This is a genomic window from Staphylococcus sp. MB377, assembly GCF_001922505.1.
In the GTDB taxonomy this organism is placed as follows: Bacteria; Bacillota; Bacilli; order Staphylococcales; family Staphylococcaceae; genus Staphylococcus; species Staphylococcus haemolyticus.
On sequence record NZ_MAON01000011.1, the window covers coordinates 1 to 115343 of the forward strand.

The following is a 115343-nucleotide window of genomic DNA, read 5'->3' on the forward strand; positions in this document are numbered from 1 at the left end:
ATTTAGCAGTAAAATGACTGTCACATGATTTACAATAAAATCTTTGTTTTTGAAGTTCTAAATAAGCGGGCATTTCCATAATTTTAAGTAAAGTAATCGTTGAGGTTTTCTTACCATTTTTTACTATAGAGAAATTTTCATTTTTAGTTGAACAATTTTCACAATGTGTAGGTTGATAAGTGAGCTCGGCATAGTAAAACAAGCTCATTCGTCCTTTATGTTTTTTCTCAATCACTTCATCTGAAAAATTTAGATTTTTATCTTTAATTCTTAATGTATTTAATATAGACTTACACATAGGCGCATTACCTTTCTTTTTTATTTTGTTTGGTAGCTAATAATTATAGAGGTAATTGCGCTATTTTTGTATTCAAACATAAAAATTGGACTGATGATTTTTAGTCATCAGTCCAATTTATTATAGAGCCAAATATTCATAAAAAAACACTGACAAAAGCATTGCTTTCGTCAGTGTGTCGAATCTATTTCTTATAAGAAACGTTTAGCAGCGACAGAAATTGGTGGAATTTCGTCGAAGTCTAATTTTTTATCTTCAGTAATTGATCTGTAAGCCCATTTACCATAGTTGATTGCTTCTTCATTAACAATTTTACCTGGTAATGGTGCAGCATTTGGATCAACATGTACATCAACGATTGTTGGTACATTTTCATTTAACGCTGCTTCTACTACTTCATCGATACGGCTAGGATCTTTTAATACATAACCTTTACCGCCTGCAGCTTCAGCGAATTTAGCATGGTCCATATCAGAGAAATCAATGGCATATTCTAATTCACCTGCAGCTTGTTGTTCATATTTAATAAATGATAATTGTTTGTTATTCATAACAAAAATTGTCATTGGTAAGTCATATTGAACAGCAGTTGCAAAGTCTTGCATTACCATTTGGAATGCGCCGTCACCGCTAATTGAGATAGCTTGACGTTTAGGGAAAGCGATTTTAGAAGCAATTGCTCCTGGAAGTCCGCAACCCATTGTACCTAACCAAGAAGAAATAATAAATTTATTATTTACTGATAAGTTTAGGTAACGTGTTGACCAAACTGTAGATGTACCTACATCGATTGAGAATACAGCATCATCGTCACTATATTTACTAATTGATTTCATTAAACGTTCTGGGCGGATTGGTGTGCTTTCTTGATTCATATCTTGTTCCATCCATTTATCCCAAACAGCTTTACGTTCTAATGTTTTTTCTAAGAATGGGCGTTGAGGTACGTGTTTGATAACATCAGTTAATTGATGGAAAGCAAGTTTCGCGTCACCAACGATACCAACATTGACACTGAAACGATGTCCAATTACATCTGGGTTTGTATCAATTTGAATTGCTTTAATATTTTTCTTAGGTAGGTAGTCAACGTAAGGGTAGTTAGTACCTGCCATGATTAATAAATCGGCATCTTGAATTGTTTGGTAAGATGTTTTTGTACCGATTTTACCTAAGTTACCGATGCTATATGGGTGATCATCAGGAATGATTGTTTTAGCTGGTAACGTATGAATTACTGGAATTTTAGCCGCTTCTACAAATTCACGTAATTCATCTTTAGCATTTTGTGCACCTACACCAATAATCATTACTGGTTTTTTACTTTTATCGATTAATTTTGCAGCTTTTTTAATGCTACGTAATGTTGGAGTTGGTGCTTTTGGTTTAGTAGTGTCTATAGCACGATGAGTTGTGTCTTTAATTTTTTGAGTTAATAAGTCATTAGGACATACAACTACTGCTACACCACGTTTTTCATATGCTGTACGAATAGCTTCGTTAACAATTTCAAATACGTTATCACCTTTTTGAATTTGGTGATTATATACAGATACATCTGAAACCATATCAGTAATGTTTGTTTCTTGGAAAGCTTTTGTACCTAATAAAGTACTATTTGTTTGACCTGCTAAAATTAATTGAGGTACGCGATCCATTTTTGCATCGTACATACCATTTAATAAGTGAACGATACCAGGACCACCAATACTTAATGCTACCCCAATTTTACCTGTCATTTTAGTGTATGAAGCTGCAGCTAAACTTGCTACTTCTTCATGACGTACATGATAGAATTTAAATGAGTCTCTAACAGTACGTAAACTATCTACTACTGCGTCAATTGAATCCCCTGGAATACCATATAAGTGATCAATATCCCATGCTTCTAACGCTTTAACTAATGCTTCGTTTGCTTTTATCTTCGCCATTATTACAATAGCTCCTTTCTCTTTTTAAACGAGTACAATATATATATTCCCTTTAGTAGAATAAAATAATCATAATTGGAATAAGTATCGAACTAATTACAGCAGTTAATATCATTCCAATTGAACTGAATGCACCAGATTCATTATCGTGTTCTAATGCTTTTGCGGTACCAAAAGCGTGTGATGCATTCCCATATGTTAACCCTCTGGCAATAGAGGTCTTAAAATTACCTAATTTCAATAACATTGATCCCATCATACTACCTATTAAACCTGTAGTTATAATGAATAATACTGTAATCGTATCAGTACCACCTAATTCCTGTGATACTTCGATACCTACAGCAGCTGTTATTGAACGTGGTAATATTGTTACTATCGTCTCCTCGTCGTAACCCAATAAGTTTAACGAGGTAAACACTAACATAAAATTAAGTATTACGCCAACCATCACGCTTGAAAAGATAATACTTAAATTCTCAATAATTTTATGTCGATTCTTATATAGTGGGTAAGCTAAACATACAACAGTGGCATTCAATAAATGATTGATCCATTTACCACCTGTCATATAATCATGATAGTTTTGATGTGTTAACAATAATACAATAATGACACCGACCGAACCTACTAACGCTGGGTTCAAAAATGGATTATCATATTTTTGTTGTAGCTTTTTTGCAGCAAAATACATAACGACGGTCAACAATATCATTAAGATAGCTTGAATGAATGTCATACTATTGACGACCTCTCTTAACGTTAGGTTGTTTAACCATTTTTTCAGCGATGTAACCAGAAGCTAGTGCAACGCAACTTGTACCTACAATAATTAATAAGAAGAAAATGATATAACTCTTTGTAATATCAGAAACAACATCCATTATTCCTACTACAGAAGGTATAAAGAAAAACACCATTGTAGCTAATAGAAATTCTGCGCCGTCAGATATCCAATTCATACGTATCACTTTCAGTTCAAGTAAAATGTACAACATTATCATGCCTACGATACTTCCAGCTAGTGGTATATGCAATAATGTTTGCAATAAACTACCTAAGTAACTAATGACTATGATAATGGCAATTTGTATGATAACTTTTGAAATAAATAATACTTTTTTCAAGATGACTGACCTCCCACTAAAATATGTCGAAATTGTTACAGTGAAATTTAAACCTACATTCATCATTCTAATTCAACCTAAGTAAATAGAAAAATATCCATTTTAAATACCACCTATAGTTTTTTTCTATGTAATCGCTTTAACAACTATACGTATTGGTGTGATTGAATTTCGATGACAATATTATTGCGTTCGGAACGAACCCAACATATGCAAATAAAAATAGAGAAGCGTTTCGTTTAAACGCTTCTCTATTTTTATTTACCTATTTATTCTGCTTGTTGTTATGAAGTATTATTTAGTCATATTTTAATCTCTTGCTCATAAATTCTATCCATTTAGAGGTAGCGTGACTTAACAGTTTATCCTTTTTCCAAATTGCACCTAATTCCCAACTCATTCCAGTATCCTCAATCTTAATACTTCTGATATTGTCTTTGAGCATGTTAGCGATGTGCTCTGGTAAGATACTTACACCTAAACGTGCTAGCAACAGATACTCAATAAAGTTCCATTGCGAGACATTTGAAACCGTATTTGGGAGAAAACCTGCATTTTTAGCTGCGGCAATAATTTTATCATTAAGGTAAAAGTCTTCGTTAAACAATATAAAATCTTCATTCTTAAGTTCTGCCATTGTAACAGAATCACGTGCTGCAAGGTCATGTTCTTTACTTACAACTAATCTCAAATCTTCACTATATAACGGTAAACAGTCAAAGACGTTCTCATCTATTGGAATTGTTGTAATTCCAATATCAATTTGATCATTAATAAGTCGCGTCTCTATAGATTTACCGCCACTTTCATTTAAATTATACGTAACGTTTGGATAGAGCTTGTGAAACTCCCCTAGTATGTAGATAAATTGTTGCATGTCCATTACTGCAGACATACCTATATTGATATGACCTGTTTCTAATCCTAATAGCCCATTAATTTCGAAAGGAATATTATCATATAACGCTATAATTTCCTCACACTTTTTATAGAATATTTTACCCGCATCAGTGAGTACGAGGTGACGCTTTTGACGATCAAATAATGTCATTTTCAATTCATTTTCTATATCTTTAATTGCTTTACTAATCGTCGGCTGCGCTATGTATAGAGATTTCGAAGCATTTGTCATACCACCTTGATTAACTACTTCCATAAAATATTTCATATGTTTGATGTCCAAATGCTCACCCTCTTTGTTCATTATTGTAATTTCATTATACACGAAATATTTTGAGAAAATAAAAATATGTAAAGTTAAACTAAATATTTCCGAGAACAAGTCTAATTCAAATTCAATGTCAGACCCTATATGTTTCATTATAAAAAAATGTTATAATCACATAGGCTCAAATTGATTGAAGAGGTGAGGCATTGAGCTTTTACGAATTTATGCAAAATTTCGTTGGTGATGACACACCATTAGGTGAATTGGTAAATTGGATTAATCAAGATAGCAATTTCCCTAGAGAAGTGAAGAGCCAAGCAGAAGTATTGTCATATTTTCGAAATAATCCATGTTCAGAAAACATACCCGTGACTATCGTTAAAAGAGCATTGGCTGTTTTTAACCAATTCACAAATGTATGATTTCTAACTTGTTATTATACATCATGGACGTATCATCTCACCAAGCGCCTTTATGGCGCTTTTTTTGGGAGTGGGACAGAATTTTATTTGAATTCGTTGTATCCCCAGCTTGCATTGCTTGTAGAATTTCTTAGTGAAATTCTTTTTGCTAGGGCCCCGATCCCCAGCTTGCATTGCTTGTAGAATTTCTTAGTGAAATTTTTTTGCTGAAGCCCCGCACACCCCGCAAAGATTACTAGAGCTGAGAATAGCTGATTAGCGCATCTTCTCAGTTCAGTCAGCTACTGCGAATATAATAGGTGAATTTAATATATTATTTTTATTTCTAAGCGCCTTAATGGTGCTTTTTTTATAGGGTAAACTTCAAATCAATTTCACATTTAAAATTAAGTAATGCTTTGAACTTTAAGACATTACCGTGTTGCTATCTTAAATTGTGTAAAATTACTTTAATGTAAAATAAGTTACAAATTACGCTGTTATATTTCATATATATTACAGTTACTTGTATAATTCGTTTCTTATATTGTATTAGACCTTTTTAACGAATATGATTAATACAGTTTTTAATTCTTTTATATTTTGAAGGGAACAAAAATGAAATTTAAAAAATTATTTTCACGTCTTTTACTCGCTACTGGAATCATGTTCGCAGGGACTTTTACATATCAAAACATTGAACACACGCACGTATCTGAAGCCGCTTCATATAACTACTATACGAAAGGTCAATGTACTTGGTGGGCATACCAACGTCGTGCTCAACTAGGTAAACCAATATCAAATCGTTGGGGAAATGCAAAGAACTGGTATTACAATGCACAACGCTCTGGTTATAGAACTGGTCACACGCCTAAACGCTACGCAGTAATGCAATCTACTGCAGGATATTATGGCCACGTTGCTGTAGTTGAGCGTGTATATAGTAACGGTAGTATTAAAGTTTCTGAATACAATTACAATAGACCGAATGCATACGGAACTCGCTACTTAAGTAAATGGTCTGCACGTAGTTATAATTACATCTACTAAAATAAATAATGACATATAAATGATAAATAAAAGCCACTATTTATGAATCGAGGTATTGAATTAAGTACCTCACTCATAAGTAGTGGCTTTTCTATATATTGTTATTGTTGTCGTAAATCTTTTAAAATTTGTTGAGCCGTAGCAGTATTTGCTTTAGGCGCAGTTTTCAATGCTTCGGCAACACGAGCAATCTCATCACCTTGAGCACCTACTACGATTGCTAATGATTTGTATTGTAAACTCATATGACCTTTTTGAATACCTTCAGAAACTAAGGCTCTACATGCTGAAAAGTTCTGTGCCAATCCTACAGCAGCAACAACTTGACCTAATTCTTGTGCTGATTGAACATTTAATAATTCAAGTGATGCTTTCGCAATTGGCAATACTTTCGTACCACCACCAACAATTGCTAATGTCATCGGTACTTCTATTGTTCCGACTAAGCGACCACGTTCTTTATCAAACTTCCAAGTCGCAATACCTCTATATTGTCCATCACGACCGGCATATGCATGTGCACTTGCTTCTGCTCCGCGTGTATCATTACCAGTTGCTAAGACTACGGCGTGAATACCATTCATAACACCTTTATTGTGTGTTGCAGCACGATGTATATCGACTTGTGCTAGTACAGAAGCACGCTCCATGCGTTGTGCTACTTCTTCACCAGAACGATCACCTTTATTTAAATCTTTGATATCAATTTCACCTTGAACTCGTACTACTGAGGCTGTGGCATGGTTAGACAAAATGCTCATAAGCACATCGCGATCTGGAAACTCATTGTTCATATGTGCAGTTATAGCTTCCAAGATTGTATTAAGCATATTGGCGCCCATTGCATCTTTAGTATCTACAAATACTTTTAAAGACAATAGTTGATTCTCTGGGAACGTATCAATTTCAATACGTCTGTATCCACCACCACGTTCTATAATTGATGGGTAAGCTTCAGCTACAATCTGTTCAATTTGTGGTTCTAAATCGTAAATTGCTTGTGCCAAGTCATCGGTATCACTTACGTCATCAAATACAATTTGACCAATCATTAGTCGTTCACTCTTAATAGTTTTAAAACCACCTGTATTATTGACTAACTTAGCGCCATAACTTGCAGCAGCTACTACAGAAGGTTCTTCAACCATCATCGGTACAACATATTCTTTATCATCGACAATGATTTTAGGTAATAAACCTACAGGCAATGTGCCTTGACCAATTACATTCTCAATTAAGCTATTCGCAACTTCTTCATTAATTAATGGATTTTTTAGTAAAACATCATAATTAGCATCTGTTAACCATCCATAATCAACAAGTTGTTTTAATTTATCTTCACGAGATAAATGTCGAAATTTCTTATCTAAACTCTTCATAGCATTATTCCCCTTTATCAATCATTAGAGCGATACCTAATCCTCCACCAATACATGCTGTAGCAATACCCGTACGTTTATTTTCTTGTTCAAGTGCGTTCACTAAAGTAGTGACTAATCTAGCACCACTGGCACCAATTGGGTGTCCTAGTGCAATAGCACCGCCATAGATATTTAATTTTTCATCTGGAATATGCAAATTGTCTTTGACTGGTATACTTTGTGCGGCAAATGCTTCAGTCATTTCTACAATATCAACATCATCGATTTTGCTATCCGTTTTATCAAGTAGTTTCTCAACAGCATAGAATGGTGCATAGCCCATATATTGAGGATCACAACCTACTTCCGCATAATCTCCAACGATTCCTAAAATGTCGTAACCATGCGCTTTAGCATATGATTCCTCCATTAAAATGAGTGCAGATGAACCATCGTTAATACTTGAAGCATTACCACCAGTTACTGTTCCATCTTCTTTGAAAATTGTCTTTAATGTTGCAAGCTTCTCGACACTACTATTTGGACGAACACCTTCATCAGAAGTCATTTGTTCCCCTTCCGCGTCAGTCATACCGATAATTTCATTATTAAATTTACCATCTTGCGTCGCTTTAGCAGCTTTAGCTTGTGAATGGTTTGCGAACTCATCTTGCATTTCACGCGTGATGTCATATTTTTCAGCTATGTTCTCAGCTGTTACACCCATTGGTACATAATGAAAGGCATCTGTTAAACCATCATGCATAAAGCTTTCCACTGGTTCTTGACCTTCTTTTAAGATTAATTGTGGGGCATTTGTCATACTTTCAACTCCACCCACTGCAACAATATCCGCTTCACCTAGTTGAATTAACTGTTTCCCTAATATAATTGCTTTAAGACCTGATCCACATACCTCATTAATTGTCATAGCTGGTGTTGTATCAGGTACACCCGCTTTAATCGCAATTTGACGTGCTGGATTTTGTCCTACACCACTTTGTAGCACGTTACCAAAGATAACTTGTTGTATTATATTAGGGTCAATATTTGCTGAATCGATTGCACCTTTCAAAGCTGTCGTTCCCAATTCAACTGCAGAATAATTTCTTAATTTACCTTTATATCTACCGATTGGCGTTCTTTTAGCACTAACTATAGCAATTTTTTTCATTCTTTATCTCCTTATATGTAGTTTATATATAAATTGTAATTTAGTTATTTAATTTGGTAAAATAACTATTAATATGATTATTAATAATAGCCGATAGAAGTTATCTCACACTCAATGTTATACCATGCAGTTTCACGTATTTTATTATATTACTATATTAAACGACATGCGTTATTGCATTTAACTTTTCGTATGAAAACGCTTTCTATTAGTGAGCATTTTAAATGAAATTGTCTCAAAATGCTACTATTAATATGAATTATAAAATTAGAATAACGAAAGGATGTAGTGCCCGTGAGTATAGGAATCGATAAAATTAACTTTTACGTACCTAAATACTATGTAGACATGGCTAAGCTTGCAGAAGCTCGCCAAGTTGATCCAAATAAATTTTTAATTGGGATTGGTCAAACTCAAATGGCAGTCAGTCCAGTATCACAAGATATTGTATCTATGGGGGCTAATGCTGCTAAAGATATTATAACAGATGATGATAAAAAAAATATTGGAATGGTCATTGTAGCAACTGAATCTGCAATCGATAATGCAAAAGCTTCTGCAGTACAAATTCACAATTTACTAGGTATTCAGCCATTCGCACGCTGCTTCGAAATGAAAGAAGCTTGCTATGCTGCAACACCTGCAATTCAATTAGCTAAAGACTACATTGAGAAACGACCTAATGAAAAGGTACTTGTTATCGCAAGTGATACAGCTCGATATGGTATTCAATCTGGTGGCGAACCGACACAAGGTGCTGGTGCCGTAGCTATGTTGATTTCAAATAATCCAAGTATCTTAGAATTGAATGATGATGCCGTTGCATATACTGAAGATGTGTATGACTTCTGGAGACCAACTGGACATAAATATCCATTAGTTGCCGGTGCATTATCTAAAGATGCATATATCAAATCATTCCAAGAAAGTTGGAACGAATATGCTCGACGTGAAGGAAAAACATTATCTGACTTTGAGTCATTATGTTTCCACGTACCTTTCACTAAAATGGGTAAGAAAGCTTTAGACTCAATTATCAATGATGCCGATGAAACGACGCAAGAACGTTTAACATCTGGATATGAAGATGCAGTATATTATAATCGTTATGTAGGTAATATTTATACTGGGTCTTTATATCTAAGTTTAATTTCATTATTAGAGAATAGATCGCTTAAGGGTGGTCAAACTATTGGATTGTTTAGCTATGGATCTGGTTCTGTAGGAGAATTCTTTAGTGCTACGCTAGTCGAAGGCTATGAAAAACAATTAGATATTGAAGGACATAAAGCCTTATTGAACGAACGTCAAGAAGTTTCAGTTGAAGACTATGAAAGTTTCTTCAAGCGATTCGATGATTTAGAATTCGACCACGCTACTGAACAAACAGATGACGATAAGTCTATTTACTACTTAGAAACTATTCAAGACGATATACGTCAATATCATATTCCTCAATAACATTGACATTAATTAAGAGGCGTTCGAGACAAGAGCAATTTAGGCTCTTGTCTCGAACGCCTCTTAATTAATGGGTAAATATAAAGGTGTTATGGTTTAGTTGAATTTTTAGGTCTATACAATTTAGTCATATCTACTTTCTCAAGTTCAAGTAATTTAATTTTATGATTAATCGTGCCACCATATCCTGTTAAACTTCCATCTTTTCCAACCACGCGATGGCATGGAATAATAATAGAAATCGGATTGCTACCTACTGCACCACCTACTGCTTGTGCAGACATATTCGGCTTATTACGTTCTTCACCTACGCGTTTCGCTAGATCACCATACGTTTTTAATTGTCCATATTCTATTTCTTGTAGCTTTCGCCACACACTTTTTTGAAAATCAGTGCCTTCCGGTTTAATTGAAAAATCAATTTGCGGACGATTTCCTGAGAAATATTCATTTAACCACTCAACCACTTTTTTAAAAATTTCTAAATCAGGATTTGTTGGATGAGTAACCGTTGTGTCACTATATTTATAGAGTACATGTGTAAGTGACTCACCATCACTAATGAGTTCTAAATTTTGTACGGGAGATTCGTAAAGCATTGAATAAGACATCATACCACTCCTTTCTGACCATTATGAAGAAGTTTCATGTCAAAGTACAACGGGAAGTATGTTATTACTTAAAATAATGGAGGTGTTAAAATGGCTGGTTTAAATAAAGATGATGTTGATTTACATTTTAATACCAGTCAATTTAATGAAGATGATCATGCGAAGCAAATTTCATTCTTCTACAAAGCCCTATACCAAATCAACGATATCGTACTGGGCATTATATTTTTAATAGGTAGTTTTCTATTTTTTTGTGACCAAACAATGGATTGCCGGCACGATACTATTCGTAGTTGGAAGTATTCAAATGACAGCACGACCTGTGATCTCTTTTGTCCATGACATGAAACTGTCTAAATATTACAAACGCAAATATAAACGGCTCCTATAGGAAGAGAAGCAACATTAATAGGTATAAGCGTATGAATCTAACACTTGTAGAATCATACGCTTATTTTGTTTGCGCTAGAACCAGTCCTTCTTTTTGAAAAGAGTAATGAGTGAAACAACAACCACTAATGAAGTAGCAATAAAGACGAAATAACTATAATGCCAATCAAGTTCTGGCATATAAGAGAAGTTCATGCCATACCAACCTGTTAAAAATGATAGCGGAAAGAATATAGACGAAATAATGGTTAAGATATCCATCACACCGTTAATTCTATTAGAACGGTAAGACTCATTATTATCTTTAATATCATCTGTGATGTGCTCACATGCCATCAACGTATCTGTTTGTCTTAATATTCTACTATGAATATGTTTAATCAATAGTTGATATTCGTGTGATACGTCTAATGGTGATTCATCTATTATTTCATTTAGGAGTTGCTCCATAGGAATGAGCACACGTTTCAGTTTAATCATTTCAGAACGAATATTATATACGTCATCCATTAATTTACGGTTATTGACTTTATCTACATTTTGATCCTCAAAAGAGAAAACAGTGTCTTCAACATGATCCACATATTTAAAGTATTGATGTGTAATCTTATCAACCATGATAGTTGTTAGTTCAATCGCAGTTATAGCTTTAGGTGACTTATTGAATGACGTAATGATATCTGATAATACATTCATAGGATATTTATGGACCGTGATTAGCCAATTACCCTTAACAGTAATACTCAATGGTTCTGCTGAGAAATTATTATGGCTAATCGCATGCAATATTAAATATAAATGCTGTTTCTGTGGGTGATTACTAACTTTAGGTCTCGTAACTGTAAATACAGATTCCTCAATGTGGTGTCTAGCAATATTGAATCGTTGAGTGAGTAATGCTTGATCGTTTTTCGTCGGATTCTCAAAATCAATCCACACAAGTTTGGCATCCTCAGGAATAGCTGAAAATATACATGCAGTATGGAAGTGATCTGCTTGGTCTTGAAAATGGACACGAATTGCCATAGTATCCCCTACTTTAGTTAAGTTTTACTCATCAATACCACTTTTCAGAAAATGAAAACAAAAGGTTAGGACTATCATGTCGAATAGGAAAGAATTCAATATTCATTCATAGTCCTAGCCCCACAATCGTCCTAACCACTTATAACAATTCATTTATACTTATCAATTGATGTCATTAGTTTTGGTTAAAATTATATAATTCATAACCTTTATCTTTAGCATATTCAATTGCTAAAATTTCTAAAACATTAATAAACGCTGGTTCATCTTTAACATTGACATATTGGAATTTCAAATTATAATCTTCAGCTGTAATTGATTTAATATCCTCTTCATTAACACCTTTTTTTTGTGCTAAACCTTTTTTAAATTTAGTAGTGCCGACACCTGATTTTAAATTATATTGACCTAATTTATTAAATAAGTCTTTTGTAATTAATTGGTAACCTGTAGAATAGCCACCTGTTTGACCAACGAAGATAGGCGTCTTTTTATCGAAAATAACATATACGCCAAATTTGTCTTGAACTTTTTCACGATCTTCTTTGCTAAATGTTAATGCATTATCTTTATCATATTTGAATAATTTTTTAAGTTGCTTCTTATTATCTTCTTTAATTTGATCTAATTGTTTAGTACCTTTCATAATTAAAATCCTCCAATATAGAATGTATTTATAAAATAAGACTTGGAAAATAAAATAAATTTATAAAAATTGCAATTTTATTTTTAGTAGTTAAACAATGTTTCTATTTGGATATCATATACCCTTTCAAAACGCTTTAAAACGCTTTACCAAATTCATTACACAATACATTTCTTATTTTTAATCAGTTTATTTTTTATACGTAATTTACATTTTTAATGTAAATGCATGTTTATTTATGTATTTATATAATCTATAATTAAATATTATGTTTCACCAAATTTATTAGATTCTTCTATCTATGTTAGGGGAGAACAATTTTGAATGATAAAGACTTACGGGTAATTAAAACTAAAAAGGCATTAACTGATAGCTTATATTCATTGCTCGAACAAGAGATGTTTACAACATTAACGGTTAATAAAATTTGTAAGCATGCTAGTGTTCATCGCACTACTTTTTATAAACATTTTTACGATAAATACGAATTGTTGAAATACCTATTAAAGTTAACACACAATGACTATTTTGCGACTAATATTAAAGAACGTTTGAATAATCCTTTTCAAGCTTTAGCTAATTCCTTCAATAAGGAAGAGATATCTCGAATTGAACTTAAGCAATATAACGATAAAGAGTTTGAAGATGTTCGCAATAATTATTTAATTGAAATAATGCAAAAGGATTTCAAAACCAACATGCATCGTATTACTGTTGATAATGTAGTACCGAAAAGCCTAGTATTCTATGTGTTCGGTTCGGTACTAAATGCATTTATCGATTGGAAAAAGAATGAAAATGTCGAGATTAAACCTAAGCAAATGGACCAAATCTTTCATAAACTTATCAATGTCAAAGCACATGATTAATTAGAATACTCATTCCATTTTGTTCAAAGTTACACGACCGTATATTAATCGCTATTTACATCTATTCATTATATAATGGACTGAGTTACAAACTAACTAAAGGGGTTTTATCATGACTGAATTATTTCCATATTTAGCCTTTGAAAAAGCAAAAGACGCAATAGCATATTACGAAGAAGTATTTGGCGCAACAAACATCAAAAAATTAGAAGTGAGCGAAGAACAAGCGGAACAATTTGGCATGACAAAAGAACAGGCTGCAGAAGCTACAATGCACGCTGAATTTGAAGTACTAGGTGTTAAAATTTTATGCTCTGATTCATTCGGACGTGTAGAGAACATCAATAATGGAATTTCATTACTTATTGATTTCGATGTTAACAATCAAGACGATTCAGATAAAGTTCAACAATTTTACGATAAAATTAAAGATCATGACTCAATAGACATTGAAATGCCACTCAAAGAACAATTCTGGGGTGGAAAAATGGGCGCCTTTACAGATAAATATGGCGTACGTTGGATGTTACATGGCCAAGACTATACACAACTTAATTAATAATCACATTGATTTTATTAAACTACTAATCAAAGATGTTATGACATCCAATTCATAGATTAGTTAGAAGCAAATTCTATTGAAGTACTATAGAATTTGCTTTTTTTATTTAACATTAAAGTCATACTCATTTAAGAAAGTAGCGTTGATATAGATAATAAATAGAGTTTGGGAATGGGGCTCAGCAAAGAGATTTTCAACAAGAAAATCTACAAACAAAGCAAGCTAGTGAAAAGTAACTTAAGTGCTTGAGCACTTAAGTAAGTAGTTCAAAAGATGAATTATGAATATTGTTGCGTGACTCTTGGCGTTTTAATTATTGAACACAAGTGCTGTTGCACTTGTGTAAGACGTTCTAAGATAGAATACAAAACATAATTGCGAAGACTCCTAGGGGAGCAGTGCCAGTCGAAGACTACAGGCTGAGACGGCATCTCAGGAACGCGAAGCAGCTTATGTGAGTAATCATCTATCTAACGAACGCCTTTAGAGGAATACAGGCACGAGCCTTTCCTGCAAGAAAGCGTCGCAACTAAAATGAGTAAAAATTCATCTGAGAATTTCTTTACCCCCTAGACAATCATCTCAACTTTAATGAAATAAAAATAAGTCAGTAAATGAATGGACTGCATTCATCTACTGACTATTTATTTAAAAATGTTATTTTAAATTTTATTGAACATGATATATATTGATCTTAATGGCTTAGAACATCTCTGAAACTACTTTTTGTTCTAAGAAGTTTAATAAGTAATCTGGGCTACCTGTTTTAGCATCTGTACCAGACATTTTAAATCCACCAAATGGATGATATCCTACAACTGCTGAAGTACATCCACGGTTAAGATATAAGTTACCTACTTCGAATTCATTAACAGCTTTAATCCAGTTTTCACGATTATTTGTAATAACTGCACCTGTTAAGCCATAGTCTGTATCATTCGCAATTTCAATTGCTTCTTCGAAATTATCAAATTTAGTAAAGCCAACCACTGGACCAAAGATTTCTTCTTGCATTACTTGATCAGATGATTTTAATCCTGAAATAATTGTTGGTTTAATGAAGTAACCTGTTGAATCATCAGCTTCGCCACCGATTTCAATTTTACCTTCTTTCCCACCAATTTCGATATATTTTTTAATTTTGTCGAATTGTTTTTTATTAATAACAGGACCCATGAATGTATTATCTACAGTATTACCAACTGTTAATTCTTTAGTTAATGCTACCGCTTTTTCTAATACTTCATCATACACTGAACTGTGTACGATGGCACGTGAACATGCAGAACATTTTTGGCCTGAGAAACCAAATGCTGACGTTACAATTGATTCTGCAGCTAAATCAGTATTAATATTTTCATCAACGACAATCGCATCTTTACCGCCCATTTCTGCAATAACACGTTTTAAGAATGTTTGTCCTTCTTGAACAACTGCGCTGCGTTCGTAAATACGAGTTCCTGTTGCACGTGAACCTGTAAATGTAACAAAATGTGTATGAACAGAATCAACTAAATAGTCACCGATTTCTTTCGGATCACCAGGTACAAAGTTAACAACACCCTTAGGTAGACCCGCTTCTTCTAAGATTTCGATTAATTTATACGCTGTTAATACTGTATCTTCAGCAGGTTTCAATAGAACCGTGTTACCAGCTACTACTGGTGCTAATGTTGTACCAGCCATAATTGCAAATGGGAAATTCCATGGTGGAATTGTAACACCAGTACCAATTGATTTATAGAAGTACTTGTTATGTTCCCCTTCACGATCTAATACCGGTTTACCATCTGCTAATTCCATCATTGAACGTGCATAGTATTCTATAAAGTCGATACCTTCTGCAGCATCGCCTACAGCTTCATCCCAAGGTTTACCTGCTTCATATACCATGACTGCAGAGATTTCCTCTTTACGACGACGAATAATTGCTGCAACACGTAATAATAACTCTGCACGATCTTTATGTGACCATTGACGCCATGTTTTATAAGCTTTGTTTGAAGATTCAAACGCTTTATCTACATCTTCCTTAGTAGCTTTAGATACTTTAGCAATTAATTCCGTTGTATTAGCTGGATTAATTGAATCAAATGTATCATCTTTAGTAATGTGCTCACCGTCAATCACAATTGGAAGTGTTTGACCAAGTTCACTTTTAACTTGCTCTAACGTTTTTTGAAATCTTTCTACATTTTCTTGTACTGAAAAATCAATCCCAGGTTCATTTTTGAAAGGTACTACCATTCTTAATTACCCCCTATGTATTTGTAAGAATTATAAAAATCAGTAAAACAATGACTTACTTAAAATGATAATTTGTGTCATTAATTTCATTCTACTATGCTTCGGGTTATTTTTGCAATCGCTTACATTAAAATTATCTGAAAAGTTTTAATTATTAGTCAGAGATGGCTTATTTCTCGAAACAATCTAACTATATTATTATAATTTTATATTTTTATAAAAATAAGGTATAATAAATTTACACAATTTAACGACATCAAGAAAAGGAAGTTCACACATGAAAGCATTAATTACAGGCGGAGCAGGATTCATTGGTTCACATGTAGCCGAACATTTTGTTAAGCAAAATATCGAGGTACATGTCATAGATAATTTAAGTTCCGGATACTTACATAATATTCCCTTTGTTAATAAAGAATATATTTACGTAAAGGATATCACCGATTTTGAGTTTGTAACGCACTTAATACGTCAAGAACAATTTGATTATGTTATTCATTTAGCAGCCATGGTGAGTGTTGTTGAAACGATTGAGAAACCATCATTATCTAATCAAATTAATATTGATGCCACAGTTCATCTTTTAGAAACCATTCGAACGTATAATAAGCAAATTAAGAAATTCATATTTGCGTCATCGGCAGCCATTTACGGTGATCTACCAAGTTTACCTAAATCCGTTTCTCTCTCTAAACCGTCGCCATTATCTCCATATGCAATACAGAAATACGCTGGAGAACAGTATGCTAAGATTTACAATCATTTATTCGATATTCCCTGCGCTTGTCTCAGATTCTTTAATGTTTATGGCCCAAGACAAAATCCTAACTCGGATTATTCAGGTGTCATATCAATAATGAATCATAAATTTACGAATCAAACTGAATTTACCTTCTATGGTGATGGTGAACAAACTCGTGATTTTGTTTACATTAATGATTTAATTGACGCTATGTGGCTTGTGCTTAATACCCCAACAACAAGTGGTTCAATATTCAACATAGGTACGGGCATACAAACAAATCTGAAAGCAGTTTTTAAAGCGTTTGAGAAGGGCTTCAAGTACAGTATCCCATGCCAATTTAAAGCACCAAGACTTGGAGATATTAAGCATTCTTGTGCTGACATTACACCACTTGAATCATTGGGTTATCATCCTCAATATGATATAGCCAAGGGCATTCAATCTTATTTGGCATATAATAAAGAACATAAAGTAAAATTATAAAACAATCGACTCAGATAAATTTAAAAGACAATCTCTATTTAATTTCAATAGAAATTGTCTTTTTATCATTTTAATTAACCAATGGAATTGCTACATGCATTATTCAATCATGATTAATACACATTCAAACGCTTTTTGGATCAAGAATTCTTTAAGTTTAATAGATATTGTATTTACTGATTATTTTAGAAGTTTATAGAACTCTTCTATCGCTAATTGATTGTATTCTTGAGCGTTAAACGTCTCATAATGTGGTGTTTGATGTTTGATAAAACGCTCTAAGCCGTGCTTAATATCATTGACATCATGACTCACTAACATCCCATACTTACCATTGTTTAATACATAACGATTCGCAATGATATCCGATGCCAATACGTTCATACCAAGTGATAGTGCTTCAAGTAGAACCATTGATTGGCCTTCATAATAAGACGTTAACGATAAAACATCTGCTTGTTTCATAATATAGAATGGATTTTTTCGTTGTCCTAATAAAAAGACATGCTGTTCTAACTTCAACTTACGAATTTGTTGTTCTAATTTATGTCTTAATGGACCTTCTCCCATAATATATAATTTCGTATTAGGATAATGCACGATAACCTTGCCAACCGCTTCAATTAATAAATCAAATCCTTTTTCAGGTGATAAACGACCAACCGACACAATTTTAAAATCATCCTCTTTAAAAGGTACCGACGTCACTTTCCCTTTATTCACACTGACGAGCACCGGTACATTATTTTTCTCAAATTGATCAGCATCATCTAACATGAATTGCGATATTTTACTTAAATTAATCGTGTTTGTTGACGCTACAAATTTCTTATTTAGTGCTTTTTTAGCTATATTGCGCATATTTTGTTCTTTTGATGCATCAGAAACACATACCAGTTTATCAAATTGATCATATAATGTTATCAAACCTTTTAAATTTTGATAATGCGGTTTCACACCATTTACGGTTCTCTCCATATCTGCTTTGATATCACTATAAAGGTAGACCAATTTACGTTTAGCAGTCGTAGCTAAAATAAGATTCGCCCAAAACATAGAATACCCACTGAAATCTATCGCATAATCAAATTGACTTTCACCTAATACTTTGCGCATCTCACGTTCATATACATGTTTTGGATATAAGAAACGTTCTAATGCACTTTTTAGCCCTCGTTGTCTGACGAAGTCTACTTTATACGTCTCTTTTAACGACGCTGCTAATGGGCCAACTCTTAAAATAATTCTTACATTTTGGTTAACATTATTCAGATTATTCAAGATTTCTTCATTATTACTTCGATTTGTAAATAGTGTAACGTCATATTGATTGTAATCAATATTCTCTAATAAATTGATAACAGAAGAGGTAATACCATTATTTTTCATTCCACCAGGATAAATTAATAGTCGTTTTTTAGCACATTTCTTTTCCTTTTTACGTTTATGTTTTGAGGTGAATACCCGGTCAATCACCTTGTCAGTAACATTTCCATCATCTAGATACGTATACGTATTTTTGAACGTTTGATAGTTATGTTGCACCTTACTTAATTGATATGTTTTCTGTTGTATCACTTGTACAACATCATCAATGGTATGCACAACCGGTCCCGGTAAATCTTGAGCATTGATATACATTCCTCTTTCAAATTGATATGCTTCGTAGTCAGGTGTATAAAAGACAATGGGTTTATTTGTGACTAAATAGTCAAAGAAGATACTTGAATAATCCGTTATCATTAAATCAACAAACGCCAATATTTCATTTGTATCAAAATAATCTGGAATAAGATATGGTTTTAGTGCCTCATTTTTAATTGCTTTTTTATAAATAAATGGATGTACCTTTACTAATACTTGATAATCAAGAAGAAGTTTCAACTTTTCAACTTCTTCCACAATATGATTTAAACTTTCCTCAGGCGTGTTGACATCATCACCTCTCCAAGTTGGACAATATAACAATATTTTCTCATCAGTAATATCAATGTAAGATTTTAATTCATTAATGAGCATTTTTGAATCACTATTCAATGTAAGATCTATTCTTGGATATCCAATTTCTAAAATTTGCCCACCATAAATGTTATCCAATCTAAATGCCCTTTTAAAAATTTCTGACGTATGGCGATTAGGACTTATGATATAATCACTCGATAAAAAGTTTTTAATAATATTTTGCGAACCACGTAAGCCATTTTCAAGGTCTAGACCCATATATTTGAGTGGCGTCCCATGCCATGTGTTCACATAAATTTGATCAGGCTTTTTAATGAAATAGGCTGGAAATGTTGAGTTGTTAATTAAATACTTACATTCGGTTAGTGCCCTTAAATACTCTGGAGATTCTTTAATCACGAATTCAATATTTTTGTATTTCTCAAATTTCTTTTTATAAAATTCTAACGTTTCGGTAGTGTCGACGACCCATTTATGCGTATATTTACGATATTTAGGATGATGAATCAAACGTTTAAAGATAGCATAAGGACTATCTGTAATACTCTTTCCATCTCTTACTTGGTATAGAATATCGTGTTGTTTAAGTTTATTCGCTTCATAATTTTGCGCATAACGCATTATTTTACGTGTATAAGCTGAGTTATTTCTTCTTTGTAAAGGCGTCGTTATAAATTTGAATTTACGTCGACTTTGATTTTGTAAAAATGTTTTCAGTGTCATATTCATTTTCCTTTCTAAGTTGTATTTCGTTTCTAAAGTTGATGTCATAAAATGAATGTTTTGAGTTACATTTTGATTCTTAAGTATGTATGGAGATAAACTCCCATATACACTCCAAATACATTATATCATTTATCTATATTATATATTATGCAACTAATTTATTTTATATATTAAATTCTTAGATACAAAAAAACTTTGGGCCACTGGACGACTCAAAGGTTATTTATACCTGACCTATGAAATGACTATTTAGATGCACCATTTTCATTTATCTCTCTTATTACTTTAGCTGGTACACCGGCAACTAAACTATTTGGTGGTACATCTTTAGTTACGACACTTCCTGCTGCTATAACTGAACCATCTCCAATCGTTACACCAGGTGTGACAACGACATTGCCACCAAACCAAATATTATTTCCAATCGTAATCGGCTGTGCTAACTCTAATCCTGCATTACGTTCTTTAGATGTTAATGGATGATGCGCAGTATAGAATCCACAAGATGGCCCTATAAATACATCATTACCTATTGTGATGCCTCCTCCATCCATAAAATAACAATTACTATTAACAAATACATTTTTGCCTAATTTAACATTCCAACCATAATCTGTATCGAACGGACTATTAATTGCGACATTCTCTAATGTATAACCAAATAATTCAGTTAATATTGCCTGTCTTCTACTGTCATCACTCGGACGCGTTTGGTTAAAGTCAAAACATAAATCTTTTGCACGTACTCGTTCAGTTTCCAAATCTTTATCAAAATTGGCATCATACCACTGGTGTGCTAACATCTTTTCTTTTTCTGTCATTGTACTTACCCACCTTCATTTAATATTTATATTACAGTTTAAACAAATTAAGTGGTTTTCGCACGGAAACACTCCCTTTTTCAACATATAATAAGCCATAAAGGCACTCAACACCTTTATGGCTCAATATAAGAAGCTTACTTTTAAGTTGTAATATAATCGCCACCATTAACATGTATGATTTGACCAGTGATGTAAGAACTATCCGCATTTGTAGCAAGAAACACATAGGCTGGCGCTAGTTCAGCTGGTTGTCCACGTCGACCCATTGGTGTGTTTCCACCTTGGTTCTCTACTTTGTCCTCATCAAAAGTAGCAGGAATTAACGGAGTATAAATTGGACCTGGTGCCACGCCATTAACTCGAATATTTTTCTCCATTAGTGTCGTTGCTAGTGAACGTGTAAATGAAACAATCGCACCTTTAGTTGAAGCATAATCAATTAAATGACCAGAACCACGATACGCCGTCACACTTGTCGTATTAATAATTGTATCGTTGTCACTTAAATATGGAACGGCAGCTTGTGATAAGAAGAACATGCCAAATATATTTGTTTCGAATGTATCTTTAAATTGTTCAGGCGTAATGTCCATGAAACTATCCTGAGGATATTGGACCGCCCCATTATTAACTAGAATATTCAGGTCACCAAAGTCTTGAACAACTTGTTGCACTAATTTTTTAGATTGCTGTGCATCTTTTAAATCATGAGCATAAGCTTCAGCCTTTACGCCAATCTCTTTAAGACGATTAACAGTTTCCTCTGCATCTTCATGCTCGTCATAATAACCAATAGCTACATTAGCGCCTTCTTTAGCAAACAAGATTGCAACAGAGCGACCAATCCCTGAGTCACCACCAGTGATTAATGCAACTTTACCTTGCAATTTACCAGCTGCTTTATATTCATCTAGTTCTGAAATGGGTCTAGGATTCATGTCTTTCTCTGTTCCTGGTTGACGATTTTGAGTATAACCTTTAATTTGTTTATGGAATTCTAATAGATTCATTCATTTTCACTCCTTATCCATTTACTTAACCGTTCCCAATCAAGACTCTTTTGAAACAAAGGATCAAGTTGCATAGGGCAGTTCTACTTATTACAACTTTAGAACGATAAAAAGTCAGTTCTCTAGTATCATGCAATTTTATTAGAAAGCCTATATAATTAAATTAAACTTCTATTAAAAAAACAACTAAAGCCACTAACGAGATATTACAGAAAAAGGAGTGCGACATTCTATGAGAGGTTTATTGAAAGGTATTATTGCATTGCTTATCATTCTTGGCGTTGTAAAGACATTCCAAGATCATGATGTAATGAACGAAGCAAATTATTATTATAATCAAGCCAAAAACGGTGAACTTGTTCAAAATATATCCAATTTTGATTTTAATAATTATAAAGACTTAAATTTAGAAAATTTTAAACCATCTGATTTTTTCTAAGTTAGCTGTATAATCTTTACAAATACAATAGTAGTCTAGGACATAAATAATATATTGATACTATTTTGCAAATTCGAAGTAGTAGGACAATGAATTCACAAAGATTTCTGTCCTACTTTTTTTATGCGAAAAAGTAAGACATAAACATTGACTTTAATACCCTAAGGGGGTATATTATGTATGAATTGCAATGGAGGTGTCTTAATGAGCAATAAACAAAATGCCACATTGAACATTACTGGTATGACTTGTGCAGCTTGCTCAAATCGTATTGAAAAACGATTAAATAAAATGGATAACGTAAAAGCACAAGTTAATTTGACAACGGAAAAAGCAACGATTGAATATGATACTAATGACTATGCAATAAATGACTTTGTTACGACGGTTCAAAAGCTTGGGTATGATGTAGTCATTGACAAAGCTGAGTTAGACATAACTGGTATGACCTGTGCAGCATGTTCAAATCGTATAGAGAAAATATTAAATAAAACGCCAGGCGTTAAAGATGCGACAGTTAATTTAACGACTGAACAAGCTATGGTAGCGTATTATCCTGGGCAAACGGATTTAGATACCTTAATTGGACGAATTAGAAACTTAGGTTACGACGCACAACCTAAACAATCCGAAGAAGATCAAGCAAACCGAAAACAACAAGAACTTAAGCATAAGCGAAATAAATTAATGATCTCTGCTATTCTGTCATTACCTCTATTAATGACAATGCTCGTCCATCTCTTTAATATGCATTTACCCGACATATTAATGAATCCTTGGTTCCAATTTATCCTTGCGACACCTATCCAATTTATAATTGGTTGGCAGTTCTATGTTGGTGCTTATAAAAATTTACGTAACGGTGGGGCTAATATGGATGTGCTCGTTGCATTAGGCACTAGTGCTGCATACTTTTACAGTATTTATGAGATGATTAAATGGTTAACAGGTGCCACAAACATGCCTCACCTTTACTTTGAGACAAGCGCTGTACTTATCACATTAATTCTTTTCGGAAAATATTTAGAAGCACGTGCTAAATCACAAACGACGAATGCATTAAGTGAATTACTTAACTTACAAGCAAAAGAGGCACGACTAATTGATGACAATGGTATCGAAAAAATGGTACCGCTCAATCAAGTTAATGTTGATGATATCTTGTTAATTAAACCCGGTGAAAAGATACCTGTCGATGGTCAAATTATTAAGGGTGAAACTGCTATTAATGAATCAATGCTAACAGGTGAATCAATGCCAGTTGATAAACACGTTGATGATGCAGTAATAGGCTCAACTATGAATACGAATGGTGTTATTACAATTAAGGCAACTAAAGTTGGCAAAGATACTGCCCTATCCAATATTATTAAAGTGGTTGAGGAAGCTCAAAGTTCTAAAGCACCTATCCAACGTTTAGCTGATATTATATCAGGCTATTTCGTTCCAATTGTTATTGCGATTGCTTTACTGACATTCTTAATTTGGATTACACTTGTACATCCTGGTCAATTTGAAGATGCACTTGTTGCTGCGATATCAGTTCTAGTGATTGCTTGTCCATGTGCACTTGGTTTAGCTACACCAACTTCAATAATGGTTGGAACTGGTCGCGCTGCTGAAAATGGTATTTTGTTTAAAGGTGGCGAATATGTCGAACGTACACATCAAGTTGATACAGTTGTGTTTGACAAGACAGGAACACTTACACACGGCAAACCAGAGGTAACTTATTTTGAAGGTGACAAAGATATCTTAGCTTTAGTTGCTTCAGCCGAAAATAACTCTGAACACCCACTTGCTACTGCAATTGTTAACTACGCCAAACACCATAAAGTTAACTTGGTAAATGTCACAAATTATCAAACATTACCAGGTCACGGAATACAAGCTGTTATAAATAATACTAAGTTACTTGTTGGCAATCAAAAATTAATGTCAGAACACCAAATCAATATACAAAGCATTAAGCAGAAAATGGAACATATGGAAGCTGATGGACATACTGTTATGCTAATTGCCTATGGCGACGAACTAAAAGGCATGGTTGCTGTAGCTGACACTGTTAAAGCATCTGCTAAAGAAGCTATCCAACAATTATCATCTATGAATATTAGAACGGTTATGCTAACTGGTGATAATGAACGAACTGCAAAAGCTATTGCTAAAGAAGTCGGTATTGATCAAGTCATTGCCGGCGTTCTACCTGAAGATAAAGCACAACATATAACGCAATTACAAGAACAGAAGCATAGAGTTGCTATGGTAGGCGATGGAATTAACGATGCTCCTGCACTTGTCAAAGCAGATATCGGCATTGCAATGGGAACGGGTACAGAAGTAGCAATAGAAGCTGCAGATATCACCATTCTTGGAGGAGATATTCAATTAGTTCCTAAGGCCATTCATGCAAGTCATAAAACAATTCGCAATATTAAACAGAACTTATTCTGGGCATTTGGATACAATATTGCAGGCATCCCTATTGCGGCAATGGGATTACTTGCACCTTGGATAGCTGGTGCTGCGATGGCCTTAAGTTCAGTTAGTGTTGTAAGTAATGCCTTAAGACTAAAACGAATGAAATTATAATTATGAAGCATTTCTATTTTATTTCTTTGTTTATTAAAAAGGAGTAAAATATGGGTATATATGAGTAAGAACAATGGAGGTGAAAGGTATGATTAATAAAGTAATTAACGTTGAAGGTATGAGCTGTGACCATTGCAGAAACGCTGTGGAATCTGCATTAGCTAAATTAAATGGTGTGACTTCAGCAGAAGTAGACTTAGATAAGAATCAAGTTCGCGTAGATTACGACGAAAACAGAGTATCAGTTGAACAAATGAAAGAAGCCATTGAAGATCAAGGCTACGATGTAAAATAAAATCCGGATAAGAAACCTGCTTTTGTTAGGCAGTCAATCTAACCAGGGTAAAAGCGATTTAAATATAAGCAAATTATGAAATGTGCGCATTCGCTAAAGCTAATTAAAGGAGTTGAGTCTGGGACAATGAATTCACAAATAATTCTGTCCCACGCCCAACTCCATTTTTTAATTCACTCTTAATTTAGTAGTACCTGTATTAATAACATCAATGACTGCATCAAGTGCATCAACAATTAAATTCTTAACTGCCGCATCAGTATAAAACGCAATATGTGGTGTTAACCAAATATCTTCTCTAGCAATTAATTCATCTAATAAGTCATCATTAATCACTTTATCACGGTAATCTCCAGGGAATAAACCTCGTTCATGCTCATATGTATCTAATGCAGCACCTTTAATTTGACCACTATCAATTGCATCAAGCAATGCTCTGGTATCAACGATTGATCCCCTAGCAGCATTTACAAATACGGCACCTTTTTTAAATTTTGAAAATAAATCTCTATTGAAGAGATGTGGATTATATTTCGTTGCTGGAATATGAACTGTAACAATATCTGCATCACGTAAAGTTTCTTCCAACGTATCCTTATACTCAACATATTGCCCAACCTTTTCATTAGGAAATGGATCATATGCAACAACATGGCTTCCATATCCTTTTGCAAAAATGCTTGCCGCTATCGAGCCAATACGTCCTGTTCCTATAACAGCTACGGTCAAATCACTAATTGAACGTGACAATATTGAAGGTTCCCATCTAAAATCATATTCACGAAGTTTACGTTGAATATCGTTCTGATTTCTTACAATATTAATCGCTTGTGTTACTGCAAACTCTGCAATTGAACTCGGTGAATATGACGGTACATTAGATATAATAATGCCATATTGTGTAGCTAAATTTAAGTCGTAAGTATCAAATCCAGCACTACGTTGTGCAATATGTGTAATACCAAATTGTTGCAATTTAGCAAATACATCTTCCGATATTGGGTGTTGTTGAGATAAAGATAAGCCATCAAATCCTTGAACACCATCGACATTATCTTCTGTTAATATTTCTTTATTTAACTCTACTTCGACATTATTTTGTTCCGCCCACTCTTCAATGTAAGGAATATCTTCATCTCGTACACTCATTATTTTAATTTTAGTCATAAAATTTCATCCTTTCTATTTGTGACTTCTTGTTACTCGTTATATAAATAAGATAAAGAAGCCAATCGTTTAGCCGCTTCAGTTAATAATTGGTCATCTAATGCTAGGGAAATACGAACGTAATGACGACCATTTTCACCAAATGGAATGCCAGGCGCCACTAAGATCGATTGTTCTTTCAACAAATACTGTTCAAATGATTCACTATCATACCCTGGTGGTGTTTGAAGCCATGAGTAAATGCCACCTTTAGAATGTACAAATGGTAAATTGGCATCTTTTAATTGCTTTTCAAACATGTCACGACGACGTTTGAATGTTTCATTTTGTTGATCTAGAAAGTCATCATAGTGATTAAGTGCGTATGTTGCTGCATCTTGAAGGGCACCAAACATACCAGCATTAGTATGTGTTTGATATTTCTTCAGCGCTTGTATCATGTCTTTGTTACCTACTGCGAATCCTACTCTAAACCCTGACATATTATAGCCTTTAGATAATGAAAAGATTTCAATTGCTACCTCCTTTCCATCTTTAGAAGCAAGTATACTTGGGTTCTTTGCATCAAATCCAAAAGCACTATAAGCGAAATCATGAATGATCTTTGTATGTGTACCTTTAAATCTTTGAATCGCTTCATCAAACACTGCTTTAGTAGCCGTTGATCCAGTAGGATTATTTGGGTAAGTCAAATAAACGAGTGACGTACGTGCTAATGTTTGTTCATCTACTTTGCTCCAATCTGGCAAATAATGTGGTGGATCCAAATTAAGTGGTACTGGATTGGCATCAGCAAGCATGACACCAGCGAGGTAATCCGTATAACCTGGGTCTGGAAGTAGCACACTTTCTCCAGGATTAACAATACATGTAGGCAAAGCCACTAAACCATTTTTAGTACCATAAAGTATGCACACTTCATCATCTTTATGTAGCTCAACGCCATATTGTCGTTGATAGAAATTAACAATTGCTTCTTTAAAGGATTCCTTACCATGAAATGCACCATATTTTTGATTTTCAGGAATTCGAACAGCATCAGCAAAGTGATCAACGATGCCTTTAGGCGTTTCGCCATCCGGGATACCAACTGCCATATTAATTAACGGTAGTGGTCCATGCTCAACCTTACGTCCCATTGTCTTACCAAAGTAACTATCTGGAATATTGGCTAGTTTATTAGAAATTGTCATTATTTACCCCCTTTTAAAATTAAAAAAGCTATATATCACTCTCAATTGATAGTGACATATAGCTTAGTTATGACTATGACACTTATCTTTGAGGCATACCTCTTTGGAATTAGCACAGTACTTTTGTCTTTTAAGTCTGTTGCTGAAGTTTCATTGGGCCAAATCCCTTCACTTCTCTGGATAAGTCTATTGAATTAATATTATTGTATCAGTTCAATAAGTATTGTCAATATTTATAATTTTCAGATTTATAGCAAGTTTTACTTTATTTTCCGTGTTCTATATCTTCTAACATTGCTTCGGCAGTAATTTTAGCACTGGTCAACACAATTGGCACACCTGCACCAGGGTGCGTACTTGCTCCTGCAAAGTATAAGTCTTTATAATCTCTTGATACATTTGGGGGTCTATAATAATTGCTTTGTGTAAGTGTTGGCATAAGTCCAAATGCTGAACCGAATTTGGCATTATAACGACTCTCAAAATCAAGCGGTGTAAATACAGTTTCAGATACAATATCCTGACGTATATCTTTAAGTGCCTCAATCGTTTCTAATTTGTTATAAATGACATCTTTCGCTTGTTCAACCATACTAGGATTGTTCCAGTCAATTTCACCTATCTTCAACTCAGGGACTGGCATTAAGACATACATCCCTGTCTGATCTTTAGGCGCTAATGCTTCGTCTTCTACAGATGGGAAGTAAAGATACAATGATAGGTCATCAGGCATCTTACCACTAAAAATGTCATCAATATTGCCTCTAAACTCTTTAGCAAATACGACATTATGTACATGTAATTTATCACGTAATTGACGATTAATACCTGCATAAATTAAAAATGTTGAACATGAATAGTCCATGTTATCTACCTTTTCAGGAGAATAGTTCTTTAAAGGTGAGTGCGCAGGCATTAAGTTTTGTGCCACACTTGGAAAGTCAGCGGTACATAGCACTTTGTCAAAACGTCGAATATCACCATTAACACGTAGACCATCTGCACGTTTAAATTTAGGATCAATAATGATTTCTTGTACATCTGCATTAAGTTCTACTTTAACACCATGGTCTTGACCAAGTTGTAGTAAACCTTGTGCTAAGCCTTACATACCGCCTTTTATATAATGAACGCCATGTACCATTTCAATCATTGGAATAATAGAATAAATTGAAGGCCCTTGTTTAGGATCAATACCTATGTAGAACGTTTGAAATGCGAATAACTTACGTATTTTTTCATTGGATACATAATTATCTATTAATTGATTCGCATTATTAAATGTTTTTAATTTTAATCCACGATATAGCATCAATGGGTTATAAAATTCACTTGGTTTACGGAATGTTCGTTCAAGGAAGTATTTGCGTGCCACTTCATATCGTTTATACACATCCGTTAAAAATTGCATAAAATCTTGAGTAGAACCTGGTTCTATCGCTTCTAACGTTTGACTAAGTTGTGATAAATCAGTTGATACACTCACTTTATCTTTATCAGAAAATAAATATCCATAATATGTGTAAGTGGCTTCATATCAACGTAATCTTCAAAACGTTTGCCACTTTCTTCAAATACGGCTTTATAAACATCCGGTACCATCACTATGGTTGGTCCCATATCAAAAGCAAAGCCATCTTTCTTAAATTGGCTCATACGGCCACCAACTTGTTCATTCTTCTCAAATATTGTAACTTGATGATCTAAGCGGCTAATCGTGCTGCAGCTGCTAAGCCGGTAACACCAGCGCCCACTACTGCTATATTCATATATCTCACCTAATCTTTATATTTTTTCTTTAAATTACGGTAGATTTTATGTTTTTTCCATTTAGAAACGTACGCACGGTCTTTCAACGAGTAATCTGCTTTACGTACTTCGGTTAATATACCTCGATATATTTGGGCTGCTAACTCAATAATCATACGAGCTTCTTCATTGTATACATTAAGATGATTTAAAACCATGTCATAGTTATTATCGGCTAGTGTAGCGTAGAATTCCCAAATTTTAATGTAATTGTCAGAGGGTTGATCACGTCCTATTTCATCAGCAATTGAAACATTAAATTCACTTAAACGCGCTTTACTAAAATAAATACGTCCGTTACGATAATCTTCACCAACATCACGTAGTATGTTCGTTAATTGAAGTGCCTCACCTAATTGTTTTCCATACTCATATGCTTCATCTGACGGTGGCGTTGCCAATATTGGGATCAGTAATACGCCTACAGTTCCCGCAACACCATAACAATAATCTAGTAGACCACGATCTGTTTCAAACATTTCGAAATGCTGGTCTGCTTCAACCGTATCAATTAAGTCATAGAGGGCTTGGAAATTCATTTGGAAATGTGTAGCTGCATCAGCAAATGCCATCATAATGCGGTCATCACTTTCAAATGTCGTTGTTGTTTGATGTTCAATAGCTTTAACATCACGGTTAATCTTATGTAGATATTCCACGTCTTGGTGTACATCGATACTATCATCAACGATTCTACAAACTGCATAAATCGCCCAGATTGCTCGTCGTTGTTGTTCTGGTAACATATCAAACGCATATGAGAAACTCTTAGAGTAATCTTTCATAATTTGATGACAATATTGATAATTTTCTTCTAATGTGCTCATGGAGAACCCCCTGCTAAATATTATTTAATACTAAATTGTCGTCCTTTCCATTTTACCTGTTTCGTGTAATGAATGTGACGATATGAATTTATATAAATTAAAACAAAAAATAAAAACAATATTGGGTTGATAGATAAAAATAAAATTGAAAAACGTCCTACTCGACGATGTAAACGAATAAATTGTAATGTATATAAACTATATGATAACGCCATTCGCTTAAATGACAAAGTTTTCATAAATAAACTAAATGTTAATCCGCTATATGAGGTGATACTTCCCACCATCCATAAGATAATTAACATCATGATATGAGGTTGTGTTGACGAAGCACCTACCGCTAAGTGTTTCATCCATCCCTCTATCATTGTTTTAAATTCCGCTTCATACATTCTAAAGCTAACAAATCCCTGACCTTCAAATTGTGTCACTGGCAAATGGCAACGATGAAACACTTTTCCTAAAGAAAATCCTTCAATAATATGAGATGTAGCATTTTTATGTCCTTCTGGCGCTTGAGATGCATCCGATTTATTTGAATTAACAAGATAAATCGTTGGGTCTTGTGGCAATACTTTGTCATGAAACACTTCTCGATAATCACGCTTAGAATCATTTGAGAATAGGAAATTATGATGTGCCAATTGAGGGTATAAATGTCTACTCCTAAATGCATCACATAGCCAGATGCTGCAAGTTCATAAACTTTCTCTAATTGTGCTATTTTTTATTTGAAAAGTGCAGTAAGTCACGATACATAGGTCTCACTTCTCTATTAGAAACAATGTAATCTGGACTCACATGTAAACCATCATCTAATCTAACGCCTGTAACATGATTAAAATACGTATCAATATTATGTATATCCGTACCGGTATGAATGGTTACGCCCTCTTCAATCGCTAATTGTTCCAATGCACATGCAAGTTTATGAATACCACCATTAACGTACCATAATCCTTGTTCATATTGCATGTGAATTAAAAGAGAAAGTACTGTTGGTGCATCATAAGAAGAAGAGCCAACATACTTTATAAAGTAGCCAAGCATATCTCTTAATTCTTGCTTCTCAACATAACGATTAATAGCTTGTTGCATTGTTGAGAAGTAATCCACACCTTTAAGTGAACGCAATGATCCCTGGCATTTAATAATTTCAGAAACTGTATCAAGCCCTAGTGCAAAGTAGCCATTTTCCGTAAAACGATGTATTTTTTTGCATGATTTAAAAATTGATGAAGTTGCTGAATATCGTCATTGGTAAGATAGGTATTGGCATTTAACATTTGAGACAAGTCTTCATATAAAGCTATCACTTCACCATTAATGAAGAAACTACGCCATTGCAAAGGTAATCGTTCAATAGTAACATAGTCTTTCATTTGCTTATCACTATAGTTAAACAAGTTTTTAAATATGTATGGCATCGTTAATATAGCTGGACCTAAATCAAAACAGAATCCCTCTGTTTCTAAACGATTTACTTTCCCACCAATGATGATTTTCTTTTGAGACATGTACGTTCATCTCTTTTCATTCATAGTTGATAGTAATGTTCTAACCTAGGACGATTGTATCGTTGCGTGAGTATGACCGGTAAATTTGCCGAAATCATATAACACACATCAATGAATAGTATATATTTAGGCGCTTTGATAAAAACAACAATCGGTATCATTGATAACCAATGAACAAGTTCTGCACGGCGCATTTCTAAAATCATAAAATGTATATCTTCTAATTTAAATGAAATCAGTCACCTTTTATTATAGATACGATAATTGAATTGAGCTGCTTCTGGAATGTAATGTTTCCATTTATTAATACGAAATAGTTTATTCCATAAAGCACCTCTCTTTTCCCATGACCTTATTTTAAAAACTGATTCATATCTCACAAATAAAAAGGACGGGCATCGTAACATGATATTAGATAGCTATAATTGTACAGTTGTCCAGAACACACTATGTATTAAACCTAGTTTTAATACTTTTCTTAATGTCATTGATATTCAACACTTTCAATTTGTATATTGTCTTAGTATCTTCCCTATAATCGCGGTCGGTAAACGTTAAGCTACAGTGTCTATTAAAAATAAAAAAAGAGGCCGACCTTAAAGTCGACCTCTTTCGCGATAACTCGATGTACTATCCAGTTACCTTAGTAAATCCTACCACCAACCGTTGTTAGCACGGAATGCAATTGCTGCATCTAATGAACCGTAACGGCTATTAGCATAGTTAATCATACCTTTAGTTTGTGAAGCTACTGAACCAGTACCCCATGATTCCATAGTTTGACCTAAACCTCTGTAACCAGCTGGGTTAACTGCGTTAGGATTACCACCTGATTCAGGCATTACGATTGCGTTCCAAGCAGCTTCAGTACCACCATTAGCTAAGAATTGAGCTTTAACTGATCCACCAGTTGAAGCTGATGATGAAGTTGAAGCTGAGTATGAAGTAGTTTTTGGTGCAGATACTGCTTCAACGTTAGTGTTGTTTGCTTGTTGGTTTGAGCTTACTGATTGAGTTGAAGCTTCATTGCTGTAAGAAGCTGAGTAGTCAGTTGATTGAGCAGCTGGAGCAGCTTGTGTAGTTGCTACTGTGTCAGCTCCACCAACGTAAGTGTAATCCCAAGACCAAGATTGACCGTCTGAAGTGAAGTTGTATTTGAAACCATCTTTAACGAATGTGATGTTGTATGCACCAGCTTGTACTGGGTGAGCATTTAATTCAGATGGGTTGTTTTGAGCTAAGTTAGCTAATTGTGCATAGTTTGTAGTTGATTCAGATGCATGTGCACTGTTATCTGTAGTTAATGCATAACCTGTTACTCCTAAAGCTACTGCTAATGACGACGCGATTACTGTTTTTTTCATAATAAAAAATTCCTCCAAAAAAATTTAGTTTATATTTTCGTTTTGTTAAATTCTTAAGTTATTGTGTTTTGCTCTGTGTTTAACTTTTGACAATAAGTACTATATCATAAAAAAACGCCAATAGTATTACGCTTATCTTACAAAAAATTACAATGAACGACTTATTCTGTAACATTGAAATATTTATATTTCATTCTGTAATATTATTTTTTGAATAAATCGTTTAAAATTTCATTATGAAATGAGGTTTTACAATACTCTTTTAAGAAATTTACAATAATTTTACATATTCTGTAATATTACAAATTGCCGTTTTGTTACAATGCCGTAATATTTCTAACAACTTAGAATATATTCAATTTATTTATATAACATAGAAAAACCAAGAAACGACTCTATCATTAACCGTTTCTTGGTTTATTAATCAACTCATTACAGTATAGTCTTATAAATTAATAATCCTTGACGCCCCATAATACTTTTTCGCATTTACGAATAATATACTTCATTATTTCTATTCTTGATGTTTTCTTATGATCTGCTGGTACGACTAGCCATGGTGCATGTGTTGTATTTGTTTTTTTAACCATATCGTGGCTGGCTTCAACGTACAAATCCCACTTGTCACGATTACGCCAATCTTCATCAGTGATTTTCCATTGTTTATCTACATTATTTTGACGATCTTTAAAACGTTTAAGCTGTTCGTCTTTATCTAATGTCAGGAAGAATTTTAGGATGATCGCACCTTCATCGGTCCACATCTTTTCAAATGCGTTGATCTCATCATAGGCTCGTTGCCATTCATTCATTGTTGCAAATCCTTCAATTCGCTCAACTAATACACGTCCATACCAACTTCTATCAAACAATTCGATATGACCGCTTCTTGGCATATCCTTTGCAAAGCGCCATAAATAATGATGTTTCAATTCAACATCTGTAGGTGCGCTGATGCCATTAACTTCATAACCAGTAGGATCAAGCTTTTCTCTAATACGCTTAATATTACCACCTTTTCCTGCTGCATCCATTCCTTCAAATACAAGAATTAACGGAATTTTTCTATCATATAAAGCAAATTGTATTTCGCGCATACGTTTCTGCAGTTCAGTAATTAATGTTTTGTATTCTTCTTTAGAAACTTTTTCTACATCTTTATCAAACAGTTCAGTAGCAAAGTGCTCTGAGAATTCACCATCATAAACTTTATCCTTCGCATGATGTTTCGCTATGGCTTGTTCTAAACGTTCAATAATGTGTTCATACATCTTTTCAATCGCCATTTGGCGTTCTGTATAGTCAATAATCTTCCATTGTTTATCCTGTTTAATAAATTGATGCATGTCTTCTAAATACGTTTCTGTTGATAGTACACTTCCATACTCTTGAACTTTCCAACGCATCAGTGGATTATCTTTTGTTTGTTTAATATGTTCTTGTCTTTTATCTTCATTGATTTCAATAAAGAATTTGATGATTTCATAATCATCCTCGATTAACATATCTTCAAAAGATGTAATTTGTTCTTTTAAAACATCATAATTTTTATATCTATCGTGTTTAATTTCGTTTTCTCGATAATCTAAATAATGAGAGTACCAGCTTCTAAAATAGACATTGATATCACCTTTTTTAGGTAATGTATTCCAATATTTTTGTAAAAACTGATAACGCAAATCATCCTTTTGCGGTGATTGTGTCGCAATAAAATGTGTATATTTGGCATCAAAATTGAGTAATAATTCATTTGAAAGTCGTGTTTTTCCAGAAGCAGGGACACCTTCAAATAGAATCATAATTGGAATACCTAATTTGTGTGTCTGTCTTGTAAGTTCAGCTGTCTTTAGTGCTAATTTTTCGATTTTATTAGCCATTAACCATTCACCCTTTAAGTAACTTATTATTTCATTTTTATTGTAACACTATTTATTTCATATTTTATCTTAATTTCTATATGTATTCTCATTTTCAAAAAAGAATTGATAAAATGCGATAATCAACACTTTATCAATTCCTATTTAACAAATGGTTAACCCATAAATTTATATATGTCGTTTGTATAAAGATGTAATACTTTTCGGAAAATAATATCTAAAATGAATGCAGTCACTAATGGTACAACAAAGAATCCCAAAATAATGAGTAAGATACTTAATATTGCAGAATCTACATGTAAGAATTTAAAAGCACTAATTGGTCCAATCAATGAAACCAAATCCTGCAGACTCTTTAGTTCCCGCAATACCAATCAAGCTACCTGCAATTCCTGAAATTCCAGCAGTTATAAGAATTGGTAACATTATAATTGGATATTTCACCATGTTTGGCATCATCATTTTCACACCGCCGAAGAATATAGAAATTGGTACTGCAACTCTGTTCACTTTGCTTGTCCCAATAAGTAATACTGCTTCAGTAGCTGAAATACCAATAGATGCTGAACCTGCTGCCAGACCTGTAATCCCTATAGCAATAGCTATCGCAACAGTTGATAATGGTGAAATAATAATAAAACTAAAGACCATAGAGATAAGCATACACATCAATACAGGTTGTAGTTCTGTGAAGCTATTAACCATATTACCAATGCCAGTTGTAATCATATGTACGTATGGCAATATAAGTACACCAATTGTAGCGGATAAACCACCTACGATAGTTGGATACACAATCAGTGCCATGCTACCGACACGTTTTTCAATTAATAAAATAAATAATACAGCAATCGTTGCAGTAATCATCGTATTAATCAAGTCTCCGATGCCGGCAATTACCCAGGCACCATTCTTAAATTGTGCAGCCCCGCTTCCTACATAAGATGCACAAGCAACAACTGCAATTGCTAATGGTGTCATATCAAATTTCAAAGCAATAAGCGCTCCTATTAAAGCAGGTACTGTAAATTGCATTGCTTGTACGACATGTAACAATGTTCCAAAAAATGGGTGGTGATGCATGAACGCTTTAAAGATTTCTCCCAAAATAGCATTAGGTACTAATCCAACAACGATACCAATGGCTACGCCCGATAGCACTCTAAATGTAAAATCTTTAACGCCTATTTCTCTAAGTGTTGATGTCATATAAAAAACCTCCTATTGTTTAATCTGCACACTTAATATGTTGATCAGCCTACTTACTGATGATTGATGCCACATGTAAACAACTACTCACGTCAATCATTTGAATAAGTAACGATAGATTTTACTATATCATAAATTCTAAATTTTCAGAATATTATTTTTATTTTTCTCAAAAAAGTAACATTTAACGATAATGATTGGATTCCAAAATTTACTTCTTGGTTAATAGGTATGAATTTTTGATGTTAAAAAATCTGAAACATGACTCAGGCTTCAGATTTTTAATACTATCTATTTTGTTTTTCATATCAGATATTAAATAAACTCTTTTCTTTTTCTGGTAGTTGATCAATAAATGATTGTGGATCTTCTGCATAATCATTGCCTATGCCATCCTTCATTCTTTGAAAATGTAAATGCGAGCCAGTTGTCTGTTCACCTGTATTACCAGATAAAGCAATCACATCTCCGGCTTTAACTTGTTGACCTTGAGTTACCTTGAAATCATTTAAATGCATATACCATTGATGATATCGGCCATTATCTTCAGAGATTTGTATCACTTTTCCACCTAAATCATCTTCAAATATTCTTGTGACAACACCATCTGTCGCTGCTAACACTTTTGTATCTTCAGGTAAGTCATAATCATTACCATAATGTTTGTCATTACCTTCAAACTCTAAACCATGATTATATGTGCCATAACCATGCGTCAAACGTCCATCACTATTCCAATCACCATATTGATTATCATCATTAAAAGACATTTGAGATGGTTGCATATCAATTTCACGAATTAAATATGTTACGGAAACACCGATACCTACACATATCAGTATAGTCATAACTTTTTTGATAAATTGTTTCAAACATCGCTCTCCTTTTTAATTCATTATTATTCTGTATATTATCAAACATCACGACAAGAAAGTGTATACTTTGCTTATAATCAGACTAATTGACTAGATAATGGACAAAATTGACTATTACAATAGTAGAAACTCGTCTCATAATTAATTTTAACCATAATTAAATTAAAAATTTTATTAGGAAATTGAAGTTTGACTACTCCACAGTTTAGGTTGATAGTTACATATCATTGTAAGCGTGAACTTTGACAACCATCTCACTTCGACAGATAATTTAATGTAAGCTATAGGTCAACAAGGGAGGTGCCTATATTGACTACGACTAAAGTGGATCCTCGTATTATCAGAACAAAGAAGCTGCTGGTAGAAGCGTTTCAAGAGGTTTCCCGAGAGAAAAAGATGTCACAAATCACTGTTAAAGATATTACTGAACGTGCCACGGTCAATCGTGCTACTTTCTACGCACATTTTACAGATAAATATGATATTCTCAATTACACTTTATCCGAAACAATTTTGAAAGATTTAAATAATACATTATCCGTATCAGATATTATTAATGAAACTGTCATATCAAACCTATTTATTTCTATTGCTAATTATATGGTTGAAGTGCAAGACTCTTGCAAGATGAATAGTGAAACGTTTTGTAACCAAGCCCATCAACGTATTAATAATGAATTAGAAGATATTTTTACCATTATGCTTCGTAATAGCTACCCTGAACAGGATATTGACGTTCTCGTTAATAGTGCTAGTTTTCTAGCTTCAGGATTATGTGGTCTCGCTAGACATTGGCTCGATACCAGTTCGCTTACAGCAGAAGCTTTTATAGATAAAAATTTACCTTTCTTAATTCATCACATCACACACTTGTAATTAAACCTTTAAGGCATTGCCTTAGAGGTTTTTTATGGAAAAAGCTAATCTAATCAACAAATACTGAGCATTGTTGTCTAAGCAACAAGTTTCATAAGCATGTATGTTGCATATTATTTAAATGGGGCGTATATTACATTTATACAACATGTGTTAGTTAGATAATAAGTGTTGTATAAATATTAAATGAAGTTAGGAGGTAAGGACATGTCAGATATTGATGAACACGAGGGATTTAAACGTACGTTTAAAAATAATAAATTGACACTAGGTTTATCCATACCGTTTGATAATAAACAACAAAACAATATTGATTTTGATGAGCAATTGAGACTCGCTCAAAAGGCAGAGTCTTTGGGATTTACAAGTTTGTCTGTGAGAGATAATCCATTGTATAGCCCTCACTTAGGCAACGTTACTACGAATTATGATCCATTCGTCTTTTTAACTTATCTGAGTGCCTTTACCTCAAAGATTGCACTGGGTACTGGTAGTACCGTAGCAACCTTACGACATCCCATTCATCTAGCTAAATCAGCTGCCTCACTTGATCTCATTTCCAATCAACGTTTATTACTCGGTATGGCTACCGGTGATCGCTCTTTTGAATTCCCTGCATTTAAAGTAGACGAAAATGAATTAACAGAACGTTATCAAACAACCATTCACTCACTAAGAGAACTGTGGCAATCACATTCTCCCAAAATCTCAAATTCAATTTTCGAATTATATGAAGATTCAGGGTTACAAGTATTGCCAAAACACCATTCAATTCCAATGTTTGGTACCGGATATTCAAAACAATCAATGGCTTGGCTTCAAGAAAATATGGATGGTTGGCTATTTTACGCACAACCTTTTCAAGATCAAAAGAAATTAGTAGAAGCTTGGCACAGTGGTACCGACCGATTTAAACCGTTTATGAATATTCTAATGATTGATTTATCCCAAAATCCAAATGAAACCGTAAAACCGATTAAATGTGGTTTCCGTACTGGACGTAAAAATTTATTACAAATATTAAAAGCTTATGAATCAATTAATACAAATCATATTATCTTAAGATTTACAAACGATGATCGTGATATCGAAGCATTAATAGAAGAGGTTGGTGTGCACATTGTTCCCCACTTCCCAGCTCATACAAATTAGGAGGAATAAATAATGAGAGAATTATTAGATAGAATTAATCAATTAGCAAATAAAGAAAAAGTTGAAAGTTTGAGTGTTGATGAAAAACAAGAACAACATCAATTAAGACAAGAATATTTAGGTATGATTAGAGGTCAAGTACTTCATACTTTCTCAACGATGAAAGTTTTAGACCCACTTGGCCAAGACGTTACACCTGATAAAGTGTATGACTTAAGAGAAGAATACGGCAACATTCAAGAAAATTAAAATCATATTATCAAGACTTAGGCTGCCCTTAAAGTTCCAACTTTGAGGGTAGCTTTTTTATGTCCATATTTTTGAGTAAAATCCTTAGTTGATCACAGCTCATTTTGTTGAAACCCTTTCCTAGGGAAACTATAAAGTAGTTCTTTGATTTTAATAATTAAAACTACTTAATGAAGTGATCGCTCACTTATGTTCGTTTATGCGACTGATTCTCTATGCCGCTCAACAAATATATTTCATAGTCTATCGTAGAATAATTCAAGCCATAAATGTTTATTTATAAGATACATTCAGGTATAGAATCAAACATCCTAACTTATCACGATAATAATTATGATATTATATAAAATAAATATATAATAATATATAAAACAACTAAGAAAGGGCATACCATGAATAAGGTTAAAAAAGGGTATTTATTTAATATTATTTCCGTAGCAATCCTGTCTTTACCCCCAATATTAAACAAACTTTCACTCAGTGATTTATCATCTATTCAAGCAAATTTTTTTATGCTTTGTTTTCAACTTTAATATTATTAATAACTGTATTACTCGATAAAAGTAAAATAAAAATCTATCCTAACAAATTTATATGGCTCTTAGGTATTACTAATACAATAGGTACTTTACTCCAATATGTAAGTTTAAGTTTGTTAGATCCATTTAGTGTTGGATTATTAGGAAGATTTTATATTATATTTGCGTTGTTTCTTTCAGTGCTCTTTCTAAATGAAACATTGTGCAAAAACGATACCCTTCCTATAATTTTTGCTGTTATAGGTACATTCTTGATTACTCATTTTTCAGGTGATTTTAACAGTATATTAGGTGTGATTGTCGCCCTATCTTATACATTCTTTTTTGCGCTAACGAATATATTAGCTAAAAAGACCGTCAAAGACATTGATTCTAAAACCATCTTACTATACAATCGGGCGACTTCTACTTTGTTGCTTATGAAAGAGTTATACTTTGATTTAGCTGGAAAAGTCCTACCTTATCAGCTTCCAAATATTACTCAATGTGTAGACATGGATAAAATTATATATGGTTCAGATGCACCTTATACAACCGATTAAGTTGTTACGATGTTAGCTGATGAACTTGAAAGAACTGATCTATTATCACATCATGAACTTGAGAAAATGTTCTATGATAATGGCAAACAATTATTAAAAACAATTAAAGAAGATTAATAAGCTTGAGCGGCACGGGTATCACTGTACCTGTACCGCCCATGCTTATTTTTATGCCAATATTTCATCCATTGATCGATTTACGCTACTAGCGTACATTCCACCAAATTTTAGTAAATGGACCATAAATAAATATAGTCTATAAAATTCTAAACGCTTACGAGCACCTTTTCCTGAAGGATAGTGCTTCTCATATTCGTCATAAAATTCTCGGGTAAATCCACCAAATACAGTAGTGATTCCTAAATCAAACTCCCTATCGCCATAAAACGGTGCAGGATCGAATAAAGCGGGGCTACCATCTGTTAAGAACATATAATTGCCACCCCATAAGTCTCCATGCAATAATGACGGTTTACTATTGTGATTTTCTAGTTCATTTACCATCACTGTGCGGACTTGTTCATAGACTTTATTATCTTCGTCATTCCATAATCCTTTCCCCATGAGTTCATCTCTCAAATGATCCATACGACGTTCGACAAAGATTTCACTCCACGAATCAGACCAAGTATTATCAAATGAAATATCTCCACCTTCATGAGGTAAATCAAATCCAAATTTGCCGTCAGATTGTTGCTGGCTATGCATTTTGGCTACTAATTGACCTAGTTTTCGTTGACTACCGGTCGTTCCCTCATCTAAGTAACTCAATATTAAGAAAGCATCACCATTAATTTCACCGCTATCAATCACATGTGGTGCTGTAACACCTGCTTCCTCAAAAGCGTTAAGTCCAGCAATTTCAGCAGCATAGAATGATTTATCACGATTGCGTTGAACTAATAAGAAATACACGTCATCTTCTGTAGTTACTTTGAATGCTTCGTTCACATCTCCACCACTCACCGACTTAATGTCTCGTATATGATTTAATGGTAATTGTTCTTGCCAATCTTTTTTCATGATGTTTCCTCCTTCGAATACATCTTCTCACTTTATTATTATATTTCCTGAAATAGGACTATTTAATCGTTAGCATATATATCCACATTTAAGTTGAGGCAAATTTTTAAACAGTTTCTAAATTAACTATGCAATTATTCTTGAACATGCTAGTCTTAGAGAGGAATGTTTTTTCAATGATATTAAATGAGGATAGTAAGCCTCAAATACAATGAAACAGGAGCATTAAAATGTATAAATTAATTAAACCACTATTATTTAAATTCGACCCTGAAAAAGCGCATGGCATGACCATTGATGCTTTAAAACTTGCCCAAAAACGTCTCTTTTTACTACCTATTATGCACAAAATCTTTAACTATGAAGATCCTTATTTAACACAAACAATTAAAGGTATCACATTTAACAACCCAGTTGGTTTAGCTGCTGGCTTTGACAAATCTTGCGAAGTACCTAAAGCACTTGAAAATGTTGGCTTCGGTGCACTTGAATTAGGTGGCATTACACCTAAACCTCAAGATGGTAATCCAAAACCTCGCATGTATCGTCTAGTTGAAGATAATGCATTAATCAATCGTATGGGCTTTAATAATATTGGTATGAACAGAGCGTTATGGAATTTACGTCGCCATTCATACAATATCCCTGTTGGCTTAAATGTTGGTGTAAATAAAACGACACCTTATAATGAGCGTTATCAAGATTACATTAAAGTAATTGATACGTTTAAAGCTGATGTCTCATTTTTTACAGTTAACATAAGTTCACCAAATACTGAGAATTTACAAAGTTTCCATGATAAAGATGAATTTTCAATGTTATGCAAAGCTTTGAAAGACTTTAAAGCCAATACAGAAGTAAATGTCCCTATTTTCTTAAAATTAACTTCTGATTTAGAACTAGATGGTTTTAAAAATATTCTACCAGCAATCACTGAAACATTTGATGGTATGATTCTAGCGAATACAACTCGTAAGCGTGATGGTCTCACTTCTTCTAATAAAGTAGAAGATGGCGGATTAAGTGGACAACCCCTTTTCAAAAGAAATTTAGAGTTAGTGAAATGGGCATATCAACAAACAAATGGCGAATTCTTAATTATCGGCACAGGCGGTATATTTAGTGCTAAAGATGCCATTCAAATGATGCGAAATGGTGCATCTCTTGTTCAAATCTATTCTTCATTAGTTATTGAAGGTCCTGGTTTGACTAAGAAGATAAATAAAGACATCGCTGCTTACTTAAAGCGACATAATTATAATAACGTGAGTGATATTATTGGATTAGACGCAAAATAATATAGCTTTACTTAATTATAAAAAGTACTATACTTAAGCCAAAGATAACAAGTTTACCGGAGGGGTATACGTATGACTGCAGAAGATAAACATACAAAACAAAATGCAGACCAACCGTCTAAAAGTAAAGAACAGCCATCAAATCAAAATGATAAAGTGCAAAAAGATGACGATAATAGCATTGGTTACAATGGTGAAAAGAAAACTGCACTTGATCTTGAAATCGAACGTGAATTACTTGAAATGATGGAAAATGAAGATCCAGAACCTGAGAAGCAGAAAAAAGGTTTGAAAATTGCAGGTATCCTATCTGCATTTGTGATTGCCATTCTAGCCATTATACGTCTCATTAATCGAACAATATAAAATACGACTCCTAATTTAAAATGATTAAACTTCAAATTAGGAGTCATTTTCTTTAAAATTGTTGTAAAAAATCTTTAGCTTCTTGATTGATTTGTTTAAAATCAATGCCTTGAGCCATCGCAGCGAAGACACATCCACAATAGCATTGTCGAAATATATGATAGTCATTACACATCTCTATTGAACGTTCATAGCCCTTATTTTTCTTGAAGTCACTCGGCAAGTAGCTCACATCATATAAATGTTGTACTTCCATACCCAGTTCATTTATAAGTTGCGCATTCTTTTTAGGTGATAGTGTGAGTGCACTTCCAAAGTAATCATACCCGTATTTCACAGCAGCTTCAGCAACTAGCTCCAACCGCATTTCGAAACATGCCGTACAACGTAACCCACCTTCTGGTTCTTCAGTGAGGCCACGTGATTTTGCCATTTTCATAAATTCATGCGGTTTATATTCCGCTTCAATATATTTAACATTCTTTCCGGTTCTCTCATTAAAATTATAGACAAATTGTTCCTGAACTTTTGCACGTCTTAAATATTCATTTTTAGGATGTATATTGGGATTCGCAAAATAAATTGCCACGTCAGCATATTCCGTTAAATATTCTAACGTATAAGTGCTACATGGCGCACAACAACTATGTAGTAAGAGTTTAGGTCTTAAACCTTCCCTTTCCCATTGATTAATTAATTTTTTCAATACCTTATCGTAGTTAATTTTTTGATTCTTCATTTTAGCAATAATTGGATCAGCTTTTAACATAAAAAATGACTCCTTAAGCATTATATACATTTATTATATAATAATTAAGGAGTTGAATAATAGTTAATATTCTTTTTTTAGCATAATCATATAGTAAATAAACATGATACCGTCGAATAGCACACCAGAAATTGCACATTTGATTAATTGTTCTTTGAAGTTAAACCCATCATTAAAAATATAAGGGAAGATAATCCCCGTAATAATAAACATCATCGTTGCAAAATAAACGACGAAAAACGAGCATTTTATTGCAAGCTTTTTCACCCATTATTTGTATTCTTCAGCTGAATGAGCTTTTAACTCATCTAAACGGTTTCTTCTATTAATCCAAAGAGATACAAACGTTAAAATAACACTCAACGCTAATAAGCATATTGTTCCAAAATCCACTGTTTCTCTCTTCATATCAATAACCAAGCTTATTGTACCTAAGATAACTATTGAAATATATGTCAATAAAAACATAACCGCTAACTTATGTTCAAGCACACATTGCTCACGCTCATCACGACCTGTGGGATTTCGAGTGAACCAATTAAATAAATTTATCCATTTCTTAATCCTCCTCACCATATTCTTTAACAATTTTACCTTTACCAACGAAATAACTTACTACGCCGAAAATTAAAGCAGAAATAAAATTAAATGTTATGAAAAATCCTAATTCAATCTTTTGATCTGAAAAATATAGTCGCGTTAAATTAAGTAGGATCATGATTACACCAAACATAATACCACCGAAAATACTGCCTAACTTATGCTTCTTTAATAATCTTTGATATGCTTCTTTAGAATAAACTCGATTTTCATCTAAATTATTTTTTCGAATGCCTCTCGATAAGAAAATACTAGCAATCGATTCTGAAAGTGATGACGATGAATTATGTTATGTTCATACTTTCGAACAAGATACAGAATTGACTGATAATATGAAATTAAAACTGTGGATAGCCGCAGAAAATGCTGACGATTTAGACATCTTTGCAGGCATTAAAAAGTTAGACCGTCGTGGTAATGAGGTGCATTTTCCTGATTTCAATCATATTGAAAAAGGTCAAGTTGCAACAGGTTGGTTACGCGCTTCTCATCGCGAACTAGATGAAACGAAATCAACAATTGCACAACCATGGCATACACATGAACATGAACAAAAAGTTAGCCCAAATGAAATCGTGCCAATCGAAATAGAATGGTTACCATCTGGTACATTATTTAAAAAAGGTGAGTCATTAGCAGTTGTTGTTAAATGTAACGAAATTATCAAAGGTAATAGCACTCCTTTACCTAATACGAAAACACGTTATGAACACGAAGATACTGTAAACAAAGACAATCACCTTGTTTATACTGGTGGCGATTATGATTCACACCTAATTATTCCAGTAATTGAATAATTATTTAAAGTAACATAAACATTAAGCATATTCTTTTTCTCAATACCTAAAAGCCAGTAAATGAATTATAAAATTCACTTACTGACTTTTAAATTTATATATCATCTACCATTAATATTTATCTCAAGATATCATTAGAGCCAACGCCAAAATAATTGATGTAAAATACCTAAATCATCATATCGATGAATGATAGTTGAACCAAATAAATGTAAGGCAAATCCAATAATTACAAAGAAAATCATTACACTATAGAGACTCGCAAAACGTAACGTATGATTTACACTATACTTTGAAATTAAATACACTGATGATGTTAAAAGTAAAATCACTGAAAAGGCAATCAATATACCACTGAAAATATACAACTCAAGGAAAAACACAATAAATCCTAAAAATAACATACTTACTGATAATGTATTAACTAATATATAATCAGATAAAACCTTTTTAAAGGAAATGCTTTCTACTATCATTAAGCGAATAACGGCGAATGTTACGATAAATAAAAACGCAAGTGCTAGCATAGTAGTTAATACAAATTTCAAGATAATTGTTGCAGTATCAACAAAATAACCATCAAATAAACGTGCTGAAAGTAGGTGTAAAAACATTCCCAATATAAGTAAACCAATAATGACTAATGATGATAGCAAAGTCATACTAAATAACTTATTCCCTTTCATCACTGCATCATGAGAAGTAAAAGCTTGTTTAAAAAATTGCTTACTTTCATTGAAGGTCGATTTCACTTTAATCGTGAATGGACCTTCAGCGTAGCGGTGTTCATAAGACATATATCTATGTGTAAATTCACCACGATCGTACTCACTATGATTCTGTTCTCCATTAATTTGTTCTTGCTTAACAGCTGTAGAATGACTTGTAGATTGAATCTCCGAATTGAATGATTCTGTTGTTGATTGCGTTGATTGAGATAATGAACCATTTAATTTATTACCACAACTACCGCAATATTGATCTCCTTGTTGATATGTCTGACCACAATTTGGACATTGCATTAGGGCTCCCTCCATAAATATAAAATTCTAAGTTATTATACCATTATTTTATATTGTGTCATATATTATATTTTATAAATTAAAAAAGAAAGATGAATTCATTGAAAATTCATCTTTCTTTCATAGGTATGATTATTCAGCTTCTCTAATCTCTGCATCAACATCTGCGTAATCAATTTCTGTTTCTGTAAATGTTTTATTATTAACTGGGAAATGTTGTTTGAATGTTTCGAAATTCTGTATTTCAACAGTTACATCGTCTACTTCAAAGTCTAATACATGACCACCAAAGTTGCGCTCATCATTAGCAAAGTGAATATGGAAACCAGCTGATCCAATACCGTGGAATAATTCTGGAGTAAAGAATCCAATAATTGTTCCTTTAATATCTTCACGCGTTTCCTCTGGTTGTCTACGTGCTGAATCAATTAATCTAGTGTAAGGTGGTTCTTGTTTAGGCATCATTCGTACGTGCATTTTTTTAAAAGTACCACTTATTTTCACTGCAGAGAATAAGTTATCACTTAACATATGTTCTTTAACTTCGTTTAACACTTTTTCAGAATCTTTATTTGAAGTTTGATATGTTTGATCTGCTTCAAAACGAGTAATTGTTGCATATGGCGTCATTTCATCACCATTTAGTTTCTTAAACTCCTTATGCTCGTTAGCATGGAATGCTTCACCATCTAAAAAGATAACCTCACCATTAGAACCTGTTAATGTAGCTAGTCCTGAATCACCATGTTCTAATAGTTCATCGATAGACGCAGTTCCTTCTAATAGACCTGCCATTAATGTACCTAAAGTACCATGTTGATATAATACGTGACTCATTGAATATTCACTCCTATGTTTGTTTGACTAATAATTAATTTAAAGAATCTGGTAATACATTCGTTGATAATTTGATATTGTCTTTATAATTCACTGGGATATCAATTAATACAGGGCCTTCAGTTGCATAGCCTTCTTTTAAAGCCGCTTCTAATTCTTCTTGATTAGTAACACGTAACCCTTTTGCACCGAATGATTCAGCATATTTCACATAATCAACTGGTCCAAATTCAACTCCAGCTGAACGTTTATATTTCATTTCTTCTTGGAACTCTACCATATTATATTTACCGTCATTCCAAATTAATTGGATGATGTTTAAATTTTTGCGTACGGCTGTTTCTAAATCTTGACCTGAGAATAAGAAACCGCCATCTCCAGCTACTGACACAACTTGAGTATTTGGGCGCACTAATGCAGCTGCGATTGCCCAAGGTAAAGCAACACCAAGTGTTTGCATACCATTACTAAATAGTAAATGTCTTGGATTGTAACTTCTAAATTTACGTGCCATCCAAATATAATGGCTACCTACGTCTACAGTAACAGTTGTATCGTCAGTTAGTGTTTTTTGCATTGTTTCAATAATTTCTAATGGATGCATTACGCCATCTTCATGTGTGTACTTGATACCTGTTGCTTCAATGACTTCTGCTCTCAAACGTTCTAAGTCATCTAAACGATTTTGATTAATAATAGGTTCATGCACATTTTCAGATAGGAGTTGAATTGTCCCTGCAATATTACCAATTAATTCTTTTTTAGGGCGTAAAAAGTTAGTGATTTCAGCCTGTACTTCATCAATAACAATGATTTCTGTATCTAATTCTTTATTCCAATTACTTGCTTCGTATTCAATTGGATCATAACCAATTGCAACAACTAAGTCAGCTTTTCTTAATAATTCGTCACCTACTTGGTTACGGAATAAACCGACTCTTCCGAAGAAGTGATTTTCTAATTCACGGTCAAGTACACCGGCACCCTGGAATGTTTCAACAACTGGTAAATTTGATTTAGCAACTAATTGACGAATTGCTTCAGTTTCTTTCTCACTTGAACTTCTCATACCTACTAGCAACACTGGGAATTTCGCATGTTTTATAGCTTTGATAACGTCTTGAATGTCTTCTGAATTTGGAACACCTAGTTGTGGTTGTTCACATAAATCAATTGCATTAGATGTTACTGGAGACTCGATAACATCTTGTGGGATACTAATAAAACTTGCACCATTTTTACCTGAAGTCGCTGTACGAATAGCGTTTGTCATTACTTCAGATAGAGACTCAGGATCTTGTACTTCTGCGCTATATTTCGTAGATGATCTTAAAAGAGAAGCGTTATCTACTGCTTGATGCGTCATACGTAATAAATCGTTACGTTTAACTTGACCACCGATAGCTAACACTGGATCACCTTCTGAAGTCGCTGTTAATAATCCAGTTGTTAAGTTACTTACTCCAGGGCCACTCGTTACTAATGCTACACCTGGTTTACCAGTTAAACGACCGATACCTTGTGCCATCATGGCAGCATTTTGTTCGTGACGTGTCACAATAAGTTCTGGACCATCATCTTCAAGAGCATTAAAGAGATAGTCTATTTTAGCTCCTGGAATACCAAATACGTAATCTACATTATTATTTTTTAAAGTATCAATGACCATGTTTGCAGCAGAATAGTTTTCTTTAGTCATCTGAATTCATATCCTTTCAAGTTCTGTTTTAAAGTTTAATATTAAAAAGAAGCCACCTACATGTCTATTTTTTAAGGGAAAAAGAGGGAAAGACTTAGTTACATGAGTTGTGGCTTCTTTATATTTAAAGTTACTTCATTATTTCATTGTTGCTAGTAATCTCAGTTAGGGATACATATTTAAATGCGAGATGGGAGTCTTCTATCTATGTCAATTGGTGTAATAAATCATAAAGTTCAGCACTATTATGCTAATACAATATAAGGGGATGGATTTACTACACGAAATAGAAGCATTTAAATATGATGTAACTTTACTACATGACTAATTATAGTATGTTCTGAACTATTAATAAAATACATATTTTCGATAGAACCTATTCCATAATGGAATAGGTCAACAAACTTTAATTTTTTAGTAAAATACCACTAAATAAAGGTCTAATTACTTGACTTATTGTGTGTTTTTAGTATGCTAACCCCGACCAAAAGACCACTTTTTATATTTTATGGATAATTTTACTCTTTTTTGTTGTTTTTATTTCTTATTAATCTGTTATAATCAAATCTATCATTTAAAATTTCCTTGTTACACTCTGTCATTTTATAAAAAGTAAGAAAACTTAAAATTTTCAGAAATTTTAGACAAAAATACAAAGTTTTGTGCTAATATAATAAATATTCTAGAGATAACAAGCTAATCTTATAACTCAATATATTAAGTAAGTGGAGGTTCATGATTATGGCCAGTTTTTTCAAAAATTTAACTCGAAAAGAAGATCCCACAATCTATCAAAATAAAGATGGTCATTTAAAACGTACATTACGCGTTCGAGATTTTCTTGCATTAGGTGTTGGTACGATTGTATCAACTGCAATTTTTACATTGCCTGGCGTTGTAGCCGCTGAACATGCAGGCCCTGCCGTTGCATTATCATTCTTACTTGCAGCGATTGTTGCAGGTTTAGTTGCCTTCTCATATGCCGAAATGGCATCAACAATGCCTTTCGCCGGTTCAGCTTATTCTTGGATTAACGTTTTATTTGGAGAATTTTCAGGTTGGGTCGCAGGTTGGGCACTTTTAGCTGAATACTTTATTGCCGTAGCCTTTGTAGCATCCGGATTCTCTGCCAATTTAAGAGGACTCGTATCACCATTAGGTATCGTATTGCCTAAAGCATTATCGAATCCATTCGGAGCTGGTGGTGGTGTGATTGATATTATCGCTGCTGTTGTAATCATTATTACTGCAATCATTTTATCACGTGGTATGACTGAAGCAGCACGTGTAGAAAACGTCTTAGTTATCTTAAAAGTATTTGCAATCGTATTGTTCATTATCGTAGGTTTAACTGCTATCCAAGCATCTAACTATGTTCCGTTTATTCCAGAACATAAAGTGACTGAAAATGGTGATTTCGGTGGTTGGCAAGGTATTTATGCTGGGGTTTCTATGATTTTCTTAGCTTATATTGGATTTGATTCAATCGCAGCCAACTCTGCAGAAGCTATCAACCCACAAAGAACAATGCCTCGTGGTATTCTTGGTTCATTAGCTGTCGCTTTAGTATTATTCGTAGGTGTAGCTTTAGTATTGGTTGGTATGTTCCATTATTCTAAATACGCTGGTAATGCTGAACCTGTAGGTTGGGCACTTCGTCAAAGTGGCCACGGTATTATTGCTGCTGTCATTCAAGCTATTTCAGTAATCGGTATGTTCACCGCTTTAATTGGTATGATGTTAGCAGGATCACGTTTATTATATTCATTTGGTCGTGATGGTTTATTACCACCTTGGTTATCAAAATTAAACCATAAACATCTACCAAACAGAGCACTTTTAATCCTAACTATTATTGGTGTATTAATTGGTTCAATGTTCCCATTTGCATTCTTGGCACAACTTATCTCAGCAGGAACATTAGTCGCATTTATGTTTGTGTCTCTTGCAATGTATCGTTTAAGAAAACGTGAAGGTAAAGATTTACCTGAACCATCGTTTAAAGTACCATTCTTCCCTGTACTACCAATAATCACATTTATTTTAGTATTACTTGTATTCTGGGGATTAAGTTTCGATGCTAAACTATATACTTTAATTTGGTTCGTTGTTGGTATCATAATCTATTTAAGTTATGGTGTTCGACATTCTAAGAAAAATGAAGAAGAGGACTACGTCGTACCAAAAGATTAATACAAATGAAAAAGCACCTGTCTCATCGATTGAGATAGGTGCTTCTTTTCGTGTTACCAGCCTTGACCATCAATATTATAATTATTCAGTTGTCCATCTTGTAACGCTTGCAATGCATTCTCTATTGTATTTAAAGCATAATCTAATTGTTCATACGTAATAACTAATGGTGGTTGGAAACGTAGTACATTACCAGCTACTGCAATCAATACAAGACCATGATCAAAACAATAATTACATATTTTAAGTGCTTCTTCAGAAGCTCTCGTCTTAGCTTGTTTATTTGATACGATATCAATACCAATTGATAAACCTTTACCACGCACATCTCCAACGAAATCATAATCATTCACCCATTGATCCATTCGCTTGCGCACGTAAGCCCCTTTTTCAGAACTAGCAGTTAATAAATCTTCATCTTCAATCATACCTAATGTAGCTAAAGCCGCTTCACAACTTACAGGATTCGCACCAGTTGTAAATAGATGTGCCGGTGCCTCAAGTGTCTCTATGATTTCTTTACGACCAACAATAGCAGACATCGGTAATCCACCTGCTAGTGATTTACCAAATGTAATTAAATCCGGTGTGAAATTAAAGTGATCAATTGAACTCCATGTACCAGTTCGCCCTAACCCCTGTTGAATATCGTCTACAGCAATTAGAATACCATGTTCACGGCATAACGCTTCTAATGCCTCAAAGTAACCATCTACAGGTTCTAATAGACCTCCGTCACCTTGGATTGTTTCTACAACAATACAAGCCACTTCTTCCGCTGGCACATATTTCGCAAACATTTCTTTTAATGGTGCAAGATACTCTTCAACTGTATTTGCATTTGGCTGCTCATACATCCCTCTATATTTATCAGGGAATGGAATATGATAAAATCCATTCAATAATGGTCCATAATGTTTGCGCATATTTAAACTAATGGCAGACATGGATAATGATCCAAATGTTGACCCATGATATGCATTTGTAAAACTAATAATGTAAGGGCGTCCCGTATAAGCTCTCGCAAATTTTATAATACCGTCATTCGCATCAGACCCACTTAATCCAAACGTTACACGTTTTTCATAGTCACCTGGAGCAATTTCACAAAGCTTTTTAGATAATTTCACTGCTGGTTCATGATACATATATGCTGGTGTATAATGAATAAATTTCTCAGCTTGTTTCTTAATCGCTTCAGTAACTGGTTTAGGTGCGTGTCCTACATTTTGTGAACTTGCATTTGATAATAAATCAATATATTCTTTACCATCCACATCTACTAGTGTCGCACCATAACCATGGTCAATGGCTAATGGATAGTATTTTATTCTCCCTGATGCGGCGAAGTATTTCCCATCTTCATTAATTAATTCCTCTGCTTTACTCATATCGGCTCATCCTCCCAAGATAGACCATCCCTTTTGTTTCCCTCTATTTGAAAAGTTCTCCGGCCCTCTAAATAAACACTATTTAAGTGATAATATTGAATATATTACTAATAATTGTCAGATTTGTAAATATTTTCTGAATAATCAAAAATAATTAAAGTTTATAATTTTTGGTATTTATTATTTTCTTTTTAAAAAGACCCCACAAAGCTATTACTTTGCGGGTAGTTTAATATGGATAATTATTTACTTTCGTATGGAATTACATCGTCTCCATATTCTTTCTTAATATAATCTTTAATTTCTTTCGATTGCATAACTTTTAATAATTCTTGGAACTTTTTATCTTTTTTATGTCCTTCTTGTACAGCAATAATATTGGCAAACGGAGATGATTTACCTTCCATAACAATTGCATCTTTAGAAGGTTTCAAACCATTATCGATGGCATAGTTAGAATTCATAATCACTGCTGCTCCTTCACCGTTTTTATATGTCTTTGGTAAAAACTCAGCCCCTTGTTGATGATTGAATTTTAAATTCTTTTTATTTTCAGCGATATCTTCAAACTTAGCATCTTCAATTTTGACACCTTTTTTCAACTTAATGAGACCTTCATCTACAAAGAATGATAAAAATCGTCCTTCTTCCGCTGGATTATTTGAAACATAAATCGTTGAACCTTCAGGAATATCTTTTAGATTTTTATATTTTTTACTGTATACGCCCATTGGAGTTGTAAATACTTTACCTAATTCTTCTATTTTATATCCATGACTCTTCTTTTCAGCTTTTAAATAAGGTACATGTTGGAAGAAGTTCGCATCTACATCACCTTTATCTAATAGTTTATTTGGCACTTTATAATCATTGACCTCTTTAACTTCTAAATCATAACCTTTTTTCTTTAATTGTTCTTTAGCTTTCTTCAACACATCTCCATGGGGTGCAGGTGAAGCAGCAACCGTGATTTTTTTATTATCCTCTTTATCTTTGCCACATCCAGCTAATACAATAACTAAAACTAAAATACTTATAACACTTAACCATTTTTTCATGTATATCGACACCTCTTTTTTAATAATGATTCAATTACACTTCAACTCTTAAATAGTTAGAAGACATAAAAAAATACTTTCTATTATTTAAGAGAAAGTATCGATACACTTTCTCTTATCTCTTAAAGTATTGTCTACTTTATGTGAATTAGCACCATTTCGTTAAACGACGGTTGCTGGGCTTCTTAGGGCACATCCCTCCACCACTCTTGATAAGAGTTAACAAGTTTTATTGAATTGTTATTATATTAGCATTGGATAGTGTTTGAGTCAATATCATTTTTTAAATATTCTAAATTTTTAAAATGTGTGATTTCCTTCGTCATAGGGAATAGCTTGTTAAACTCATTTGAAGGATGGATAATTATGATACGATACGGCTACCACTTTCTTAGTGCATTACTGATTAGCATTTTATTATTGCTTATCATGTTTACTATGGATGTCGTAACACACACGACGCACCTAACCTTGTTATTAATCAATATCGATTTCATTGCTGACCCAAATCAAACACCACTGATTTTAGAACTATTGATTCATATTGTCATTGGATTTTTAATTTACATCACATTTCTAATTATTTATAAATTTTTCAAACCTTTTTACAAAATAAGTTATTTATTACTGATCATCATTTTTCTAATATTATATCCATTACTTATTCTATTGGCACAACGTTCATTTTTTCAATTTAGTTGGACAGAATACGGTTTATGGATGATTGCACATTTAATTTTCACTGTTTGCATGGCATGGTCTATCCCTTACTTTTCTAAAAAGAAATGGTAAGTTAGCATCATTAAATTTAGTATCACGATTACTTATATTCATAAAAACTTTAATATTGTAAATCTAACTTTACAAATATGTCATTCTTTAAGCTAATTTAAAGTTTCAATATGGTTTACTTTAAACCCCTATTTTAATTAATTCTGAGTGTTACACTAAGGCTGTAAAAGATAAATAATGAAATGGGGTTTTCATTGTGATGAAGGTTTCTCTATTTGCGTCAACACTTATTTCAAGTACAGTATTATTAACTGCTTTTAGTGGACATCAAGCTTTTGCTGCTGATATCGTTACTAAGAATAACGCACAAGAAGTTGCTTCAGAGGCGTTATCAAATAGTGGAGGTAATCCAGATTTACAAAACTTTGGAAAAGTAATCGACAAAGGGGACTATTTTGAAATTAAAAGCCATAATAAAGCAAATGCTGGTTTAGGGGTTTATAAAGTTCATAAAAATGGCCAAGTCGAATATAAAAATGATAAATATAGTAACTTTAATCAACTTCAAAGTGGAGAAACATATGTTGAACACGGTATTGCAAATGCTGCTGAATTAGATGATCTAAAGGAAGAAGCATCTAAAATTAATTCTGTAGATTGTGCGCGTGAATTAAATTCATATTATGTCGGTAACGTTAAATCTAACGAAGTGCCTTCGTCTCAATCAGTAAAAAAACAAGGTAACCATAATAGCACAAATGCTCAATCTTCATTACCTGAAACTGGTCATTCAGACAGTGAACAATCCATTCAATTATTAGGTAGCATTTTCTTATTACTAGGCGGTGCGTTAGTAGCTAAACAATCTCATAAAAAAATCTCATAGAAAAAACGAGATGACTTCAAAGTCATCTCGCCTTTTTTGTTATTGATTGCTGTTCCCATTCTCTTCAGTACTATCTTTTTTATTGTCGTCTTTATTGTCTTGCTGTTTTGTATCTTGCTCTACACCTTCTGGGTCACGTTCTTTCGCGCTACCTTTTTTAGGATTATAGTTTGCACCTTCAGTATATTCGTTCCCCGCATTCCATAGTAAGAACTCATTCACACCATTATCTTTTAAAGCCTGAACTTGTTCAGATACTGCTTTGGCATCATAATCAATATAATTACCATCACCTAAATATGATGCTGTGAAATCTTGAATCCATGGACGAGAAATTGGTTTTTTCTTACCTAGTGAATCTAGTAAACTATTTTCTTTTTGAATGTATCGATTTACTGTTTTGTACGGTTCTGTATCCGGAGCATCTAAACCAAAGTCACCGTTACTCCAATGTGAAGGATAAATCATTGATGAAATCGCATCTACATTTTCAGACATTTTAGGGAAACTTTGACCAATGCCTGGTGCGTTTTTAACTAATGCAGAATAGCCAAATACGTCTGCCGATACGTTAACACCCATTGGTTTCAACTCTTTATTAGCATGTTCTAAGAATTTTGTAATTGTATCAACACGTTGATCACCTGAACTTAACTTGCTATTTTTGTAGTCACCCTTACTATAAGTTAAACTGTCTGCTTCATTTTCAAAGCCTTCTGGGAAACGCACATAGTCAAATTGGATATCTTGGAATCCAGTTTTAGCTGCTGCTTTAGCGACAGTAATATCATAATCCCATACTTCCTTCATGAATGGGTTAACAAAGCTATCGCCTTTACCATTAGTCCAAACTGACCCATCACTTTCTTTAAATGACCACTCAGGATGTTCTTCAGCTAATTTAGTATCCTTAAATGTAACGATACGAGCAATTGGATAAATATTGTTATTATGCAATTTTTCCAACAATTTCTTACCATCTACAATATCTAATGTGTTCTTATCTACTTGTTTATTTCCAGTGTTAAGTTTCATTGTGATATTACCTTCATCATCTTTAACATCGATAACCATTGTATTTAATTTAGAATCTTTAATGAACTTAATTAATTCATCAATCTTATCGCCTTGTGTCGAATTGCTTGTGACATAAATACCTTTAACGCCATCTTTAGGGTAATCGACTTTATTCTCATTCTTGTTTTTGTCATTATTCTTTTTTAATTTCTCGCTTTGACTGTTAGTTTGTTCGTTCTTCTGGCTGTCCCCTTTTTGCCCGCTACTAGATGAATTATCACCATTACTGCACGCAGCGAGTAACAAAGCACTTGTTGTTAATACAGCAAATATTTTGTTCTTTTTCATTCCTTTAGTCTCCGAATATGCTTTATATGTATAATTAGGCTCTCATTATTTAGAATAGTAAGCGATTTAAATAGTTTAATTATCCTAAATAAGAGAACCTAACTTTCTTATAGAATAGCATATTTTATGTACTATTAATCAATATGGCAAAATTTTATATAATAAATTATCTAATATTTGCATACATTTAATTTTTTAAAATTAATGATACCCTGATTATGTTACAAGAGTTCTGAGATGAGAATTGTCCATCACGCATAAAAATAGAGTGTATAGAAAATAGTTACTTTCTATACACTCTATTTTTCATATTAAACTAGTTATAAATTGTTAAATCTTTATATTCATCATCAAGGAGCTTTTTTAATAGAACTTCTATATTATCTTCGCAACAATAAAGACCATCTTTTACATTTAATTCTGTATCTTTATCAGAATTCGTTAACCAAATGGCAGCCATATTAACATTTAACGCTCCCATGATGTCATTTCTATAAGAATCTCCTATAAACAAGCACTCTTCAGGATTAACGTTTAATCTAGACGTGACATTTAAAAATGCTTTAGGATAAGGCTTTTCGCAACCTATATTTTCAGATATAAAAATATTCTTCTCAAAAATTGTTCTAATATCGAGATTATCAATTTTAGTGTTCTGTTCTTTAATCTTTCCATTAGTAAGTATGGCGATGTTTACATTTTCTTTCAAGGTCATAAGTAAATCATTCATTTTTCTATTAACAGTTATACTAGACAGTAGCTTAGTAAAAAAGGATTCGAAATACTCGTTAGCTTCTTCGCGAGAAATATTTATATCAAAATGCTGTAAAGTTTTAATTAGTCTTAACTCTCGCAATTCATCTAAGGTAATAACCCCTTCATCATGCTGTTTCCAAAAGTATAAATCATATTTTTTAAATAATTTCATAAAGTCACTATAATCTATATCTTTAAACAACGTATACGTTTCAAACGTATCTTTATTCGCTTTTATCCATAATTTATTAAAAGAAAATAGCGTATTATCTAAATCAAAAATAACCAATTTAACTTTTTTAATCATTACTCACACGCCTTTTTAAATGAATGAAGGGTTCAAAAACTCCCTACTTTAAAATAAATGATAACATAAAACGAACTATCATTCACATTTCATATAAATAGTTCGTTTTTATGTCGTTAATAATAAGAAACTATGTTAAATATTTGTAGGTATTTTTTAAACTAATGACCATCTTAATGATTATGTTATAAGTTTTTGAGACTTGAATTACTTATAACCCATTTAATATGATCTTGCGTTTTCAATTGTTGTAACTTGATGAATTCATTATTATTTTCAGGAAATTGCCACACATATTTTATAAATTCAAAACTAATTGTATTCGGATTACCCCCAATACGATGACGTTTCAAATTGTGAATAATCACCCTTTTTATGACACGGTAAATACACTTCCATCTAGGTTCTTTTAACCATATAACGTCAGTTGCTCTCTTCAACCTTAAAGGTAGTGTGTCCGAATAATTACCATCAATAATCCAAGTATTTTTAGCAATAATTTGATTAAGCTGTTCAATTAATTCTTCTTGACTAATCGTCGTTTTGTTATCAATCCAATTGATGTTATCCATATGATATAAAGGTATGCCATACATTTTATGTAAATGATGAGCTAATGTCGATTTACCAGAGCCTGGACTTCCAATAATTAAAATACGTTTTTCCATTTTCCCCTCACTTAATAAGATTTATTTACTTTATTATCGCTAAATACGTCTAATTTATGAAACTATAAACTGTAAAATATGAATTTTCAATAAATATAAGTTTTATAACTTGAGAATGATCTTTATTTTTATCATAATAAATATGAAAGTTAATTAAAGGAGTGGAAAGAGTAATGAATAAAGAACAATTAGAAAAAATGACAAATGGGAAAGGTTTTATCGCAGCATTAGACCAAAGTGGCGGTAGTACTCCTAAAGCATTAAAAGAGTATGGTGTAAACGAGGACGAATATAGCAATGATGACGAAATGTTCCAACTTGTGCACGATATGCGTACTAGAGTTGTAACTTCACCTTCATTCTCTCCAGACAAAATTTTAGGTGCTATCCTTTTCGAACAAACTATGGATCGTGAAGTTGAAGGCAAATACACTGGTGACTACTTAGCAGACAAAGGTGTTGTACCTTTCTTAAAAGTCGACAAAGGTTTAGCTGAACAACAAAACGGTGTTCAATTAATGAAACCTATCGATGATTTAGACGATACTTTAGACCGTGCGGTTGAACGTCATATCTTCGGTACTAAAATGCGTTCTAATATCTTAGAATTAAATGAACAAGGTATCAAAGATGTTGTTGAACAACAATTTGAATTCGCTAAAAAAATCATTGCTAAAGGTTTAGTACCAATCATTGAACCTGAAGTTAACATTAACGCTAAAGATAAAGCTGAAATTGAAGAAGTATTAAAAGCTGAACTTAAAAAAGGCTTAGATGCTTTAAACGATGATCAATTAGTAATGTTAAAATTAACTATCCCAACTAAAGCTAACTTATACAAAGAATTAGCAGATCATCCAAATGTTGTACGCGTGGTTGTATTATCAGGTGGTTACAGCAGAGACGAAGCTAACAAATTATTGAAAGACAATGATGAATTAATCGCAAGCTTCTCACGTGCATTAGCAAGTGACTTACGTGCTAGCCAATCACAAGAAGAATTTGATAAAGCATTAGGTGACGCAGTAGATTCTATCTACGACGCATCAGTAAATAAAAACTAAGGTGCGCAGAAAAGCGTTCAGATCGTGAGCAATAACGAGCTATGAACAAAAATCGCTCTTTGATTTTAGCGATTAGCGTATTATTGTCGAACGATCTGCTTTTCGTAGCCCGTTTATCATTCCGGCGAAGTGCTCTACAACTTCACTCGAATATTTAAAAGCCGACTGGTTATTTCAACCGGCCGGCTTTTCTAATATTCACTATTTATAGAAACGTTCTAATTTTTGTTTAGTTTCCTCAATAAATACATTTAATTCTTTTTGTTTTTCTTCATCTTGTAATGCGCTTTGACTTGCTTTCATAAATCCATGAAATAATCCTTGTAATTGTTCACGAGATGCTTTCATCTGTTCAAAATCTACATTTTTAAATTGTTCTAAGCGTTTTGTAAATTCATCTTGGTCTACATTCTCTTTTAAAAAAGTTTTACCTTCATCTGTAATTGTGTAGATTTTTTTGTTACCTTCTTTAGAAATCGATACAAAGTCTCTATCTTCCAACATTTGTAATATGGGATAAACTGAACCAGGACTCGGTGAATAGAATCCTTTGAAACGTTCTTCTAAATCCTTAATGATTTGATAACCATGACGTGATTCCTCTTCTAACATTTGTAAAATTATAAATTGTAAATTTCCCTTTTTGAAGAATCTATCTCGACCTCCACCACGGCGTCCAAAACCACCAAATCTCTCAAATCCTTGTGGCCCTTTACTTCTACCAAATTGTTCAAAATGATCCATTCTTTGTCTTATATCTTGCATATGTCTTCTAAACATCATTAAAATCACCTTTTTTTATTTAATTAATTACTTTTTCGATATATCGTTATGTTTTTTAACAAAATAAATACCACCCCAACAAACCCTGTCAGAATAGTATTTACGATTATTCTTCATCATTAAATTCCTCGTTTGTGAGTTGCTCGAGATTACCGAATAATGGTTTCCACTCTTCAATGGTATAATTTGAAACCAATCCCTTATACCAAAATGGATCTTTCTCAAGTAATGTCATTAATTCGTCTCGATTTTTAACTTTAAATATTAAATAAGCTTCTTTTATATCTTTCCGCGCATTCACTGTAGGACCAGAAACGATTAAATGTCCTTGTTTGATTAATTTCTTCAAATATAAAACATGTGGAACAACGTACTTTTTCCATCTTTTTAAATCAGTGTGTTCAAATTTTACGATGTAGTGTTTCATCGAATGCCTCCTCTAAACGTGAATCAATACTTTACCAAATTTACCCCCCCAGTGATAACAGGTATGGTATCGCCATATTTATCTCGTAAATAGTGTTCTACGCTTGCAAGTTGCTGTTCATCTAGTTCTACTTCTACTTCTTTTAACCATTGTGGCAATTGTTGCATCACATCTTCAATTGGTTTGTCATTATGTTGCGTATGGCGTTCGATTAATGTTTCATAAGTATAATCATTAAAGTATAACAACTGTAATAAATAATACATATCCGCCGTCATAGGTTGACTTTCTTCGTCTAAAAATGCCACGACTTCATCGACAATTGAGTTTTCCTTAGGTCCTGCAATTAAACTGACATAAACAAATTTCTGTGCAATATCGATTGCCTTGCTAACCGCTTCCCACGTAGTCACTGCTGGACACATTGACGCAAAAACTAAATCATGCTGCCCTAATTCTTCTAGTTGAGCATCTTCAAACGATTGATTTAATGTTTTAAGTGTTACACCGTAATGATTTGCATTATCTTTTAACATGTCATGTAAAATTGGCGATGGTTCCAACGCTGTAACTTTAGCACCTTCTTTAGCAAACGGGACACTAAACACTCCTGACGCAGCCCCTACATCTAATACACTTAAATTACTAAATCGACCTGTTTGTTGCTCAATCCAATTCATAATCCGTTTCGTACGGTGCTGGCTTTCTTCAGTAAAAGAATTTTTATTAAAGTTTTCTGCCCACTTTTCAAAACCTGGTGTCGATGGATCACCTAAACCTGCACGTTTCATCCTTTTATCCTGAGTATTAGGGTCATCTTCCCACGCTTTCTCCCAATATTGATTACTAAATATATCTTTTGTCATAAGTAATCTCCTTTTCATTTGATACCCTCATCTTAACCACTCTTGTATAGTTCATAAACTAATTCGCATTCTCATTAAAAAAGCTTTCAACCAATCCAAAGCAAGTTAGCTACGCTTTGAAAATGATTGAAAGCTTATGTTGTATTCTATTATTCCTAACAATTTCAAAAGTTACAGTTCTTCACCGTTTGACTCAATCACATTACGATACCAGTCAAATGAGTCTTTCTTTGTACGTTCTAGTGAGCCATTTCCTTCATTATCACGATCTACGTGAATTAAGCCATAACGTTTTTTCATTTCACCTGTTGTAAATGACACGATATCAATAATACCCCATGGTGTGTAGCCCGTTAAATCAACACCATCTTTGTCAACTGCATCAATAGCTGCTTTGATATGTTCACGTAAATAATCTACACGATAATCATCATGGATTTGTCCATTTTCATCAAACTCATCCACGGCACCAAAGCCATTTTCAACAATAAACAATGGAATTTGATAGCGATTATATAAGGCATTTAATGTATAACGTAACCCTACTGGATCGATTGCCCAACCCCAATCACTCTTCTTAATATAAGGGTTATCTACTGAATTAGGTAAACCACCATTAACGATATTATCTTCGACACTTGCTTCATTATCATGTTTTACGACAGTTGACATATAGTAGCTAAATCCAATGTAATCCACTTTGCCATCACGTAAAATTTCATCATCACCCTCTTGCCAACCAATGTCGAAACCTTCACGTTCAAACATCTTCGTTGCATAACCTGGGTAATAACCACGCGCATGAACATCAGGGAAGAAGAAACGCATACGACTAGCCACTTCTGCTTCCATAATATCATTTGGATTACAACTATATGGGTAGATTGGAACATGTGAAATCATCGCACCAATTTCGAACTCAGGATTGATTTCTTTACCAATCTTAACTGCTTTAGCACTAGCGATTAATTCATTATGTGCTACTTGGTACAATACCTCTTCTTTATTATCGTCCTCTTTTAATGATACACCTGAGTTTGTCCATAAGAAGATTGGATTATTAATGTCCATTTGGTTATTAATTTCGTTAAATGTCATCCAATATTTCACTTTATCTTTATAACGGTTAAATACTGTTTCTGCAAAATGTGCAAAGAAATCTGCCACTTTACGATTTCTGAAACCACCATATTCACGAGCTAAATGTAACGGCATTTCAAAATGTGAAAGTGTGATAACAGGTTGAATGTTATATTTTAATAACTCATCAAATAAGTCATCATAGAATTGTAAACCTTCCTCATTGGGTTCAACTTCGTCACCTTTTGGAAAAATTCGAGTCCAAGCAATTGATGTTCTTAAGCATTTTAAACCCATGTCACTAAACATTTTCACATCTTCTTTATAACGATTGTAGAAATCAATGCCAACATGATTTGGATAATATTTGTCAGGTTCTACATCTTGCGTAATTTCACGTGCTTTACCGTGTGCCCCAGCTGTCATAACATCAATGACACTTAGTCCTTTTCCACCTTGGTCATAGCCACCTTCGAATTGATTAGCCGCTAAAGCGCCACCCCATAAGAAATCATTAGGTAATTTAGACATGTTCCAAAACTCCTTTATAATTTTTTCATTAGTGTTTTACTTTTTAACTACTTTCATAATCTTATCATTAACAACAATACGAAAGCCTTTTCAAAATCTATTGTAATTATACCGGTACAATTTGTAAACAGAATAATCAAAATTATACCGGTACAATTTACTAATAGTGTTTTACATTTGTTATAATAAAAATAAATTACGCATTAAGGGAGTCAAATGATGTTAAAGTACGAACGAATTGCTCAAGATATTACAAGTGCCATTGCAAATGATGAATATAATGTTGGTGATAAACTTCCAAGTGTCGAACAATTAAAAGCACGATATGAGGTTAGCAAAAGTACCATCATTAAAGCATTAGCGATACTCCAAAGAGATGGTATGATTTTCCAAACAAGAGGCAGTGGAATTTATGTACGAAATAAAAATAAATCAGGGTATATCAACCTTTTGAAAACAAAGGGTTTCTCAGATAATCTGCAAGGCCATCAAATCACAAGTAAAGTTTTAACGTTTGAAACGATAAAACCTAATGATGAAGTAAGAGCGCACTTACGTTTAACGGAACAAGATGAAGAAGTTTATTATGTCGAACGTATTCGCTATTTAGATCATAACCCTTTATGTATTGAAACATCTTACTTCAATAAAACATTAGTTACGCACCTTGATCATGACAGTGCAGAACATTCAATATTCGACTATCTTCAAGCACAGCTTAAGATTAATATCGGTTTTTCTGATATCTATTTCTATATTGATTTTCTTACTGAACGTGAAGCACCACAATTGGATCTCAATCCAAATGATCCTTGTATGCGTCATGATTTAACCTTTTACACTAATAAAGGACTACCTTTTGATTATTCAAAGATTGTTTATCATTATAAATACGCCAACTTCTTTATACCTATAGAAAGTTAAAAAAGAGTCGCTTGAGCTATAAACTCTCAAGCGACTCTTACTTATTATTAACACATCTTATTTAGCGTCTTCATAGTATCCTAATTCAAGATCTTTAGACGTTTGACGACGTATTTTTCTCATTAATTCAACATCTTCAATTAATGATTGACCGTATGATGGAATCATTTCTTTAATTTTAGCATTCCATTGGCCGATTTGTTCTGGGAAGTTTTTCTCAAGAACTTCTAAAGCTACTGATACTGAAGTTGATGCCCCTGGTGATTCACCAAGTAAAGCAATCACTGAATGATCTTCAGAGTTAACCACTTCTGTACCGAATTGGATAAATCCTTTACCTTCTTTTTCAGTATCTTTAATTACTTGTACACGTTTACCTGCTGTGTATAATTCCCAATCTTCATCACGAGCTTCAGGGTAGAATGTACGTAAATGGTTCATACAACCCTCTTTAGTCATGATAATTTGATCAAATGAATATTTAATCAATGGTAAGTTTTTAACTGCAGCAGCTAACATCGTTGTAATGTTATAAGGTTTGATAGATTTGAATAAATCTAAGTTTGAGCCATTTTTAAGGAATTTAGGTCCAACGTTTGCAAATGGTCCAAATAATAACGTACGTTTACCTTCGATATAACGAGCATCAAGGTGAGGTACTGTCATTGGTGGTGTACCTGGTGGTTCTTTACCATATACTTTCGCATCATGTGCTTCAATTACTTGTGGATTTGTACATGCTAAGAATTGACCAGTAATAGGGAATCCACCTAAATGTTTACTTTCAGGGATGCCTGTTTTTTGTAGTAATGGAATTGCAGCACCACCTGCACCAATGAATACATAGTCAGTAACTTCTTCAAATACGCTACCAGTTTTAAGATCTTTGATTTTAACTTGCCATTTACCATTTGATAAACGTTCAAAATCAAGTACTTGGTGACTATATTTAACTTCAACATGCTCGTCTAACTCTAAGTGACGTGCCATTTTACGTGTTAATTCACCAAAGTTAACGTCTGTACCTTCGTCGATTTTACTAGCAGCCATTTTGCCGTCATCAACGCGACCTTGCATCATTAATGGAATCCATTTTCTCATTACTTCAATGTCTTCAGTATATTCGATGTTATCGAACATTGGTGATTGTTTCATTGCTTCATAACGTTTCTTCAAGAATTCTTTATTGTTAACGCCTCTAACAAAACTAATGTGTGGAAGAGGATTAATAAATTCTCTTGGATTCTCAATATGTCCTGCTTTCACTAAGTGACCCCAGAACTGTTTTGAAATTTCAAATTCTTCGTTGATTTCTTTTGCTTTATCAATGTCAATTGAACCATCAGGTTGTTGAACAGTGTAGTTCAATTCACAAAGTGCAGCATGACCAGTACCAGCGTTGTGGCGTTCATTAGAACTTTCAAGACCTGGTCGATCCATACGTTCATAAAGCTTGATATTCCAATTAGGCTCAAGCTCATTTAACATAGAACCAAATGTTGTACTTAAGACACCCGCACCAATTAAAATGACGTCTTTTGATTCTGCCATGGTTGTACACCTCTCCAAATTTATTAGTTAACAACTAAAAAGCTATTACTTACTACTCTTTCTCCCTAATATAAAGTAATATCTTTTTATATAAAGATTGTTAAGCCTTTCATTTCTATGTTAAAACAAATATGGTAAATTGTAAATTGCGAAACTTAATTAAAATTATTTTTTTATATGAAAATGAACGCATCAACGCTACCTATTTTTTATAAGAAAACACCTAGTTACAGATATGCAACTAAGTGTTTAAATTCATCTCATTTTAACCTTATAAAACTGTAACCAAATACTTCTTTATTCTTGCAATTACAATTTAGGTTGTAAAAATTTCTCAATATAGAATGCTGACTCTTCAATCGATTTATATTCCGTATTGATAACAGTCGCATTTAATTTCTTAAAGACTTCCTCAGCATATACAAGTTCTTTCTTAATACGATCCAAGTTATTGTATCGTGATTCACTAGATAAACCTAACGTTTCCGCACGATTCTTTCGTATGTTTGCAATATACTGTGGACTCGCAGTTAATCCAAATACTTTTAACCCTTTTTGTTTATAAACATTATCAGGAATTTCAATTTCAGGTACCAATGGAATATTAGCTATTTTATAACCTTTGTTAGCTAAATACATACTTAATGGTGTTTTAGATGTTCGTGACACACCAACAATTAATGCATCCGCTTCACCTATATCAGTAAAATGTTTACCATCATCGTATTTAACAGAGTATTCAATCGCTTCAATACGCTTGAAATATTCATCATTTAATTTACGTAACGCACCGCTCTCCATAAGCGGTTGACTGTGTGTTATCTTCTTAATAATGCTGATTAAATCAGACATGTAGTCAACATAAGGAATATCATGTTCATGTGCAAATTGATGTCCCAATGCATTAAAGGATTCACTTACTAACGTCGTCGCTACAATCGCATGTTGTTCACGTGCTAAATTTAAAATATTTAAGAATTCCTCTTCATCTTTAATATATGGAAATTTCTTAATTTCAACATTATGCAAATCAGGGAATTGTGTTAATGTTGCATGAATCATTCGTTGTGCTGTTTCGCCAATGGAATCTGATACGATAAATAACTTTAGAATTTGTTCATTTGATTGAGTTTCGTTCACTTTACTGCTCGCTTTCCTCCGCTTGACTCTGAGCTGTTGCTAAAATTGCACCTGGAACTCGGAATGGTGAGCATGAAACATAGTCTATCGCTAATTGATTGAAACGACGAATAGACTTAGCATCTCCACCTAATTCACCACATACACCGATTTTGATTTTCGGATTTACTTTTTTAGCTTGTTCAACTGCAATTTCGATTAATTTTCCGACACCGTCTCTATCTAACGTTTGGAATGGGTCAAGCTTCAATATATTACTTTCAGTATACACATTTATAAATTTACCTGCATCATCTCTTGAGAAACCAAATGTCAATTGCGTTAAATCATTTGTACCGAAACTAAAGAAATCACAATGTTTTGCTAATTCATCTGCTACTAAACATGCGCGCGGTGTTTCAATCATTGTACCAATTAAATATGGTACGCTGTCACCTTGTTCATCCTCTAATTGTTCAATGGTTTTAACCAATTTCTCTTTAAGCGTTGTGAATTCTTCCACAGTTGATACTAGCGGAATCATAATTTCAGGTTTACATGTTATACCCTCTTTTTTAAGTTTTAATACGCTTCCCATAATCGCTTCAACTTGCATTTCATATAACTCAGGGTATGTGATTGCAAGTCTACAACCACGATGTCCTAGCATTGGATTCACTTCATGAAGATCTACAATGCGTTTATTCAATACTTCTTTAGGAATGTTGAGTTGTCGTGCTACATTTTCAACATCTTCATCAGAATTAGGTAAAAACTCATGTAAAGGTGGATCAAGCAAACGGACAATTGTAGGACGCTCTCCAGATAATCGGAATATTGCTTCAAAGTCTTCTACTTGATACTTACGAATATTATTCAAAGCTTCTACTCGTTGTTCATATGAAGATGAAAGAATAAATCGTCGCATTTCAACTAAACGTTCCGCTCCGAAGAACATATGCTCCGTACGAACTAAACCAATACCTTTAGAACCAAAGTCATAACCCGCTTTAATATCTTGAGGCGTCTCTGCGTTCATTCGAACATTCAAGCGTGCAATATCCTCTGACCATTCCATAAATTGAGTGAACTCTTCACTGTGTTCAGCACTGACTGTTTCAATCTCACCTATGTAGATGTCACCTTTAGTACCATCAACTGAAATTGTATCGCCTTCATGAAGTTCCCCACCATCATAGCAAACTGTCTTTGCTACAGTATTGATTTCTAAATCCGAACAACCTGTCACACAACATTTACCCATACCACGAGCTACAACTGCTGCGTGAGATGTCATACCTCCGTGTGTTGTTACGATTGCTTCACTCGCAATCATACCTTCTATATCTTCAGGAGACGTTTCCGGACGCATTAAGATAACTTTCTTACCTGCATCAACTTGTGCCTTAGCATCTTCAGCTGAAAATACAATTTGCCCTGTAGCTGCCCCTGGACTTGCAGGTAAACCTATTTTTGAAATTTCAGTTGCTTGTTTTAATGCTTTTTCATCAAAATTAGGATGTAATAATTGGTCGATTGATTTCACATCAACATTTGACATCGCTTCTTCTTTTTTAATGACACCTTCATCTACTAAATCTACTGCTATTTTAATTGCTGCACGTGCCGTACGTTTACCATTACGAGTTTGTAATAAGTATAACTTTCCATTTTCAATTGTAAATTCAATATCTTGCATATCTTTATAATGCTGTTCAAGTTGTTTCGTTACTTCAACAAATTCTCGATGTACGTCAGGCATTTGATCGTGTAAAGTTGAAATGTCTTTTGGTGTACGAATACCAGCTACGACATCTTCACCCTGTGCATTTAATAAATATTCACCAAATAATTTATTTTCTCCGCTCACAGGATTACGAGTAAATGCAACACCTGTTCCACTATTATTACCACTATTACCAAATACCATTTCTTGGATATTAACAGCAGTACCTATGTCATGTGGAATATCATTTAAATCACGATAAATTCGTGCACGGTCATTATCCCAAGACTTAAAGACCGCTTCGATTGCTTCTTCTAATTGTTTCAAAGGTTCTTGAGGGAACGGTTTATAAACTTCTTCCATATAAATGTCTTTGAAACGTTCACAAATTTCTTGTAAACCTTCAGCTGTAATTGCAGCGTCATTTTCAAAGTTGTGACGTTGTTTATAATCTTCAAAATATGTATCAAATGCTTGCATCGGAACGTTGTATACCACTTCACCGAACATTTGTAGTAAGCGACGGTAACAGTCATATGCAAAGCGAGCATCACCTGTTTTATCTGCAAGTTTCTTTACGTTATCGTCATTTAATCCCAAGTTAAGAATTGTATCCATCATACCAGGCATCGATATTTTTGCACCGCTTCGTACAGATACAAGTAATAAGTTAGCATCTGATGAGAATGCTTTCCCAGTTCTCTCTGAAAAGTCAACAAGATGATCAATTAATTGTGTTTTTACATCAGTTGATAATGATTTGCCTTGTCTTAAGTATTCAATACAAGCGGCAGTTGTTATTGTAAAACCGTCTGGCACAGGTAAACCTAAACGTTTCATTTCAGATAGGTTAGCACCTTTACCTCCAAGTAAATCTTTCATCGATTTTTGTCCTTCATCAAAAGCATAAATATATTTCGTCATTATAATGTCACCTCAATTAATTATTATGTCATACTAATTATCATTGAGTATGTCATAAAATCGAAATAAATACAATTAAAAACATCACATTTAGTTTCAATATTTATAAAAAAGACACAATTAAAGCATAAAACGGCCTTATAAGAATAACTAAAAGTCTGTTTTGCACGCTTTAATTGTGTCATACTATTTATATATTATTCAGTTTAAGTGATATGATTTTGAAAATAATTAGTCGCAAATGTCTTAAATGACCACGCTACTTCTGTAAAGTAATGAGATTTTTTATAAGCTAAACCAATCTCCCTATAACAATGTTCATTGTTAATAGGTATTGCTACAATTTGCTTATCCAAATTTCTTAAGGCTTGTTTAGGTGTGAATGAGATGCCTATATTCATAGGTACTAGTTTTAAGATAGCGCTCGAATCCTCAACCTCTACTTGATAATTAGGAACAATCCCTTCTTGTTTTAAAATGTGATCTATCGTATCTCGAAAACCATAACCTTCAATTTGACCTATCAATCGTTCATCTTTAATTTGTGTTAATTCAAGAGAAGTACATTGAGAGAGAGGATGTTCTTTACTAACAGTTAAATAAATATCATCTTGTATGATAGGTTCCCAACTAATATCGCGATGTTCAATTTTAAAAGATGATATAGCAAAATCTACTTCGTTATTTAAAATCAAATGAGGTGCCCGTTCAGATATTGCTTGATATTGCTTAATTTTAATATTGGGATGTCGTGACACGTAATTTTGAATGAGTAATGGCATGACATATGGAAATGTTACTGCAAAAGTAACTTGACCACTTTCGACACCTGTTAATTCTTTGATTATACGTTCACCTTCATTTAACTCCCTAAATGCACTATCGATATAATTCAGCATTAATTCACCCTATCGGTTTAAGTAGATATGTCTATCTTTCCGGTCAAATAATGCCACACCAAACTCATCTTCAATTGATGTAATCGCCTTACTAAGTGCTGGTTGAGAAATATTCAGTCGCTTTGCTGCCTCTGTAATATTATTCATATTAGCTACCACTTTAAAATATTTGAGCTTTATAATCTCCAAACGCTACACCTCAAACCATAACTTTAAGTTATAAAAATATAATTATTATGCATTATACATTATATATTTCCGATGATACCATCAAATTGTGATGAGACTATTTTTGAAAAGAGGATTATTATGAGACTAGAAAACAAAGTAGCTTTAATTACTGATTCAGGTGATGGCATGGGCTTCGAAACTGCTAAGCGTTTTGTTGAAGAGGGTGCAACAGTTACCATTTCAGACCTTAAAGAAGATGTAGTCAATCAAGCGGGTTGACACACTTTCTAAAGAAACTAATCAAAAGGTATATGGTTATGTTTTAGACGTTTCTAAAGAAGCTAGTGTTGATGAAACATTTACACATATTAAGCGTGATATTGGTAAATTAGACATACTCATTAATTGTGCGGGTATAACTGGTGCAGGTAAAACGACAGACCAACTCACTGAAGAAGAATGGGATCAAGTATTTGCAGTCGATGTAAAAGGCGTATTCTTCTGTACTAAACATGCTGTAACACTCTTACGTGAAAACGGTGGCGGTTCAATCGTCAACTTCTCATCTATCTTAGGTTTAGTCGGTACAGATGAACTCACACCATACGCAGCTGCTAAAGGTGATGTTACAAATATGACACGACAAGATGCCATCAGCTTTGGTAAAAATCACATTCGTGTTAACTATGTACATCCAGGTACATTATTAACACCTTTAGTGAAAAAACTCGATGTAGAACAGAAGGTGGTTTAGAGGCTTATACTGCTAAAATGTCTGAACACCATCCTATTGGCTATTTAGGTGAACCTGTAGACGTTGCCAATGCAGTATTATTCTTAGCAAGTGATGAAACTCGATTTATTACAGGTGCGACATTAACTGTAGACGGTGGATATACTGCAAGATAATATGCTTCATCAATTGGTATCGATTACTCAATCAAATACAAACTGATACACAAAAATAACACCTCGTTAGATGACCAAAGCATTTAACGAGGTGTCTTTTATACATTGAAATCGATATTATTTAAATCCATTTTCTTTATTATATTTCTCACGTTCAGCATCGCGTAATTCAACACGACGGATTTTACCTGAATTTGTTTTAGGTAATGAGTCTACAAATTCAATTGCACGTGGGTATTTATATGGTGCTACTTCATTCTTCGCAAAAGTTTGTAATTCTTTAACAAGGTCATCATTACCTTGATAATTATCTTGTAAAATAACGAATGCTTTAACAATGTTGCCTCGAATTTCATGAGGACTTGCTACAACAGCACATTCTTTAACGACCGGGTGATTTGTTAAGGCATCTTCAACTTCAAACGGTCCAATTGTATAGCCTGAACTGATGATAATATCATCTCGTCGACCTTCAAACCAGAAATAGCCATCTTCATCTATATGCGCTAAGTCTCCAGTAATGTAATAGTCACCTGCTTGAGCTGCTTTCGTACGTTCTTCATCTTTATAATAACCTTTAAACAAACCAGGGAAATCAAGTGGCAAAGCAATATTTCCTTTAACATTTGTTTCAACCGGTTGTCCTTCATCATCAACAATAGTAACACGGCTACCTGGGATTTCTTTACCCATTGAACCTGGTCGTGATTTAGTGTCTTTTAGGAACCCGATTAATAAAGTACTCTCTGTTTGTCCATAACCATCACGCACCGTTAAATTAAAGTTACTACGGAATTGTTCTACAACTTCACGGTTTAATGGCTCTCCTGCTGATACAGCACTGTGAAGGTGTTCTAAGTTATATTCTTGTAAATTGTCTAATTTCGCCATCATACGATATTCTGTTGGTGTACAACATAAGACATTGATTTCAAAGCCTTGTAGTAATTCAAGATAACGAGAAGGGTTGAATTTACCATTATAAACAAATGCTGTTGCGCCTGAACCCATAATTGATAAGAACGGACTCCATACCCATTTTTGCCAACCTGGTGCAGCTGTCGCCCACACTAAGTCGTCTTCTTTAATACATAACCAATGTTCCGGCGCCATTTTCATGTGTGCAAAGCCCCAACCATGAGAATGTGTAACAGCCTTAGGATTTCCTGTCGTTCCAGATGTATATGATAAGATGGCTAAATCGTCTCTTGAAGTTTTTTCAATATCTAACGTATCACTTTGTGATGTTTTTTCATCTTCAATATTAATCCAGTCCGTTTCGTGTCCGTCAATAATAAATTTCGTTAATGCGTCATACTCTTTAACGCCTTTGAACTCTTCAATAAAATCAGATTTAGCAATTACTGCTTTAATCTCACCATGTGTAATTCGATATTGTAAATCTTTAGTTCTTAGCATTTCTGAACTAGGAATAATCGCAATACCCAGTTTTAATGCAGCAAGATATAGTTCATATGTCATAATTGCTCTCGGCATCATGATTAATACTTTATCACCTTTTTTAAGTCCGTGATTTAATAAGACATGTCCCACTTTATTGGCATTTTTAATTAATTCTGAATATGTCACTGTAATTGGTTCGTCTACCCCATTTTCATAAATTAGGGCTTTCTTCGATGTATTAGAAGCATGTTTCTCTATTTCTGAAACAATATTGTAAGTCTCTGGTGCTAATAAACTTGAATTATCCATTACTATACTCCCTTTCAGTTCGACCTTATTTATTATCTTATCAAACGCTTTAGTCTGATGAAATCAAAATAATTTATGTAAACGTTTTTACAATTTGGTTTGAAATTGAAAAAGATTAAGCACATATGTCGATAACAATGACATTGGCTTAATCTTTATATCTGTACTAGAAAATATGACTTAAATCTAATTTTGACTCTAAACCAGATAGCTCAATACGCACATTATAAGATAAATCACGATTAACAATGTTGCGATCAACACCACGTTCAGTGCCTCTATGTTTATGGGTTTGACTATATTCATTAGAATTCTGCCAATCATAAAATGCCTGACGTTCTTCCCATAAAGTTAAAATAATATAGTGTCGTCTTGCTACTTGTGGACGTAAAAATCTTAAAGCTTTAAATCCTGGAACATTTTGTAAGTATTTAGGACGTTCTAAGAATTTCTTCTCGAATTCATCTTCCATACCTTCATTAATAAATAAATGATTTAACACACAAAAAGAATCATTTGATAAATCATCAATCACTTCTAACACATCATATTGATGTTCATCATTATTTTTCTTTATTGAAATCGTGTTATCGTTTTTTTCTTCTACTACATAAGTTTTGTAACTATCATTTAAAATCATGATTCTTATCCTTCATTTCTAAACTAGCACTGAGCTACTATTAAATTCGTATATCTATATGCGTTCTGTTATTATAATTGGCTTAGTTCATAAAGCGAGATAGAACGCTTTACGATTTCTAAAAATTCGTGGTCCAATGTTGTAATTTTCGTAAAATAACTAAGTATGTTATCAGAAATTCGTTCATACTTAGGAAAATACTGATCTTGGTTAATCCAATGTGCAAGTTCTCCTAAAGGGGTTTGGTCACCAATAAATCCCTGCATAAATTCGTAAAAACTCATTATCTCACCCCAGTGTTTAGATATACGCTAATACTATCATGATACATAGCTTTACACTAGTACTGGAAAGCCAACAATTTCTGAAGTTTTGTTGACTAAGTTGAGATAAGCATTTTTTATTTAGAATTTAAGTAATCTAACACAACTGCACCCACAGCTTCTGCTGCGACTAACATACTTTTCTCATCAATTTTAAATTTAGGATGATGATGAGGATACGCTTTTCCATCTTGAGGCGCAGCACCTGAATAAATAAATGTGCTTGGCAATGTTTTAGCGTAAAATGCGAAATCTTCTGATGGCGGTTGTGCTTCACATTCTTCTACCCCTTTTACATCATCTAAATCAGCTTTTTTAATAGTTTCTGCAACATAATTTGTAAAATCAGGGTCATTATATAATGCCGGATAGTCTTTACTAAACTCAAAGTCACATTTAACACCAAATGTTGCTTCAAGACCTTTGACCATTTGTTGTAATTCGTCAGCAATTTTATCACGTGTAGCATCGGTTAATGCACGCACATCACCTTCAAGCTCGATTTTATCTTTAATGACATTAAATTGACCTTTACCATCAAATGAGCCAATTGTTACAACACCTGTTTCAAACGGGTTAAGGCGACGTGAAACGATTGTTTGTGCAGTAGTAACAAAGTTAGCACCAGCGACAATCGCATCGTTTGCTGTATGAGGTGATGAACCATGACCACCTTCACCTTGTATCGTTAACTTAAAGTATGAGCGTCCTGTTTGAACATTTTCAGGACGATAAAACACTTTACCCGGTTCCATATTTGTCATTACATGTGTACCTAGAACATGATCGACTCCATCTAGCACACCATCTTCAATCATGCCTTTGGCACCGCCTGGAGGCATTTCTTCAGCTGGTTGGTGAATAACAATCACTTTACCATTAAATTGATCTTTCATTTCAATTAACGTTTCAGCTAATATTAACATATACGCGGTATGCGCATCATGACCACATGCATGCATCACACCATCATTTTTAGACGCAAATGACAATCCAGTATCTTCTTGGATTGGTAAAGCATCAAAGTCTGCTCTAATCGCAATTGTTTTTCCAGGATTACCGCTATCGATAGTCACTTTCACACCATTTTCACCGACATTTGTTTTAACTTCACAATCTTTGTCTTTATAGAAATCAGCAATATATTTAGGTGTTTCTGATTCTTGGAATGATAATTCTGGATGTTCATGTAAGTGTCTACGAATTTCAATCATCTTTTCTTCTTTCTCTTGTAGACGTTTTACTAGTTCTTTCATCATTATATCCACTCCTTTTTCCTCATTATATGCTTTTCTCTTTTAACAATGTTGTGTCACGGTTTCATATGTTCCAAACATGATTCAATGTTACATCCATTTTATAGTCTGCTTTTCCCGAAAAAAAGAAGCATATGCAAGCTTTGATAAATGCTTGTATACGCCTCTGTAAAATGATTATCGTTAATTATTTAGATTGTTGTTTAGGAACCGATTCAAAATGAAAATAAATATTCTTATCTTCAATGTAATGAGAAAAATAATTATTAGACAGTCGGAGCGACATATAAATTACATCTGAATCTTCTAAAATCAAAAAGTTTTGATAGCTATTGATTAATATTAAATCTCCAACATGATAGTGCTTATTTTGATTTTCACATTGACATGTGACGTTACCTTTTAAAATTAAATTAAGTGATAAATAATCAGAGGCTATATCATCCTTCTTAGTGTCAAACGTGATTTCATAATTAGTATTCAAGAGGTATTCATCCGCCCTTCTCAATCACTTCTTTCTATCTATAATATCAAACTTTGATGACTAAGAAGGTTTTAATAACGTGATATTGTTCTGAATGTTTAAAATCAAAAGTTAAATAGAAAAGGGGGAGTGAGTCAGAATTCATTTTGAATTCATTGTCCCACTCCCCCTTCAGGGATAACTAGAACTAATAAAAGCTTAATTTAAACGCCTTCTCAATTCAGTCAGCTACTGCAAATTTGTAAAGTAACATTGATTTATTAATTATACTGGTTCTAGATTATTAATATAGTATTTTATAATTAGTGTTGGTAATATGGATCAAATTCCATTGCGCCAGTGTTTTCATCGCTTACGCCATGTTTATAATAATCTACATATTGCGGTTCCAATGGTTTCTTACCACGGATGATATCTGCTGCTTTTTCAGCAAGCATTAAAACTGGTGCATGAATATTACCGTTTGTTGTACGAGGCATAGCCGAAGCGTCAACAACACGTAAATTTTCCATACCGTGAACTTTCATTGTTAATGGGTCAACAACAGACATTGGATCTGAGGCAGGTCCCATTTTAGCACTACAAGATGGATGCAATGCTGTTTCACCATCTCTACGTACCCAATCCAAGATTTCTTCGTCTGTTTGTACTGATGGTCCTGGTGAAATTTCACCACCATTAAATGGATCCATTGCTTTTTGTGCTAATATATTTCTGGCTACTCGAATAGCTTCTACCCACTCTTGTTCGTCTTCTTTAGTTGAAAGGTAATTAAAGACAATACTTGGTTTTTCAAACGGGTCTTTTGATTTAATTTTCAAGCTACCACGTGAATTGGAATACATAGGACCTACGTGAACTTGGTAACCATGTGCTACTGGTGCTTTTTGTCCATCATATCTTACAGCAATTGGTAAGAAGTGGAACATTAAGTTAGGGTATGCAACTTGATTATTTGATCTTACGAAAGCACCACCTTCAAAGTGATTTGATGCTGCTGCACCTTTACGCGCGAATATCCATTGTAAACCAATCCATGGCATACGTTTAACATCTAAGCTAGGTTGAAGTGACACAGGCTCTTTACATTCGTGTTGAATATATACTTCTAAGTGGTCTTCGAAGTTTTCACCAACACCTGGTAAATGCATACGTGGTTCTATACCTTTAGATTTCAAGAATTCTGCGTCACCAATGCCTGATAATTGTAATAATTGAGGCGTGTTGAACGCTCCACCAGATAAGATAACTTCACCAGCCTCAACAGTATGATATCTACCATTACGTTTAAATGTTACCCCTGTTGCTTTGTTACCATCAAAATGAATTTTAGTGACAAATGCACGAGTCTTAACAGTTAAGTTTTTACGTTTCATTGCTGGGTGTAAGTAAGCTCTTGATGCTGAAACACGACGACCATTATGCACTTGGCTATCAAACGGTCCAAACCCTTCTTGTCTATATCCGTTCACATCTTTTGTTTTATGGTAACCTGCTTCTACACCGGCATCAAAGAATGATTTGAATAAAGGATTTGTTGCAGGTCCACGTTTTAATTTAATTGGACCGTGATGTCCTCTGAATTGATCAAATGGTGTAGCACCGTATGTTTTCTCTAGACGTTTAAAGTATGGTAAACAATGTGCGTAGTCCCATGATTCCATACCTTCTGGTTCAGCCCATCCTTCATAGTCCATTGGATTCCCTCTTTGGTAAATCATACCATTAATTGAACTAGAGCCACCAAGCACTTTACCACGTGCATGGTCTACTTTACGTCCCATATGCGGTTCTTCTTCCGTTTGATAAATCCAATCGTAAAAACGATTACCTGATGGGAACATTAATGCTGCTGGCATTTGAATGAATAAATCCCAAGGATAGTCACTACGTCCTGCCTCTAACACTAATACCTCTTTATCTTTATCTTCTGTTAAACGATTACCTAATACTGATCCTGCACTACCGCCACCAATAATGACGTAATCATATGAATTCTTTTTACTCATTATAAATTCGTCCTCCCTTAAATTGATTATTATGTCTTTTTATTTCATGTTTTAAGTTCGATACGTACAACTTTATAACTCAAATAAATAGAGTCCAATATAACGACTCTAAAGTTCTAGCATGGACTTGTTATTTACTAAAGAAGTTGACTGGTTCTGGGTTTGTGTTAGTTAAGATGTGTTTACTAGTTAAGTACTCTTCCAAGCCTTCTTTACCTAGTTCACGTCCAATACCTGATTGTTTATAGCCACCCCAAGGTGCCTGTGCAAAGTATGGATGGAAATCATTAATCCAAACTGTACCAAGTTTTAATTTATTAGCTACACGTTGTGCTTTACCGATATCTTTAGTGAATACTGCACCGGCTAAACCATAAATAGAATCATTAGCTAATTTAATTGCTTCTTCTTCACTATCAAATCCTTCAATTGTCACAACTGGTCCAAAGACTTCTTCTTGAACGATACGCATTGAAGTATCACAATCTGTAATCACTGTTGGTTCAAAGAACAAACCAGCTTGTAAATCTTCTCGTTCTGGACGTTTACCACCAATAGCGATTGTAGCGCCTTCTTCTTTTGCAATTTCCATGTAACCTTCAATCTTATTGCGATGTTCTGTAGAAATCACTGGTCCCATTTCTGTATCATCATCGAAACCATTACCAAGTTTAATTTTGCCGACACGATCGATTAATGCCTTTTCAAAGTCAGCTTTAATATCGTTGTGTACTAATATACGTGAACCTGCCGAACATACTTGACCTGCGTGGAAGTAACCACCATTTAACGCTTGATCTACTGCAACTTCAAAGTCAGCATCATCAAAAATGATATTAGGGTTCTTTCCACCAAGTTCTAAAGCGATGTTAGTTACATGATTGGCCGCATTCTTCATGATATGTTTACCTGTTTCAATTCCGCCTGTGAATGAAACTAAGTCTACTTCTTCATGACCTGATAACGTATCTCCAATTTCCTCACCGCTACTTAATACTAAGTTGATAACGCCTTTAGGGAAGCCAACTTTCTCCATTAATTCGAATACACGAATGGTAGTTAATGGCGTAATTTCACTTGGTTTCATAACGAGTGAACATCCTGTTGCTAAAGCTGGTGCGATCTTCCATGAAGCTTGAAGTAACGGATAGTTCCAAGGTGTGATTTGAGTAACTACACCTACAGGTTCTTTAACTACTTTACTCTCAGTGTTAGGAATTGGTGAATTTATCATTTCACCACCATCTTTATCTGCTAAACCTGCAAAGTAAGTAAATACATTAGCTATATCATCCATATCCGCATATGATTCTTCTAACGTTTTACCAGTATCTAAAGTTTCTAATTTGGCTAATTCATCACGGTTTTCTGTTATTTTATCCGCAATTGCTTTTACTTTTTTACCTCTGACTTCACTTGTTTCTAGTGACCACTCGGCATCTTCAAATGCGCGACGTGCTGCAAGTATTGCTCTTTCTGCATCTTCAGCAGTACCTTCTGCAACCGTAAAGATAACTTCTTGGTTATAAGGATTAATAATATCTCTTGTATTTTTATTTGAACTTTCTACCCATTCACCATCGATATATTGACGATTAGACAATTTCTCTACAAGTTCCATCAAACGACCTCCGTTAAGTTTGTTAAATTTTTATTTAACGAATTTTACAAAACTAGGTTATCACACTTTTTACAGTCTTGCAAACAACACATATCTGCACATTTTTTACATAAACTTGAAATTTTAGTATCAAAAGTGCTAATAATGAATATGCGATTTTGAAACTTTTCATCAAACACTTTATAATGATTTAGAATCGAAAAAATAAACATCATCGTTTATTTCTCTTTTGAAAAATTACTAAGTAACAATGGAGGTGCACTATGGCACGTTCAACGAATTATGATCAAAAAATTGAAGAAGCAAAAGACCTTGTGATTAACTCAATCGGTGAAACGATGGATTTGTACGGTACGAATCGTAGCGTTGGCAATTTATACGGCACAATGGTCTTCGAAGGAAGCATGACGCTTGATGAGATGCGTGAGCATTTACAAATGAGCAAACCTAGCATGAGTGCTGGTGTCAAGAAATTACAAGAATTCGACATCGTAAAACAACAATTTACGCGTGGTAGCAGAAAACAACATTTCATTGCAGAAAAAAACTTCTTCCATTTTTTCCGAAATTTCTTTACACAAAAGTGGGAACGTGAAGTTGATACTAATTTAGAAGCGGTCGAAAAGGCACAATTACTGTTAGACGAAACATTAAAAAATGCTGACTTAGACGAACATGCTAAAGCAGAAGTCGATAAAATCCAAGCTCAATTAGACCACACAAAGCAATATTGTAAATGGTTAGAAAACTTAAGTAATGCCATTGAAAGTGGACAGATATTCGAACATTACCCAATTCCAGAAAAAGAAGATATTTAAAAAAGCTAGCAGATTTTCTAAAGTGTAAAACTTTGAAGAATCTGCTAGCTCTTTTTTATTTATAAGTTGTCATCATCATCTGATTTTTCTTTAACTTGCACAATACGTAATGAACGTCTCTCAATTTCTTTATGTTTATCCGCTCTTGTCTCCAGTTTAATCCGATCTGTATTAAGCGTAATAATAAACGATATCATCATAAAAATAAATATGACAATTAACGGTACACTCGCCAGTAAGGATGCTGTTTTTAATACTTCTAGCGCACGTTCACCACCAACTAACATAAGAGAGAACGGTAAAAGACATAACGCAAATGCCCAGAATAGACGGTTAGCCTTTAATGGTTCTCCAACAATTTTTTTCTGAGATGCAGCAGCTAAAATATATGAACCTGAATCAAATGTTGTCGCCAAGAATAAGAAAGCAGAAATCAAGAACAATACAACAATTAATGATGAGAATGGTAATTGATGCATTACTTGAATAATCGTTGCTTCAGTGCCGTGTGTATTTAAAAAGTTAATCACATTAAATTCACCTGTAATTTGTAAATACACAGCATAGTTTCCAAATATACCAAAGAACAATAGACAGCCTAATGTACCATAAATAATAGTACCTAGAATGACTTCTTTAAGACGACGTCCTTTTGAAATACGTGCGATGAATAGACCGATAAACGGTGCATATACTAACCACCATGACCAATAGAATATTGTCCAGTCTTGTGGGAAATTCGTTTCTTTACGTCCCTTAATGCCACCAAAAGGTTCCATCCAAGTGGCCATATGGAAGAAATCTCTCAACATATTACCAAAGCTTGTAATCGTTGTTTCCATAATAAATACAGTAGGCCCAACAATAAATACAAAGCCTAATAATAAGAATGATAGCCATACGTTAACATCACTTAATTTTTGAATTCCCTTTTTCAAGCCAGAATACGAACTGACTGCGAATACTACTGTGATTGTTAATAAAATGATTGAACGCACAACCATATTCTCTCCATCGATTCCTGTAAGTTTCTCTATACCAGCAGAAATCATTGGCACTCCAAGAGCAAGTGATGTTGCTGCGCCTCCTAGTAAACCAAAAATAAATAATATATCCACTAATTTACCTAAGAATTTATCCGTTTGTCCTTTTAAAACTGGACGACATGCTTGACTGATTTTATAAATTGGTTGTTTCTTAACAAATACTAAATAACCAATAGGTAACGCTGGTAACACATAGATTGCCCAAGCGATTGGTCCCCAATGGAACATCCCATATTGCGTTGCATATGTAAGTGCTTCATCAGACATCGCTTTCGCACCATTCGGTGGTACTTGATAATAGAATGCCCACTCAATGACACCCCAATATAAAATATCCGATCCAATACCTGCACAGAAGAGCATAGATGCCCAACTAAAGTTATTGAATTCTGGTCTATCAGTCGCCTTTCCAAGTGTTACATTGCCATAACGACCGAATGCAATATATAGTACAAAGAATAGAATGATTAATCCCATAAATAAATACACGGATCCAATTGAATTGGAGATTGCGCTATTGATATCGGTAATTACTTTTTCACTAGCCTTAGGAAATACCATCATCGGTGTAACAGCTACAAGTAATACGATTACCGTCCCTATAAAAGTCGGCCAATCCATAATTTTTTCTCGTTTCAATTATGTTCCTCCTCAAAATTGTTGTTTCGATAAAAATTAAAAACCACTTTCTTGTCACGGTTTATTCACATATTGACGATATCTAAAATTAAATAAAAATGCAAATTCCATTCAAATTATACTTTTCTTTTTATTGAATAAATATATATTTCAGACATATTTTAAAGCTTTAAAAATTGCCATAACAACAGTGTTAAGTTTAAACTTAACGTATTTAACAAATTTTATATTGTATTAATTTTGCATAATAATACTGTTATTATGAATTTATATTTATTTAAATTCTTTTAAAATACCTGTTCATTTTCAAAAGAAAAGACCACTAAACTTTGAGCATTTACCCAAAATTAGTGGTCTTATAATCTATAATCCCAATAAAAATTTAATTAGAAATCCAACCACGATTGATACACCAATCGCAAAGAATCCTGGAATAATAAAACTTGTTGCACGTGTGCGTCCAGTCTCATCTAGATTAACTGCAAATAATAATGTTGGCTGTGCTGGAATGACGAAATTGACATTAAGCGTTTGGACCATTGCAATGAAATACATTGGTGGAATACCCATACTCATGACAATCGGCACCATAATGGAGGCTGTTGCAGTTTGCGAGATAACGATCATTGCCACTATGGCAACTAAGACAATGACTAGCCAAGGTATAGATTGAATTGTTTGTCCAATATCGTCTTGTATAATTTTTAAATTTTGCGGTGCATTAAATACAGTAGCACCTAACCAACCTGGGCCAAGTACTGCAAAGAGTGCACCAATAGCTGATTGCGCAATATTAGATGACAATATATCACTCGTGTTAATCTTTATCATTAATAAATTAATTGCGACACTCAAATACATAAAGAATTGGACGATTTCCGTCATAGTTACTTTAACTTGTTCACCATCAACATTAAATGAAGGCATTAAATTTGGAAAAATACCAAAAGTTAATATACCTGCAACACATAATAAAAATCCAACTACGCCTAATTTGGTTTTCGTTGTAAATGATTTTTTGACTGACACTTCAGGTGTATGTGCAATTTCACTTACAGTGACCGTTGTCTTACGACCAACAAATGTACAAAAGACACTTAACATTAACATCGTAATAATCGCTGTAGGTAATACAATACTTAAATATTGTCCCATTGAAATGTGATAACCAGCCATTACTGATATGATGTAAGCTGTTGCTGATGCTGCAGGACTACATAATAAGGCTAAATTTGCAGTCAAAACAGATGCGGTGAGTGGTCGTTTAGGTTGGATATTTGCTCTAACAGCAGTCTTAGCAATAATAGGTTCTAAAGATAACGCAATATTTGCGGTACCTACACCAAATACAAACAGAAAGACAATCATTGGTGCGATAAAAATAATGGATTTCGGGAAACGCTCGATAATTTTAGAAGCAAGAAAGACTAAATAGTCTATTCCTCCTGTAGCTTGTAAAGTACCACCTGCGATACCAATAGATAAAATGATTAAAACTGCAGTGACAGGCGCTGAACCTGGAGGCAATTGAAAACCAAAGATCATAATGAGTTGTGCCACAATGGCGAAGATACCACACCCTAATGCACCAGCTGTGCGAAGCCCTAATATAATAGCCAGTATCATTATGATGATTTCTACTACAAACAGTAGCATGATGAAAGCTCCTAACTTTTCTGAAAATTATTGTGATTTTTTAACATACATAGTTTATCACTTGCAGATGTTAAAAGTATAGAAATGAAGAAAAATTGAGATATTAAATGTAAATAAAATGTGAACATTCAACCTTACTATTCAATTTAAAAACCCTTGAAAGTATGCTTGATATAGCATCTTCCAAGGGTTTTATAATCATTATTTCTCACGATGATTAATATGCTCATCTTTGAGCGTTCCTTCTTTAGTTGGTGCCTCTTCATAGTCACCATCTACACCTTTATTATCAGTATGACCTTTTGCCATTTCTAAATTTTTCTCAGTTTCTTTTCGTTTTTCTTTTTTAGAGCGTTTATCATATGCTCGTTCTTCTAATAACGAACCCCAAATGAGACCACAAATAATCGCAATAGTTACAATAGCAATTAGAGCTAATATAATCCACTTAATCACATCAAACGTCATCTCTACTCACCCTCCTTCACAATTAAACATAATATTCTTTAAGCATTATTCTTCTTTATATTATGTTTCCCTTTATGGTTGGGCTTCAATCACACGAATACCTATCTTGTCACAGTCTTTTCTCAAAAGAAAAAACCACGACTCCGTATGATAAGGAATCGTGGTTAAAAGTGATTTCAAATTATGAAATGTAGTTGTATGAACCAGCTTGGCTAGCTGAGATTGTACGTGATGAAACGACACCAGGTCCACCATTATAGTTCATTTCTGAAACTTTAACTGAACCATCATCGTTTACACTTTCAACATATGCAACGTGACCGTATGCACCTTGAGATGTTTGCATTACTGCACCTGCTTTAGGTGTGTTATTAACTGTGTAGCCATCTGCAGCTGCTGCAGTTGCCCAGTTATTTGCGTTACCCCAAGTGCTACCAATTTTACCGCCTACTTTGTCATATACATAATACGTACATTGACCTGCAGTGTAAAGGTTAGAACCTCCACTTGATTTACCAGCTAATGCTTCGCTACTAGAACTTGAACTAGTTGATTGTGTAGTTGGTGCGTTTTGAGTTGTGACTTTAACGTTACGATCTGAAGTTGAATAACTAGCACCTAAACCACCGCCAGCATTATTGTTTGCTGTGTATGATTGAGTGTATTGGTTTGATTGATTGTTATTGTAATTATAGTTGTAGTTATTGTTTGATTGAGTATTATTTACTGCTTGGTTGCCAGTGTTTTGTTGACCACCTTGTTGAACTTGAGATGGGCTCCAGTTACCTTGCCATTCATAATGATAATTACCTTGTTGGTCAATTGTGTAAGTGTAACTATATGAATATGGGTCATTAGGGTTATATCCATTATTGTTTTCCGCTGCGTTTGCATCTTGATGTGCTAATCCGAATGTTGCAATACCTGCTGTTGCAATTGTAGCTGTAGCGATCTTTTTCATAATAAAATATCCTCCTAGAATGTTTAAAGCTTATTTTTTCTCGTGGCTACCTGCAATTGACATATCAGAAATTTTAAATCATTTGATTCAAAATAGTTTTAAGAAATTTTTTCCTCGTTAAATAACGACAAGACATACTCTAACAGACACACAAGGGTTTGTGTGGAATGTTAAGGGTTTGTAAATGAATCATAATAATTTTACGTTTCATGTAATAAACATAGACTTATATTACAATTATAAAAACACTTCTATGACAGTGCTTATACTATATTAATCAACAATGTATATACCCGACTTGTAAAATATCTGATAATTTTAAAGATGTTTTATTTCATGAAAAGTGGGAAATATGAATCGTTTTCAAGGTTTGGCGAGGATATTTTGGAAGTATTTTTTATAATAGTAATGATAAAAAAATCAAATCCCCCCTTATAAGACATCAGCGACATACTTATAAGGAGGAATATGAGTTTAATTATTCAATTAAAATCTTTTAACAACGTACTGTATCTAGTAATTTAGATTGTAACTGTACCAATTAATACTGCTATGCCTAATAACACAATCGCAAATCCCCAAATCCAAAAGAATGCATACTTAATATATGTACCCATATTTGCCTCAGCGAGACCAATAGCTAACCATAATGCAGGAGAGAATGGGCTTACAAATGTTCCTACAATATTACCGATTACCATTGAATATGCTGTTGAAACTGGATTAATACCAAATTGACTTGCAGTTTGTTCTACTATAGGAAGTAACGCGAAATAATACGCATCTGTACTTGTAAGTAAATCAAGTGGAACACCAAAGAAACCAACAATGATATGTAAATATGGTCCAACGGCATCAGGAATGATCTTAATGAAATTTAAAGCAATTGACTTTAACATACCTGTCTCTTCTAAAACACCCAAGAACATACCTGCTGCTATAATAACTGCGGCCATCATTAATGCATTTGGTGCATGTGCCTTTAGACGGTTCATTTGTTCATCCACATTTGGGAAGTTAATCACTAATGCAATTGCAACACCAACCATAAAGGCAAATTCTGGCGGTGCAATGTTAGTTAACATCATAACTAATACGATAATCGTCAACAATACATTGGTCCAAATTACCCAACCATGTTTGAGCGCGCGTCCTCTTACAGGAAACTTAATGTCTTGATCTCGTTCGTAGTTTTTCACAAGTCGATGAATATCAATGTTTAATGTAGGTTCTACTTCACCGTTATCGATTGCCTTCTTAATTCGTTTCTTTTCCCTAAATCCTAAATAAGTTGCGAAGATAAGTACTAACACGAAGCCAATCAATTGTACTGGAATGATGCCATACCATAATTCGTTAACACTTTTCACTTTCAATACAGAAGCAACACGAGCCATTGGACCGCCCCAAGGCACCATATTCATAATCGCAGCACTAATTGCTAGTAAAAGAATTAATAAGTATTTGTTCATGTTTAAAGCTTTATATAGTGGCAATAATGCAGGAATTGATAATAAGAAAGTGACAGCACCTGCACCATCTAATTGTGCAAACATACCAATCAATGCTGTGACAATACAAACAATGACTACATTACCGCGAGTCATTAATATAAGTCGTTTGACAATAGGTTTGAACAGTCCACTGTCAGTCATAATGCCAAAGAATATAATTGCGAAGATAAACATGATGACTACGCTCATCACAGATTCTAAACCACTATTAAAGAATTTAACTAAATCTTTAATGCCGTATCCTAATAGCAAAGCACCAATACTAGGAATTAAAATCATACCAACGACCGGACTAATCTTTTTTGCAATTAAAAGTCCAACAATTGAGCCGATAATGATTATCCCCATTATTGTTAACCACATACTATCCCCTTGCATGTGAATTCCCCCTTATTTCGAAATACGCTTTCCACTTATATAGAAAACGTTTTCATAATTTTATCAGAAATCTGACTTTAATTTAAGACGATATGCAAAAAAAGCGTATGGGGTGGGACAGAAATAATATTTTCTCAAAATTTATTTCGTTGTATCCCCAGCTTGCTTAGCCTGTAGAATTTCTTTAGGAAATTCTCTTTGCTGGGGCCCCGAACCCCAGCTTGCTTAGCTTGTAGAATTTCTTTAGGAAATTCTCTTTGCTGGGGCCCGGCCTACCAGGCAAGGATGACTAGGTTTGAAAAAAGCTTGATTCAAGTACATTTTCAAATCAGTCAGCTACTAACAAAATGATAAAAATAGGCTGAGACATTTTATTTTGTCCCAGCCTCACACGCATAATAATTTTAAATAATTTCTTTATTCTTCAAATATTCAATAATAGTACTTACTGATTCTTCTACACTTTGATGTTCTGTATTAATCGTAATTTCTGGTTGATGTGGTGCTTCATACGGCGCACTTATACCAGTAAATTCTTTTATTTCACCAGAGCGCGCTTTTTTATAAAGACCTTTAGGATCACGTTGTTCACATGCTTCCACGCTACACTCTGTGTAAACTTCAATGAATTCTCCATCTTCTAAAATTTCACGAACTTCATCACGATCTGCTCTGTAAGGCGAAATAAATGCTGTTATAGCAATTGTTCCCGCATCTACAAGTAATTTACTTACTTCACCAATGCGTCGAATATTTTCCTTACGATCTTCTGGACTAAAGCCTAAATTCTTATTTAAACCATGTCTTACATTATCGCCGTCTAATCGATAAGAATGTTTTTCTAATTGAAACAAAGCTTTTTCAAGTTCTACTGATACAGTTGATTTTCCAGATCCTGATAATCCTGTAAACCATATCACTACACTTTTATGACCATTTTGTTGTTGTCTATCTGACTTAGTAACTTCAGAATCATGCCATGTAATATTACTTGATTGACTCATGCTAAATCCCTCCGAATTAATTTTATTTTAACCCTTTGATTAAGACTTCAGCTACTTCAGGTCTAGAGAATTTTGTAGGTAATGATTCACCATTTCTTAGTTTTTCTCTTACTTTAGTACCACTTAAATGTACATGCTCTGATGCGTCGTGTGGGCATGTTTTAGCAGTAGCCATGTTGCCACATTTTTCACAATAAAATGCATGTTCAAATTTCAATATTTGAATATCTAGTTCATCTTCAAATTGAGAAATTAATTCTTGTGCTTCATATGTGCCATAATAATCGCCCACTCCTGCATGGTCACGTCCAACAATGAAATGTGTACAACCATAGTTTTTACGTACTGTAGCATGTAGAATTGCTTCACGTGGACCAGCATAACGCATTGCCGCAGGATAAATGACTAAGCGCGCTCTATCTTTAGGGAAGTAGTTCTTTAAGATAGCTTGATAACTTTCCATACGAACGTCCGCTGGAATATCATCTGATTTCGTTTCTCCTACTAACGGATTAAGTACAAGACCATCTACAATTTCTAATGCAGATTTTTGTATATATTCATGCGCACGATGTACAGGATTTCTTGTTTGGAATCCAACGACAGTCTTCCATCCTAAATCATGGAATAATTGACGTGTTTCTGCTGGGTCTAAATGGAAATCAGAGAACTCATCATGTTTAGGTCGATTAATTAATTGGATTGGTCCAGCAAGGTAAACATTCCCTTTGTCATAAACCTTTTTAACACCTGGATGTGCCTCGTCAGTCGTACCATACACATTTTGAGCTTCTTTTTTCTTATCATATGTGTACTTTTCTTCTAATTTCAATGTGCCATATAATTCGCCATCTTCACCGTATAATGCAATGTCATCACCGATTTCTAATTTATCCGCTTCTTCTTCAGTAACTGGTAGTGTAATCGGAATGCTCCACACTAATCCATTTTCAAGATGTGTATCTTCAACAACTTTAGTGTAGTCAGCCTCACCCATAAATCCTGTTAACGGACTAAAACCACCAATACCGATTAATTCTAAGTCAGAAATTGACCAAGGATTTAAAGTAATCACTTTATATGATTGTGCTGCTTCTAAAAGATGATCTCTTTCTTCACCTTCTACTACGCGGTTAATTAATGTACCACCATGTGGTTTAATCGTATAATTAATAATCTGTTCATGTGTTGTCATTTTTGATAACTCCTTTTCCAATTAATTAGATTAGTTTACTCGGTTTTATTTTCAAGAAAAAGACAATTTTTTGTTGCGAATCACAGTGATAATAACAAGTATCACAATCGCACAAATAATTGCGAATCTTACAATATTTGAAATTGTGTCATCGTGTACGAAATAAGTCATTAATGCATTGCTATTTGTGAAGATGATTAAGCCACCAACACAAATGGCTAAAATATTAATTGGTAATATTTTTGTTAAATATGCAGAGATAGGTGCTGCAATCATACCGCCGACACTTAACGCAATAACAAACCACCAATTAATCTGAGTAATACCTAAGAAGATGATGAAACTCAATGACGTTGATAACGTTACAAAAAACTCACTCGCCGATACAGTACCAATTGCATATCGTGGTTGAATCTTATGACTAGCTAATAACAAAGGTGTATTTACTGGTCCCCAGCCACCTCCACCAATCGCATCTAAGAATCCGGCGATAGCACCTTGAGGCACAAGTTTGAAACCACTCAACTTACCAACATGTGTATGAATTTCTCTATTTCTTTTAAATAAAAATTGATACAAAATATATATACCCATTGAAAGTAAGAACAATGCGATATATGGCTTAATATAATCCCCATGTATTTGTGTAAGTAGACCTGCACCAATAAATCCACTTATAGCACCTGGAATAGCTAACTTTAACATGGTGGGCTTATGCACATTCTCAAATTTCCAATGTGATGTTCCTGATGCAGCAGTTGTAGCTATTTCTGAAAAATGTACAGTTGCCGATACAATGGCCGGTGCAATCCCATAAGTTAATAATATTGATGATGATGAGGCACCGAATCCCATGCCAAGTGAACCATCAACAAGTTGGGCTAAAAAACCAGCTAATGCAAATATAAATAATTTTCTCATATATCACATGCCCCCTGACATTAAACTTGTGATTGAAGCCATCGCTTGAATTCTTTTTGTTTCTCCTCATCCAAATAGTCCTCAGATAATACATGTTGTAATAACGCTTGCTTTCTAGATGGCTCTATCGGTGATGCTTTAATAAGTTGTCTACTTTCATATAAAAAATCGATATAACTTTCATAACGTTCATCGTAAGTGTCTTGCAATGTCGATATAATTTGTCGACCTAGTTTAGGACTTGCACCATCTGTAGATACACTAATAGTCAATTTGCCACGTCTAAGCATACTAGGAAACGTCACATTCCCCTTAGAAGCATCTGCAGCGTGATTTAACAATGTACCTTCTGGCAAACTATCTTTAACATGTTGATTTACCTCTGGTTGATTTGTCGCAATAATAACTAGAAATACGCGACTAATATCTTGTGGTTCAAACATTTTTTCAGCCCAAGTCAATCGCTGTTGCTGAAATAAAGTATGTAATTCTTTGGTGATTGAAGGACTAACAATATGAACATGAGAACAGTATTCAACTAATGACATTGCTCGTCGAGTTGCTACCTTCCCACCACCAACTATGACAATCTTTTTATTTTGTAAATCAATCATAAGTGGCATATTGCTCATATTGTATCCTCCTTTTATGATTATTCTTTTTTATTATTAATAATTAAGGTAAGGTTATTTCTAAATCCGTAGTTTGTTCTTTAAACCAACTAATTTTTTGTCGCATTTGGACAACATCGCCAATAATAATCATAGCAGGATTTTTTATTTCTGACGCTTTTTCAACGATGTTACCTAACGTACCATCAATTGTTTTTTGAGAAGTCGTCGTTCCTAAATGAACAAGTGCGACAGGCGTGTCAATTGATTTACCATGTTCAATAAGTAGGTCACAAATTTCTGGTAATCGTTTAACACCCATATAAACACAAAGTGTTTCTGGACCATGCGCTAAATGTGCCCAATAATCATCTTTAGACATACCAGGTTTATTAACTGCTGTCACAAAAGCAACTGACGAACTATAATCTCTGTGCGTGACAGGAATGCCTGCATAAGCTGGTGCAGCAATGCCCGAAGTGATACCAGGCACAATTTCAAATGCAATCTGATGTTGTGCCAATATTTCTGCCTCTTCACCACCTCGGCCAAAGACAAACGGGTCACCACCTTTTAAACGAGTAATAACATGTCCTTTTTTTGCTAAATTAACCAACATCCGATTCGTTTCTTCTTGCGGTAATGAATGTCTATTCGGGTCTTTACCACAATAAAAGAACTTTGTCCCTGGTTTAGCTAAATCTAAAATGTCTTTATTGACTAGGCGATCATATAAAATCACATCTGACATTTGAATGGCTTTCATACCTTTGATAGTTAATAAATCAGGATCACCAGGTCCTGCTCCTACTAAATACACTTTCCCCATGTTGTCACCCCGTTTAAAATAACTTATTTCAAACTTTAACTATGGAAGTCTTGTCCTCCATGAACTTTAGCAACAACGCCCGAACGTATGACAAAGTCACCAAAATGCTCACCTTCAAGACGTTCTTTACCATAATCCATAAGAATTGGACGTAGACTTTCAAGAATTTCTTGTTCTCCAATATTCTCTTTGTACAATTTATTTAAACGTTCACCTTTGAAGCCACCGCCTAAATACATATTATATTTGCCAGGTGCTTTACCTATAAATGCAATTTCTGCAAGTGCTGGTCTAGCGCAACCATTTGGGCATCCAGTCATACGGATTGTGATTTCTTCATCATCCACACCCGCTTCATCTAATAAGTCTTCAATCTTAGAGATTAATGATGGTAAATAACGTTCTGACTCAGCCATCGCTAATCCACATGTTGGGAACGCGACACATGCCATTGAATTACGTCTTAATCCCGTATAATTTTTACCATCTGTTAAACCATACTGATCGATAAGACTTTGAATTTCTTCTTTTTTCTCTGGAGTTACATTTGCAATAATTAAATTTTGGTTAGGAGATAATCTGAAGTCACCCGTATGTGTTTCTGCAATTTTTCGTAATGCCGTTTTCAATTGATAATCTTCTGTATCTTTAACACGTCCATTTTGAATGAATAAAGTATAATTCCAAACACCTTCGTCGCCCTCAATCCAACCTAGACGATCGCCATTATGTTCGAATTCAAAATCACGTGGTTCTTCAATTTCCCATCCTAAACGTGTATTTAGTTCTTCTACAACTTTATCCACACCTAAGCGGTCAACTGTATATTTGAATCGTGCGTTCTTGCGGTTCTCACGATTACCATAATCACGTTGAATTGTTAAGATTTTCTCACAAACATCAACGACTTGTTCTTTAGGAACGAAACCAGCTAAACGACCAACTTGTGGGTACGTATCTGTATTTCCGTGCGTCATACCCATACCGCCACCAACTGTGACATTAAATCCGACAAGTGTTTCATCTTCAACGATTCCGATAAGTCCGATGTCTTGTGAATAGACATCAATATCATTAGATGGTGGTAAGGCGATACCAATTTTAAACTTACGTGGTAAATATTTCTTACCGTACATTGGTTCAATTTCTTCTGAAGAATCTAATACTTTCTCTCCATCTAACCAAATTTCATGATAGGCATTTGTCTTAGGTAATAGATGGTCACTGATTTTAGTTGCATAATCATTAATCTCTTTATGAATATGAGATTGATATGGATTAGGATTACACATTGTATTACGATTCACGTCCCCACATGCCGCAATCGTATCGAGTACAGACTCATTAATTTTCTTCATAGATGTTTTTAAATTTCTTTTTAAAATGCCGTGAAATTGGAAAGTCTGACGTGTTGTTAATTTCAACGTTTGGTTGGCATAATTATTAGAAATGTCATCCATGGCAATCCATTGTTCAGGTGTAGCTGTTCCTCCTGGTAGACGCACGCGAATCATAAAGCTGTAAGCTGGTTCTAATTTCTGCTTGCGACGTTCGTCACGTAAATCTCTATCATCTTGTTGGTAGCTACCATGGAATTTCAATAATTTAGTGTCATCATCTGAAATAGCACCAGTAAGTGGGTCTGCTAAGCCTTGCTCAATTGTCCCACGTAAATAATTACTTTCGTCTTTTAAATACTCTAAAGCATCTAGCTTCTTATCAAGTTCTTCTGACATTTGCTTATTTGTCTTAGCCATTAAGTACCACCCTTTCTATTAGTACACATCGCGTTGGTAACGTTTATCTTTCTTCATTTGTTTAAGGTAGGCTTCAGCATCTTCTTCAGATAAGTTTTGTTCTTTCATTAAAACATTGCGGATAGCTTGATGTACATCTTTCGCCATATGTTTTTCATCACCACAAATGTAAAGTGAAGCACCTTTTTGAAGCCATTCATTAAATTCTTTACTGCGTTCAGCAATACGATGTTGGACGTATACTTTTTCACCAGTGTCTCTTGAGAATGCAACATCCATTTTTCCTAGCACGCCGTCTTTCAACCATTCTTGCCATTCTGTTTGATATAGGAAGTCTGTTGTAAAGTGTTGATCACCAAAGAATAACCAAGTATTACCTTTAAATCCATGCTCTTCTCTTTCCTGCATGTATGCTCTAAATGGTGCAACACCTGTTCCAGGTCCAATCATGATAACTGGTGTGTCACCCTCTTTAGGGAATTTGAAGTTTGGATTGCGTTTCAAGTAAATTGGAACAGTGTCACCTGGTTGAATACGTTCAGCAAATTGAACTGAACATACACCTGAACGGTCACGTCCATGTGAGTTGTATCTAACTGCCCCAACTGTAATATGCACTTCATCTGGTAGCGCTTGATAACTACTAGATATTGAATATTCTCTAGGTGGTAATTTTCTTAATAATTGATATAAATTTTCTGGTTGAAGTTCTGTTGTCGCAAAGTCATTTAATAAGTCGATTAAGTCACGACCTTCAATGTAACTTTGAACCCATTCATTATCTTCAACCTTTTCATTAAGTTCTTCATTTTCAAAGAATGACGCCGCATTGATAAGAAGCGGTTTCGTTAACTTCGTAATTTCAAAATGAGTTGTTAAGGCTTCTTCTAATCCTAATGTGTCACCCTCATCTGAAATTTGAACTTGATCATTCGGATCCCAACCTAATGTGCTAATTAATAAATCAACTAAAGCTGGGTCATTTTGAGGTAGAACGACTAAACAGTCTCCAACTTCATAATCTTCACCGAAATTATCTAATAGAAATTCAATATGACGTGTTTCCTTATTTGAACCTTGTCCATTAAGGTTAATGTTTTCTAAGACTTCTGCTTGATATGGATTTGCTTTAGAGAATTTCTTTTCTTTCGCAGATTTAATTGATTCACTTACAATTTGTTCATTTTGAGTGCCTTCTGGTGCAGTATCTATCGCATCGATTACATTTGCCATCCACTTTTCAGCGTCTTCTTCATAATCAACGTCGCAATCCACACGATCATATATACGTTCAGCACCTAATTCATCTAGTTTTCTATCAAAATCACGACCTGTTTGACAGAAGTATTCATACGTTTGATCCCCTAATGCTAGAACTGAGAATCTCACACCTTCAAGTTTAGGTGCCTTACGACCATGAATGAACTCATGCAATTCAGCTGCATTATCAGGTGGATCCCCTTCACCTTGAGTAGAAGTGATAATGAATAAATCTTCAACATTTTTTAGGTTCTTAGGTTTAAATTCGTCCATTGCTTTCAATGTCACGTTATGACCTATATTTGATAAGCGTTCTTCAAATATTTCAGCTAACCCTTGTGCATTACCTGTTTCAGAACCATATAAGAGTGTAATTGCTCGTTTCTCCGGCGTGATGACAGGCTCGTTTTGTTGAAGCATTGCTTCTGTGCCTTCAGTTAGACCATTTGCATTTGTTGAACTTGAACCTGTTTGTGATGGTACAGTTCCATTTGACGTCAATTGTTGATTAGCAACTAAGTATCCACTTAACCATACCTTTTGTTCAGGTGTAAGTGTTTGTAAGAGTTCATTAATTTGTGCCGCTTGTCCTTCTGTAAAAGGACTATTTGTAACACTTAAATTCAATTGTATCCACCTCTTATTCCGTAAAATAACAATCATTTTATAAAAGCTTTATACTACTTTTATTATGTAAGAAATATGTCCGTCTGTACACTATTGTCGGACATATTTGTAGATTTTGTTTAAAACATATCAGAGTACTATGTTTTATGGTTAAAAATTTTTATCCAAACGCATTATGGTTTATCAGCAACATGTAAGCCACATTCTGTTTTATCGAAATTCGACCAACGCCCTGCTCTAGAATCATCTGAGTCAAATACAGGAGCGGTACATGGGATACAGCCAATACTAGGATAATGTTGATCATGCAATACATTATAAGGTAAATCATGTTTCTTAATATAGTCCCAAACTTCATCTTCTGTCCAATAAATTAAAGGACACACTTTCACTGATTTGAAACGTTCGTCTTTATTAATAAAGTTCGTATTTGCACGTGTTGGCGATTGGTCTCGACGTAAACCTGAAACCCAAGCAACAGCGCCACCTAACACTTCTTCTAAAGGTTTAATCTTTCTTATATAACAGCATTGATTAGGATTATTCTTCCACAATGCCGGATTATATTTGTCCGCTTGTTCCTCAATCGTTAAATCAGGCTTCTTCATTTCAATACGAAGTTTTGGAAAGCGTTCTTTCACTCTATCAATCAAGTCATACGTTTCTTGGAAATGTAAATCCGTATCTAGAAAGACAATTTGTGCATCTGGCTTAATCTGGTAAATCAAATCAATTAAAACCATACTTTCCGCACCAAAACTACATGAATAAACAATGGAATCACCATATGTGCGATACGCCCATTCTAATATTTCATAAGCGCCTTTAGTTGCATCGTCAGTAGAAATAGAATCAATGAAAGGGTCACCTTCAAAATTCTCATACGTAATTGTCGGTACTGACATAAACTTATGGTCCCCCCTAAAATTTCACAAATTTATTAATCTAATACCTATCAGAATTGTCAGAATAATATGTTACTACTTTATCGAGATTTTGCTATAAAGTCAAGGTTCTGAGGAGAATTATATAAAGAAGTAGGGAGTAGGACATTGATTCCATTTTGCATCCGTCACACTCCCTAAACGTTTCAACTTTTCCCTAGTAATGATTTTCTGGAATACACTGAATCAAAGCAATTTTATCGTTCTTTGTAGTTACTAAAATTTCAAAGCCATTATTTTTCACGGTATTATAAATATAACTTCCAGCATCATTATTTTTTTCATAATCACTGTATTTACTAATAAATGTTTGCTCATCAACATTTGAGGGTGACACGCCAATTCCTCTTACTACTTCAGTATTACCTTTCAATTCATAGACCACTGCTAAATCACCATAAATGGTATATAGATTATCCATGCCCACTTTGTGAAAAACACGATTGGATCTGCCATATCTTTTTTCCACTTCTGCTCTAGTCATGCCAGGTTTAATTCCCATGTAAGCATCCCTTGTATCCTTTTGCATAAATGACTTATGGAAATCCTCACTCATGACATCAATTTTAGGTGCTTGTGAATGAATCGCATCTTTGTCTTTTTCATCTTCACTTTGTTTCGCTTTTTGCTTTTCTGCTTTAATAGGATCATTAGACACTTTATCGTCATCCGTTGTTTCTTTATCTTTCTTCAAATGCGCTGTTGTAGTTGTAGTCTGCTCCGTTTGTTTCCCTTCTTTTAAAAAGAAATGATAATAAGCAAAACAGCAACTGACTATAATCCCAATAACAACTAAGACAACTAATATAAATAGCCAAATGCTTGGCTTACGCTCAGCTACCTCATATTGTGACTCAATCGAATCATCTTCAAATACGCGTAAATCATTGCCACATTTACTACAAAATCGTTGCTCTTTAGTTATTTTATTACCACATCTAGGACAAAAATTCTTGATATTACCTTCCTTCACTTCATGTTGCTAAATCTAAGTAGTTGTTGTGAATTTAGGACTCTTATTTGTTTTGACACCTACATTATATTTAATTTTAAATTAAGCACCAATTATTTTCTATAATCTTTTTATATAAATTTACCTAAAAAACAAAGCCGAAGAAAGCTTCACGCTTCTCGACTTTAATCTCGTTATCCTTCATCTTTATCTCTATCATCATATCGCATTTGTTGTCGGTAACCATAAGTACTTTCTTTGATTAGTTGATCATTTAATAATCCAGCACCAATCGCACCTGCAACAGTTGAAATAGAAGCAGCAAACCAAGGAATACTTAGATATAAATCAATTCCAGCCGGTCCTTTTAACCCTACCTGTTGCCCTAAGAAATTAGATGGTAGTAACACAAGTTCCGCAATTAAAAATAATGTGTAGAGAATAATGTAATAAATGATAATAGCTACAAAGAGCGTCATCACTGTAGTTAAGTTATATAACCATGTAATTCGTTTATTACGACTTTGTTTGACAGATTCCCACAAATCATGAGACATCATAATCCAAAGTAACATACCTAAGACTGCGATAATAGATATTCCAAATAGACGCCACATTGAGAATTCCTTACTCATCTGCCACATAGTCGTAAATATTAAGCCAAATGCACCAGTGGTAAAAGCAATTGCCACAATATTACTAAGGCTTGCCATCATATTAAGTGGATTATTTGCAAATGTCATACCACTCACAAGCCGAACCATTCCCATTGACCTAGTATTGGATAAATAGCGTAAATGATCATTATCTGTTTCATCTAAATGTACTTCAGTTTTATCAATTTTAGATAATGGAAATTGTTTGTTAACTGCATATGTTACATGATTATTGTCATCATAATCATTCTTTTCAGATTCAGAATGATGCACTTCATTGATTATCGCAACGATGACGTTCTTAAAACGTTTCTTAACTGGGCGCCAACCAAATGCAGGATAAGAAAAGACAGCAGCACCATTCTTCTTATTGATGTCCAGAGCTAACACACGTTCATCATGAAACATAGGTAAATCTGTAATTGCAACGACATAATCCCATTCTCGCTTATCATGATAATCTTGTATCTTTTTAAAAATTTTGCCAACGGATTCTGCGTAGCCTGTCAGAGGATCAACCACGAGATCCACTTCCCAGTCATGTTGGTTGTTATTCTGGTGAGATAAGATGTTCGGAATATCATCCATTAAACTCTCAGCTAATTTTTCTGTAACACCAGGAGCAACAACTAAACCGATTGTTTTAGCTTCATTCATGCGTCATCCTCCTCTCTATGATCTTGTTTTTTACCTTCATACTGTTCATCATCATTACTTTCTTTGTTTGATGAAGATTGTTCCACGTCATGTTGCGATACATCTTGTGATTGTTGTTCTTTTTTCTCTTTTTCCTCTTGTTGCGCTTCTTTATAACGATGATATTGGCGATAAGAATACGTAATACGTCGTATCTTCTCTTCATTTTCTACAGTTGAGCCCATTGCACCCGCTAATAAACCAAGCGATGATACAAACCATAATAATTTCAAATAATTTATAAATGTGAAATCAGGATTTGCACTCGTCCAACTATTAAATAAACCTACAGGTACAAATAATGAAATACTAATAGATAGTAATACATATAAAACTACGTAATTCATCAATGTAATGATGACTAAAGTAAGTAATGTCGTCGCGTTATATACATAGCGATAAACACGTTGAGACTTTGCTGTTTTTCCTTCAAATAACTGATGCGCGTATAATAACCATCCCGCCATACCTAATATAGAAATAATCATTAAGACAATAAATCTTAAGGTTGAATATTGAACACTTAACTCCCATGGCATAGAGAAGATAGAAACATATGTCCCTGTCGCAAATGCAACGGAAATAATCTTCTTAAAATTAAACAAATTCCTCCATGGCTCATTCGCTCGCGTTAAACCTAAAATAAGCTGCAACCATCCTAATATAAAGTAGCGATTAATATAACGTCTTTTCGAACTTTCATCTTCTCGAGGATCAACAGCTTTAGGTTTAATCAGTGGATGCACTTTGGGGCGCTCTTTCGTATTATTGTGATATAACTGTTCAACTAGTGCTGTCATACTCTTCACTAACTTACGCTCTAAATTAATCCAACCTAACGCAGGTAATGAAAGCATAGAAACTTGCTTTTCACTATTAAAGTCACTAATAACAACTTTATTACCTGAGATACTTGGTAAATCTGTAATACAGATAACGAAATCCCATTCATATTCTTTCTTCAATTCTGCTGCTTTATCTATACTCTCATGTACATCCTCAGCAGATCCTATTAATAAATCTACTTTACTCTCGAAATGCCATTCATCCACATCCTTAATTCGGTCATGTAAATGTTGTTGAACCTTTGGTATCGCATTATCGACGAGCTTATGTGCAACGCCTGGCGATGGCACTAATCCAATCGTAAAGGTCATGATTAACCTCCTTCCTCTTCTAATATTTGCTAAGTTTACTATTGATTATTTGTTTGAAAAAGTATTAATTAACAGGGTCAAAATTATGCAATGCTCATTTTATGATAATAACAATACTTTTTGCAATTAAGGGAGTTGAACAGAATTCGTTTTGAATTCGCTTTTCAACTCTCGCAAGGATAACTAGTACTAAGAAGAGGTTAATTTTAAACTTATTATCAGTTCAGTCAGCTAATGCGAATTTGTATTGTAGACTTATGAAATTGTTTTATAATCGGCTATTCACATTAACTCTAACTAGTCAAATTACAGTCTTGACTTCTAAAATTAAAAATACTAAATTAAATACATAGTATAAAAATATGCACTAGGGGTGTTTTCAAACTGAGATGGAGTCATACTCCAAACCCTTTGAACCTGAACTAGATGGTACTAGCGTAGGAAAGTGTGGACGAAATCGTAGATAACTTGATTAAGGTCTAGATATGTCATGCCTTATTTCATATAAACTCACATCTATCATTTACGTAACTTTTCTATAGTGAAGGTTGCGTATTTTTTACTTTAAAAAAGAGACAGAGGTGACCGCCAGGCAATTTTATCATAGTAGCAAAAATGTCATGTTGAAATAAGCATTGTCTGAGAGAAGCTTAGACTAGTAGTATTGTAGAAAATTCATTTTATTTATCCATATAATAGAAATTAACGTAAAGTCGGTGATGCTAACTTAGGGACGTCACCGACTTCTTTATTACAATTAAAAAGAGCGAGACATTCGTCTCACTCTTTAAACGACTCAACTATTAATATTTATATGGGTCATTATCTTTTTTATCTTTCAATTTGTCTGCTTCATCACGTACAAAATCGTTATCTTTATGCTCATTTCGATCTTTATCAAAATCATTTAAATCTTTATGTGTTTCATCTTGATATCTATCACTATGAGAACCAAATTGACTACGTTCTTCATTGTGATGATTATGATTGTGCTCTTTATTTTGATTAAAGTTATTGTCTTTACGGTCATCTGAAGACCAATCTACATCATTACGACGGTTAAAGTCTTCATCTGAACGATGTAAGTCATCCCGACGATTAGACTCTTGATAATCATTACGCTCTAAATTAGAACGGTCATGATTATTATTGTCATAACGATTGTTATCATTGTGATTTGAATGGTTATGACTACCATTATGAACATCATCATTAGAATAATGTTCTTTAATATCTCTTTTTTCTTTCGCTTTATCTTCTTCATCTAAGATGAATGCATTGTTTTTAGCGTTAACATCTTTATCATCATGATGATTTTCACGACGGTTGTTATTGTCATAATAGCCATTAGCGTAATTATCTTTTTTCTTACCTTTTCTTACAAGTAGCATAATACCAGCTACGATCCAAAGAATAAAACTAATCCAGTTAGACAATAATGCAATTAGACCTGCAATAATTAATAAGATACCTGCAATTTTAGGTTTTTTACTAATTAAAATACCGCCAATAATCGCTAAAATTAGTGAAATTACAGCACCCCAAGTTAAGAAGCTAATGAAACTACCTAAAGCATCAATACCTTGATTCAATTCTGAAGTAGATACTGAATTACCTTGCTTTTGAGATTCACTAATCATTTGATCTTTAAAGTTATTATTTCCCATTAAAGGTTTAAGAACTAAGAACATGATTGCAGCTATTGCTTGCAATACAACCCCTAGCCAAGTAAGGATATGTTCAACCGTGCGTTTAATCTTGTTATTTTGCGTGTGATGTAATGTATTATCGTTTGTTTGATTAGCCATTTTTACGCCTCCTTTTTTTGTTGTATACCCTACCGATGATTAGGTTACACTTAATTTTTAAAAAGTATGGCAAATTTTTAATACTCGATCTAGTGATATCGATTAACAATCATGTAATAAATACGCGATGTAATCCAATACATCAACGCATACATAACAACAACCGAAATAATAACACCGACATAACTTGTCACAAACACACCAACATGATTAACATTCAGAATACTTAACACGTTATATATTATTTTTGAAGCAAAGATAACATGAATCGTTGCGACAATAATTGGCAATGCAAATATCCATATAATTTGTTTATTAATGGTATCTTTAATTCTGTCATTATCTATACCAACTTGCTGCATAATTTGATAATTCTTACGGTCCTCATATCCTTCTGCAACATTTTTATAATACATCATTAGAAATGTGCCAATGAATAAAATGATAGACACTACCGTTCCAATAAAGATAAGTCCTCCATTAATTTCATATAATGTGCCCGCCACTTCTTTTTTATCATCAATACTCACTTTATAGCGTTGCATTAATGTATTTTTCAACTTATCAAAATCAGATGTATGCTTTGTCATGATATTAAAATGCATAAATGTATTTTGAACTTTCTGCGTGCCATGATGGTCGTTCTTATCAGCATTGACATAATAATTGTTTAATTGTTGGAATGTCTTATCATCTGGAGTAATAATAGTTAACGCTCCTGGAACTGGATACGAATAATTATGACCATTTAACTGTTTAATATTGAATTGGTCCCCCATCATTGTTGCAGTTCTTAATTTTTTAAAAGGTTGATTTAAACTTTCAAATCCTAATTCCCCATGTTTCAACTTAACCTTCTTCGTATTTAGCTCATTATAATCGTGCTGTGTCATAATCACGAGATAGGTACTATTAATCGTCATATTATAATCTTTATTATTACGATGTTTAAATAATCCTGGTTGTTTGTAATCCACCGCAATCAGTGAAACTGCATTCTTCTTAAAGAAATCAACTTTAGCATTATCTTTAATATCACGTTCCAAATGACGTACTTTCTCCTGAGTCTTCTTATTATTGTGAAGATTTCCATCCATTGAAACTCTATATTGATCCGACATAATAGAATCGACCTGATTCGATATCCCTCTATAAGTTGAAATCGTCATACCCACAGTAACAATTAGAAATGTACATAACATCGTGATGCTTGCAAGTCCAATCGCATTTGAATTCATCCTAGACTGCAATCCTGAAATGGTAAAAAAGTATTTGGGATTATAATACCATTTAGGGATTCGTTTTAACCAATCTAATAGTAAAACGCCTAACGATAAATATAAGCAATATGTCCCAATCATAACCAAGCCAATTGCACCGAACAAATCATATAACGAGCGTAATACCATTTGATTAGAGAGCGCAATGTGATAACTGCTAAATAACGTAACAACTCCAATAACTAGTAAAACGTATAATACAAATTTGGGTAACTTTCTTTCAGCTCTTTGACGTTGATGTATTAATTTAATAGGACTTTGGAATAATATTTTTAAATTGTTAATCAAGAAGAGAAATAACATTACCGCTGCTAAAATAATTAAAGTAATGCACATCGCTTTCACATCAAAAGGATAATCCAATAGCGACATGCCCGTTTGATGCATTAATTTATTCATAAGCATAAAAATTAATACGCCAAAGAGATAGCCACCAGTTATACTGATAACCGCGATTAAAACATATTGATATACCATCTCGATGAGCCTAATCATTCGGAAATGTTTCTTCTCCATTCCAAGTATCATGTTCATCGCAAGTTCCTGTTGACGACGTTTCATCATGAAGCGATTGGCATATAAAATAAATATAAAACCCAAGACACTCATAAAGAAATTTCCCACACCAATAAATATAGGTAATAGCTGACTTCGTTTTTGGACGTAGTCATTCATATTTAAAGATAATAGAATAAATTCCGTTGCGAACATGATGCTCAGTGCTAATATAAAGGGCATGATCACATGTCGCTGCATCTTGAAGTTTTGAGCAATCATCTTCCAGAGCATATGTATGGTCATGTTAGTACCCACTTTCATTCAGAATAGCCAAACTATCAGCGATACGCTTTTGAAAATCTTGTTGCGATTCTTCCCCTCGGTAAATTTCATGATACAAACGTCCATCTTTAATAAATAATACTCGTTTAGCATAAGACGCATCGATAGTTGAATGAGTTACCATTAATATCGTTTGCGTATTATCATTAATTTCTCGAAATAGCGTCATGATTTGTTTCGAAGTCTTTGAATCGAGCGCACCGGTCGGCTCATCGGCGAGCAGTAAATCGGGTTCATTGATTAATGCACGACCAATCGCAATTCGTTGTTGTTCACCACCAGAAACTTGATACGGGTATTTAGAAAGTAATTTCTCAATACCTAATTTAGAACTTAGCGCATTCATACGCTGTTCCATTACTTTATGAGAGCGGTTAGCAAGCACAAGTGGCATTAAGATGTTATCTTGATTCGTCATAGTTGGTAAGACGTTGAAATCTTGAAAGACAAAGCCAAGATTATCACGACGAAAATGCGCAATTTGCTTATTACGTAACTTGCGAATATCTTGAGTGTTAATAGTGATGTTGCCTTCAGACACTTTATCAAACGTTGCAATTAAGTTTAATAATGTGGATTTACCTGAACCCGACTCACCCATAATGGCTACAAATTCTCCCTTATCAATTGTAAATGAAATGCCATTCAGCGCAGTAGTCGCATTTAACCCTCTGCCAAACGTTTTCTTTACATTTTTGACGTCTAATAACATCGCTTCAACCTCGCTCTCTTTAATAATTTTTTACAAAAATGATCACAATGAAGATGTAATCCAATAATTTAAGACCTCATGTTCCTTTTGTTATCTCTATCATAAAACAAAAAAATGCCAACAACATTGATAATTTCTTACAAATGTTGTTGGCTAGCTTACAATATTGAAAGTTTAATTATTTTTCGGGAAATAAATACTAAATGCCGTACCTTTGTTCAACTCAGACTGTACATCTACATGATGATGTAAATGTTGAGAGATATGTTTAACAATAAACAATCCAATGCCTGATGAATTAGCATTCAATCGACCATTATATCCTGAATAGCCTTTATCAAAGATCTTCGGTAAGTCAGCTTGACTAATACCGACACCATTATCACGAATAGTCAATACATGCTGTTGTTGGTCAAACGTAATCCAAATGTCCTTACCTCGCGCATACTTCAATGCATTATTTAGAATCTGTTCAATCATAATCGAACACCATTGTGCATCGGTCAGAACTTCATCCTCACACCGTTCATAATGAATCTTTGTCTTCTGATCAATAAATTGAATAGAATATTTCATAATTAATGGACGGACAAGGTCATTAATCTTTACTTTTGAAAAGGACATATCCGTTTCTTGGTTCATCAATTTTAAATAACTTAACGCTAAACTTGTATAATTATCAATTTGAATAATTTCTTGTCGCACTCGATTGACGACATTATCTTCATTACGCTCTAACAACAATTTAGATGCTGTAATAGGCGTCTTCATTTGATGAACCCACGTTAAGAAGTAATTCTCCACATTAGCTTGATATTCAGTTTGATCACTTTTCACCTGTTGCAATTCATGCTCTAGTTCATGAATAGTGTCTCTCATCTGAACTTGTTCTCTAAACCCACTTAATTGTACTAACCAATAAATTATCATGATGAATAGCATTATTCCGGCACCTAATAGATACGCACTCAGTGGCAAATTAAATAGAAAGAAGATAAGTAAGAATAATAATATAAATGTGATAACTATAATAATTTCATTTAATATTGATTTAATAAAAGCTTTCAGCATAATTAAGACACCTTATATCCAACATTCTTCTTAGTTTCAATTAAATCTATAACACCTATCGATTGTAATTTCTTACGCAATCGTGTCATATTGACTGCTAAAGTATTGTCATCTATAAAATTCTCCGACTCCCAACACTTTTCAATCAATGCGGTACGGCTGACATACTTACCTACATTGCGGAACAACATATTTAAGATTTGTAATTCAGTAAAGGACAATTGAACCGATTGAACCGATTCGTCTTCATGGTAAAGTGTTGCTTCATCTACAACAAGTTTGCAATTTTTAACAGTAATTTCATTATTAGACACTGCTAAATCATACGTTCTACGTAATAATGCTTGAATCTTAGTTATAGTTAACGATAAATTAAATGGTTTCTCGATAAAGTCATCGCCGCCCATTTGAATTGCCATAATTTGATCCATATTGTCGGTTCTTGAACTAATAAACATAATCGGTACATTAGAAGTCTTACGTATCTCCTGACACCAGTGATAGCCATTGAATGTCGGTAGATTGATATCGAGCAATACGAGTTGCGGTTGATTTGCATGAAATACGTCGATAATATTATCAAATTGTTTAGCCACGATGACCTCATAATTCCATTTCGATAACTCTTGCTCTAAACTTTCTGCAATGATAAAATCATCTTCCACGATGAATACTTTCATATTGCTCACCTTTCATTACTAATGATTTATTAAGCTTTGTGGTCGTCGTCATAATCAGGATTTGAAACTTTATTCTTTTCCTTTTCAAATTCTGCTTCTTTTTGTTCAGTTTTCTTTTTACGTTTACGTTCTTCCATTATTGATAATGCGATAAATCCAATGATGAGTAGTGGTGATAACATTACAAATATCATCGATTGAACACCTCTATATTTTATATTTGATTGATACATCGTCTTAGTCTTCATTTTACAACTTTACTTATAAAATGAACATCAAAAAACTGAAGCGATACCGAAATAATGACTATTTCAACGTACCGCTTCAATCATAATAAAGATTATAAATTTAATTGCGACTCATAAGTACAGATTAGATATTACTTTTTATTTAAGATGTAAGTTCTAATATCTTCTATTGAAATACTGTCGTATATTTGTGTTTTGGCTTCTCCTATTTTGGCTACTCTCAACATACTTCCACCATAGCTCTTTGGTGAATATTGCTCCCAATAGTCTAATTGTTCAAATAGTTCTTTCAATGTTTCCATAAGATTTACCACCTTTTCTAAATTTGGGTAAATAAAATAGCCCTCCTTAAATAAGAAGCGCTCACGGACATCTTCTTATCTTTCAGGAACTCCTGTTGGATTTAGCACCTCACGTCAAACGCAGTTGCTGGAGCTTCATAGGGCCAATTCCCTCCACTCACTCTTAATAAGACGAACTATTTTATTTATTGGTATTATAACTCACTTTTAACAATTATAAAAGTAAAACGTTTACAACATATGATAAAACTAAATATAAAATAAATTCTATTCATTAATAATTGTTTACAATTACTTTACTTAAAAATAACTTTATACTAACTGAAAATCAAATTAAATTTCTTAATATGAATAGTGTAACAACTATACAATATACATATTAGGAGGCTTTTTTTAAATGAGTTTCATCAATAAATTTGGTAAAACAACAGTAGCAAGTTCAATCTTAGCTGCATCTGTATTAGGGACAACACACGTGTCATTCGCGTCAGGTTCTGGCGAAGGTAACCAAGGCCAACAAGGACAAAATGAAGATTACATGGCCATCGGTAACACAAAGAATCCTAAAAACGTTATTTTCATGGTCGGCGATGGTATGGGACCTGCATACAATTCAGCTTATCGTTACTATGCCGACAATCCAAATACTAAAGAATTAGATCAAACTGCATTTGACAAATATTTAAAGGGTACTAACCGTACTAACCCTAATGACCCTAAAGAGAATGTAACAGATTCAGCTGCAGGTGGTACAGCCTTTGCAACTGGTCACAAAACATATAATGGTGCAATTTCAGTAGATAATAATAAAAAGCCATTAAAATCCGTTCTAGAAAAAGCGAAAGAACTTGGCAAATCAACTGGTATTGTGACAACTGCTGAAGTAACAGATGCAACACCAGCCGTATATGCTGCACACGTTGATGACCGTGATAAGAAAGACGAAATCGCGCAACAGTTTTACAATGACAAAATTAATGGTCAACATAAAGCTGATGTTATTTTAGGTGGCGGTTCTAAATACTTCGGTAAAGAAAATGGTAATTTAACGAATAAGTTCCAAAAAGACGGTTATGATTATGTAACAAACAAAGATGAACTTGCTAATTCACAAAGTGATCAAGTATTAGGTTTATTCTCTGAAAAAGATATGCCTTTACAAATCGATGCACCACAAAGTAATCCATTATTAGTAGATATGGAAAACAGTGCCTTATCTAAACTAGAAAAGAATGATAAAGGGTTCTTCTTAATGGTCGAAGGTGCGTCTATCGATAAATCAGGACACCCTAACGACATTACTGGTGTTATGTCAGAAATGGGCGGATTTGAAAAAGCTTTCCAAAATGCAATAGACTACTCAAACAAACACAAAGACACTTTAGTTGTAGCAACTGCCGATCATTCAACTGGTGGTTTATCAATTGCTAAAGGGAAAGATTACGTATGGAATCCAGAAGCAATTCATAAAATGAAACACTCTGGTAGCTACATGACTAAACAAATTGCAGATGGCAAAGATCCTGAAAAAGTAATCAACGAAGGTTATGGTATCGAATTCCCTTCTAAACAAATGGATAAAGTTAAAGACGCTGCTAAAGAATTGAAAGAAGCTCAAGATAAAGCTAAAAGTGAAGACGATGAAAAAGTAGCTGCAGCAACTACTAAACTTCAAGATGCGATTCAAAAACCAATCAACGATGAATCTCACACTGGTTGGACTACTTATGGTCATACAGGTGAAGACGTAAACACATATGCACATGGACCAGGTGAAAATAAATTTGCTGGTAATAATGATAATACAGATAGCGCAAAAAATATCTTTGATTTCTTTAATAACGATGTAACATCTAATCAAAACCAACAATAATTAAGACTAAAAATTTAAGTATAATAAAGGTTAATTGCAATTTAAAAGCACTTTGTCAATGATTTATATCATCGACAAGGTGCTTTCATTTAGTTAAGATTTAAGTTTTCTTTTAATTTCTCATTAACTTCTTTTAGACTATTTTTATCAGGATAGAAGTAGTATAGATTGTCATCACCAAGTGCATTTTGACCGTTAATTGTTAAACGTTTAACATTGTCTTGTGCTTTATCATAGTCAGATTTGAAGCGATTTAACTGTACGAAGCTTAAATCTGTTTTCAAGTTATCTTGAGCAGCTTTGAATATACCGTTTAATTTAGTTACTGAGTTAACAGAGAATGCTTCTCTAGCAACTGCTGTAATTACTTGTTGTTGACGCAATTGACGACCTTCATCGCCACCAGCACCATCTTCCTTACGACTACGCATGTAAGCTAAAGCTTTTTTACCATCCATTTTGTATTGCTCACCTTTAGTGAATTGATAGGTATTGGTACTATCTTTAGTTATAAAAGAGCCATTACTCGTAATTGTAACTCCACCAAGTTCATCTACTACTGTTTTAACGCCATCCATATCAATAGAAATATAATGGTCAACAGGTACATCCATTAATTTTTCCAATGAGTTGACTGCCATTTTGGGACCACCATATGCATAAGCATGGTTAATTTTTTCGGTAGTTCCATGTCCAACAATTTTAGCACGTGTATCACGAGGTACACTTACCATTACAGTTTTTTTATCCTCTGGGTTAATTGACATCAAGACGATAGAGTCACTACGTTGCCCGAGATTTTCTTGCTGTCTTTCAGCATCGTCATCTATACCGTAAAGCACAACCGTCATAGGGTCTCCCTCTTTTGCTGCCTTTTGTCTTAATTGGGAATGATCTCTATCTAAGGATTCATTAATTGAATTATTTAATGAATGTAATTTCGTAAAGACAAAAATAGCTGCAGCAACAATAAGTACTAATAATATAATCAGTATTGTAATAATTACTTTAAAAGTAGTTGATTTCTTTTTTTTCATAATATTAATCACTCATTTTTTATAGACTTTTAATAATTTCAATCACTCGTGTTTGCTGCTCATCTGTCATATCAGAACCTGATGGTAAACATACTCCATGGTCAAATAAATAGGCACTGTTATCTATACCATCAACCATTATATAATCATAAGATTCAAAGTATGGTTGTAAGTGCATTGGTTTCCATACTGGACGTGCTTCAATATTATTTTTTTGTAATTGCGAATTAATTTTGTTTTTCTTCAACATTACAAAATATATTCTTTACATTCATCAAAACCATTACATTTTATCTTATAATATTAGTTAGAATTTACGTTAAAACTAATGTAACTATCATGTAAATATGCAATAAATAAACTACTTGCGTAATGAATTAGTAGCTTATTTATAAAAATTCATTTTATAGCTATGTAATTCCGAGTAAAACTTTCAGATTTCTTTATCCGTACATTATACAATTTTGAACGGTCAATATATGTCCTTATGCAATAAATTCATTATTTGTCTTAAAAAGTTATACTTACATTTATCCTCTTCCTCAATTAAGGTCTCTCCAACAAACAATAATTATGTAATTTACATAAATATAAAAAAGCCAAGATATTTCTACACAGAGATATCTTGGCTTAAAACATTAATATTCAATATTTGGCATTTCGTTTACTTTGTTTTGGTATTTTTTGAAACCAACATATGCAGCTACGCCTAAAACTACTGTAATTAATAATCCCTTCATGTCTGTCACTCCTTTAAGGTTCTACATTTATTAGATTTCTTAAATATTAAAATCTAAATTTACCTATATTATACACTTAAAATTGTTCATTTTTAAAGTCACGTTTAATTATCTTATACACCATTGGTCTGATTTTTCATGAAAAGTATTGTATTATTTTGAAAATCGAGTATATTAATTATATCGATTTCGAAATAAATATATATGAGGTGCACGACTGTGGCAAAATTATTATACATTACAGCACACCCATTAGATGAATTAGCTTCTAATTCTATGGCTGCTGGTAAAGCATTTATTGATTCATACAAAGATAATCATTCAAGTGATGAAGTGAAGCACATTGATTTATTCAAAGAAGATATCCCTGTTATTGATAAAGATGTATTAACTGGTTGCGGTAAATTAAGAAATGGCGATGAACTTAATCAAGATGAACAACAAAAAGTTGATCGTTTCAGTGAAATTTTAGAAGAATTCCTTTCAGCTGATAAATATGTTTTCGTTTCACCAATGTGGAACTTATCATTCCCACCTGTATTGAAAGCGTACATTGACGCAATTTCAATTGCAGGTAAAACATTCAAATACACTGCAGAAGGTCCTCAAGGTCTTTTAACAGATAAAAAAGTATTACACATTCAATCACGTGGTGGTTTCTATTCAGAAGGTCCAGCTGCAGATGTTGAAAGTGGCGACCGTTACTTAAGAACAATCATGACATTCTTAGGTGTACCTTCATACGAAAATGTAATTATTGAAGGTCATAATGCGGAACCAGAGAGAACAGAAGAAATTAAAGCCGCTTCAATTACTGAAGCACAAGAAATGGGTAAAAATTTCTAATAAGCATATTAAAAGGCATTGCGTAGTCATTTACGCAATGCCTTTTTACTATTCAATCCTATTTACTTCTCATCTTTCAAATGCTGAATATCTTGAAATCCTTCTCTGTAATTCGATAGTTCTTCCATGATGTCATACCAATCATGTCCTACCTTCTGAAAGGTACTCTGCATTAATTCATCTTGTGCTTTATTTAATTTATCAACTAACTTACTGCCTTTAGGCGTTGGAAATAATTGTTTCACACGTCGATCTTCTTCAGATGTTTGTTCAACAATTAACCTTTCTTCCTTCAATTTACGCAACGTCGCATGTGATCCTTGTTTAGAGATTTCTAATGTCTTTAATAATTGCTTAATGGTAATACCAGGCAATTTATTAATGAAGAACAAAAAGCGATGGTGCTGACGACTCATGTCGTATTTTTCAATAATTTCATCTGCCGTTTTTATAAATGTCTTATATGCGAAGTAAAATAACATATGTTCATAATCATTTTTATTACTATCCATAGATTTCTTTCCTTTTCCATTTATGAATGATTATACACATTATAATCAATTTTCAAAAAACAGTCGAAAAAAGGTCAACTAAATTGACTTTATTAGCCAATATAATTATATTGTAAGTGTATTCTAATTTATAAATAAAGGTGGAATGAATATGAAACAACGTGTAGGACAATACTTAATGGATGCAGTACATCATGCAGGCGTCGACAAAATCTTTGGCGTGCCAGGAGACTTCAACCTAGCTTTTCTAGATGACATCGTACGTCATGAAGGCGTTGAATGGGTAGGAACGACTAATGAACTTAATGGTAGTTATGCTGCAGATGGCTATGCACGTATCAATGGACTAGGCGTGCTCGTTACTACATTTGGTGTTGGTGAATTAAGTGCTGTTAACGGTATCGCAGGTTCGTATGCTGAACGTGTCCCAGTGATTGCAATTACAGGCGCGCCAACGCAAGCAGTAGAACAAGCCGGTAAGTATGTGCACCATTCATTGGGTGAAGGTCGTTTCGATAGCTATCAAAAGATGTTCGAACACATTACGACAGCGCAAGCATACATTACTGCTGAGAACGCAACAACTGAAATCCCTAGAGTCATTAATGCTGCTATTCATGAACGTCGCCCAGTGCACATTCATCTTCCTATTGATGTTGCAATGACTGAAATCGAGGTAGATTCAGAGTATGATGTCGCACCAATTCCAGACGTAAATGTTGATCGATATATTAATATGGTCGCTGACAAACTACGCTCCGCTTCACAACCAGTCATTATCACAGGTCATGAAATCAACAGTTTTCACTTACACAAAGCACTCGAGCAATTTGTTAATCAAACACACATTCCAGTCGCTCAATTATCATTAGGTAAAGGGGCATTTAACGAAGAGAACCCCTATTATATTGGCATTTACGATGGCAAAATTGCAGAAGACCAAATTAAAGATTATGTCGATAACAGTGATGCCATTTTAAATATTGGCGCTAAATTAACTGACTCAGCTACAGCCGGTTTCTCTTATGAATTTGATATTGATGATGTGGTTATGCTTAATCATCATAACTTTAAATTGAATGAAACGGTTGCTGAAGATGTGACGCTACCTAGCTTAATTGATGGACTTAATACCATTGATTATCGATATGAGGGCTCGTTCCCTACTTTTGAAAAAGGGACATCAAAAGAAGTCGCATTATCAGATGATATCTTAACGCAATCAACTTACTTTGACATGATGCAACAATTCATTAAAGAGGATGATGTCTTATTAGCTGAGCAAGGTACATCATTCTTCGGTGCGTATGATTTAGCTTTACCGAAAGACATGACGTTTATAGGACAACCATTATGGGGTTCTATCGGTTATACTCTACCAGCTACTTTAGGTACGCAAATGGCTGATCCAAATCGCCGTAACATCTTACTAATCGGGGATGGCTCATTACAACTTACAGTTCAAGAGTTATCTACGATGATCCGCCAAGATATCAAACCGATTATCTTTGTGATTAATAACGATGGTTATACAGTAGAACGTTTAATCCACGGCATGGAAGAAACGTACAATGATATCCGTATGTGGGATTATAAAGCCTTACCTAAAGTGTTCGGTGGCGATAATGTTATTGTGCATGACGTGAAAACATCGAATGACTTACAGAACGTCTTTGACGCCATTAACGCTGCTCCAGAGCAATTACACTTCACTGAAGTCACAATGAAGTGGGATGACGCACCAGCTAAACTTCGCGACATTTCAAAAGCCTTTGCAGCACAGAATAAATAGGTCATCTACAATTATTAAAATAAGCCTGTCGCATGTTCTACCATGTCACAGGCTTTTTTGCATCATATACTCTTTTCATCCAAGTATTCAGAATCAATGACATCTTTCGTGATATCTTGAAGATGTTTTATATCCCATTGACTTTTCTTATCGTTTATTAATCCATGTTGTTGGGCTAATTTCTCATTATAATCATCTAAATTATACACTTCAAAATCATGTCTCGTGTCTTTATTGGTAGGATCCCACTGTTGATAATGATTGACCATACTCGTCCACTTCACATTTTCAATATGTGCACCTTTAGGCGCTTTAACTATATCAAAATTTAGTCTTCCTAATAATTGATTATGTTCATCTCCAGTATTTTGCCCATTCAGAAAGTTACCTAATGAATATGCGACAAGTGTTTGATGATTATCACGCTTACTCTTCACCCATTTAACCGGTTGAATGACATGTGGGTGTGTACCAATGACAACATCTACACCCTCATCCGCAAATAATTGAGCGTATTTCTTCTGTGTCTTATTTGGTGTATGGTGATTTTCATTTCCCCAATGGGCAGACACTATCACTACGTCGCTTTGTTGTTTTGCTTTTTGTATATCCTGTTTAATAGTAGCTTCGTCAAACGTTTTAATTGTGTAAGGATATTGTGATGTCATTTCATTTGTACCATATGTATAACTAAGTAAACTCACCTTAATACCATTCACAGTCATAACTGGTATCGTTTGAGCGTCCTTTTCCGAATTAAAAATACCTGTAAATAAAACTTGTTTATCAAACTTATTCCATGTCTTGAGGTGATTTAGGACACCTTCATCACCTTGATCTAATGAATGATTATTGGCACCATTTACCATATCAAATCCGGTTTCGACAACATCTTGAGCAATCTGACTCGGAGTATTGAAGTTCTTAAATCCTGAAAATGGGCGATCATCCCCACCTAATGGAGATTCTTGATTAATAAATGCAAGGTCAGGTGATTGTATGTCGTTCTTAATATGTAAATACATAGGCTTAAAATTGAATGACCCATCTTGTTGCAGTGCATCATTATAGACAACGGGGTGTATTAAATTATCTCCTACTGCAACCACTGATGCTTCATCAGTAACATCTTCAGCCAGTGCCATGCCACAGAGAATTGCAAAAGTGAAAAATAGTACTAAACAACTAACATAATACTTAATCACAAAGTACGCCTTCTTTCATTGAAGAATTTCAACGTCTTTTATATTCAAAACATATTTTAGTTGAGTTGCATAACATTTATTAACGAACTCTTTAATTTTCATTTTAGACAATTACTAATTTTAATGCAATTTGGATAAGAAAAAATTTTAATATATCATTTAGTTGTATAGTCGATAAATTATTAAGGGAGTTTATAATATGATATTATTGCCATTAAGCTTTGTTATGGGTTGCTTTGGTTATATCTTTAAATTCCATCCACCTACCGAGCGCAATCGTTGGTACGGTTATCGAACAACGAAATCAATGGTCAATGATCGTAATTGGATTAAAGCACAAAAACAATTTGGCATCTATTCTTTAAAATACTTATGGGTGTTATTATTGTTTGGAATTATCGGAGTAGTGATTGAAATTGTAGGTATGATGAGAAGTACTGACATTATCATCATGACTGGTTTAGGCATAGAATTGGTAGTAATGCTGTGGTATATGTTTATTGTGTATTGGAAAGTGGAGAAAGCACTTTAATTTTGACTTTATACAACAAGGTCCTCTACTTCATTCATTTGAAATAGAGGACTTTTCGTTATTCAGTCTCAAATTTTTAATTTCAATCAATGCATTTTAACAATAATTCTACCGACATCACCACCAGCTAATTTATCAAATCCTTCATTGATATCATCTAGAGTAATCACTTCACTAATGAGTGGATCAATGTTTAATCTTCCTTGTTTATATAAACTTATAAAACGAGGAATATCTCTATCAGGAACACAGCTTCCTACATAAGAACCTTTAACTGTCCGTTCTTCTGCAGCTAATGTTACTTGTGGAAATGAAAATTCATCTTTAGGATGAGGTAAGCCCGTTGTTACTGTAGTACCCCCTCGTTTAGTAATTTTATAGGCGACTTGCAT

Annotated in this window: 103 protein-coding genes, 8 pseudogenes and 4 riboswitches (1 of these 115 running past the window's edge); of the genes and pseudogenes, 30 read left to right on the top strand and 81 right to left on the bottom strand. The window is 33.8% G+C overall.

Going from position 1 to position 115343, the window contains the following annotated elements; all coding sequences use genetic code 11:
* From BB045_RS02035 to cidR, 5 genes are all read right to left on the bottom strand, one after another.
* The coding region (locus tag BB045_RS02035) for a transposase family protein (protein ID WP_142236910.1) at positions 1-298 on the bottom strand (298 nt) is incomplete at its 3' end.
* Between the two features lie 191 nt (positions 299-489).
* Positions 490-2229: a pyruvate oxidase gene (locus BB045_RS02040; protein ID WP_037538548.1), complete on the bottom strand. Its 1740-nt coding sequence runs from the start codon at positions 2227-2229 to the stop codon at positions 490-492.
* 52 nt (positions 2230-2281) lie between these two features.
* Positions 2282-2968, bottom strand: a complete 687-nt coding sequence (locus BB045_RS02045) for an LrgB family protein (RefSeq protein ID WP_053025597.1) — start codon at positions 2966-2968, stop codon at positions 2282-2284.
* A 1-nt stretch (position 2969) separates the two neighbouring features.
* Entirely contained in the window at positions 2970-3356 is a 387-nt protein-coding gene (locus tag BB045_RS02050; protein WP_053025594.1) for a CidA/LrgA family protein, read from the bottom strand.
* Between the two features lie 298 nt (positions 3357-3654).
* Positions 3655-4539, bottom strand: a complete 885-nt coding sequence (cidR, locus tag BB045_RS02055; protein ID WP_053025592.1) for a cidABC operon transcriptional activator CidR — start codon at positions 4537-4539, stop codon at positions 3655-3657.
* A gap of 191 nt (positions 4540-4730) precedes the next feature.
* On the opposite strand from cidR, the gene BB045_RS02060 reads away from it, so the two are divergent.
* On the top strand, positions 4731-4946 hold the full coding sequence (locus tag BB045_RS02060) for a sterile alpha motif-like domain-containing protein (RefSeq protein WP_070580938.1): 216 nt from the start codon (positions 4731-4733) through the stop codon (positions 4944-4946).
* Between the two features lie 597 nt (positions 4947-5543).
* Positions 5544-5978, top strand: a complete 435-nt coding sequence (locus BB045_RS02070; RefSeq protein ID WP_059747656.1) for a CHAP domain-containing protein — start codon at positions 5544-5546, stop codon at positions 5976-5978.
* Between the two features lie 101 nt (positions 5979-6079).
* On the opposite strand, the gene BB045_RS02075 is transcribed toward BB045_RS02070, so the two are convergent.
* Positions 6080-7357: a hydroxymethylglutaryl-CoA reductase, degradative gene (locus BB045_RS02075; protein WP_070580939.1), complete on the bottom strand. Its 1278-nt coding sequence runs from the start codon at positions 7355-7357 to the stop codon at positions 6080-6082.
* A 4-nt stretch (positions 7358-7361) separates the two neighbouring features.
* Positions 7362-8513: a thiolase family protein gene (locus tag BB045_RS02080; protein WP_070580941.1), complete on the bottom strand. Its 1152-nt coding sequence runs from the start codon at positions 8511-8513 to the stop codon at positions 7362-7364.
* A gap of 294 nt (positions 8514-8807) precedes the next feature.
* Here BB045_RS02080 and BB045_RS02085 point away from each other — a divergent pair, with 294 nt between their 5' ends.
* On the top strand, positions 8808-9974 hold the full coding sequence (locus tag BB045_RS02085) for a hydroxymethylglutaryl-CoA synthase (protein ID WP_070580943.1): 1167 nt from the start codon (positions 8808-8810) through the stop codon (positions 9972-9974).
* Positions 9975-10063: 89 nt separating this feature from the next.
* Here BB045_RS02085 and BB045_RS02090 read toward each other — a convergent pair whose 3' ends face one another.
* The gene (locus BB045_RS02090) at positions 10064-10585 is read right to left on the bottom strand and encodes a methylated-DNA--[protein]-cysteine S-methyltransferase (protein WP_037551570.1); all 522 of its coding nucleotides are present in this window, start codon (positions 10583-10585) and stop codon (positions 10064-10066) included.
* Between the two features lie 90 nt (positions 10586-10675).
* Between BB045_RS02090 and BB045_RS02095 the strand changes: the two are divergent.
* A pseudogene (locus BB045_RS02095) lies at positions 10676-10976 on the top strand (YrhK family protein).
* A gap of 74 nt (positions 10977-11050) precedes the next feature.
* Here the strand turns inward: BB045_RS02095 and BB045_RS02100 are convergent.
* Both BB045_RS02100 and BB045_RS02105 read right to left on the bottom strand, forming a co-directional pair.
* Positions 11051-12001: a CorA family divalent cation transporter gene (locus BB045_RS02100; protein WP_070632602.1), complete on the bottom strand. Its 951-nt coding sequence runs from the start codon at positions 11999-12001 to the stop codon at positions 11051-11053.
* A 175-nt stretch (positions 12002-12176) separates the two neighbouring features.
* Positions 12177-12647 carry a hypothetical protein gene (locus tag BB045_RS02105; RefSeq protein WP_011274829.1) on the bottom strand — a complete coding sequence of 157 codons (471 nt, stop codon included), beginning with the start codon at positions 12645-12647 and terminating at the stop codon, positions 12177-12179.
* A 320-nt stretch (positions 12648-12967) separates the two neighbouring features.
* Between BB045_RS02105 and BB045_RS02110 the strand changes: the two genes are divergently transcribed.
* Positions 12968-13516 carry a TetR/AcrR family transcriptional regulator gene (locus BB045_RS02110; RefSeq protein ID WP_070580947.1) on the top strand — a complete coding sequence of 183 codons (549 nt, stop codon included), beginning with the start codon at positions 12968-12970 and terminating at the stop codon, positions 13514-13516.
* Between the two features lie 112 nt (positions 13517-13628).
* Positions 13629-14075 (top strand): VOC family protein, encoded by a 447-nt coding sequence (locus BB045_RS02115; protein ID WP_070580949.1) that lies wholly within the window; start codon positions 13629-13631, stop codon positions 14073-14075.
* Positions 14076-14780: 705 nt separating this feature from the next.
* On the opposite strand, the gene pruA is transcribed toward BB045_RS02115, so the two are convergent.
* On the bottom strand, positions 14781-16325 hold the full coding sequence (pruA, locus tag BB045_RS02120; protein WP_053025579.1) for an L-glutamate gamma-semialdehyde dehydrogenase: 1545 nt from the start codon (positions 16323-16325) through the stop codon (positions 14781-14783).
* 277 nt (positions 16326-16602) lie between these two features.
* Between pruA and BB045_RS02125 the strand changes: the two genes are divergently transcribed.
* Complete coding sequence (locus tag BB045_RS02125; protein ID WP_070580951.1) at positions 16603-17553, top strand: NAD-dependent epimerase/dehydratase family protein; 951 nt, start codon at positions 16603-16605, stop codon at positions 17551-17553.
* Between the two features lie 180 nt (positions 17554-17733).
* On the opposite strand, the gene BB045_RS02130 is transcribed toward BB045_RS02125, so the two are convergent.
* From BB045_RS02130 to BB045_RS02140, 3 genes are all read right to left on the bottom strand, one after another.
* Complete coding sequence (locus BB045_RS02130) at positions 17734-20238, bottom strand: glycosyltransferase (RefSeq protein WP_075140442.1); 2505 nt, start codon at positions 20236-20238, stop codon at positions 17734-17736.
* Positions 20239-20486: 248 nt separating this feature from the next.
* Positions 20487-21062, bottom strand: coding sequence for a sugar O-acetyltransferase (locus BB045_RS02135; protein ID WP_070580955.1), 576 nt, complete (start codon positions 21060-21062; stop codon positions 20487-20489).
* Between the two features lie 143 nt (positions 21063-21205).
* On the bottom strand, positions 21206-22075 hold the full coding sequence (locus tag BB045_RS02140; RefSeq protein WP_070580957.1) for an SDR family oxidoreductase: 870 nt from the start codon (positions 22073-22075) through the stop codon (positions 21206-21208).
* A gap of 232 nt (positions 22076-22307) precedes the next feature.
* Between BB045_RS02140 and BB045_RS02145 the strand changes: the two genes are divergently transcribed.
* From BB045_RS02145 to copZ, 3 genes are all read left to right on the top strand, one after another.
* Positions 22308-22514, top strand: a complete 207-nt coding sequence (locus BB045_RS02145) for a hypothetical protein (protein ID WP_011274822.1) — start codon at positions 22308-22310, stop codon at positions 22512-22514.
* Between the two features lie 204 nt (positions 22515-22718).
* Positions 22719-25106, top strand: coding sequence for a heavy metal translocating P-type ATPase (locus BB045_RS02150; protein WP_070581123.1), 2388 nt, complete (start codon positions 22719-22721; stop codon positions 25104-25106).
* An 88-nt stretch (positions 25107-25194) separates the two neighbouring features.
* The gene (copZ, locus tag BB045_RS02155; protein ID WP_029376679.1) at positions 25195-25401 is read left to right on the top strand and encodes a copper chaperone CopZ; all 207 of its coding nucleotides are present in this window, start codon (positions 25195-25197) and stop codon (positions 25399-25401) included.
* Positions 25402-25569: 168 nt separating this feature from the next.
* On the opposite strand, the gene BB045_RS02160 is transcribed toward copZ, so the two are convergent.
* The 11 genes and pseudogenes from BB045_RS02160 to BB045_RS02205 form a co-directional block, all read right to left on the bottom strand.
* Positions 25570-26568 carry a D-lactate dehydrogenase gene (locus BB045_RS02160; protein WP_070580959.1) on the bottom strand — a complete coding sequence of 333 codons (999 nt, stop codon included), beginning with the start codon at positions 26566-26568 and terminating at the stop codon, positions 25570-25572.
* A 32-nt stretch (positions 26569-26600) separates the two neighbouring features.
* Entirely contained in the window at positions 26601-27761 is a 1161-nt protein-coding gene (locus tag BB045_RS02165; RefSeq protein ID WP_070580961.1) for an aminotransferase class I/II-fold pyridoxal phosphate-dependent enzyme, read from the bottom strand.
* Between the two features lie 79 nt (positions 27762-27840).
* Positions 27841-27948: riboswitch (SAM riboswitch) on the bottom strand.
* 78 nt (positions 27949-28026) lie between these two features.
* A pseudogene (locus BB045_RS02170) lies at positions 28027-29530 on the bottom strand (phytoene desaturase family protein).
* 9 nt (positions 29531-29539) lie between these two features.
* A complete protein-coding gene (locus BB045_RS02175) occupies positions 29540-30397 on the bottom strand; it encodes a phytoene/squalene synthase family protein (protein WP_070440834.1) in 858 nt (285 codons plus the stop codon).
* Positions 30398-30417: 20 nt separating this feature from the next.
* Positions 30418-30906 (bottom strand): annotated as a pseudogene (locus BB045_RS12485) (4,4'-diaponeurosporenoate glycosyltransferase); the annotation flags it as partial.
* Positions 30892-31893, bottom strand: a pseudogene (locus BB045_RS02180) (phytoene desaturase family protein); the annotation flags it as partial. The pseudogenes BB045_RS02180 and BB045_RS12485, both read right to left, overlap by 15 nt.
* 41 nt (positions 31894-31934) lie before the next feature.
* The gene (locus BB045_RS12265; RefSeq protein ID WP_276311088.1) at positions 31935-32153 is read right to left on the bottom strand and encodes a glycosyl-4,4'-diaponeurosporenoate acyltransferase CrtO family protein; all 219 of its coding nucleotides are present in this window, start codon (positions 32151-32153) and stop codon (positions 31935-31937) included.
* A 414-nt stretch (positions 32154-32567) separates the two neighbouring features.
* Positions 32568-33278: an aggregation-promoting factor C-terminal-like domain-containing protein gene (locus BB045_RS02190; RefSeq protein WP_070580963.1), complete on the bottom strand. Its 711-nt coding sequence runs from the start codon at positions 33276-33278 to the stop codon at positions 32568-32570.
* A gap of 452 nt (positions 33279-33730) precedes the next feature.
* Entirely contained in the window at positions 33731-35155 is a 1425-nt protein-coding gene (locus tag BB045_RS02195) for a phosphate--AMP phosphotransferase (protein WP_070580965.1), read from the bottom strand.
* A 155-nt stretch (positions 35156-35310) separates the two neighbouring features.
* Positions 35311-36364 (bottom strand): annotated as a pseudogene (locus BB045_RS02200) (PTS sugar transporter subunit IIC).
* A 308-nt stretch (positions 36365-36672) separates the two neighbouring features.
* Positions 36673-37236 (bottom strand): M23 family metallopeptidase, encoded by a 564-nt coding sequence (locus tag BB045_RS02205; protein ID WP_070580967.1) that lies wholly within the window; start codon positions 37234-37236, stop codon positions 36673-36675.
* Positions 37237-37548: 312 nt separating this feature from the next.
* Here BB045_RS02205 and BB045_RS02210 point away from each other — a divergent pair, with 312 nt between their 5' ends.
* The 4 genes and pseudogenes from BB045_RS02210 to BB045_RS02225 form a co-directional block, all read left to right on the top strand.
* Positions 37549-38115, top strand: a complete 567-nt coding sequence (locus BB045_RS02210; RefSeq protein WP_037551553.1) for a TetR/AcrR family transcriptional regulator — start codon at positions 37549-37551, stop codon at positions 38113-38115.
* A gap of 207 nt (positions 38116-38322) precedes the next feature.
* Positions 38323-39267: an LLM class oxidoreductase gene (locus BB045_RS02215; protein ID WP_070580969.1), complete on the top strand. Its 945-nt coding sequence runs from the start codon at positions 38323-38325 to the stop codon at positions 39265-39267.
* Positions 39268-39279: 12 nt separating this feature from the next.
* A complete protein-coding gene (locus BB045_RS02220; RefSeq protein WP_070580971.1) occupies positions 39280-39516 on the top strand; it encodes a DUF896 domain-containing protein in 237 nt (78 codons plus the stop codon).
* A 392-nt stretch (positions 39517-39908) separates the two neighbouring features.
* A pseudogene (locus BB045_RS02225) lies at positions 39909-40474 on the top strand (EamA family transporter); the annotation flags it as partial.
* A gap of 291 nt (positions 40475-40765) precedes the next feature.
* Here the strand turns inward: BB045_RS02225 and BB045_RS02230 are convergent.
* Positions 40766-41620 (bottom strand): fructosamine kinase family protein, encoded by an 855-nt coding sequence (locus BB045_RS02230; RefSeq protein ID WP_070440856.1) that lies wholly within the window; start codon positions 41618-41620, stop codon positions 40766-40768.
* A gap of 230 nt (positions 41621-41850) precedes the next feature.
* Between BB045_RS02230 and BB045_RS02235 the strand changes: the two genes are divergently transcribed.
* Together BB045_RS02235 and BB045_RS02240 are read left to right on the top strand one after the other, a co-directional pair.
* Positions 41851-42918, top strand: coding sequence for a quinone-dependent dihydroorotate dehydrogenase (locus BB045_RS02235; protein ID WP_070580974.1), 1068 nt, complete (start codon positions 41851-41853; stop codon positions 42916-42918).
* A gap of 72 nt (positions 42919-42990) precedes the next feature.
* Positions 42991-43284: a hypothetical protein gene (locus BB045_RS02240; RefSeq protein WP_070440861.1), complete on the top strand. Its 294-nt coding sequence runs from the start codon at positions 42991-42993 to the stop codon at positions 43282-43284.
* 52 nt (positions 43285-43336) lie between these two features.
* Here BB045_RS02240 and BB045_RS02245 read toward each other — a convergent pair whose 3' ends face one another.
* The 3 genes from BB045_RS02245 to BB045_RS12095 all read right to left on the bottom strand — a co-directional run bounded on the left by BB045_RS02245 (position 43337) and on the right by BB045_RS12095 (position 44786).
* Positions 43337-44053, bottom strand: coding sequence for an epoxyqueuosine reductase QueH (locus tag BB045_RS02245; RefSeq protein WP_070440864.1), 717 nt, complete (start codon positions 44051-44053; stop codon positions 43337-43339).
* Between the two features lie 270 nt (positions 44054-44323).
* Positions 44324-44545: a hypothetical protein gene (locus BB045_RS12270; protein WP_240565834.1), complete on the bottom strand. Its 222-nt coding sequence runs from the start codon at positions 44543-44545 to the stop codon at positions 44324-44326.
* 67 nt (positions 44546-44612) lie between these two features.
* Complete coding sequence (locus tag BB045_RS12095) at positions 44613-44786, bottom strand: hypothetical protein (protein WP_176743868.1); 174 nt, start codon at positions 44784-44786, stop codon at positions 44613-44615.
* A 127-nt stretch (positions 44787-44913) separates the two neighbouring features.
* Between BB045_RS12095 and BB045_RS02255 the strand changes: the two are divergent.
* Positions 44914-45450, top strand: a pseudogene (locus tag BB045_RS02255) (CocE/NonD family hydrolase C-terminal non-catalytic domain-containing protein); the annotation flags it as partial.
* Between the two features lie 134 nt (positions 45451-45584).
* Here the strand turns inward: BB045_RS02255 and BB045_RS02260 are convergent.
* The 3 genes from BB045_RS02260 to alsS form a co-directional block, all read right to left on the bottom strand.
* The gene (locus BB045_RS02260) at positions 45585-46472 is read right to left on the bottom strand and encodes a zinc ribbon domain-containing protein (protein WP_075140443.1); all 888 of its coding nucleotides are present in this window, start codon (positions 46470-46472) and stop codon (positions 45585-45587) included.
* Between the two features lie 132 nt (positions 46473-46604).
* Positions 46605-47309 carry an acetolactate decarboxylase gene (gene budA / locus BB045_RS02265; RefSeq protein WP_070440875.1) on the bottom strand — a complete coding sequence of 235 codons (705 nt, stop codon included), beginning with the start codon at positions 47307-47309 and terminating at the stop codon, positions 46605-46607.
* Positions 47310-47343: 34 nt separating this feature from the next.
* Positions 47344-49008, bottom strand: coding sequence for an acetolactate synthase AlsS (alsS, locus tag BB045_RS02270; protein WP_070580978.1), 1665 nt, complete (start codon positions 49006-49008; stop codon positions 47344-47346).
* 741 nt (positions 49009-49749) lie between these two features.
* Here alsS and BB045_RS02275 point away from each other — a divergent pair.
* A complete protein-coding gene (locus tag BB045_RS02275) occupies positions 49750-51201 on the top strand; it encodes an APC family permease (protein WP_070580980.1) in 1452 nt (483 codons plus the stop codon).
* Between the two features lie 53 nt (positions 51202-51254).
* Here the strand turns inward: BB045_RS02275 and BB045_RS02280 are convergent, their stop codons facing one another.
* Positions 51255-52592, bottom strand: coding sequence for an aspartate aminotransferase family protein (locus BB045_RS02280; protein ID WP_075140444.1), 1338 nt, complete (start codon positions 52590-52592; stop codon positions 51255-51257).
* A 242-nt stretch (positions 52593-52834) separates the two neighbouring features.
* Positions 52835-53650 (bottom strand): MetQ/NlpA family ABC transporter substrate-binding protein, encoded by an 816-nt coding sequence (locus BB045_RS02285; protein WP_033079716.1) that lies wholly within the window; start codon positions 53648-53650, stop codon positions 52835-52837.
* 112 nt (positions 53651-53762) lie between these two features.
* Positions 53763-53869, bottom strand: a riboswitch (SAM riboswitch).
* A 147-nt stretch (positions 53870-54016) separates the two neighbouring features.
* Between BB045_RS02285 and BB045_RS02290 the strand changes: the two genes are divergently transcribed.
* Together BB045_RS02290 and BB045_RS02295 are read left to right on the top strand one after the other, a co-directional pair.
* Positions 54017-54442: a hypothetical protein gene (locus BB045_RS02290; RefSeq protein WP_016930668.1), complete on the top strand. Its 426-nt coding sequence runs from the start codon at positions 54017-54019 to the stop codon at positions 54440-54442.
* A 199-nt stretch (positions 54443-54641) separates the two neighbouring features.
* Complete coding sequence (locus tag BB045_RS02295) at positions 54642-55268, top strand: LPXTG cell wall anchor domain-containing protein (RefSeq protein WP_210423035.1); 627 nt, start codon at positions 54642-54644, stop codon at positions 55266-55268.
* A 39-nt stretch (positions 55269-55307) separates the two neighbouring features.
* Here the strand turns inward: BB045_RS02295 and BB045_RS02300 are convergent, their stop codons facing one another.
* The 3 genes from BB045_RS02300 to BB045_RS02310 all read right to left on the bottom strand — a co-directional run bounded on the left by BB045_RS02300 (position 55308) and on the right by BB045_RS02310 (position 58364).
* The gene (locus tag BB045_RS02300; RefSeq protein ID WP_075140445.1) at positions 55308-56633 is read right to left on the bottom strand and encodes a putative glycoside hydrolase; all 1326 of its coding nucleotides are present in this window, start codon (positions 56631-56633) and stop codon (positions 55308-55310) included.
* Positions 56634-56949: 316 nt separating this feature from the next.
* Positions 56950-57696 carry an HAD family hydrolase gene (locus BB045_RS02305; RefSeq protein WP_033079713.1) on the bottom strand — a complete coding sequence of 249 codons (747 nt, stop codon included), beginning with the start codon at positions 57694-57696 and terminating at the stop codon, positions 56950-56952.
* 185 nt (positions 57697-57881) lie between these two features.
* Entirely contained in the window at positions 57882-58364 is a 483-nt protein-coding gene (locus BB045_RS02310) for an AAA family ATPase (RefSeq protein WP_070580985.1), read from the bottom strand.
* Between the two features lie 173 nt (positions 58365-58537).
* Between BB045_RS02310 and BB045_RS02315 the strand changes: the two genes are divergently transcribed.
* The gene (locus BB045_RS02315; protein ID WP_011274776.1) at positions 58538-59428 is read left to right on the top strand and encodes a fructose bisphosphate aldolase; all 891 of its coding nucleotides are present in this window, start codon (positions 58538-58540) and stop codon (positions 59426-59428) included.
* Positions 59429-59629: 201 nt separating this feature from the next.
* On the opposite strand, the gene BB045_RS02320 is transcribed toward BB045_RS02315, so the two are convergent.
* The 4 genes from BB045_RS02320 to BB045_RS02335 form a co-directional block, all read right to left on the bottom strand.
* Positions 59630-60208 carry a PadR family transcriptional regulator gene (locus BB045_RS02320; RefSeq protein ID WP_049395432.1) on the bottom strand — a complete coding sequence of 193 codons (579 nt, stop codon included), beginning with the start codon at positions 60206-60208 and terminating at the stop codon, positions 59630-59632.
* Between the two features lie 109 nt (positions 60209-60317).
* Positions 60318-60638, bottom strand: coding sequence for a YciI family protein (locus BB045_RS02325; protein ID WP_033079711.1), 321 nt, complete (start codon positions 60636-60638; stop codon positions 60318-60320).
* 23 nt (positions 60639-60661) lie between these two features.
* Positions 60662-61504: a class I SAM-dependent methyltransferase gene (locus tag BB045_RS02330; protein WP_142236919.1), complete on the bottom strand. Its 843-nt coding sequence runs from the start codon at positions 61502-61504 to the stop codon at positions 60662-60664.
* Between the two features lie 171 nt (positions 61505-61675).
* Positions 61676-63115: a 6-phospho-beta-glucosidase gene (locus tag BB045_RS02335; RefSeq protein ID WP_070580987.1), complete on the bottom strand. Its 1440-nt coding sequence runs from the start codon at positions 63113-63115 to the stop codon at positions 61676-61678.
* A 219-nt stretch (positions 63116-63334) separates the two neighbouring features.
* On the opposite strand from BB045_RS02335, the gene BB045_RS02340 reads away from it, so the two are divergent.
* Entirely contained in the window at positions 63335-64039 is a 705-nt protein-coding gene (locus BB045_RS02340) for a GntR family transcriptional regulator (protein ID WP_048668171.1), read from the top strand.
* Between the two features lie 57 nt (positions 64040-64096).
* Here BB045_RS02340 and lqo read toward each other — a convergent pair whose 3' ends face one another.
* The 5 genes from lqo to BB045_RS02365 all read right to left on the bottom strand — a co-directional run bounded on the left by lqo (position 64097) and on the right by BB045_RS02365 (position 70447).
* Positions 64097-65590: an L-lactate dehydrogenase (quinone) gene (gene lqo, locus BB045_RS02345; RefSeq protein ID WP_033079707.1), complete on the bottom strand. Its 1494-nt coding sequence runs from the start codon at positions 65588-65590 to the stop codon at positions 64097-64099.
* A 309-nt stretch (positions 65591-65899) separates the two neighbouring features.
* Positions 65900-66730 (bottom strand): pyruvate, water dikinase regulatory protein, encoded by an 831-nt coding sequence (locus BB045_RS02350; protein ID WP_037551536.1) that lies wholly within the window; start codon positions 66728-66730, stop codon positions 65900-65902.
* Position 66731: 1 nt separating this feature from the next.
* Positions 66732-69359 (bottom strand): pyruvate, phosphate dikinase, encoded by a 2628-nt coding sequence (gene ppdK, locus BB045_RS02355; RefSeq protein ID WP_070632631.1) that lies wholly within the window; start codon positions 69357-69359, stop codon positions 66732-66734.
* A 206-nt stretch (positions 69360-69565) separates the two neighbouring features.
* Positions 69566-70258 (bottom strand): LysR family transcriptional regulator substrate-binding protein, encoded by a 693-nt coding sequence (locus tag BB045_RS02360; RefSeq protein WP_070580991.1) that lies wholly within the window; start codon positions 70256-70258, stop codon positions 69566-69568.
* 9 nt (positions 70259-70267) lie between these two features.
* Positions 70268-70447, bottom strand: coding sequence for a helix-turn-helix domain-containing protein (locus BB045_RS02365; RefSeq protein WP_070440913.1), 180 nt, complete (start codon positions 70445-70447; stop codon positions 70268-70270).
* Between the two features lie 120 nt (positions 70448-70567).
* Between BB045_RS02365 and BB045_RS12210 the strand changes: the two genes are divergently transcribed.
* From BB045_RS12210 to BB045_RS12220, 3 genes are read left to right on the top strand one after another with little or no spacing between them, the layout of a single operon-like run.
* On the top strand, positions 70568-70708 hold the full coding sequence (locus tag BB045_RS12210) for a hypothetical protein (RefSeq protein ID WP_218085300.1): 141 nt from the start codon (positions 70568-70570) through the stop codon (positions 70706-70708).
* Positions 70695-71183, top strand: a complete 489-nt coding sequence (locus BB045_RS12215; protein ID WP_218084862.1) for an SDR family NAD(P)-dependent oxidoreductase — start codon at positions 70695-70697, stop codon at positions 71181-71183. The genes BB045_RS12210 and BB045_RS12215 overlap by 14 nt, the downstream gene beginning before the upstream one ends.
* Positions 71184-71200: 17 nt before the next feature.
* Positions 71201-71338, top strand: coding sequence for an SDR family oxidoreductase (locus tag BB045_RS12220; protein WP_218085721.1), 138 nt, complete (start codon positions 71201-71203; stop codon positions 71336-71338).
* A gap of 117 nt (positions 71339-71455) precedes the next feature.
* Here the strand turns inward: BB045_RS12220 and mbcS are convergent, their stop codons facing one another.
* From mbcS to betB, 6 genes are all read right to left on the bottom strand, one after another.
* A complete protein-coding gene (gene mbcS / locus BB045_RS02375; RefSeq protein WP_037551533.1) occupies positions 71456-73051 on the bottom strand; it encodes an acyl-CoA synthetase MbcS in 1596 nt (531 codons plus the stop codon).
* Positions 73052-73217: 166 nt separating this feature from the next.
* A complete protein-coding gene (locus BB045_RS02380; protein WP_070580993.1) occupies positions 73218-73691 on the bottom strand; it encodes an antibiotic biosynthesis monooxygenase family protein in 474 nt (157 codons plus the stop codon).
* A 71-nt stretch (positions 73692-73762) separates the two neighbouring features.
* Positions 73763-73975 carry a YozE family protein gene (locus BB045_RS02385; RefSeq protein ID WP_070485289.1) on the bottom strand — a complete coding sequence of 71 codons (213 nt, stop codon included), beginning with the start codon at positions 73973-73975 and terminating at the stop codon, positions 73763-73765.
* Between the two features lie 116 nt (positions 73976-74091).
* Positions 74092-75273, bottom strand: a complete 1182-nt coding sequence (locus BB045_RS02390; protein ID WP_070485287.1) for an amidohydrolase — start codon at positions 75271-75273, stop codon at positions 74092-74094.
* Between the two features lie 783 nt (positions 75274-76056).
* On the bottom strand, positions 76057-77763 hold the full coding sequence (gene betA / locus BB045_RS02400) for a choline dehydrogenase (protein WP_070580996.1): 1707 nt from the start codon (positions 77761-77763) through the stop codon (positions 76057-76059).
* 130 nt (positions 77764-77893) lie between these two features.
* Entirely contained in the window at positions 77894-79384 is a 1491-nt protein-coding gene (gene betB / locus BB045_RS02405) for a betaine-aldehyde dehydrogenase (protein WP_070580998.1), read from the bottom strand.
* A 263-nt stretch (positions 79385-79647) separates the two neighbouring features.
* Between betB and cudC the strand changes: the two genes are divergently transcribed.
* A complete protein-coding gene (cudC, locus tag BB045_RS02410; protein WP_037551526.1) occupies positions 79648-80202 on the top strand; it encodes a choline uptake/conversion transcriptional regulator CudC in 555 nt (184 codons plus the stop codon).
* Positions 80203-80261: 59 nt separating this feature from the next.
* Here cudC and BB045_RS02415 read toward each other — a convergent pair whose 3' ends face one another.
* The 23 genes from BB045_RS02415 to BB045_RS12105 form a co-directional block, all read right to left on the bottom strand.
* A complete protein-coding gene (locus BB045_RS02415) occupies positions 80262-81887 on the bottom strand; it encodes a BCCT family transporter (protein WP_070581000.1) in 1626 nt (541 codons plus the stop codon).
* A 363-nt stretch (positions 81888-82250) separates the two neighbouring features.
* Complete coding sequence (locus tag BB045_RS02420) at positions 82251-83543, bottom strand: anaerobic C4-dicarboxylate transporter family protein (RefSeq protein ID WP_070440922.1); 1293 nt, start codon at positions 83541-83543, stop codon at positions 82251-82253.
* A 201-nt stretch (positions 83544-83744) separates the two neighbouring features.
* The gene (locus BB045_RS02425) at positions 83745-84011 is read right to left on the bottom strand and encodes a hypothetical protein (protein ID WP_037551523.1); all 267 of its coding nucleotides are present in this window, start codon (positions 84009-84011) and stop codon (positions 83745-83747) included.
* Positions 84012-84192: 181 nt separating this feature from the next.
* A complete protein-coding gene (locus tag BB045_RS02430; RefSeq protein ID WP_070440925.1) occupies positions 84193-84972 on the bottom strand; it encodes a CHAP domain-containing protein in 780 nt (259 codons plus the stop codon).
* Positions 84973-85493: 521 nt separating this feature from the next.
* Positions 85494-86864, bottom strand: coding sequence for a CitMHS family transporter (locus tag BB045_RS02435; protein ID WP_070440928.1), 1371 nt, complete (start codon positions 86862-86864; stop codon positions 85494-85496).
* A 404-nt stretch (positions 86865-87268) separates the two neighbouring features.
* On the bottom strand, positions 87269-87868 hold the full coding sequence (gene cysC / locus BB045_RS02445; protein WP_037551520.1) for an adenylyl-sulfate kinase: 600 nt from the start codon (positions 87866-87868) through the stop codon (positions 87269-87271).
* A 22-nt stretch (positions 87869-87890) separates the two neighbouring features.
* The gene (gene sat, locus BB045_RS02450) at positions 87891-89063 is read right to left on the bottom strand and encodes a sulfate adenylyltransferase (RefSeq protein ID WP_070440931.1); all 1173 of its coding nucleotides are present in this window, start codon (positions 89061-89063) and stop codon (positions 87891-87893) included.
* Positions 89064-89114: 51 nt separating this feature from the next.
* Positions 89115-89984: a sulfite exporter TauE/SafE family protein gene (locus BB045_RS02455; RefSeq protein WP_011274744.1), complete on the bottom strand. Its 870-nt coding sequence runs from the start codon at positions 89982-89984 to the stop codon at positions 89115-89117.
* Positions 89985-90004: 20 nt separating this feature from the next.
* Entirely contained in the window at positions 90005-90616 is a 612-nt protein-coding gene (locus BB045_RS02460; RefSeq protein WP_075140446.1) for an NAD(P)-binding protein, read from the bottom strand.
* Between the two features lie 43 nt (positions 90617-90659).
* Positions 90660-91424, bottom strand: coding sequence for a uroporphyrinogen-III C-methyltransferase (cobA, locus tag BB045_RS02465; RefSeq protein WP_011274742.1), 765 nt, complete (start codon positions 91422-91424; stop codon positions 90660-90662).
* A gap of 35 nt (positions 91425-91459) precedes the next feature.
* Positions 91460-93181: an assimilatory sulfite reductase (NADPH) hemoprotein subunit gene (cysI, locus tag BB045_RS02470; RefSeq protein WP_037551515.1), complete on the bottom strand. Its 1722-nt coding sequence runs from the start codon at positions 93179-93181 to the stop codon at positions 91460-91462.
* Between the two features lie 18 nt (positions 93182-93199).
* Entirely contained in the window at positions 93200-95068 is a 1869-nt protein-coding gene (locus BB045_RS02475) for an assimilatory sulfite reductase (NADPH) flavoprotein subunit (protein WP_075140447.1), read from the bottom strand.
* 173 nt (positions 95069-95241) lie between these two features.
* Positions 95242-95973, bottom strand: a complete 732-nt coding sequence (locus tag BB045_RS02480) for a phosphoadenylyl-sulfate reductase (protein ID WP_070440943.1) — start codon at positions 95971-95973, stop codon at positions 95242-95244.
* A gap of 196 nt (positions 95974-96169) precedes the next feature.
* Positions 96170-96985, bottom strand: coding sequence for a zinc ribbon domain-containing protein (locus tag BB045_RS02485; protein ID WP_070440946.1), 816 nt, complete (start codon positions 96983-96985; stop codon positions 96170-96172).
* Positions 96986-97158: 173 nt separating this feature from the next.
* Positions 97159-98277 carry a 5,10-methylene-tetrahydrofolate dehydrogenase gene (locus BB045_RS02490; protein WP_070581004.1) on the bottom strand — a complete coding sequence of 373 codons (1119 nt, stop codon included), beginning with the start codon at positions 98275-98277 and terminating at the stop codon, positions 97159-97161.
* The gene (locus tag BB045_RS02495) at positions 98274-99473 is read right to left on the bottom strand and encodes a 5,10-methylene-tetrahydrofolate dehydrogenase (protein WP_070581006.1); all 1200 of its coding nucleotides are present in this window, start codon (positions 99471-99473) and stop codon (positions 98274-98276) included. The genes BB045_RS02490 and BB045_RS02495 overlap by 4 nt, the downstream gene beginning before the upstream one ends.
* A gap of 359 nt (positions 99474-99832) precedes the next feature.
* A riboswitch (TPP riboswitch) is annotated at positions 99833-99934 on the top strand.
* A 342-nt stretch (positions 99935-100276) separates the two neighbouring features.
* Positions 100277-101281 carry a DUF4064 domain-containing protein gene (locus BB045_RS02500; RefSeq protein WP_070440955.1) on the bottom strand — a complete coding sequence of 335 codons (1005 nt, stop codon included), beginning with the start codon at positions 101279-101281 and terminating at the stop codon, positions 100277-100279.
* An 89-nt stretch (positions 101282-101370) separates the two neighbouring features.
* Positions 101371-103362: an ABC transporter permease gene (locus BB045_RS02505; protein ID WP_075140448.1), complete on the bottom strand. Its 1992-nt coding sequence runs from the start codon at positions 103360-103362 to the stop codon at positions 101371-101373.
* Position 103363: 1 nt separating this feature from the next.
* Positions 103364-104113 carry an ABC transporter ATP-binding protein gene (locus BB045_RS02510; protein WP_075140449.1) on the bottom strand — a complete coding sequence of 250 codons (750 nt, stop codon included), beginning with the start codon at positions 104111-104113 and terminating at the stop codon, positions 103364-103366.
* Positions 104114-104287: 174 nt separating this feature from the next.
* On the bottom strand, positions 104288-105184 hold the full coding sequence (locus BB045_RS02515) for a sensor histidine kinase (protein WP_053036308.1): 897 nt from the start codon (positions 105182-105184) through the stop codon (positions 104288-104290).
* Between the two features lie 2 nt (positions 105185-105186).
* A complete protein-coding gene (locus BB045_RS02520; RefSeq protein WP_070440967.1) occupies positions 105187-105864 on the bottom strand; it encodes a response regulator transcription factor in 678 nt (225 codons plus the stop codon).
* Between the two features lie 29 nt (positions 105865-105893).
* Positions 105894-106058 (bottom strand): hypothetical protein, encoded by a 165-nt coding sequence (locus tag BB045_RS12100; protein WP_016930641.1) that lies wholly within the window; start codon positions 106056-106058, stop codon positions 105894-105896.
* Between the two features lie 185 nt (positions 106059-106243).
* Positions 106244-106414, bottom strand: coding sequence for a hypothetical protein (locus tag BB045_RS12105; protein WP_176744128.1), 171 nt, complete (start codon positions 106412-106414; stop codon positions 106244-106246).
* A 72-nt stretch (positions 106415-106486) separates the two neighbouring features.
* Positions 106487-106587, bottom strand: a riboswitch (SAM riboswitch).
* Between the two features lie 224 nt (positions 106588-106811).
* Between BB045_RS12105 and BB045_RS02525 the strand changes: the two genes are divergently transcribed.
* Entirely contained in the window at positions 106812-108287 is a 1476-nt protein-coding gene (locus BB045_RS02525; RefSeq protein ID WP_070440970.1) for an alkaline phosphatase, read from the top strand.
* A gap of 89 nt (positions 108288-108376) precedes the next feature.
* Here the strand turns inward: BB045_RS02525 and BB045_RS02530 are convergent, their stop codons facing one another.
* From BB045_RS02530 to BB045_RS02540, 3 genes and pseudogenes are all read right to left on the bottom strand, one after another.
* The gene (locus tag BB045_RS02530; protein ID WP_070440973.1) at positions 108377-109324 is read right to left on the bottom strand and encodes an LCP family protein; all 948 of its coding nucleotides are present in this window, start codon (positions 109322-109324) and stop codon (positions 108377-108379) included.
* Positions 109325-109343: 19 nt separating this feature from the next.
* Positions 109344-109562, bottom strand: a pseudogene (locus BB045_RS02535) (DegT/DnrJ/EryC1/StrS family aminotransferase); the annotation flags it as partial.
* 400 nt (positions 109563-109962) lie between these two features.
* Entirely contained in the window at positions 109963-110064 is a 102-nt protein-coding gene (locus BB045_RS02540; RefSeq protein WP_016930637.1) for an SE2200 family small protein, read from the bottom strand.
* Positions 110065-110283: 219 nt separating this feature from the next.
* On the opposite strand from BB045_RS02540, the gene BB045_RS02545 reads away from it, so the two are divergent.
* The gene (locus BB045_RS02545) at positions 110284-110910 is read left to right on the top strand and encodes an FMN-dependent NADH-azoreductase (protein WP_070581013.1); all 627 of its coding nucleotides are present in this window, start codon (positions 110284-110286) and stop codon (positions 110908-110910) included.
* Between the two features lie 62 nt (positions 110911-110972).
* Here the strand turns inward: BB045_RS02545 and BB045_RS02550 are convergent, their stop codons facing one another.
* Entirely contained in the window at positions 110973-111422 is a 450-nt protein-coding gene (locus BB045_RS02550) for a MarR family winged helix-turn-helix transcriptional regulator (RefSeq protein WP_075140450.1), read from the bottom strand.
* A 151-nt stretch (positions 111423-111573) separates the two neighbouring features.
* Here BB045_RS02550 and BB045_RS02555 point away from each other — a divergent pair, with 151 nt between their 5' ends.
* A complete protein-coding gene (locus tag BB045_RS02555) occupies positions 111574-113214 on the top strand; it encodes an alpha-keto acid decarboxylase family protein (protein ID WP_070839740.1) in 1641 nt (546 codons plus the stop codon).
* Positions 113215-113276: 62 nt separating this feature from the next.
* On the opposite strand, the gene BB045_RS02560 is transcribed toward BB045_RS02555, so the two are convergent.
* Positions 113277-114359 (bottom strand): CapA family protein, encoded by a 1083-nt coding sequence (locus tag BB045_RS02560; protein WP_176743870.1) that lies wholly within the window; start codon positions 114357-114359, stop codon positions 113277-113279.
* A gap of 259 nt (positions 114360-114618) precedes the next feature.
* On the opposite strand from BB045_RS02560, the gene BB045_RS02565 reads away from it, so the two are divergent.
* On the top strand, positions 114619-114951 hold the full coding sequence (locus BB045_RS02565; protein WP_037551487.1) for an SdpI family protein: 333 nt from the start codon (positions 114619-114621) through the stop codon (positions 114949-114951).
* An 86-nt stretch (positions 114952-115037) separates the two neighbouring features.
* On the opposite strand, the gene BB045_RS02570 is transcribed toward BB045_RS02565, so the two are convergent.
* Positions 115038-115343, bottom strand: the final stretch of a protein-coding gene (locus tag BB045_RS02570; RefSeq protein WP_070581017.1) for a zinc-dependent alcohol dehydrogenase family protein. It continues 822 nt past the right edge of the window; the window shows 306 of its 1128 coding nt (coding positions 823-1128); its start codon lies off the right edge, out of view — the gene reads right to left on this strand; it ends in the stop codon at positions 115038-115040.

Bases quoted from the DNA above. Each gene is read 5' to 3' on its own strand.
- BB045_RS02040 (WP_037538548.1), bottom strand. From the start codon at position 2,229: ATGGCGAAGATAAAAGCAAACGAAGCATTAGTTAAAGCGTTAGAAGCA.
- BB045_RS02045 (WP_053025597.1), bottom strand. From the start codon at position 2,968: ATGACATTCATTCAAGCTATCTTAATGATATTGTTGACCGTCGTTATG.
- BB045_RS02070 (WP_059747656.1), top strand. From the start codon at position 5,544: ATGAAATTTAAAAAATTATTTTCACGTCTTTTACTCGCTACTGGAATC.
- BB045_RS02075 (WP_070580939.1), bottom strand. From the start codon at position 7,357: ATGAAGAGTTTAGATAAGAAATTTCGACATTTATCTCGTGAAGATAAA.
- BB045_RS02080 (WP_070580941.1), bottom strand. From the start codon at position 8,513: ATGAAAAAAATTGCTATAGTTAGTGCTAAAAGAACGCCAATCGGTAGA.
- BB045_RS02090 (WP_037551570.1), bottom strand. From the start codon at position 10,585: ATGTCTTATTCAATGCTTTACGAATCTCCCGTACAAAATTTAGAACTC.
- BB045_RS02100 (WP_070632602.1), bottom strand. From the start codon at position 12,001: ATGGCAATTCGTGTCCATTTTCAAGACCAAGCAGATCACTTCCATACT.
- BB045_RS02105 (WP_011274829.1), bottom strand. From the start codon at position 12,647: ATGAAAGGTACTAAACAATTAGATCAAATTAAAGAAGATAATAAGAAG.
- BB045_RS02115 (WP_070580949.1), top strand. From the start codon at position 13,629: ATGACTGAATTATTTCCATATTTAGCCTTTGAAAAAGCAAAAGACGCA.
- pruA (WP_053025579.1), bottom strand. From the start codon at position 16,325: ATGGTAGTACCTTTCAAAAATGAACCTGGGATTGATTTTTCAGTACAA.
- BB045_RS02125 (WP_070580951.1), top strand. From the start codon at position 16,603: ATGAAAGCATTAATTACAGGCGGAGCAGGATTCATTGGTTCACATGTA.
- BB045_RS02130 (WP_075140442.1), bottom strand. From the start codon at position 20,238: ATGACACTGAAAACATTTTTACAAAATCAAAGTCGACGTAAATTCAAA.
- BB045_RS02135 (WP_070580955.1), bottom strand. From the start codon at position 21,062: ATGACAGAAAAAGAAAAGATGTTAGCACACCAGTGGTATGATGCCAAT.
- BB045_RS02140 (WP_070580957.1), bottom strand. From the start codon at position 22,075: ATGAATCTATTAGAATTCCATAAACAAATTAAAGGTTATACTCAAAAT.
- BB045_RS02145 (WP_011274822.1), top strand. From the start codon at position 22,308: ATGAGAGGTTTATTGAAAGGTATTATTGCATTGCTTATCATTCTTGGC.
- BB045_RS02150 (WP_070581123.1), top strand. From the start codon at position 22,719: ATGAGCAATAAACAAAATGCCACATTGAACATTACTGGTATGACTTGT.
- copZ (WP_029376679.1), top strand. From the start codon at position 25,195: ATGATTAATAAAGTAATTAACGTTGAAGGTATGAGCTGTGACCATTGC.
- BB045_RS02160 (WP_070580959.1), bottom strand. From the start codon at position 26,568: ATGACTAAAATTAAAATAATGAGTGTACGAGATGAAGATATTCCTTAC.
- BB045_RS02165 (WP_070580961.1), bottom strand. From the start codon at position 27,761: ATGACAATTTCTAATAAACTAGCCAATATTCCAGATAGTTACTTTGGT.
- BB045_RS02175 (WP_070440834.1), bottom strand. From the start codon at position 30,397: ATGAGCACATTAGAAGAAAATTATCAATATTGTCATCAAATTATGAAA.
- BB045_RS02190 (WP_070580963.1), bottom strand. From the start codon at position 33,278: ATGAAAAAAACAGTAATCGCGTCGTCATTAGCAGTAGCTTTAGGAGTA.
- BB045_RS02195 (WP_070580965.1), bottom strand. From the start codon at position 35,155: ATGGCTAATAAAATCGAAAAATTAGCACTAAAGACAGCTGAACTTACA.
- BB045_RS02215 (WP_070580969.1), top strand. From the start codon at position 38,323: ATGTCAGATATTGATGAACACGAGGGATTTAAACGTACGTTTAAAAAT.
- BB045_RS02220 (WP_070580971.1), top strand. From the start codon at position 39,280: ATGAGAGAATTATTAGATAGAATTAATCAATTAGCAAATAAAGAAAAA.
- BB045_RS02230 (WP_070440856.1), bottom strand. From the start codon at position 41,620: ATGAAAAAAGATTGGCAAGAACAATTACCATTAAATCATATACGAGAC.
- BB045_RS02235 (WP_070580974.1), top strand. From the start codon at position 41,851: ATGTATAAATTAATTAAACCACTATTATTTAAATTCGACCCTGAAAAA.
- BB045_RS02240 (WP_070440861.1), top strand. From the start codon at position 42,991: ATGACTGCAGAAGATAAACATACAAAACAAAATGCAGACCAACCGTCT.
- BB045_RS02245 (WP_070440864.1), bottom strand. From the start codon at position 44,053: ATGTTAAAAGCTGATCCAATTATTGCTAAAATGAAGAATCAAAAAATT.
- BB045_RS12095 (WP_176743868.1), bottom strand. From the start codon at position 44,786: ATGTTTGGTGTAATCATGATCCTACTTAATTTAACGCGACTATATTTT.
- BB045_RS02260 (WP_075140443.1), bottom strand. From the start codon at position 46,472: ATGCAATGTCCAAATTGTGGTCAGACATATCAACAAGGAGATCAATAT.
- budA (WP_070440875.1), bottom strand. From the start codon at position 47,309: ATGAGTCACGTATTATATCAACATGGTACTTTAGGTACATTAATGGCA.
- alsS (WP_070580978.1), bottom strand. From the start codon at position 49,008: ATGACTAAAGAAAACTATTCTGCTGCAAACATGGTCATTGATACTTTA.
- BB045_RS02275 (WP_070580980.1), top strand. From the start codon at position 49,750: ATGGCCAGTTTTTTCAAAAATTTAACTCGAAAAGAAGATCCCACAATC.
- BB045_RS02280 (WP_075140444.1), bottom strand. From the start codon at position 52,592: ATGAGTAAAGCAGAGGAATTAATTAATGAAGATGGGAAATACTTCGCC.
- BB045_RS02285 (WP_033079716.1), bottom strand. From the start codon at position 53,650: ATGAAAAAATGGTTAAGTGTTATAAGTATTTTAGTTTTAGTTATTGTA.
- BB045_RS02290 (WP_016930668.1), top strand. From the start codon at position 54,017: ATGATACGATACGGCTACCACTTTCTTAGTGCATTACTGATTAGCATT.
- BB045_RS02295 (WP_210423035.1), top strand. From the start codon at position 54,642: ATGAAGGTTTCTCTATTTGCGTCAACACTTATTTCAAGTACAGTATTA.
- BB045_RS02300 (WP_075140445.1), bottom strand. From the start codon at position 56,633: ATGAAAAAGAACAAAATATTTGCTGTATTAACAACAAGTGCTTTGTTA.
- BB045_RS02305 (WP_033079713.1), bottom strand. From the start codon at position 57,696: ATGATTAAAAAAGTTAAATTGGTTATTTTTGATTTAGATAATACGCTA.
- BB045_RS02310 (WP_070580985.1), bottom strand. From the start codon at position 58,364: ATGGAAAAACGTATTTTAATTATTGGAAGTCCAGGCTCTGGTAAATCG.
- BB045_RS02315 (WP_011274776.1), top strand. From the start codon at position 58,538: ATGAATAAAGAACAATTAGAAAAAATGACAAATGGGAAAGGTTTTATC.
- BB045_RS02320 (WP_049395432.1), bottom strand. From the start codon at position 60,208: ATGTTTAGAAGACATATGCAAGATATAAGACAAAGAATGGATCATTTT.
- BB045_RS02325 (WP_033079711.1), bottom strand. From the start codon at position 60,638: ATGAAACACTACATCGTAAAATTTGAACACACTGATTTAAAAAGATGG.
- BB045_RS02330 (WP_142236919.1), bottom strand. From the start codon at position 61,504: ATGACAAAAGATATATTTAGTAATCAATATTGGGAGAAAGCGTGGGAA.
- BB045_RS02335 (WP_070580987.1), bottom strand. From the start codon at position 63,115: ATGTCTAAATTACCTAATGATTTCTTATGGGGTGGCGCTTTAGCGGCT.
- BB045_RS02340 (WP_048668171.1), top strand. From the start codon at position 63,335: ATGTTAAAGTACGAACGAATTGCTCAAGATATTACAAGTGCCATTGCA.
- lqo (WP_033079707.1), bottom strand. From the start codon at position 65,590: ATGGCAGAATCAAAAGACGTCATTTTAATTGGTGCGGGTGTCTTAAGT.
- ppdK (WP_070632631.1), bottom strand. From the start codon at position 69,359: ATGACGAAATATATTTATGCTTTTGATGAAGGACAAAAATCGATGAAA.
- BB045_RS02360 (WP_070580991.1), bottom strand. From the start codon at position 70,258: ATGCTGAATTATATCGATAGTGCATTTAGGGAGTTAAATGAAGGTGAA.
- BB045_RS12210 (WP_218085300.1), top strand. From the start codon at position 70,568: ATGAGACTAGAAAACAAAGTAGCTTTAATTACTGATTCAGGTGATGGC.
- BB045_RS12220 (WP_218085721.1), top strand. From the start codon at position 71,201: ATGTCTGAACACCATCCTATTGGCTATTTAGGTGAACCTGTAGACGTT.
- mbcS (WP_037551533.1), bottom strand. From the start codon at position 73,051: ATGGATAATTCAAGTTTATTAGCACCAGAGACTTACAATATTGTTTCA.
- BB045_RS02380 (WP_070580993.1), bottom strand. From the start codon at position 73,691: ATGATTTTAAATGATAGTTACAAAACTTATGTAGTAGAAGAAAAAAAC.
- BB045_RS02385 (WP_070485289.1), bottom strand. From the start codon at position 73,975: ATGAGTTTTTACGAATTTATGCAGGGATTTATTGGTGACCAAACCCCT.
- BB045_RS02390 (WP_070485287.1), bottom strand. From the start codon at position 75,273: ATGATGAAAGAACTAGTAAAACGTCTACAAGAGAAAGAAGAAAAGATG.
- betA (WP_070580996.1), bottom strand. From the start codon at position 77,763: ATGAGTAAAAAGAATTCATATGATTACGTCATTATTGGTGGCGGTAGT.
- betB (WP_070580998.1), bottom strand. From the start codon at position 79,384: ATGGAACTTGTAGAGAAATTGTCTAATCGTCAATATATCGATGGTGAA.
- cudC (WP_037551526.1), top strand. From the start codon at position 79,648: ATGGCACGTTCAACGAATTATGATCAAAAAATTGAAGAAGCAAAAGAC.
- BB045_RS02420 (WP_070440922.1), bottom strand. From the start codon at position 83,543: ATGCTACTGTTTGTAGTAGAAATCATCATAATGATACTGGCTATTATA.
- BB045_RS02425 (WP_037551523.1), bottom strand. From the start codon at position 84,011: ATGACGTTTGATGTGATTAAGTGGATTATATTAGCTCTAATTGCTATT.
- BB045_RS02430 (WP_070440925.1), bottom strand. From the start codon at position 84,972: ATGAAAAAGATCGCTACAGCTACAATTGCAACAGCAGGTATTGCAACA.
- BB045_RS02435 (WP_070440928.1), bottom strand. From the start codon at position 86,864: ATGCAAGGGGATAGTATGTGGTTAACAATAATGGGGATAATCATTATC.
- cysC (WP_037551520.1), bottom strand. From the start codon at position 87,868: ATGAGTCAATCAAGTAATATTACATGGCATGATTCTGAAGTTACTAAG.
- sat (WP_070440931.1), bottom strand. From the start codon at position 89,063: ATGACAACACATGAACAGATTATTAATTATACGATTAAACCACATGGT.
- BB045_RS02455 (WP_011274744.1), bottom strand. From the start codon at position 89,984: ATGAGAAAATTATTTATATTTGCATTAGCTGGTTTTTTAGCCCAACTT.
- BB045_RS02460 (WP_075140446.1), bottom strand. From the start codon at position 90,616: ATGAGCAATATGCCACTTATGATTGATTTACAAAATAAAAAGATTGTC.
- cobA (WP_011274742.1), bottom strand. From the start codon at position 91,424: ATGGGGAAAGTGTATTTAGTAGGAGCAGGACCTGGTGATCCTGATTTA.
- cysI (WP_037551515.1), bottom strand. From the start codon at position 93,181: ATGGCTAAGACAAATAAGCAAATGTCAGAAGAACTTGATAAGAAGCTA.
- BB045_RS02480 (WP_070440943.1), bottom strand. From the start codon at position 95,973: ATGTCAGTACCGACAATTACGTATGAGAATTTTGAAGGTGACCCTTTC.
- BB045_RS02490 (WP_070581004.1), bottom strand. From the start codon at position 98,277: ATGAATGAAGCTAAAACAATCGGTTTAGTTGTTGCTCCTGGTGTTACA.
- BB045_RS02495 (WP_070581006.1), bottom strand. From the start codon at position 99,473: ATGACCTTTACGATTGGATTAGTGCCATCGCCAGGCGTTGCACATAAG.
- BB045_RS02500 (WP_070440955.1), bottom strand. From the start codon at position 101,281: ATGGCTAATCAAACAAACGATAATACATTACATCACACGCAAAATAAC.
- BB045_RS02505 (WP_075140448.1), bottom strand. From the start codon at position 103,362: ATGACCATACATATGCTCTGGAAGATGATTGCTCAAAACTTCAAGATG.
- BB045_RS02510 (WP_075140449.1), bottom strand. From the start codon at position 104,113: ATGTTATTAGACGTCAAAAATGTAAAGAAAACGTTTGGCAGAGGGTTA.
- BB045_RS02515 (WP_053036308.1), bottom strand. From the start codon at position 105,184: ATGCTGAAAGCTTTTATTAAATCAATATTAAATGAAATTATTATAGTT.
- BB045_RS02520 (WP_070440967.1), bottom strand. From the start codon at position 105,864: ATGAAAGTATTCATCGTGGAAGATGATTTTATCATTGCAGAAAGTTTA.
- BB045_RS12100 (WP_016930641.1), bottom strand. From the start codon at position 106,058: ATGATATTTGTAATGTTATCACCACTACTCATCATTGGATTTATCGCA.
- BB045_RS12105 (WP_176744128.1), bottom strand. From the start codon at position 106,414: ATGGAAACATTGAAAGAACTATTTGAACAATTAGACTATTGGGAGCAA.
- BB045_RS02525 (WP_070440970.1), top strand. From the start codon at position 106,812: ATGAGTTTCATCAATAAATTTGGTAAAACAACAGTAGCAAGTTCAATC.
- BB045_RS02530 (WP_070440973.1), bottom strand. From the start codon at position 109,324: ATGAAAAAAAAGAAATCAACTACTTTTAAAGTAATTATTACAATACTG.
- BB045_RS02540 (WP_016930637.1), bottom strand. From the start codon at position 110,064: ATGAAGGGATTATTAATTACAGTAGTTTTAGGCGTAGCTGCATATGTT.
- BB045_RS02550 (WP_075140450.1), bottom strand. From the start codon at position 111,422: ATGGATAGTAATAAAAATGATTATGAACATATGTTATTTTACTTCGCA.
- BB045_RS02555 (WP_070839740.1), top strand. From the start codon at position 111,574: ATGAAACAACGTGTAGGACAATACTTAATGGATGCAGTACATCATGCA.
- BB045_RS02560 (WP_176743870.1), bottom strand. From the start codon at position 114,359: ATGGCACTGGCTGAAGATGTTACTGATGAAGCATCAGTGGTTGCAGTA.
- BB045_RS02565 (WP_037551487.1), top strand. From the start codon at position 114,619: ATGATATTATTGCCATTAAGCTTTGTTATGGGTTGCTTTGGTTATATC.